At 35.7% G+C, this 115,343-nt stretch carries 105 protein-coding genes and 2 pseudogenes (2 of these 107 running past the window's edge); 43 read left to right on the top strand and 64 right to left on the bottom strand.

The features are described from left to right. From rpe to ACKXGU_RS11065, 3 genes are all read right to left on the bottom strand, one after another. A protein-coding gene (gene rpe / locus ACKXGU_RS11055) for a ribulose-phosphate 3-epimerase (protein WP_463465372.1) crosses the window boundary here: on the bottom strand, positions 1 to 554 show its 5' portion. Its footprint begins 109 nt before the window's first position; the window shows 554 of its 663 coding nt (coding positions 1-554); it begins with the start codon at positions 552 to 554; its stop codon lies beyond the left edge, outside the window. Positions 555 to 696: 142 nt separating this feature from the next. Continuing rightward, a complete protein-coding gene (locus tag ACKXGU_RS11060) occupies positions 697 to 1,560 on the bottom strand; it encodes a sigma-70 family RNA polymerase sigma factor (RefSeq protein WP_036121481.1) in 864 nt (287 codons plus the stop codon). 123 nt (positions 1,561 to 1,683) lie between these two features. Further along, complete coding sequence (locus ACKXGU_RS11065) at positions 1,684 to 2,685, bottom strand: hypothetical protein (protein ID WP_463465373.1); 1,002 nt, start codon at positions 2,683 to 2,685, stop codon at positions 1,684 to 1,686. Positions 2,686 to 2,904: 219 nt separating this feature from the next. Between ACKXGU_RS11065 and ACKXGU_RS11070 the strand changes: the two genes are divergently transcribed. The 5 genes from ACKXGU_RS11070 to ACKXGU_RS11090 all read left to right on the top strand — a co-directional run bounded on the left by ACKXGU_RS11070 (position 2,905) and on the right by ACKXGU_RS11090 (position 5,613). Next, complete coding sequence (locus tag ACKXGU_RS11070) at positions 2,905 to 3,336, top strand: hypothetical protein (protein WP_463465374.1); 432 nt, start codon at positions 2,905 to 2,907, stop codon at positions 3,334 to 3,336. Positions 3,337 to 3,482: 146 nt separating this feature from the next. After that, entirely contained in the window at positions 3,483 to 4,031 is a 549-nt protein-coding gene (locus ACKXGU_RS11075) for a hypothetical protein (protein WP_463465375.1), read from the top strand. Positions 4,032 to 4,098: 67 nt separating this feature from the next. Beyond that, a complete protein-coding gene (locus tag ACKXGU_RS11080) occupies positions 4,099 to 4,476 on the top strand; it encodes a hypothetical protein (protein WP_463465376.1) in 378 nt (125 codons plus the stop codon). Positions 4,477 to 4,774: 298 nt separating this feature from the next. Further along, a complete protein-coding gene (locus ACKXGU_RS11085) occupies positions 4,775 to 5,032 on the top strand; it encodes a hypothetical protein (RefSeq protein ID WP_463465377.1) in 258 nt (85 codons plus the stop codon). Between the two features lie 194 nt (positions 5,033 to 5,226). Next, the gene (locus ACKXGU_RS11090) at positions 5,227 to 5,613 is read left to right on the top strand and encodes a hypothetical protein (protein ID WP_463465378.1); all 387 of its coding nucleotides are present in this window, start codon (positions 5,227 to 5,229) and stop codon (positions 5,611 to 5,613) included. 65 nt (positions 5,614 to 5,678) lie between these two features. Here ACKXGU_RS11090 and ACKXGU_RS11095 read toward each other — a convergent pair whose 3' ends face one another. Beyond that, positions 5,679 to 7,922 carry a polyribonucleotide nucleotidyltransferase gene (locus ACKXGU_RS11095; protein ID WP_463465379.1) on the bottom strand — a complete coding sequence of 748 codons (2,244 nt, stop codon included), beginning with the start codon at positions 7,920 to 7,922 and terminating at the stop codon, positions 5,679 to 5,681. Positions 7,923 to 8,131: 209 nt separating this feature from the next. Continuing rightward, positions 8,132 to 8,401 carry a 30S ribosomal protein S15 gene (gene rpsO, locus ACKXGU_RS11100; protein ID WP_103051107.1) on the bottom strand — a complete coding sequence of 90 codons (270 nt, stop codon included), beginning with the start codon at positions 8,399 to 8,401 and terminating at the stop codon, positions 8,132 to 8,134. A 180-nt stretch (positions 8,402 to 8,581) separates the two neighbouring features. On the opposite strand from rpsO, the gene ACKXGU_RS11105 reads away from it, so the two are divergent. Beyond that, positions 8,582 to 9,427, top strand: a complete 846-nt coding sequence (locus ACKXGU_RS11105; protein WP_463465380.1) for a hypothetical protein — start codon at positions 8,582 to 8,584, stop codon at positions 9,425 to 9,427. A gap of 49 nt (positions 9,428 to 9,476) precedes the next feature. On the opposite strand, the gene accD is transcribed toward ACKXGU_RS11105, so the two are convergent. The 3 genes from accD to tamL are packed head-to-tail and all read right to left on the bottom strand — an operon-like array spanning position 9,477 to position 13,968. Next, positions 9,477 to 10,334: an acetyl-CoA carboxylase, carboxyltransferase subunit beta gene (gene accD, locus ACKXGU_RS11110; protein ID WP_463465381.1), complete on the bottom strand. Its 858-nt coding sequence runs from the start codon at positions 10,332 to 10,334 to the stop codon at positions 9,477 to 9,479. 35 nt (positions 10,335 to 10,369) lie between these two features. Further along, entirely contained in the window at positions 10,370 to 11,437 is a 1,068-nt protein-coding gene (gene fbaA / locus ACKXGU_RS11115) for a class II fructose-bisphosphate aldolase (RefSeq protein WP_463465382.1), read from the bottom strand. A 44-nt stretch (positions 11,438 to 11,481) separates the two neighbouring features. Continuing rightward, a complete protein-coding gene (tamL, locus tag ACKXGU_RS11120) occupies positions 11,482 to 13,968 on the bottom strand; it encodes a translocation and assembly module lipoprotein TamL (RefSeq protein WP_463465383.1) in 2,487 nt (828 codons plus the stop codon). 232 nt (positions 13,969 to 14,200) lie between these two features. On the opposite strand from tamL, the gene ACKXGU_RS11125 reads away from it, so the two are divergent. Next, a complete protein-coding gene (locus ACKXGU_RS11125) occupies positions 14,201 to 14,920 on the top strand; it encodes a TrmH family RNA methyltransferase (protein ID WP_463465384.1) in 720 nt (239 codons plus the stop codon). 5 nt (positions 14,921 to 14,925) lie between these two features. On the opposite strand, the gene porT is transcribed toward ACKXGU_RS11125, so the two are convergent. Further along, positions 14,926 to 15,642, bottom strand: a complete 717-nt coding sequence (gene porT / locus ACKXGU_RS11130; protein ID WP_463465385.1) for a type IX secretion/gliding motility protein PorT/SprT — start codon at positions 15,640 to 15,642, stop codon at positions 14,926 to 14,928. A gap of 4 nt (positions 15,643 to 15,646) precedes the next feature. Continuing rightward, the gene (gene ubiE, locus ACKXGU_RS11135; RefSeq protein WP_463465386.1) at positions 15,647 to 16,372 is read right to left on the bottom strand and encodes a bifunctional demethylmenaquinone methyltransferase/2-methoxy-6-polyprenyl-1,4-benzoquinol methylase UbiE; all 726 of its coding nucleotides are present in this window, start codon (positions 16,370 to 16,372) and stop codon (positions 15,647 to 15,649) included. A gap of 243 nt (positions 16,373 to 16,615) precedes the next feature. On the opposite strand from ubiE, the gene trkA reads away from it, so the two are divergent. The 3 genes from trkA (at position 16,616) to ACKXGU_RS11150 (ending at position 19,800) form a co-directional block, all read left to right on the top strand. After that, positions 16,616 to 17,965, top strand: a complete 1,350-nt coding sequence (gene trkA / locus ACKXGU_RS11140) for a Trk system potassium transporter TrkA (protein ID WP_103051114.1) — start codon at positions 16,616 to 16,618, stop codon at positions 17,963 to 17,965. A gap of 3 nt (positions 17,966 to 17,968) precedes the next feature. After that, positions 17,969 to 19,462 carry a TrkH family potassium uptake protein gene (locus ACKXGU_RS11145; RefSeq protein WP_463465387.1) on the top strand — a complete coding sequence of 498 codons (1,494 nt, stop codon included), beginning with the start codon at positions 17,969 to 17,971 and terminating at the stop codon, positions 19,460 to 19,462. Between the two features lie 83 nt (positions 19,463 to 19,545). Continuing rightward, complete coding sequence (locus ACKXGU_RS11150) at positions 19,546 to 19,800, top strand: hypothetical protein (protein ID WP_463465388.1); 255 nt, start codon at positions 19,546 to 19,548, stop codon at positions 19,798 to 19,800. 12 nt (positions 19,801 to 19,812) lie between these two features. On the opposite strand, the gene ACKXGU_RS11155 is transcribed toward ACKXGU_RS11150, so the two are convergent. Together ACKXGU_RS11155 and ACKXGU_RS11160 are read right to left on the bottom strand one after the other, a co-directional pair. Further along, positions 19,813 to 21,000 carry a pyridoxal phosphate-dependent aminotransferase gene (locus tag ACKXGU_RS11155; RefSeq protein ID WP_463465389.1) on the bottom strand — a complete coding sequence of 396 codons (1,188 nt, stop codon included), beginning with the start codon at positions 20,998 to 21,000 and terminating at the stop codon, positions 19,813 to 19,815. Between the two features lie 18 nt (positions 21,001 to 21,018). Then, positions 21,019 to 22,122: a fatty acid desaturase family protein gene (locus ACKXGU_RS11160; protein WP_463465390.1), complete on the bottom strand. Its 1,104-nt coding sequence runs from the start codon at positions 22,120 to 22,122 to the stop codon at positions 21,019 to 21,021. A 140-nt stretch (positions 22,123 to 22,262) separates the two neighbouring features. Here ACKXGU_RS11160 and rsmG point away from each other — a divergent pair, with 140 nt between their 5' ends. Next, positions 22,263 to 22,892 (top strand): 16S rRNA (guanine(527)-N(7))-methyltransferase RsmG, encoded by a 630-nt coding sequence (rsmG, locus tag ACKXGU_RS11165; RefSeq protein ID WP_463465391.1) that lies wholly within the window; start codon positions 22,263 to 22,265, stop codon positions 22,890 to 22,892. A gap of 6 nt (positions 22,893 to 22,898) precedes the next feature. On the opposite strand, the gene ACKXGU_RS11170 is transcribed toward rsmG, so the two are convergent. Both ACKXGU_RS11170 and pruA read right to left on the bottom strand, forming a co-directional pair. Beyond that, complete coding sequence (locus tag ACKXGU_RS11170; RefSeq protein WP_463465392.1) at positions 22,899 to 24,557, bottom strand: T9SS type A sorting domain-containing protein; 1,659 nt, start codon at positions 24,555 to 24,557, stop codon at positions 22,899 to 22,901. 119 nt (positions 24,558 to 24,676) lie between these two features. Beyond that, on the bottom strand, positions 24,677 to 26,302 hold the full coding sequence (gene pruA / locus ACKXGU_RS11175; RefSeq protein WP_463465393.1) for an L-glutamate gamma-semialdehyde dehydrogenase: 1,626 nt from the start codon (positions 26,300 to 26,302) through the stop codon (positions 24,677 to 24,679). 147 nt (positions 26,303 to 26,449) lie between these two features. Here pruA and ACKXGU_RS11180 point away from each other — a divergent pair, with 147 nt between their 5' ends. Both ACKXGU_RS11180 and ACKXGU_RS11185 read left to right on the top strand, forming a co-directional pair. Then, the gene (locus ACKXGU_RS11180) at positions 26,450 to 27,172 is read left to right on the top strand and encodes an NRDE family protein (RefSeq protein ID WP_463465394.1); all 723 of its coding nucleotides are present in this window, start codon (positions 26,450 to 26,452) and stop codon (positions 27,170 to 27,172) included. After that, on the top strand, positions 27,169 to 28,161 hold the full coding sequence (locus ACKXGU_RS11185; protein ID WP_463465395.1) for a DUF6695 family protein: 993 nt from the start codon (positions 27,169 to 27,171) through the stop codon (positions 28,159 to 28,161). Before ACKXGU_RS11180 ends, ACKXGU_RS11185 begins: the two co-directional genes overlap by 4 nt. Here the strand turns inward: ACKXGU_RS11185 and apaG are convergent. Together apaG and ACKXGU_RS11195 are read right to left on the bottom strand one after the other, a co-directional pair. Beyond that, positions 28,158 to 28,544, bottom strand: coding sequence for a Co2+/Mg2+ efflux protein ApaG (apaG, locus tag ACKXGU_RS11190; RefSeq protein ID WP_463467432.1), 387 nt, complete (start codon positions 28,542 to 28,544; stop codon positions 28,158 to 28,160). The two genes, ACKXGU_RS11185 and apaG, sit on opposite strands and share 4 nt — an antisense overlap. A gap of 96 nt (positions 28,545 to 28,640) precedes the next feature. Continuing rightward, a complete protein-coding gene (locus ACKXGU_RS11195) occupies positions 28,641 to 29,897 on the bottom strand; it encodes a type IX secretion system plug protein (protein ID WP_463465396.1) in 1,257 nt (418 codons plus the stop codon). A 194-nt stretch (positions 29,898 to 30,091) separates the two neighbouring features. Between ACKXGU_RS11195 and ACKXGU_RS11200 the strand changes: the two genes are divergently transcribed. The 6 genes from ACKXGU_RS11200 to nqrF all read left to right on the top strand — a co-directional run bounded on the left by ACKXGU_RS11200 (position 30,092) and on the right by nqrF (position 36,154). Continuing rightward, positions 30,092 to 31,447, top strand: coding sequence for a Na(+)-translocating NADH-quinone reductase subunit A (locus ACKXGU_RS11200; RefSeq protein ID WP_463465397.1), 1,356 nt, complete (start codon positions 30,092 to 30,094; stop codon positions 31,445 to 31,447). A gap of 5 nt (positions 31,448 to 31,452) precedes the next feature. Beyond that, entirely contained in the window at positions 31,453 to 32,652 is a 1,200-nt protein-coding gene (locus tag ACKXGU_RS11205) for an NADH:ubiquinone reductase (Na(+)-transporting) subunit B (protein ID WP_463465398.1), read from the top strand. A gap of 2 nt (positions 32,653 to 32,654) precedes the next feature. Continuing rightward, positions 32,655 to 33,407: a Na(+)-translocating NADH-quinone reductase subunit C gene (locus ACKXGU_RS11210; protein ID WP_463465399.1), complete on the top strand. Its 753-nt coding sequence runs from the start codon at positions 32,655 to 32,657 to the stop codon at positions 33,405 to 33,407. 3 nt (positions 33,408 to 33,410) lie between these two features. Beyond that, positions 33,411 to 34,058 carry an NADH:ubiquinone reductase (Na(+)-transporting) subunit D gene (locus tag ACKXGU_RS11215; protein WP_463465400.1) on the top strand — a complete coding sequence of 216 codons (648 nt, stop codon included), beginning with the start codon at positions 33,411 to 33,413 and terminating at the stop codon, positions 34,056 to 34,058. Between the two features lie 76 nt (positions 34,059 to 34,134). Beyond that, positions 34,135 to 34,848: an NADH:ubiquinone reductase (Na(+)-transporting) subunit E gene (gene nqrE / locus ACKXGU_RS11220; RefSeq protein ID WP_463465401.1), complete on the top strand. Its 714-nt coding sequence runs from the start codon at positions 34,135 to 34,137 to the stop codon at positions 34,846 to 34,848. Between the two features lies 1 nt (position 34,849). After that, a complete protein-coding gene (gene nqrF / locus ACKXGU_RS11225; RefSeq protein ID WP_463465402.1) occupies positions 34,850 to 36,154 on the top strand; it encodes an NADH:ubiquinone reductase (Na(+)-transporting) subunit F in 1,305 nt (434 codons plus the stop codon). 55 nt (positions 36,155 to 36,209) lie between these two features. Here nqrF and ACKXGU_RS11230 read toward each other — a convergent pair whose 3' ends face one another. Genes ACKXGU_RS11230 through ACKXGU_RS11240 form a run of 3 tightly spaced genes read right to left on the bottom strand, consistent with a single transcriptional unit; the run spans position 36,210 to position 38,218 of the window. Further along, positions 36,210 to 36,659, bottom strand: coding sequence for a VHS/ENTH/ANTH domain-containing protein (locus ACKXGU_RS11230; protein ID WP_463465403.1), 450 nt, complete (start codon positions 36,657 to 36,659; stop codon positions 36,210 to 36,212). A gap of 58 nt (positions 36,660 to 36,717) precedes the next feature. Then, entirely contained in the window at positions 36,718 to 37,485 is a 768-nt protein-coding gene (locus ACKXGU_RS11235; protein WP_463465404.1) for a DUF6090 family protein, read from the bottom strand. Positions 37,486 to 37,489: 4 nt separating this feature from the next. Then, on the bottom strand, positions 37,490 to 38,218 hold the full coding sequence (locus ACKXGU_RS11240; RefSeq protein ID WP_463465405.1) for a DUF6090 family protein: 729 nt from the start codon (positions 38,216 to 38,218) through the stop codon (positions 37,490 to 37,492). A 200-nt stretch (positions 38,219 to 38,418) separates the two neighbouring features. Here ACKXGU_RS11240 and ACKXGU_RS11245 point away from each other — a divergent pair, with 200 nt between their 5' ends. Together ACKXGU_RS11245 and ACKXGU_RS11250 are read left to right on the top strand one after the other, a co-directional pair. After that, positions 38,419 to 39,498 carry a transporter substrate-binding domain-containing protein gene (locus ACKXGU_RS11245; protein WP_463465406.1) on the top strand — a complete coding sequence of 360 codons (1,080 nt, stop codon included), beginning with the start codon at positions 38,419 to 38,421 and terminating at the stop codon, positions 39,496 to 39,498. Between the two features lie 9 nt (positions 39,499 to 39,507). Then, entirely contained in the window at positions 39,508 to 39,885 is a 378-nt protein-coding gene (locus ACKXGU_RS11250) for a Na(+)-translocating NADH-quinone reductase subunit F (protein ID WP_463465407.1), read from the top strand. A 3-nt stretch (positions 39,886 to 39,888) separates the two neighbouring features. Here the strand turns inward: ACKXGU_RS11250 and ACKXGU_RS11255 are convergent, their stop codons facing one another. From ACKXGU_RS11255 to ACKXGU_RS11270, 4 genes are read right to left on the bottom strand one after another with little or no spacing between them, the layout of a single operon-like run. After that, a complete protein-coding gene (locus ACKXGU_RS11255) occupies positions 39,889 to 41,757 on the bottom strand; it encodes an OmpA family protein (RefSeq protein ID WP_463465408.1) in 1,869 nt (622 codons plus the stop codon). 4 nt (positions 41,758 to 41,761) lie between these two features. Beyond that, entirely contained in the window at positions 41,762 to 42,700 is a 939-nt protein-coding gene (locus ACKXGU_RS11260) for a PorP/SprF family type IX secretion system membrane protein (RefSeq protein ID WP_463465409.1), read from the bottom strand. A gap of 13 nt (positions 42,701 to 42,713) precedes the next feature. After that, entirely contained in the window at positions 42,714 to 48,680 is a 5,967-nt protein-coding gene (locus ACKXGU_RS11265; RefSeq protein WP_463465410.1) for a T9SS type B sorting domain-containing protein, read from the bottom strand. A gap of 25 nt (positions 48,681 to 48,705) precedes the next feature. Next, on the bottom strand, positions 48,706 to 50,730 hold the full coding sequence (locus ACKXGU_RS11270; protein WP_463465411.1) for a LysM peptidoglycan-binding domain-containing protein: 2,025 nt from the start codon (positions 50,728 to 50,730) through the stop codon (positions 48,706 to 48,708). 167 nt (positions 50,731 to 50,897) lie between these two features. Between ACKXGU_RS11270 and ACKXGU_RS11275 the strand changes: the two genes are divergently transcribed. Both ACKXGU_RS11275 and ACKXGU_RS11280 read left to right on the top strand, forming a co-directional pair. Further along, a complete protein-coding gene (locus ACKXGU_RS11275) occupies positions 50,898 to 51,899 on the top strand; it encodes an FAD:protein FMN transferase (protein WP_463465412.1) in 1,002 nt (333 codons plus the stop codon). Between the two features lie 116 nt (positions 51,900 to 52,015). Continuing rightward, complete coding sequence (locus ACKXGU_RS11280) at positions 52,016 to 53,545, top strand: T9SS type A sorting domain-containing protein (RefSeq protein ID WP_463465413.1); 1,530 nt, start codon at positions 52,016 to 52,018, stop codon at positions 53,543 to 53,545. Here ACKXGU_RS11280 and ACKXGU_RS11285 read toward each other — a convergent pair whose 3' ends face one another. From ACKXGU_RS11285 to map, 3 genes are read right to left on the bottom strand one after another with little or no spacing between them, the layout of a single operon-like run. Beyond that, a complete protein-coding gene (locus ACKXGU_RS11285) occupies positions 53,546 to 54,310 on the bottom strand; it encodes a class I SAM-dependent methyltransferase (protein ID WP_463465414.1) in 765 nt (254 codons plus the stop codon). It lies immediately after the preceding gene. Positions 54,311 to 54,316: 6 nt separating this feature from the next. Continuing rightward, positions 54,317 to 55,102 carry a DUF3050 domain-containing protein gene (locus tag ACKXGU_RS11290; RefSeq protein WP_463465415.1) on the bottom strand — a complete coding sequence of 262 codons (786 nt, stop codon included), beginning with the start codon at positions 55,100 to 55,102 and terminating at the stop codon, positions 54,317 to 54,319. 1 nt (position 55,103) lies between these two features. Further along, positions 55,104 to 55,922 carry a type I methionyl aminopeptidase gene (map, locus tag ACKXGU_RS11295; protein WP_463465416.1) on the bottom strand — a complete coding sequence of 273 codons (819 nt, stop codon included), beginning with the start codon at positions 55,920 to 55,922 and terminating at the stop codon, positions 55,104 to 55,106. 121 nt (positions 55,923 to 56,043) lie between these two features. Here map and ACKXGU_RS11300 point away from each other — a divergent pair, with 121 nt between their 5' ends. Then, positions 56,044 to 57,315 (top strand): acetyl-CoA hydrolase/transferase family protein, encoded by a 1,272-nt coding sequence (locus ACKXGU_RS11300; RefSeq protein WP_463465417.1) that lies wholly within the window; start codon positions 56,044 to 56,046, stop codon positions 57,313 to 57,315. Positions 57,316 to 57,320: 5 nt separating this feature from the next. On the opposite strand, the gene ACKXGU_RS11305 is transcribed toward ACKXGU_RS11300, so the two are convergent. Next, positions 57,321 to 57,731: a BT0820 family HAD-type phosphatase gene (locus ACKXGU_RS11305; protein ID WP_463465418.1), complete on the bottom strand. Its 411-nt coding sequence runs from the start codon at positions 57,729 to 57,731 to the stop codon at positions 57,321 to 57,323. A gap of 30 nt (positions 57,732 to 57,761) precedes the next feature. Then, positions 57,762 to 59,279: a 2,3-bisphosphoglycerate-independent phosphoglycerate mutase gene (gene gpmI / locus ACKXGU_RS11310; protein ID WP_463465419.1), complete on the bottom strand. Its 1,518-nt coding sequence runs from the start codon at positions 59,277 to 59,279 to the stop codon at positions 57,762 to 57,764. 250 nt (positions 59,280 to 59,529) lie between these two features. Between gpmI and ACKXGU_RS11315 the strand changes: the two genes are divergently transcribed. Beyond that, the gene (locus ACKXGU_RS11315; protein ID WP_463465420.1) at positions 59,530 to 59,922 is read left to right on the top strand and encodes an ankyrin repeat domain-containing protein; all 393 of its coding nucleotides are present in this window, start codon (positions 59,530 to 59,532) and stop codon (positions 59,920 to 59,922) included. A 60-nt stretch (positions 59,923 to 59,982) separates the two neighbouring features. Here the strand turns inward: ACKXGU_RS11315 and ACKXGU_RS11320 are convergent, their stop codons facing one another. Genes ACKXGU_RS11320 through pepE form a run of 3 tightly spaced genes read right to left on the bottom strand, consistent with a single transcriptional unit; the run spans position 59,983 to position 62,452 of the window. After that, positions 59,983 to 60,750, bottom strand: a complete 768-nt coding sequence (locus tag ACKXGU_RS11320) for a M48 family metalloprotease (protein WP_463465421.1) — start codon at positions 60,748 to 60,750, stop codon at positions 59,983 to 59,985. Positions 60,751 to 60,796: 46 nt separating this feature from the next. Next, a complete protein-coding gene (locus ACKXGU_RS11325; protein WP_463465422.1) occupies positions 60,797 to 61,738 on the bottom strand; it encodes a GNAT family N-acetyltransferase in 942 nt (313 codons plus the stop codon). Between the two features lie 6 nt (positions 61,739 to 61,744). Continuing rightward, positions 61,745 to 62,452 carry a dipeptidase PepE gene (gene pepE, locus ACKXGU_RS11330; protein WP_463465423.1) on the bottom strand — a complete coding sequence of 236 codons (708 nt, stop codon included), beginning with the start codon at positions 62,450 to 62,452 and terminating at the stop codon, positions 61,745 to 61,747. A 112-nt stretch (positions 62,453 to 62,564) separates the two neighbouring features. Here pepE and ACKXGU_RS11335 point away from each other — a divergent pair, with 112 nt between their 5' ends. The 6 genes from ACKXGU_RS11335 (at position 62,565) to ACKXGU_RS11360 (ending at position 68,213) form a co-directional block, all read left to right on the top strand. Next, a complete protein-coding gene (locus ACKXGU_RS11335; RefSeq protein WP_463465424.1) occupies positions 62,565 to 63,350 on the top strand; it encodes a carboxypeptidase-like regulatory domain-containing protein in 786 nt (261 codons plus the stop codon). After that, positions 63,337 to 64,098 (top strand): hypothetical protein, encoded by a 762-nt coding sequence (locus ACKXGU_RS11340; protein ID WP_463465425.1) that lies wholly within the window; start codon positions 63,337 to 63,339, stop codon positions 64,096 to 64,098. Before ACKXGU_RS11335 ends, ACKXGU_RS11340 begins: the two co-directional genes overlap by 14 nt. Further along, positions 64,095 to 64,907 carry a hypothetical protein gene (locus ACKXGU_RS11345; RefSeq protein ID WP_463465426.1) on the top strand — a complete coding sequence of 271 codons (813 nt, stop codon included), beginning with the start codon at positions 64,095 to 64,097 and terminating at the stop codon, positions 64,905 to 64,907. Before ACKXGU_RS11340 ends, ACKXGU_RS11345 begins: the two co-directional genes overlap by 4 nt. Positions 64,908 to 64,970: 63 nt before the next feature. Continuing rightward, positions 64,971 to 65,471 carry a DUF6702 family protein gene (locus tag ACKXGU_RS11350; RefSeq protein WP_463465427.1) on the top strand — a complete coding sequence of 167 codons (501 nt, stop codon included), beginning with the start codon at positions 64,971 to 64,973 and terminating at the stop codon, positions 65,469 to 65,471. A 64-nt stretch (positions 65,472 to 65,535) separates the two neighbouring features. Beyond that, positions 65,536 to 67,845 (top strand): M1 family metallopeptidase, encoded by a 2,310-nt coding sequence (locus ACKXGU_RS11355; RefSeq protein WP_463465428.1) that lies wholly within the window; start codon positions 65,536 to 65,538, stop codon positions 67,843 to 67,845. Positions 67,846 to 67,928: 83 nt separating this feature from the next. Then, complete coding sequence (locus ACKXGU_RS11360; protein WP_463467433.1) at positions 67,929 to 68,213, top strand: Sec-independent protein translocase subunit TatA/TatB; 285 nt, start codon at positions 67,929 to 67,931, stop codon at positions 68,211 to 68,213. Position 68,214: 1 nt separating this feature from the next. On the opposite strand, the gene ACKXGU_RS11365 is transcribed toward ACKXGU_RS11360, so the two are convergent. The 9 genes and pseudogenes from ACKXGU_RS11365 to kynU all read right to left on the bottom strand — a co-directional run bounded on the left by ACKXGU_RS11365 (position 68,215) and on the right by kynU (position 76,355). Beyond that, on the bottom strand, positions 68,215 to 68,646 hold the full coding sequence (locus ACKXGU_RS11365) for a TlpA family protein disulfide reductase (protein ID WP_463465429.1): 432 nt from the start codon (positions 68,644 to 68,646) through the stop codon (positions 68,215 to 68,217). A gap of 5 nt (positions 68,647 to 68,651) precedes the next feature. Next, positions 68,652 to 69,296 carry an O-methyltransferase gene (locus ACKXGU_RS11370; protein WP_463465430.1) on the bottom strand — a complete coding sequence of 215 codons (645 nt, stop codon included), beginning with the start codon at positions 69,294 to 69,296 and terminating at the stop codon, positions 68,652 to 68,654. Beyond that, positions 69,296 to 70,384, bottom strand: a complete 1,089-nt coding sequence (locus tag ACKXGU_RS11375) for an amidohydrolase family protein (RefSeq protein ID WP_463465431.1) — start codon at positions 70,382 to 70,384, stop codon at positions 69,296 to 69,298. The genes ACKXGU_RS11370 and ACKXGU_RS11375 overlap by 1 nt, the downstream gene beginning before the upstream one ends. 27 nt (positions 70,385 to 70,411) lie before the next feature. Then, complete coding sequence (locus tag ACKXGU_RS11380) at positions 70,412 to 70,948, bottom strand: 3-hydroxyanthranilate 3,4-dioxygenase (RefSeq protein WP_463465432.1); 537 nt, start codon at positions 70,946 to 70,948, stop codon at positions 70,412 to 70,414. A 36-nt stretch (positions 70,949 to 70,984) separates the two neighbouring features. Next, complete coding sequence (locus ACKXGU_RS11385) at positions 70,985 to 71,767, bottom strand: SDR family oxidoreductase (protein WP_463465433.1); 783 nt, start codon at positions 71,765 to 71,767, stop codon at positions 70,985 to 70,987. 6 nt (positions 71,768 to 71,773) lie between these two features. Further along, a pseudogene (locus ACKXGU_RS11390) lies at positions 71,774 to 73,214 on the bottom strand (aldehyde dehydrogenase). Beyond that, positions 73,211 to 73,621 carry a RidA family protein gene (locus tag ACKXGU_RS11395; RefSeq protein WP_463465434.1) on the bottom strand — a complete coding sequence of 137 codons (411 nt, stop codon included), beginning with the start codon at positions 73,619 to 73,621 and terminating at the stop codon, positions 73,211 to 73,213. Before ACKXGU_RS11395 ends, ACKXGU_RS11390 begins: the two are co-directional and overlap by 4 nt. Positions 73,622 to 73,624: 3 nt before the next feature. Further along, complete coding sequence (locus ACKXGU_RS11400) at positions 73,625 to 75,049, bottom strand: FAD-dependent oxidoreductase (RefSeq protein ID WP_463465435.1); 1,425 nt, start codon at positions 75,047 to 75,049, stop codon at positions 73,625 to 73,627. A gap of 37 nt (positions 75,050 to 75,086) precedes the next feature. Next, on the bottom strand, positions 75,087 to 76,355 hold the full coding sequence (kynU, locus tag ACKXGU_RS11405; protein WP_463465436.1) for a kynureninase: 1,269 nt from the start codon (positions 76,353 to 76,355) through the stop codon (positions 75,087 to 75,089). Positions 76,356 to 76,468: 113 nt separating this feature from the next. Here kynU and ACKXGU_RS11410 point away from each other — a divergent pair, with 113 nt between their 5' ends. Further along, positions 76,469 to 76,888: a (4Fe-4S)-binding protein gene (locus ACKXGU_RS11410; RefSeq protein ID WP_463465437.1), complete on the top strand. Its 420-nt coding sequence runs from the start codon at positions 76,469 to 76,471 to the stop codon at positions 76,886 to 76,888. Positions 76,889 to 77,030: 142 nt separating this feature from the next. Here ACKXGU_RS11410 and msrA read toward each other — a convergent pair whose 3' ends face one another. From msrA to ACKXGU_RS11425, 3 genes are all read right to left on the bottom strand, one after another. Then, a complete protein-coding gene (gene msrA / locus ACKXGU_RS11415) occupies positions 77,031 to 77,687 on the bottom strand; it encodes a peptide-methionine (S)-S-oxide reductase MsrA (protein ID WP_463465438.1) in 657 nt (218 codons plus the stop codon). Between the two features lie 124 nt (positions 77,688 to 77,811). Further along, positions 77,812 to 78,591, bottom strand: coding sequence for a zinc ribbon domain-containing protein (locus ACKXGU_RS11420; protein WP_463465439.1), 780 nt, complete (start codon positions 78,589 to 78,591; stop codon positions 77,812 to 77,814). Positions 78,592 to 78,594: 3 nt separating this feature from the next. Further along, positions 78,595 to 79,689, bottom strand: a complete 1,095-nt coding sequence (locus tag ACKXGU_RS11425; protein WP_463465440.1) for a Nif3-like dinuclear metal center hexameric protein — start codon at positions 79,687 to 79,689, stop codon at positions 78,595 to 78,597. A 131-nt stretch (positions 79,690 to 79,820) separates the two neighbouring features. On the opposite strand from ACKXGU_RS11425, the gene lpxK reads away from it, so the two are divergent. Beyond that, the gene (gene lpxK / locus ACKXGU_RS11430; RefSeq protein ID WP_463465441.1) at positions 79,821 to 80,828 is read left to right on the top strand and encodes a tetraacyldisaccharide 4'-kinase; all 1,008 of its coding nucleotides are present in this window, start codon (positions 79,821 to 79,823) and stop codon (positions 80,826 to 80,828) included. Here lpxK and ACKXGU_RS11435 read toward each other — a convergent pair. From ACKXGU_RS11435 to ACKXGU_RS11480, 10 genes are all read right to left on the bottom strand, one after another. Next, positions 80,825 to 83,050 (bottom strand): ATP-binding protein, encoded by a 2,226-nt coding sequence (locus ACKXGU_RS11435; protein ID WP_463465442.1) that lies wholly within the window; start codon positions 83,048 to 83,050, stop codon positions 80,825 to 80,827. The two genes, lpxK and ACKXGU_RS11435, sit on opposite strands and share 4 nt — an antisense overlap. Positions 83,051 to 83,080: 30 nt before the next feature. After that, positions 83,081 to 84,097: a type I glyceraldehyde-3-phosphate dehydrogenase gene (gene gap, locus ACKXGU_RS11440; RefSeq protein WP_463465443.1), complete on the bottom strand. Its 1,017-nt coding sequence runs from the start codon at positions 84,095 to 84,097 to the stop codon at positions 83,081 to 83,083. A 2-nt stretch (positions 84,098 to 84,099) separates the two neighbouring features. After that, the gene (gene lipA / locus ACKXGU_RS11445) at positions 84,100 to 84,978 is read right to left on the bottom strand and encodes a lipoyl synthase (protein WP_463465444.1); all 879 of its coding nucleotides are present in this window, start codon (positions 84,976 to 84,978) and stop codon (positions 84,100 to 84,102) included. Between the two features lie 90 nt (positions 84,979 to 85,068). After that, positions 85,069 to 85,620, bottom strand: coding sequence for an RNA polymerase sigma factor (locus ACKXGU_RS11450; protein ID WP_463465445.1), 552 nt, complete (start codon positions 85,618 to 85,620; stop codon positions 85,069 to 85,071). Beyond that, on the bottom strand, positions 85,611 to 86,717 hold the full coding sequence (locus ACKXGU_RS11455) for a glycosyltransferase (protein WP_463465446.1): 1,107 nt from the start codon (positions 86,715 to 86,717) through the stop codon (positions 85,611 to 85,613). Before ACKXGU_RS11455 ends, ACKXGU_RS11450 begins: the two co-directional genes overlap by 10 nt. Before the next feature lie 13 nt (positions 86,718 to 86,730). Further along, the gene (locus tag ACKXGU_RS11460; protein ID WP_463465447.1) at positions 86,731 to 86,934 is read right to left on the bottom strand and encodes a membrane or secreted protein; all 204 of its coding nucleotides are present in this window, start codon (positions 86,932 to 86,934) and stop codon (positions 86,731 to 86,733) included. 90 nt (positions 86,935 to 87,024) lie between these two features. Then, positions 87,025 to 87,822, bottom strand: coding sequence for an anti-sigma factor (locus ACKXGU_RS11465; protein WP_463465448.1), 798 nt, complete (start codon positions 87,820 to 87,822; stop codon positions 87,025 to 87,027). After that, the gene (locus tag ACKXGU_RS11470; protein ID WP_463465449.1) at positions 87,819 to 88,364 is read right to left on the bottom strand and encodes an RNA polymerase sigma factor; all 546 of its coding nucleotides are present in this window, start codon (positions 88,362 to 88,364) and stop codon (positions 87,819 to 87,821) included. Before ACKXGU_RS11470 ends, ACKXGU_RS11465 begins: the two co-directional genes overlap by 4 nt. A 64-nt stretch (positions 88,365 to 88,428) precedes the next feature. Beyond that, positions 88,429 to 89,442 (bottom strand): UDP-N-acetylmuramate dehydrogenase, encoded by a 1,014-nt coding sequence (gene murB / locus ACKXGU_RS11475; RefSeq protein WP_463465450.1) that lies wholly within the window; start codon positions 89,440 to 89,442, stop codon positions 88,429 to 88,431. Then, positions 89,442 to 90,632, bottom strand: coding sequence for a pyridoxal phosphate-dependent aminotransferase (locus tag ACKXGU_RS11480; protein ID WP_463465451.1), 1,191 nt, complete (start codon positions 90,630 to 90,632; stop codon positions 89,442 to 89,444). The genes murB and ACKXGU_RS11480 overlap by 1 nt, the downstream gene beginning before the upstream one ends. 120 nt (positions 90,633 to 90,752) lie before the next feature. On the opposite strand from ACKXGU_RS11480, the gene ACKXGU_RS11485 reads away from it, so the two are divergent. After that, a complete protein-coding gene (locus ACKXGU_RS11485; protein ID WP_463465452.1) occupies positions 90,753 to 92,099 on the top strand; it encodes a PDZ domain-containing protein in 1,347 nt (448 codons plus the stop codon). Positions 92,100 to 92,151: 52 nt separating this feature from the next. Here the strand turns inward: ACKXGU_RS11485 and ACKXGU_RS11490 are convergent, their stop codons facing one another. Next, on the bottom strand, positions 92,152 to 92,577 hold the full coding sequence (locus ACKXGU_RS11490) for a DUF1573 domain-containing protein (protein ID WP_463465453.1): 426 nt from the start codon (positions 92,575 to 92,577) through the stop codon (positions 92,152 to 92,154). Between the two features lie 186 nt (positions 92,578 to 92,763). Between ACKXGU_RS11490 and ACKXGU_RS11495 the strand changes: the two genes are divergently transcribed. Both ACKXGU_RS11495 and ACKXGU_RS11500 read left to right on the top strand, forming a co-directional pair. After that, positions 92,764 to 95,400, top strand: coding sequence for a valine--tRNA ligase (locus ACKXGU_RS11495; protein WP_463465454.1), 2,637 nt, complete (start codon positions 92,764 to 92,766; stop codon positions 95,398 to 95,400). Continuing rightward, the gene (locus ACKXGU_RS11500; protein WP_463465455.1) at positions 95,400 to 96,206 is read left to right on the top strand and encodes a DNA/RNA non-specific endonuclease; all 807 of its coding nucleotides are present in this window, start codon (positions 95,400 to 95,402) and stop codon (positions 96,204 to 96,206) included. The genes ACKXGU_RS11495 and ACKXGU_RS11500 overlap by 1 nt, the downstream gene beginning before the upstream one ends. Before the next feature lie 58 nt (positions 96,207 to 96,264). Here the strand turns inward: ACKXGU_RS11500 and ACKXGU_RS11505 are convergent, their stop codons facing one another. From ACKXGU_RS11505 to ACKXGU_RS11515, 3 genes are all read right to left on the bottom strand, one after another. Then, positions 96,265 to 97,233, bottom strand: a complete 969-nt coding sequence (locus ACKXGU_RS11505) for a Gfo/Idh/MocA family protein (RefSeq protein WP_463465456.1) — start codon at positions 97,231 to 97,233, stop codon at positions 96,265 to 96,267. Next, on the bottom strand, positions 97,230 to 97,817 hold the full coding sequence (locus tag ACKXGU_RS11510) for an acyltransferase (RefSeq protein WP_463465457.1): 588 nt from the start codon (positions 97,815 to 97,817) through the stop codon (positions 97,230 to 97,232). Before ACKXGU_RS11510 ends, ACKXGU_RS11505 begins: the two co-directional genes overlap by 4 nt. A 124-nt stretch (positions 97,818 to 97,941) precedes the next feature. Then, positions 97,942 to 99,114, bottom strand: a complete 1,173-nt coding sequence (locus ACKXGU_RS11515; RefSeq protein WP_463465458.1) for a glycosyltransferase — start codon at positions 99,112 to 99,114, stop codon at positions 97,942 to 97,944. Positions 99,115 to 99,237: 123 nt separating this feature from the next. On the opposite strand from ACKXGU_RS11515, the gene ACKXGU_RS11520 reads away from it, so the two are divergent. After that, positions 99,238 to 101,046 carry a T9SS type B sorting domain-containing protein gene (locus ACKXGU_RS11520; protein ID WP_463465459.1) on the top strand — a complete coding sequence of 603 codons (1,809 nt, stop codon included), beginning with the start codon at positions 99,238 to 99,240 and terminating at the stop codon, positions 101,044 to 101,046. Here the strand turns inward: ACKXGU_RS11520 and ACKXGU_RS11525 are convergent. Both ACKXGU_RS11525 and gcvP read right to left on the bottom strand, forming a co-directional pair. Beyond that, positions 101,043 to 102,101 carry a 3-oxoacyl-ACP synthase III family protein gene (locus ACKXGU_RS11525; protein ID WP_463465460.1) on the bottom strand — a complete coding sequence of 353 codons (1,059 nt, stop codon included), beginning with the start codon at positions 102,099 to 102,101 and terminating at the stop codon, positions 101,043 to 101,045. The two genes, ACKXGU_RS11520 and ACKXGU_RS11525, sit on opposite strands and share 4 nt — an antisense overlap. Before the next feature lie 187 nt (positions 102,102 to 102,288). Continuing rightward, positions 102,289 to 105,138 carry an aminomethyl-transferring glycine dehydrogenase gene (gcvP, locus tag ACKXGU_RS11530; protein WP_463465461.1) on the bottom strand — a complete coding sequence of 950 codons (2,850 nt, stop codon included), beginning with the start codon at positions 105,136 to 105,138 and terminating at the stop codon, positions 102,289 to 102,291. Positions 105,139 to 105,257: 119 nt separating this feature from the next. On the opposite strand from gcvP, the gene ACKXGU_RS11535 reads away from it, so the two are divergent. Continuing rightward, positions 105,258 to 106,091, top strand: coding sequence for a UbiA prenyltransferase family protein (locus ACKXGU_RS11535; RefSeq protein ID WP_463465462.1), 834 nt, complete (start codon positions 105,258 to 105,260; stop codon positions 106,089 to 106,091). Here the strand turns inward: ACKXGU_RS11535 and ACKXGU_RS11540 are convergent. From ACKXGU_RS11540 to ACKXGU_RS11560, 5 genes are all read right to left on the bottom strand, one after another. Then, entirely contained in the window at positions 106,074 to 106,337 is a 264-nt protein-coding gene (locus ACKXGU_RS11540; RefSeq protein WP_463465463.1) for a hypothetical protein, read from the bottom strand. The genes ACKXGU_RS11535 and ACKXGU_RS11540 overlap by 18 nt on opposite strands. Before the next feature lie 4 nt (positions 106,338 to 106,341). Then, a complete protein-coding gene (locus ACKXGU_RS11545) occupies positions 106,342 to 106,893 on the bottom strand; it encodes a sigma-70 family RNA polymerase sigma factor (protein ID WP_463465464.1) in 552 nt (183 codons plus the stop codon). A 42-nt stretch (positions 106,894 to 106,935) separates the two neighbouring features. Further along, entirely contained in the window at positions 106,936 to 108,969 is a 2,034-nt protein-coding gene (locus tag ACKXGU_RS11550) for a M3 family metallopeptidase (RefSeq protein WP_463465465.1), read from the bottom strand. 213 nt (positions 108,970 to 109,182) lie between these two features. Continuing rightward, positions 109,183 to 109,662, bottom strand: coding sequence for a 5-(carboxyamino)imidazole ribonucleotide mutase (gene purE / locus ACKXGU_RS11555; RefSeq protein ID WP_103051196.1), 480 nt, complete (start codon positions 109,660 to 109,662; stop codon positions 109,183 to 109,185). Positions 109,663 to 109,667: 5 nt separating this feature from the next. Next, positions 109,668 to 110,822 (bottom strand): 5-(carboxyamino)imidazole ribonucleotide synthase, encoded by a 1,155-nt coding sequence (locus ACKXGU_RS11560; RefSeq protein ID WP_463465466.1) that lies wholly within the window; start codon positions 110,820 to 110,822, stop codon positions 109,668 to 109,670. A gap of 127 nt (positions 110,823 to 110,949) precedes the next feature. Between ACKXGU_RS11560 and ACKXGU_RS11565 the strand changes: the two genes are divergently transcribed. The 5 genes and pseudogenes from ACKXGU_RS11565 to ACKXGU_RS11585 all read left to right on the top strand — a co-directional run. Further along, on the top strand, positions 110,950 to 112,059 hold the full coding sequence (locus tag ACKXGU_RS11565) for an adenylate kinase (RefSeq protein ID WP_463465467.1): 1,110 nt from the start codon (positions 110,950 to 110,952) through the stop codon (positions 112,057 to 112,059). A gap of 54 nt (positions 112,060 to 112,113) precedes the next feature. Beyond that, positions 112,114 to 113,113, top strand: a pseudogene (gene obgE / locus ACKXGU_RS11570) (GTPase ObgE). A 12-nt stretch (positions 113,114 to 113,125) separates the two neighbouring features. Next, positions 113,126 to 113,833, top strand: coding sequence for an ion transporter (locus ACKXGU_RS11575; protein ID WP_463465468.1), 708 nt, complete (start codon positions 113,126 to 113,128; stop codon positions 113,831 to 113,833). Positions 113,834 to 113,855: 22 nt separating this feature from the next. Continuing rightward, positions 113,856 to 114,359, top strand: coding sequence for a DUF4136 domain-containing protein (locus ACKXGU_RS11580; RefSeq protein ID WP_463465469.1), 504 nt, complete (start codon positions 113,856 to 113,858; stop codon positions 114,357 to 114,359). A gap of 152 nt (positions 114,360 to 114,511) precedes the next feature. Next, positions 114,512 to 115,343: the 5' end (the start) of a DUF7619 domain-containing protein gene (locus ACKXGU_RS11585; protein WP_463465470.1), read on the top strand. Its footprint extends 1,463 nt past the window's final position; 832 of the gene's 2,295 nt are visible here — the first part of the coding sequence; its start codon is at positions 114,512 to 114,514; its stop codon lies beyond the right edge, outside the window.

The following is a 115,343-nucleotide window of genomic DNA, read 5'->3' on the forward strand; positions in this document are numbered from 1 at the left end:
TTAATGTTTTTATCAGTAACACCACCATCAACTTCAATACGTGTTTCTAAACCTCGCTCATCAATCATTTTACGGAGTTTGGTAATCCTGTTATAGGTTATGTCCTCAAATTTTTGACCGCCAAAGCCTGGGTTTATAGACATTAATAATACCATATAACACTTTGGTAAAATATCTTCCAAAACCGAAACAGGCGTAGTCAGATTTAAAACGACACCAGCTTTACATCCAGCATTTTCTATTTGGGTTAAGGTTCTATGTAAATGAACCGTTGATTCATAATGCACGGTGATGATATCAGCCCCTACTTTCGCAAATTCCTCAATATAACGTTCAGGTTTTTCAATCATTAAATGCACATCCAATGGTTTAGTTGCATGTTTTTTAATGGCTTGAATAACTGGCATGCCATAGGATATATTGGGTACAAAATGCCCATCCATAACATCAATATGGAACCAGTCAGCTTCACTGTTATTGACCATTTCAGTATCACGTTGCAGGTTGCCAAAATCTGCGGCAAGCATGGAGGGTGCTATTAATTTAGAACTCATTTTTAGTGTGTTGTTTGTTTGCGCAAAAATAGTGCAAAAAAGTGAACCCTCGGTAATCAGCCGAGGGTTCTTTCATCAATCAAAAAACGAACAGTTATGTTTTGTAACTGTTTGTTACGGTTATTTAGTCGTAATTAGCTTACTAACCTAAATATGTTTTCAATATTTTACTTCTAGACGTATGTTTTAATCTACGAATAGCTTTTTCTTTAATTTGTCTGACACGCTCACGTGTTAAATCGAATGTTTCACCAATTTCTTCCAAAGTCATTGGGTGTTGGTTTCCTAAACCAAAATATAGGCGAATAACATCAGCCTCACGAGGCGTTAATGTTTCCAGGGCGCGTTCAATTTCTGTGCGTAATGACTCGTGCAATAATTCCTTGTCTGGATTAGGTGATTCACCTGAATTCAATACATCGTATAAATTGGAATCTTCACCTTCAACCAAAGGCGCATCCATACTCACATGACGACCGGAATTTTTCATGGATTCCTTAACATCATTAATGGTCATATCCAATTCCTTGGCGATTTCTTCAGCACTTGGTGGACGCTCATGAGCCTGCTCTAAAAAGGCAAAAGTCTTATTGATTTTGTTGATAGAACCAATTTTGTTCAATGGTAAACGTACAATTCGCGATTGTTCTGCCAAAGCCTGCAGGATAGACTGACGAATCCACCATACAGCATACGAAATGAATTTGAAACCACGTGTTTCATCAAAGCGTTGCGCGGCTTTAATTAAGCCTAAATTACCCTCATTAATTAAGTCAGGTAAGGTTAAACCTTGGTTTTGGTATTGCTTTGCTACCGATACAACGAAACGTAAGTTAGCCTTCGTGAGCTTTTCTAAAGCTATTTGATCTCCAGCTTTGATACGCTGTGCTAATTCTACTTCTTCGTCTGCGGTAATTAAGTCAACTTTTCCAATTTCTTGAAGATATTTGTCTAACGAAGCAGTTTCCCTATTGGTAACCTGCTTGGTAATTTTAAGTTGTCTCATGTAAAGAATTTAGTGTTTAAATAGTTTGGAACATAAGGGTTCCATATAGTTGTACGTACAAAGAGAGGATTTTGTTACAAAAAGGTTGACTTTTTTAAATATTTTTTGAAAAAATGAGGTTAATCAGTCAAAATTTATTGAGGAACTCATGGAATTTATATGAATTTGAAGCTTACTTATTTTATGACGCATTTTGTTAAAAAATAAATTTCGGTCTTTTTCACCTGTGTGCGCCAGATGCTTGGAACTTGTTTTTTGCCTTTCAAAGAAATTATACATTTCATCACATGTGTTTTGGTCCTGGACTTTAAAATACTCCAAAACTGTGAATGGTATGAAAAAGGTTTTTACGCTGCCAGCCTTGACCATAACAATATTACTCATAGTCAGCAGATCACTTTTATATAGATTATAGGATGCATTGGTTTTGGAATCAATGATGCTTTGTTTGATAGTTTGCTTTTCAGTGTCCTCAACAATTTGTAATAAATCGTCACATATTTTTAGTGACATTTCTTTTGACAATAGCTGCGATTCATATAGATAATTGATTTGCTCTAGATGGCAATTTATAGTATTGTCATTCCAAAATTCCGTAATGTTTATGTTGTTGTAGGCATAACTTAATTTTTGGGCTTTCTCAAGAAGCGATTTGGGTATGCTAACAACAAACTCGTCAAGGGTCATTTTATTTTTAATCATTTCCTTGTTGTTGAACTTAACCCAAATGAAGAGTTTAAAATAGGTCAAATGCAAATGTTTCAATGTGTGAAACAGCGGAACATCTTTTGCTGAATAGATTATTGAGGCATCTTTTAGATTTATTAAAGGGAAAAGATTGGTAATTGATCTTTCAAAGTAAAGCTCCAGGTTTTTTAAATTGTTAATAGGTGGAGATTTTTCAACTAACAGCGTGTTCTGATTGCCTATTTTAAATAAGTTATTTATCGAAATATTGTAATGCTTCGCCAAAAGAATGCCTTCCTCTAGACTTAAGTTAGTTTTAAGGGTTACGCGTCTGTAAGCGGCATCATAGCCAATATCCAAAACATTTGAAACCTCTTCAACAAAAGAGACGTTGTTTTTGACTTGTTCCTTTAAGTGTTTAATGAATTGCTCTTGCATTTTTCACAAAATTACAAGTAGGAAGAGGGCTGGCTTTGTGAAAAATACTAAAAAAATATGTCATTTACCTCAATTTGGTCAATTGATTATCAATCGATTGGTCATAAGTTTGGGCAAAATGTTTGTGTATCGTTCTAAACAAACGCAAATAATTAGAGCTAAATATTGATGACTAAAAGTAAATATATCATGAAAACTACAAAAACAATTATTTTCGTCTTGGCTTTGACATTAGGATTTTCAAGTCAAGCTTTAGGTCAAGTTTTAACTGAAGAACAAAATCAGTCCCCTCAAGAACTTTATGATTTTCATATAAAGAAGAAGAGAACAAATATCACCTTCGGATGGATAACTCTTGGAGGAGGTCTAGCAATGGTTGGAGGAGGTATATTGTGGAATTTGTTTGAAGGAAACGAAAGAGAATGTGGATTTAATATAGTTAGTGGTGAAAGTTCATGTACTGGAGAAAAAAATACTGGAAAAGGATTATGGTTATCCTATTTAGGTGGCGCGACCACTTTAGCGAGTATTCCTTTGTTTATTTCTGCAGGGAAGCATAAACGAAAGGCAAAAATTCAATTACATAATGGTGCAGTAGGGCTCACACAACGCGTAAATTATTCAGGAATCTCTTTAACCTATTCATTTTAATAACCTATGATGGCTATCCGCTATTATTAATAAAGGAAAATAAAAAAGTGAGCCTCACATCTAAAATTTATAAGTAACCAAATAAAAACTCCCAATAAGAATCTTATAGCAAAAAAATATTAATTATTAATGAAAACTATAAAGTCATGAAAGCACTAGCTCAATTTAAAAAAATAAGTATTCTACTCCTGCTATTTATAGTAGGCATGAGTATAAATGTACATTCTCAAAATCTAACAAATAAGAAAATCATATTTGTTAGAGTATATGACTTCGAAGGAAAAAAAATTGCTAAAGGTCATTTTAACTTTGCAACAGATTCAATTTTAGAATTAAAAAAAGGTAAACGATTAACAGTTATACCCATCGAGGATATTAGTTATATCGCAACTAAAAGATCCACAGGCAAGAGTGTTCTTGTTGGAAGTATTACCGGTGGTTTGCTAGGTACTTTAATAGGAGCAGCCACCGCAAGCGGTGAAGAGACTAAGACAAGAGATGGCGGGTGGCTATTTGGTGAATACGAGTATACTACAGGAACTTCCCGTGGAACCGGAGCCTTAATTGGCGGTGCTGTTGGAATTACAGGTGGAGCTTTAACTGGATTAGGAATATCATTGTTTAAAAAGTCTAAAAAGTATTTAATAGAAGGCGATTTAGAAAAGTGGAAAATATTTAAGGAGTATTTTAATTAATAGCAGAAACAATAAAAACAAAGAGCCCTAAATCTTAAGTTATAATAACCAATTAAAATAATTTAATATGAAAGAAATTAGAAAAAAATGGAAGACTTTGCCAATCGTTTTAGCAGTTATTATTTTACTTCAAGGTTGTACTATTTATAAAAAACAAAACGTATCCTTACAGGAAGCTGCTCAGCAACAGGTTAATGCAAAAGTAAAAACAGTAAATGGAAATGTGTATTTTAAATACATAGCCTTTGAAAATGATCAATATTTTGGAATAAAACAAGTTAAAGGAGACATGAAGAAAACACGTTTAGATTCCGAATATATTGAGAAGATTCAGTTGAAGAATAAACCGGGGTCCGTGATTGTCTCAATTTTATTTCCTATTGGCCTCACTATTGGAGTTGTACTAATTTGGGCATCTATTGGTTTTAGTAATTTAGCAAAATGAGTAAGGAGCACTAGTGTTCATTCTCAACGTAAAGAATTAAAATCTACAGATATTAAAAGTACATGTAATTCGCAGGGCAAATAAATTTATAAATATAAAAACATTGTACACTTATGAAATACAATAGTTTTAAAAAAAAGAAAGGGTATAATCGATATTTCAGTAGTTAATATTGACTCAATTTAAACAAAATAGTTGATGGGGAATAATAATCTAATTAGGTCATCAATTGTAAAATACTACTTGGGTTTTTTTAGATAATGGCAAAAAATTAAAAGGTCTACTTTATACAGCCGATTTGAAGCAAATTACTTTGGTCAAAAACAAACGTTTTAATGAAGTTGAGATGGTTGTTATAAATGCTTCTGATATTAAAAAAATTAAATTAAATAAGAAGAACTGTATGGGCAGAAGTGTATTAACTGGTTTTGTGTCTGGAGCATTAGCTGGGGCTGTTTTCGGTTACTCTCGTGGTGATGATAGTGGATCACGCGGCATCCTTTTACTTATACTAAAGAAGAAAAAGCAACGGCAAACGCGTTTATTTTTGGAGTAGTTGGAACAGGATTTGGAATGGTAATAGGAACTGCTAAAAAAACCATTGAAATTAACGGAGACCCAACAGCTTACGAAAGCAACTTGGGGAATATTCAATCTTTTGCTGTTGTCAAGGGGTTTTGATTCTAAATTAGTTTTAGATTGCTAATCAGGAATATTGTATCTTTATAAATCAATTTTAAATGATTTATCATGAAAAAACTACTTATTCTATTTTTTGCATTGGGTGTGATGCCAGTTATGGGGCAAAATGTAACACCTTTAAGCCAGTCCTCAGGTAAGTCCTTGATTGAGGTTTTGGCTGATGATCAAGTTCAGATTTTAACATCTAGACTAAATTTAAGCGAAAAGCAACAAGAGCAGGTTTCTACTTTGGTATTAAGCCAGTTAAAAAGTGAGAAATATCAAAAACTATTGGGTATAAAAGGGAATGGGTCCTTGTCCAATGCCGATGCTCATGGCACACAGTCTGAAAAAGTTCAAAACGTGTTGTTATTGGACAAAAACTTCCAAAAAGGCATGGCCAACATCCTTGATGAAGAGCAGCTTAAAACCATGAATAGATATATTCCAAGCTAATACCATTATATACAAATAAAAAATCCCGTCAATTAGACGGGATTTTTTTATGATGAAAACTGATGTTAATCATCATTTCTGTTCTCTCTTGGCTTGCGGTCATCACGACGGTTGTCACGTCCACGATTATCGCGTCCACGATTGTTGTTGCCTCCACGGTTATTGTCACGTTTAGGTCTATCTTGCCATCCTTCTGGTTTTGGTAAAATGGCTTTACGGGATACCTTTTCCTTTTTGGTTCTTGGGTCAACACCAAAATATTTTACATCAAATACATCTCCCATATTCACCACATCTGATACATTCTCTGTGCGTTCCCAAGCTAGTTCGCTAACATGTAAAAGCACTTCGTTTCCAGGTGCTTCTGTATATTCAACAACAGCACCAAAATCAAGCATTTTGATAACTTTTACCTCATATATGCTGCCAACTTCAGGTTTGAATTTCAAGGAATCAATTTTGGCCAATACCATATCAATACCTTCTTGATCAGTACCAAGAATTTCTACAATACCTTCTTCTGTTACTGGGTCTTCATTAATAACAATGGTTGTTTTGGTTTCCTTTTGTAATTCTTGAATGACTTTTCCACCAGGACCGATGAAGGCTCCAATAAGCTCGTTTGGTAAAATGGCGGTAACCATTTTTGGTGCATGTGGCTTAACATCTGCATTTGGTGTGGCGATGGTATCGGTTAATTTTTCAAGAATATGTAAACGACCATCTCTTGCTTGCTTTAGGGCTTTAACCAATATCTCATAAGATAATCCTTTAACTTTGATATCCATTTGACAAGCTGTAATACCATCGGCAGTTCCTGTTACCTTAAAGTCCATATCACCTAAATGATCTTCATCACCTAAAATATCTGATAAAACAGCATATTTATCACCTTCAGAAATTAATCCCATAGCAATACCTGAAACAGGTTTTTTCAGTTGGACACCAGCATCCATCAATGCCATAGTACCTGAACAAACAGTTGCCATAGACGATGAACCATTAGATTCCAATACTTCTGAAACGACACGCACAGTATATGGACAATCTTCAGGAACCATACCTTTTAAGGCACGTTGTGCCAAGTTTCCATGCCCTACTTCACGACGCGATGTTCCTCTAATCGGTCTTGCTTCACCAGTTGAAAATGGTGGGAAATTATAATGAAGATAAAAACGTTCTTCACCTTCAAAAGAAGGCATATCAATTTGATTGGCTTCTCTACTTGTACCTAACGTTACAGTCGCCAATGCTTGTGTTTCACCACGAGTAAAGATAGCTGAACCATGAGTAGAAGGTAAATAATCAACCTCACACCAAATTGGTCTGATATCGGTAGTTTTACGACCATCTAATCGTAAACCTTCATTCAACGTTAAATCACGTACAGCAGCTTTTTCAGCTTTTCCGTAGTATTTGGAAACTAATCCACCGATATCTTCTAATTCTTCTTCAGAAAAAGAAGCCATGATTTCATCTTTTATTTCCGCAAATGCAGCACCTCTTTCATGTTTAGATGATCCTGCTTTAGCAACAGCATATACTTTGTTATATGCCATATCATGAATTTTCTTTGCCAAATCTTCATCTTCGCGTTCTGGCTCATATTCTCGGGTTTCTTTCTTGCCAAAAGCTTCAGCAAGTCTCACTTGAGCAGCGCATTGTACTTTAATGGCTTCATGGGCAGCTTTAATCGCTTCAGTCATTTCCTCTTCAGAAATTTCATCCATTTCACCTTCCACCATCATAACAGAATCGGCAGAAGCACCAATAACCATATCAATATCACTTTCTGCTAATTGTGCCAATGATGGATTAATGATAAACTCACCATTAATACGACCAACACGAACTTCTGAAATTGGACATTCAAAAGGAAAATCAGATAATTGGATTGCAGCCGAAGCAGCTAAACCAGCCATAGCATCTGGCATCACATTTTCATCATGAGACATCAATTGAATCATGACTTGTGTTTCACTGTGATAATCTTTTGGGAATAATGGACGTAAAACACGATCTACAAGTCGCATAGTCAAAACTTCACCATCACTTGGTCTTGCTTCTCTTTTAAAGAACCCACCAGGGTAACGTCCTGCAGCAGCAAATTTTTCTCTATAATCTACTGTTAAAGGTAAAAAGTCAACGTCTGCCGACTTGTAATTGGAAACGACTGTACATAACAGCATACAGTTTCCAGATTGCACAACAACAGAACCATGTGCCTGCTTTGCTAATTTTCCGGTTTCAATAGAAATCTCTCTACCGTCACCAAGGTCAATGACCTCTCTAAATACTTTTGGAATCATAAATTTTAATTCTAATATCTATACACTGAAGCATATAGATTTTGTTAAACAATGGTCGTTGTGTTGTTGTGTAGTTGTTGTTTGACCAATGAAAAACCCATTTGTTTCAAGATTACTACTTGAAAACTAGCTTCTTATTTACGATTGTTAGACTCTTTCGTATGAGTGTTATATAAACAAAAAAGAGGCGCGAAGCCTCTTATTTGTGATTATTTTCTTAATCCTAATTCTTTAACAATGGCACGATATCTCATGATATCCTTTTTAGTTAAGTAATCTAGTAAAGCACGACGCTTACCTACTAACTTTACCAAAGAACGCTCGGTATTGAAATCTTTACGATTGTTTTTTAAGTGTTCTGTTAAGTGATTAATTCTGTGCGTAAATAACGCAATTTGACCTTCTGCAGAACCTGTATCGTTTTTTCCGTTACCGTACTTTGAGAAAATCTCTTCTTTTACTTCTTTAGTTAAATACATGCTAATATTTTTGTAAATGATTGTTATGTATATGAAAGGTTTTCTTTCAAGCGGCAAATATAGTAATTTTTAACCATTTACAAGTTTTCCTAAAAAATAATTATTTCCCCAAAAAAATAATTTTCATTAAACCTTTGCGTTATTATAGCGTCTTAACATTATATTAACTATAAAAAAGTAATGATGAAAACATTAAAAGTAACAAAGGTGGTTTTAGCTCTTGTGGTTTTAGGGCTGACATTTACCGCGTGCACCGAGAATGATTCTACGGACCCAGTGCCGCAGGAACAGGATGTGTCTGAAGTGATGCAAGCCGCTGAAATGGATGAAGCTTCAGCAGCACTTGAAGATTTTATTATTGAAACTTACGAAAATCAGGAAGCTGATGAATCTCGTGAGATGGCACTTGCATCCAGCAGAATGCCCGATTGTGTAACTCGAACGTTAGTAATGCAACAAAATTTCAGAGAACTGACTATTGACTTTGCCGAAACTGGCTGTATGATTCGTGGGCATTTATACAGAGGTCAGATTGTGATTACTTGGGAACGTGACCCTCAAGCCCATCAAGTAAGTTTAGATTACGTCTTGAATGACTTTTATTTTGATGCAAAAAATGTTTTGGGAAGTAATTCAATATTACGAGAATTATCAAACTCAAATGGAAACCCACAGTTCACACATACTGTTGATATCACAGTTATTTGGCCAAATGGAGCAGAGGCATCTCGCGATGGGCAAATAGTAAGGGAATGGATTGAAGGATTTGGTAGCGGCGTATTTTCAGATAATGTTTTTGAGGTTACCGGTTACTGGAATGCTACTTTTAGAAATGGTAACAGTCATGCTTATGAAGTGATTCTGCCATTACGCAGAGAGGTTACTTGCTATCATTTTGTGGGTGGTTCACTAGATGTTGAAAGAACCTTTTTTGGCGGTGTATTAGATTATGGAGATGGTGCTTGTGATAATCAAGCCACTTTTACCTTTAATAATGGCGAAACGATCGATATTATTTTGAGATAACAGGATAAAAATTTATCATAAAAAAAAGCGACCATTTGGTCGCTTTTTTTTATTCTCTTAAGGGTTGATTCGTTATTAAATCAATATAAAGGTTTACTTTCTTTTTCAGGTCTTTTCTATGAGATATGAAATCTAAAAATCCATGCTCCAATAGGAATTCAGATGTTTGGAAACCTTCAGGTAGTTCTTGTCCCGTTGTATCTCTAACGACTCTTGGGCCTGCAAAACCAATTAAGGCACCAGGTTCAGCAATATTGATGTCTCCTAACATGGCAAATGATGCCGTAGTACCTCCTGTAGTTGGGTCAGTACACAGCGAAATATATGGAATGCCTGCGTCTGCCAATTGCGCTAATTTAACCGATGTTTTAGCCAATTGCATTAATGATAAAGCGGCTTCCATCATACGAGCTCCTCCAGACTTGGAGATAATCATGAAAGGTATTTTTTTCTTCAACGCGTAATCAGCAGCTCGGGCAATTTTTTCACCTACCACACTTCCCATGGATCCGCCAATAAAACTGAAATCCATACATGCCACAACCAAATCTTTTCCTTTAGATTTTCCAACAGCCGTTCTTACTGCATCTTTAAGTTTGGTCTTTTCTTGAGCAGATTTTAGTCGATCAGGATATTTTTTAGTATCCTCAAACTTTAGAGGGTCTTTAGATTCTAATTTGATATCTAATTCCTTAAATTTATTATCATCAAATAGGATGCTGAAGTATTCATTACTGCCTATGCGGACATGGTATCCATCTTCTGGGCTTACAAAGTAGTTTTGCTCCAATTCTTTGGCGTCAACTATTTTGCCAGTCGGTGATTTGTACCACAGTCCTTTGGGTGTGTCTTTCTTTTCTTCTGTGGACGTTTGAATCCCCTTTTCTTTTCTTTTAAACCAAGACATACAATGCTTATTTTAAAGTTAGTTAGCGTGCAAAGTTATAAAGTATTTACATTATTAAGGTCTTCAAAAGCCTTTTTTAACCTTTCAACAAACGTGTTTTCACCTTTACGAAGCCAAACACGCGGGTCATAATACTTTTTATTGGGAACATCATCACCTTCTGGATTTCCAATCTGCGATTGTAAATAAGCTTCATGTTCTTTCATATAATCACGTACACCACTCATAAAAGCATATTGCATATCCGTATCAATATTCATTTTAATAACACCATAACCAATGGCTTCACGAATTTCCTCAACAGAAGAACCTGAACCTCCATGAAATACAAAATCTATGTGATTATGACCAACATTAAATTTTTTACTGACGTATTCTTGAGAGTTTTTAAGGATTTTTGGGGTGAGCTTTACATTACCTGGTTTATAAACCCCATGTACATTACCAAATGCTGCGGCAATGGTAAACTGGTCACTAATTTTACTTAATTCTTCATAAGCATAGGCAACTTCTTCAGGTTGAGTGTAGAGTTTGGAATCATCTACATCTGTATTGTCAACACCATCTTCTTCGCCACCAGTTATTCCTAACTCAATCTCTAAAGTCATTCCCATCTTGCTCATTCTTGATAGGTATTGCTTACAGATTTCAATATTTTCTTCAAGAGGTTCCTCACTCAAATCAATCATGTGCGAACTGTATAGTGGTTTTCCAGTTTCCGCATAATGTTTTTCACTGGCATCCAAAAGGCCATCAATCCAAGGCAACAGTTTTTTGGCGCAATGGTCCGTGTGTAAAATTACTGGGACACCATAAGCTTCTGCTAAAAGATGCACGTGTTTGGCACCTGCAATGGAACCCGCAATGGCCGCTTTTTGATTGTCATTGCTTAATCCCTTTCCAGCATTAAAAACGCCACCGCCATTCGAAAACTGAATAATTACAGGAGCATTAAGATCTCTAGCTGTTTCTAATACTCCATTGATACTGTTTGATCCAACTACGTTAACGGCAGGCAGAGCAAAACCCTTTTCTTTGGCCAGTTTAAAGATAGCTTGAACTTCTTTCCCAGTAGCTACTCCTGGTTTTATATTATGAGACATATTTTTAAAAATTTAGATTAACAAAAATAATAAAATTAAACAGCTTAAAAAGGGTAATTGATACCAATGTTATAAACAGCACTCTTGAAATTATAATCATTAAGCCATCTGTTTGAATTTTGATAAGAAGGATCATAGGTTTTGAAACCTGTGTCAAATCTAAAGACAACAAAGCCAAAATCGTACCTTAAACCAAAGCCGGTTCCAAGAGCAATATCTTCTAATGAGCTAAAGTTATCAAAGGTCGCATTCTCATCTTCAACATTGTCCAAAACATTCCAGATGTTTCCAGCATCAGCAAATAAAGCGCCATAGAAATCCTCAAAAATATTGAAACGATATTCCAGGTTTAATGCAATTTTTAAATTAGCCTCATTGAACTCATCATTACTGTCTGAACTACCTGGCCCTAAACTATAAGCTGTCCAAGCTCTGTTATCATTTGTTCCTCCTGCAAAGAAACTTTTAGAAAATGGAATACTGTTTGAGTTTCCATAAGGAATTGCTATGCCAAAGAATGTTCTGAGGGCCAATACCTTTTTCTTACCAAAATCCCAGTGTTTAATAAAATCTAATTCAGGTTTTATATATTGGGAGTAAGCCACATTAAAAATTTCATGGTTGCCATTTGCGTTTTTTTCTAATGCAAAAACATTGGAAGCTAAAGACAAAATGTTTCCAGCAGTTTCGAGTTTCACCCTGAAAATTGAAAAGTTTTCATCAAACAGACTTGTTCTATTATCGCGAACATAATTGAAACTGGATGATATTATCAGGTTGTTTTCAGTCAGTCTGATTTGTCTCTCATCGATATAATTAATGGTTTGAATATCATCTTGGCTCAATCCAGGTGGTGGATTATCACTTAAAACGTCTCCTATAAATTCATTGGCCTGATCCGGGATTCCCAATTCGGCATCTTGATCAATATAGCCAATATCTTGAGCAATATCGTTAAGGGTGTTAAATGAAGTACTGTAAACATTGAAATAGTTGTCTGGATTCAGGTTTCTGACATATTGTAAACTCAAGAGATCGAACCTATTTGTAACCTTTTCGTTTGGTTGCCATTTATAATTAATGGTCCCTGTAAACGTACGTTTGTCTAATCCAATATTGGTTTGGTTTGAAGTTGATAAAATAATCCTTGTGGAAGGCGACATACTTTTTGGAATAATCCTTTCGGTTTTTATAGGAAAAAATATTCGTGGAATAGTCAATTTCAAATCGCCACCCCATTCTTGTATGTCAAAAAATCGGTCTTCATCATTAGCGGCGTCTTTTGATGCACCAATACTTCCAAATGCCGTAAGTTCTAAAGTTTCGGCACCTCTAAATACATTTCGCATTAGAACAGACGGGTTAAAGGAAAGACCAATTTGCTGGATATTACTTTGCGATACTTCAGTTCCAAAGTTTAGATTAAACTTTTTAAGCGGTGTTAAATACACATTGGCAGTGAGAGTAGTATCTGGATTTTCAACATATTCAATATTGGGATATTTGAATGTTCGTAGTTCAGTAATATACCTGTAAGTCAAAGTTCTGTCCCTATCTCTAAAAACCTCTCCAGGCTTCATAAAAACAGCATTTGTGAGGGTTTTAGGTTTAAAGCGAAGTTTGTCATTGCTATATAAATCATAGCCTTCATAACTAACGGAATCTTTTATGGATTTATTTCTATTTCGATAGGAATAGTCTGTAAAAATATTAACGTTTTTAATTTTGTAAATATTAAAGGGCACACGCTTTGAGGAATCTTCAGTTTTAATTAAGCGATCTTGAATTTGGAGGTCAACTTTTACTTTTTTATCAGTATCAATGGTGTCCATTTCAAAATACACGTAGTCTTCCCTAAAATGATAGACACCATGATTTCTGAAATAGGTTGTTAGTCGGTCTTTTTCCTGTTCGAAAGTGACTGTTTTGTACTGTTCGTTGAGTTTTATATGTGATTTGTCTTTTGAATCTGCGTATAGTGAATCAATCACCGGTGAACTGATTTTGGTTGATAATGAGTCAACGATGTAGGGATCTCCTGTTTTGACAAAATAATCAACCGATGCTTTTTTGTTCTCTCCTGTTGTTATGTTGGAGCTTGCAGTGGCGTTGAACCAACCGTTGTGAAAATAGTAAGCTTCTAATCTATTTAGAGAGCGTTCTATTTTTTTCTTATCGACAATGGCTGGAGCTTCTCCAGTTTTTTTAAGCCAATTATTAAAACCAATACGCGCCTCTACATATTTGTCCAATTGTTTTCTAGACAGGAACCGTTCAAGACGTGCTCTTTTTTTTGGTTTTTTATCAATATTCGATTCAACAATAGAATCAATATTGGGTCTGGCCAAGTTATAGATATGTAATCTAATGGGAACACCTAAAAGCTTCCTGTTTACTTTTTGATAAAGTAGATTATTAATGGTTTCGGTTTTGTTAACTTTGTCATTGACATAAATAGTATTATTAGTCAACAAATAGTCTTCATCGGCAACTCGCTTAACCGAACTACATGATGCAAGAAGCAATAACATGATAATATTTAGTACTATTTTTGGAGCGCCTTTTTTCAAGTGCAATTAAATTATAAATATGGTCTATTAATAAATATTATGTATTATTCCGTTTTTATTGCTATGCATGCTGAATATAAGATTCAAAAGTACATTTTTTATGTGACAAATAGTATCTAATAATTCAATGGGTACAGCAAGATTAAAATTTAGGAATGGCTGCCGTCCAGCCCTTAAAATACTATAAAGAACGATGCTTTCAAAAAATCAGATAAAATTAATAACCAGCCTAAAGCATAAAAAGTTTAGACAGGAACAACAACTTTTTGTAGTTGAGGGTATCAAAACTATCCAGGAGTTTTTGAACTCTAAATATGAGTTGGAGCAACTGTTCACAACCAGATCATTCAATATTAATGCCAAACTGGAAACCATCATTTCAGAATCTGATTTAAAACGAATTAGCTTTCTCAAGTCACCCAACCAAGCCTTGGCTATTTTTAAAATACCTGTTAGTCGGCAGATAGACAAAAACCAGTTATTGGTTGTGTTGGATTCGGTTAGGGATCCGGGTAATTTAGGGACCATTATCAGGTTGTGTGATTGGTTTGGGGTTACCGATTTGGTTTGTAGTGAAACAACTGTCGATTGTTACAATCCAAAAGTGGTTCAGGCAACCATGGGATCATTAACAAGAGTCAATATTACCTATACAGGCTTGGTTAGTTTTTTGAGTGATTTGAACTTGCCAACGTATGGAGCCTTTATGGAAGGAGAAAACATCTATCAGACTAAACTGCCTAAAAAGGGGGTCTTAATCTTGGGTAATGAAGCTAACGGAATTTCTGAAAATTTAGAGGAAAAAATCACCCACAAGATTAGTATTCCACGATTTGGAAACCTACAAAAAACCGAAAGCTTAAATGTTGCTACTGCTACGGCAATTTTGTTAAGTGAGTTTAAGAGACAATAACTATTTTACTGAAACGTAAAATTTATAAAAACACCTCTGGTTTTCATAGTGGTAATATTACTTGTCCAAGGGCTATTAGGGTCTACATCGCGAACCAATTCATCATTGATGGCAAAAACGCCTCTAATGGAAGGTGTAAACTTGAAATAGTGTAAGTAAAAATCAATGCCAAAGCCTACTTCATAAAAAAACATGCTTCTTTTGGTTCTAAATTGCCCGGCACTATTGTCATCTGGGTTTTTTTCATTACTGGATAGGTTCAATGCTGTAGAGATACCGCCAACTATAAAAGGTTTGAAGTTGTTCAACCGTTTTGTAGAAAATTTCAGTAACAAAGGTACATGTATGTAGGTGGATTTTACTTCACGTTCTAAATCCGACTCGGTGAAATCTTCATAATCTTCAAAATAACTTTCGTCGTATTCTAAATTTCGTGTCGAGATATAAAGTCCAGGTTCCAGCCTTAAGTCAATATATTCATGAATTCTCATGTTTCCAATTAAACCAACATTAAAACCGGTACTCTTTTTAACAAGAATATCAGCTCTATCTTGTTCGTAATCAAAATTGAAATCATAACTATTGAAACCAAGAAAATAGCCATAGCTCAAAAACTTCTTATCTTCATTATCCAAATTTCGTAATTTTTCTTTGGTAAAAAGTTGAGCCGAAACCGTTTGAAAGGTTAATATAAATATAAGTAGAACAAATATATTCTTCATAGTTTTATTTAGATGACGTGTAAATGGTTGCCACACCAAACGTTTGGGGCAAATCATTAACATTTATAAACCCAATTTTACGTAAAATATTGTTTAAAGCCTCACCAAAAGGAAAAACGGATGCAGATTCACACAAATATTTGTAAGCACTTTTGTCTTTGGAGAATATTTTACCTATGACCGGCAAAACATTTTTTGTGTAAAAGTTATAGCCTTGTTTATAAGGTGTTTTTGTGGGCATTGAAGTCTCTAAAATAACGAATATACCTCCAGGCTTTAAAACGCGATATATCTCAGCAAGGCCCTTTTCAAGAGTTTCAAAGTTGCGAACGCCAAAGGCAACTGTTATGGCATCAAAATAATTGTCTTCAAACGGCATATTTTCTGAATCTCCCAACACCATTTCTATGGTTTTTTCTAAACCTTTTTTCAAGACTTTCTGTTTGCCAATCTCCAGCATTCCACTACTGATGTCCAATCCCACTATTCTTTCAGCCTGGGTTTCTGCTAAATTAATAGCCAAATCGCCTGTTCCAGTAGCAATATCCAGAACAGTTTGCGGGTTAGAAGCTTTTACAATCGCAACGACCTTTTTTCTCCAAGATACATCAATACCAAATGAAATGACACGATTTAGACCGTCGTAATTTTCAGAAATGTTATCGAACATTTGGGTTACCTGTTCCTTTTTACCCAGGTCACTGTCTTTATATGGTTTTACTTTTGACAAATTCTGAATTTTTTTAGGCAAATATAAACTATTAGCAAAGGATTAAGCAACTAGTTAGTAATTTATTATAAAGCCCTAAATAATATGGCAATAGTAATTTTTACTTTATATTTGTATAGCTTTTTAGTAAAACTACACATGAAACCGAAACTAATTAAATTATTGTAATGCCATGCGAGATTATGGCGTATTTAGTTATTTGAGGTTACATCTAACCTTAATATAAACAATAAAAGTTAGTAGATGAAAATAATTATTGCTGGTGCTGGTGAAGTGGGATTTCATTTAGCAAAATTATTGTCTTACGAATCACAAGAAATAACCCTTATAGATACTAACAAAGATAGTTTGCTTTATGCAGATAATCATTTGGATATCAAAGTTATAAAAGGAGACGCTACCTCTATATCCATTTTAAAGGATGCGCGGGTAGAATCTAGCGACTTGGTTATAGCCGTTACGTCATCAGAAACCACCAATATTACGGTTTGCGTTTTGGCAAAACAATTGGGAGCAAAACGGACCATTGCTAGAATTTCCAATACCGAATTCATTAATCATAAAGATGAGGTCGGTTTTACCAAATTTGGAATTGATGAGTTGATTTCTCCTGAAGCATTGGCAGCATCTGAAATTAGATTATTACTAGATCAATCTGCTTTTAGTGATACCTACGCTTTTGAAGGTGGTGCGTTAACTATGGTGGGATTTGATTTGTCCAGAACAATGGCTTTTGCTGGTAAAACTGTTAAGGAAGCGGCTCAAATATTTCCCGAGATACATTTTGTGCCTATTGCCATTCAACGTTTTGGAACGCAGTTTACGATTATTCCAAGAGGCGATACACAATTAAAAGAAGGTGACCATGTTGTTTTTATTACTTCGGAGGGTGGTGCAGAGGAACTCTGCAGAATTACAGGGAAAGCCAATACCGATATCAAAAATGTCATGATTCTAGGTGGAAGCAAAATCGGTTATAAAACGGCTCGCGATTTAGCTAATAGTAAATTCAATGTCAAGTTAATTGAAAAAGATAAGACACGTGCATTTGACATAGCCGATGAATTACCCAATGTATTGGTTATCAATGGAGATGGAAGAAATGTTGATTTACTGGAAGAGGAAAATATAGCAGATATGGATGCCTTTATTGCTGTTACTGGCAATAGTGAAATTAATATCATGTCGAGTTTAGTCGCAAAATCTAAAAATGTCAACAAAACCATTTCATTGGTAGAGAACATGGACTATTTTGAGTTATCACAATCCATCGGAATAGATACGCTTATCAATAAAAAGCTGTTGGCTGCCAATAATATTTTTAGATATGTTAGACGAGGTGATGTGGTTGCCATGACCAAGCTTAACAACATGAATGCCGAACTTTTGGAATTCAAAGTGAAATCAACTTCAAAAATTTGCAATAAACTCATCAAGGATGCTGGTTTTCCAAGATCAGCTATTATAGGAGGCGTTATACGAGATAATATTGGCTATATAGCCTTGGGCGATTTTATGATTCAGGAAGGCGATAAAGTGGTTATTTGTGGTCTCCCGCGTTCTATTGAAGAGGTTGAAAGACTGTTCTTGTAAAATATGAAACTCAACAACAAAATTATTTTTCATTTTTTAGGACTACTATTGTTGTTCAATGGAGGATTTATGCTGTTATCGGCACTGATTAGCCTTATTTATCAAGACGGTGTCACGCTTAAAATTCTTCTCGCTGGAATCGTCACCATCATTGCAGGAGCCATTGTGATGTTTAGAACCAAAGATCACAAAAAAGAGATGAACAAGCGGGAAGGTTATATTGTGGTTACCTTTGGTTGGATAATCATGACCTTATCAGGAACGCTGCCCTATATCTTTACCAACTCGATTCCCGAATTTACGAATGCCTTTTTTGAAACCATGTCGGGTTATACGACTACTGGTGCCTCCATACTCAATGACATTGAAGCAGTTCCAAAGGGTGTTCTTTTTTGGAGAAGTACCACTCATTGGATAGGTGGTATGGGGATAATTGTTTTGGCTATTGCCATTTTACCATTATTGGGCATAGGTGGTATGCAGTTATTTGCTGCTGAAGCACCAGGTCCTAATGCCGACAAATTGCATCCCAGAATAACAGATACAGCGAAGCGATTATGGTTGATTTATTTTGGCTATACCGTTGCTGAAACCTTATTGTTAAAATTGGCAGGGATGACATTTTTTGATGCGATTAATCATGCTATGTGTACCTTGTCAACAGGAGGTTTTTCTACGAAAAATGCTAGTATTGCTTATTGGAATCACCAACCTATCATTCAGTACATTATTATTGTTTTCATGTTCTTAGCAGGAACCAATTTTGTTTTAAGTTATTTCGCATTCAAAGGTAAAATTCAAAAGGTTATAAAGGATGAAGAGTTTAAGCTCTATTTCATTTTTGTATCCATATTCACGGTGATTGCAGCTTTGATTATTTATTTCAAAGCAGATCCTTCAATTTCTTCTGTAGCACATCCAATGGTTTGGGGAGAAGGTGAGAGTGCTTTTAGACATGCCCTTTTTCAAGTACTGGCTATAATTACTACCACAGGTTTTGTCAGTGCAGATTATACGTTATGGTCTCCATTTTTGGTAGTATTCTTTTTTGGTTTGATGTTTTTGGGTGGTTCAGCAGGAAGTACTTCTGGAGGTGTTAAAGTTGTCCGTCATCTCATTATGATTAAAAATGGATTCATGGAGTTTAAAAGATCGTTACATCCCAATGCGGTCATACCAGTTCGCTACAACACTAAAGCGGTAACAGGAGATATTGTTTTTAATGTTCTAGCATTCTTTATTCTATATATGCTTTCCTTTATTGTGGGAGCTTTGGTTTTCTCCATGTTTGGAATTAATTTCGAATCTTCAGTTGGTTTGGCAGCTTCCAGTTTGGGTAATGTTGGACCTGCTCTCGGAGATTTTGGGCCAGTGAATAATTATGCGGCATTACCTGCTACTGGGAAATGGTGGAGTGCTTTTTTAATGCTTATTGGCCGATTGGAATTATTCACGGTCTTAATACTACTAACCCCGTTTTTCTGGCGTAACCGATAGAAAACCAGAAATTTGTAATCTCTTTTTGTAACATTTTAATTGGTTGCTCGTCTATCTTATATAACCAATTAAAAATATTAAAAATGGAATTATTAGTTACTACCCAAGATTTGGACCCGTTTCCTAAACAAAGTTTATCCGTTCACAATAAGCCAATGGGTTTATTAACTTCAAATTATAAGTCTGTGGTAAACTCAAACTACAGAGATTTAGACAAGCAATCAATTTTTGGAAAGCGTCAAGCTATTAAAAGCTGCTTTTATAATTCTAATTGTGTTGCGGAAGTCACCTTAAAGGTATCATTGTTCTTGATTGTCCTTTTGGCTTTGTTCTCCTAAAACAGGGACATATTAACTGACGGCCTCTTTAATGCGTTTTATAGCTTCAACGATTTGCTCTTGGCTGGCCGCATAAGAAATTCGGATACAATCTGGATTCCCAAAGGCATCACCTGTTACTGTAGCTACCAAAGCCTCTTCCAATAAGTAAAGTGAGAAATCGTTAGCATTGTTAATAGTTTTTCCCCTTAAGGTTTTTCCAAAGAAAGCTGAAATATTAGGAAATACATAAAAAGCACCTTCAGGTGTATTGTTTATAAAACCAGGTACATCTTCTAAAAGTTTTAGAACCAAATCACGTCGTGTTTTAAATTCGCTAATCATATAATCCACTCGTGAAGGGGATTCGTTTAGTGCGGTTATTACAGCACGTTGCGCAATACAGTTAGCGCCACTGGTAACTTGTCCTTGCATTTTATTGCAAGCTCTGGCAATCACTTCTGGAGCACCAATGTAACCAATGCGCCATCCAGTCATGGCAAAAGCTTTTGATACACCATTTACGGTTATGGTTCTATCGTACATGTCTTCAAATTGAGCCATGCTCGCATGTCCATTTTCTGTGAAGTTTATATGCTCATAAATTTCATCAGAAACAACATAAATATGAGGATGTTTTTGAAGAACATCGGCCAAAGCACGTAATTCCTCCTGACTGTATAATGAGCCACTTGGATTGCAAGGCGAACTATACCAGATCATTTTTGTTTTGGGTGTAATGGCTGCTTCCAACTGTTCGGCGGTCATTTTAAAATCACTGGCAATACTGGTCTGGACTTCAACGGGAACACCTTCGGCAAGTTTCACAATATCCGAGTAACTAACCCAATAAGGGCATGGGAGTATCACTTCGTCTCCCGGATTAAGCATCACTTGAGCTATATTGTATAAAGCTTGCTTGGCGCCTGTTGAAACGACTATTTGTGGTAATGAGTAATCAAGATTGTTATCACGCTTAAATTTGGTAATAATAGCTTCTTTAAGCTCTACATATCCATCTACTGGCGAGTAGGCATTATAGTCTTCATTAATGGCTTTTATAGCAGCTTCTTTTATGTAATCAGGTGTATTAAAATCGGGTTCACCCAAACTTAAACCAATAATGTCTTTGCCTTCAGCTCTTAATTCTCGAGCCTTTGCTGCCATAGCTAATGTGGCAGAAGTAGACATATTCAAAACTCTTTCTGAAAGTATCCCCATTAATATTGATATGATTGATTAGGCCTGCAGTGTAACTGGTCTCATTCCCATTTCTTTCAGATGTTTGAAATGAGCTATTACAGCCTTACGGGTTGTTTTATATTCGTTGTAAGGTAAATTAAACTCTTTAGCCGTTTCTTTAACTATTTTAGATATTTTGGTATAGTGAATATGACTAATATGCGGGAATATATGGTGCTCCACCTGATGATTCAAACCACCTGTAAACCAATTCACAATACGATTTTTAGTTGAAAAATTAACTGTTGTTTTCAGTTGGTGCACTGCCCAAGAATTTTTCATGGTGCCACATTCTTCAGGTAATGGCATTTCGGCATCTTCCATAACATGGGCCAATTGAAATACCACGCTTAAAATGAGTCCGGCCGTGTAATGCATCACGAAGAAACCGATAAGTATTTTCCACCAGGCAATATCTAAAAACAGCATTGGAATCACAATCCATATACCCACATAAATTAGTTTTGAGATTACTAGTTTACTCCAGTTCCAAACAGGATTAGGGAATTTACCATAAGAAAGTTTGCGTTGCATGTAACGCTTCATTTGCTGCCAGTCTGTGGTTATGGCCCAATTAATTGTTAACAATCCATAAAGTAAAACTGAATAATAGTGCTGAAATTTATGATGCCATTTCCATTCAGAATGTTCTGTAAAACGTAAAATTCTACCTGCCTCCAAATCCTCATCATGCCCATGGATATTGGTATAGGTGTGATGAAGTACATTATGCTGTACTTTCCAATTGTAGACGTTACCAGCCAGAATATAAATACTACTTCCCATGAGTCGGTTAATCCATTCTTTGTTGGAGTAGGATCCATGATTTCCATCATGCATCACATTCATACCAACTCCAGCCATACCAATTCCCATAACAATTGTTAATAGTAATTGAGCCCAACCAGGAATATTAAGGGTTAGAATTAAAAAGTAAGGAGCTAAAAACAAGGAAAACATGACTATGGTCTTTAACCATAGTTTCCAGTTTCCGGTGCGTTTGATGTTATTGTCTTTAAAGTAGGCATTAACACGTTTGTTCAATGTTCTGAAGAATTTTGCAGAATCCGTTCTTGAAAAAGATAGTGTTTGTTTTGTCATGCTGTTGCTATTAAATCAAATTTGGTACTAAACCAAGTTAACTTATGCTGCCAAAGATAACTAATATAGGTCTGCTCCGACATAAAGTTTTCATAAAAATATGCACAAAAAATGGTTACTTTTGTTGAAAATTCAATGAAATGGAGCTAATTCTTAAATATTTTCCAAATTTAACTGATGATCAGGTCATTAAATTCCGAAAATTAGAATCATTATATCAAGATTGGAACCTAAAAATCAACGTAGTTTCTCGTAAGGATATTGATGAATTGTATCTCCGACATGTATTACATTCATTGGCTATCGCAAAGGTTATTGAATTTAAGGATGGCACTAAAATTATGGATGTTGGGACAGGTGGTGGATTTCCAGGGATTCCTTTGGCGATATTATTTCCCGAATGCTCATTTCATTTAGTTGATAGTATAGCCAAAAAACTTAAGGTTGTTGAGGAGGTTGTAGAGGGATTGGGTCTGGAAAATGTCAAAACAACCCATACTCGTGTTGAAGATATTAATGATACCTACGATTTTATTGTCAGTAGGGCAGTTGCAGCCATGCCTACATTTGTGCATTGGATAAAAGGGAAAGTAGCAAAAAAACAAAACCACGAGCTCAAAAATGGTATCTTGTATTTAAAAGGTGGTGATTTGGTCGAAGAATTACAAGATTATAAAACTGCCAAAATCTATAACATTTCCGATTTTTATTCAGAAGATTTTTTTGAAACCAAAAAAGTGGTGCATCTACCGATAAAATTTAAGGTCTAAAATACCTCAATTGTTTACAATAATTCTTGTTTTAAGCGAATAGTTTTCTTGTGTTTGGACGTTTAAAACATACAATCCCGATGCCAGATTAACATTGATGTTATTACGACTGGACAAATCTATTCTGTTGTTAAAAACAAGTTTGCCAGTCATGTCGGTTATCGATAATGAGGCATTGGGATAGTTTTTATCACTTAACAGAATCAGCTCATTTGAAATTGGGTTTTGTTGCAGTTTAATACTGTTAATTGCTATTAAGATTTCATTATTACCTAGTGTCTCTCCTCTGATTTCCTCTAGAGCAAACGCTACATTGCCTTCTGTTAAAGTGACATGTGGCTCATTGCTTGTGGGTATGAAAGTATTGGCAAATGGGGAATCATTCACGTTTGGAATAGAGTACCAATCTGTATTAGTATCAATTGCCAAACCACTTAATGTGGGTATGAAGTCAAAATATTGAGAGTTCAAATTATTGACAAACTCCGTAATCAATGGATTGGTACCATCATCAAAAGCATAAAGGTCAAATTGTCCACCAGGAGCACTGTCCAAACCATCAGAATCACTGGTTGATTCAGATGTTGCTATGTATTCAAAACCAGTAACCCAAACAATGATAACAAAGGCTTGACCAATAAAATTAGTAACCTCAATGTTTTGACCTGCTTCAGGCGTAAAGTGAACATCAATAATCGCTCTAGTGTTAAATCCACTTACTACTCCTGTATTAAATGTATGACTAATGAGTTCCATTCCTGGAGTTCCTGTTAACTCACCTGTTCCGCTACCATTGGTTATGGAGACATTGCGAACATTCTGCGGGAAGCCTAAAGCATCCAATTCGGTTTGAAAATTATCTCTAAAATTAGGTGCTCCTTTTGGAGTTGGTGTTGTCCCATCTTGATTAATACCTCCAGAATCTACATGTCCTAAATAGTGGTCAATGAGCATTTGTTTGGCAGCTGGACTATTCAGCAATCCAGAAACTAATGGTTCGGCATCTGAAATTCCGGGATCTCCATTAACCATATAGTTAAACATATATTGTAGACCAATTGGGACATTGGCGCCTAAATGAGGCGAGTCGAATGAAATATATAAACGCGTATCATGATCCATGCTTTGATCTTCCATATAGGCTAAAGCATAGCGAGAAATTAGTCCACCCATGCTTGGTCCAATAACCACATTAGCTTCTGCGCCCATAACTTTATTAGCATTAATGGTGTTGATTAGTTCAACCAAAATAAACGCATTTCGTTGAATATAATCAGCACCTCCTTTAATTATTGAAGTACCATCAGTAGGGCTGAAATATTCTTCAGGGAAATTTAATACTACTAAATCATAACCTTCATCTCTAACAATATCACCTAAATTTTCTCCAGAACCGCCATAGTTTAAAAGACTATACATGGAGTCAATATCTCTCGTATCGTTTGGATCAAAGCCGTCAACAAAGAAAATAGGCTTATCAAGTACGCCATCAATATTGTCGTAGAAAATTTTATATTCTCCAGAACCCAGCAAGGGTTCTGATTCGTCATATCCTTGGTAAGGAATAGTGGCATCTATTGAAGTAAGCGCACTAACTTCACCAGGTGTTTGAGCAAAAAAGGTTGAGGATATCATTACAAGAAATAGGAAAGTAATTTTTTTCATAGCATCAAAATTGATTAGTTGAAAAGCATATTAATATACAAAAAAGAATTGTGGTATTTTACCAATAAAAAACCCTCAAGAAATTTCTTGAGGGTTTTAAGTATTTGATTATTCAAGAGTTATCCTAAAAATGGATATCTGTAATCTGTTGGAGTCACAAAGGTTTCTTTAATCATTCTAGGTGATACCCAACGTAATAAGTTTTGTGCACTACCTGCTTTATCGTTTGTTCCAGATGCTCTAGCACCACCAAAAGGTTGTTGGCCAACAACAGCACCAGTTGGTTTGTCATTGATATAGAAATTACCGGCACTGTTTTGCAGTACTTTTGTGGCTTCGTCAATAGCATAACGTTCAGTAGCCATAATAGCTCCGGTTAAAGCATATTCACTGGTTTCATCAACCAATTTTAATGTTTCAGAATATTTCTCGGCATCATAAACGTATATTGTAATCACAGGACCAAACAACTCTGTACACATGGTTGTGTATTTTGGATTAGTAGTTACTATTACTGTTGGCTCAATAAAATATCCTTTGGATTTATCGTAATTTCCACCAGCAATGATTTCGGCATCAGCATCAGCTTTGGCTGCATCAATATACTTCGCCAATTTATCGAATGAACCTTCATGGATAACAGCAGTGATAAAATTGCTCATGTCTTCTGGTGAGCCCATTTTGAATGAATTGACATCTTCGATAACATAATTTTTAACATCCTCCCAAATGTTATTTGGAACGTAGGCACGAGATGCAGCACTGCATTTTTGACCTTGGAATTCAAAGGCACCTCGTGATATGGCTGTTGCAACTTGCTTTGGATTAGCCGATTTGTGAGCAACTATAAAATCTTTGCCTCCTGTTTCACCAACAATTCTAGGATACGTTTTATAGTTGTGAATGTTATTACCTATTTTTTTCCAAAGCTCTTTGAATATGAATGTTGATCCTGTAAAGTGTAACCCAGAAAAATCAGGACTTGCCATAACGGTATCGGTAATCATAACAGGGTCACCAAAAACCACATTAATAACACCATCGGGTACTCCAGCTTCCTTAAATACATCCATAATGACTTTAGCTGAATATATCTGGCTATCGCTTGGCTTCCAAACAACCACATTACCCATAAGCGCCATACAAGACGGTAAGTTTCCTGCAATGGCTGTAAAATTGAAAGGTGTGACGGCATAGGTAAAACCTTCTAGCGGACGATATTCAATTCTGTTCCAAGCATCACTAGTGCTTTCAGGTTGTTCAGCATAGATATCCGTCATAAACTGAACATTAAAACGTAAAAAATCTATTAATTCGCAAGCCGAATCGATTTCAGCTTGGTGAATAGTCTTGGATTGGGCAATCATAGTTGCGGCATTAATCTTGGCTCTATATGGTCCAGCAATTAATTCGGCAGCTTTCAAGAAAATACCTGCACGTTGCTCCCATGGTAATTGAGACCAGGTTTTTCTAGCTTCTAATGCAGTTGCTATGGCTTCATCAATATGATGCTTTTCAGCTACATTATAAGTTCCAACAACATGTTTGTGATCATGAGGTGGTGACATGGTTCTTGTGTTTCCAGTTGTAACATCCTGTCCATTGATATACATTGGTACATCTATCTGGCTATTGAACATCTTTTTATATTCTTGCAATACGGCATCTCTTTCAGGTGATCCTGGAGCATATGTTTTTACAGGTTCGTTTACTGCAATTGGTACATTAAAGAATCCTTTTCCCATGGGTATTTTGATTTTTAAGTTATTTAAAATTCGAGGTGCAAAGGTACGATTTTTTTAGCTATTTTTTGAGTAGAAAGCCTCTTAAAAGCACGTTAAAAGTTTGTATTTTTTTGTAAGTTGCTAGTATTATAGTTGACTATAGGGTTTATGTGTACAGTAACATTGGTTCCATTAGAAAATGATGATTTTGTGCTTATTTCCAACAGAGATGAAGCACCTTCAAGAGTTTCGACGATTCCTGAATTTTTTACTTATAAAGATAAGCAGTTGCTATTTCCGAAAGATATACTATCCAATGGAACATGGATTGGTTTAAGTGAACAAAATCGATTGATTTGTTTGCTTAATGGCGGATTTGAAATTCATGAGCGAAAAGCAGAATATAGACAAAGTAGAGGAATAGCGGTTAAGGATTTGTTGTGTTGTGATACTATTCAAAATGCTGTAGCGGATTACGAATTTATGGATATTGAGCCATTTACTATGGTCATTGTAGATTGGAATGAGAGTTTAGATTTTTATGAATTGGTTTGGGATGGTAGCCAAAAGCATTTTAAGTCATTGGAGAAGCTACCACATATTTGGTCATCATCGACATTGTATAATGAACGTATGCGTCAAGAACGCCGGAATTGGTTTCAAGAATTTCAGCAATCCAACATTTTAAATCCAGAATCATTATATGATTTCCATCAAACAGCTGGGAAGGGAAATATAAATTACGGTGTTATTATGGACCGTCAATTTGTGAAAACTACCAGTATAACGCGCGTGCACAAAGATGAGGATTGGGTGACCATGGATTATAGAGATCTAAAAACCAATCAACATACATCAAAATCCCTAAACCTATTTTCTGTTAAGAAATGAACAATACAGGAATAATTTTGACATTAGCCTATCCAGAGACCATAGTCATGCATGCGGACGAATGGTATTCACCTTATTTAAAGTATGTTGGCATTGGGAACAAGACGCATGTTCGTGCTGGTCATGCGGCTTTGGTTTTGATAAACAAAGAGACAGGAGAACTGGAGTATCACGATTTTGGAAGATATATCACGCCAGAACCCAATGGCCGTGTTCGCGGGAAAACAACCGATAATGAGTTGGACTTTCCTATTAAGGCAAAAATGGAGAACAATGAAATTGTCAACTTAAAGGATATATTACAATTTTTAGCAACCAATCCGAAATTAACACATGGTGACGGAACGTTATATGCTAGCGTTTGCCAATCAATCAACTATGATTTGGCCAGACAGCATATTACTAAAATGCAGAATAAACATTTTATACAATATGCGGCTTTCGTTAAAGATGCTTGTAATTGTGCGCGATTTGTGACAGATTCACTAATCGCTTCGGTTACAAATGAATCAATAAAACGAAAATTGATTAGGTCCAAATGGTTTACACCTAGTACTGTTGGAAATGTGGTGTTTGCCGATACTGAAAACCATGTATATCAGGTTGATGATTCCGGGAATATTGAAAAATTTAATTCGACAGTGGGAAAATTAAACCAGCAGTTATTCCTTGATAGATTAACAGATCATGTTCCCAATGAAATTGGTACGAGACTACCAAAGCCAGTTGGTTTTTTGGAAGCGCATGCGCAATGGTTATCGGGTATTGCTGCTGGTGCATGGTTTGAACTCCGTAATGATGAGTTGGAACATGAGTATTTGTTTAGGCGTATTTCACCTTATGGGAATATTGATGTGGAAGATGTTTTTAAAGTTGAAGACCGATCTTTCAAGTATCATGATCCTTACCAATTTATTCATTACTCAAACTGTCAATTTTTTCACATTGAGCAACGAGGTAAAGTATATCGGTTTAATAAAAAGGACTAATTGAGTGCAAAAGGGGCGCTTAATTTAAAACTGGGAATAGCTACTTTAAATTTTTGAGTCGTAGCTAAATTAATCATACTGTAAAAACCATACATAGCACCAAAAGGAGAGGTTAACAAGCTTCCTGAAGTATAAGTGTGTGATTCACCTGGTTTCAAAACAGGCTTTTTACCAATAACACCCTCGCCAGAAACCAATTCTTTGTTGTTTAAAGCATCTAGAATGATCCATTCTCTAGCATAGAGTTGCACGGAATCTTTGCTTTGGTTTTCAATGGTTACTTTGTAGCCATAAGCAAACTGTATTTTATAGTTTTTATAAAACGTGCCTTCAAAATTCGTTTCAACCGAAATTTTAATGCCTTTTGTTATTTGCTGAACCATGCTATTATAAGTGTTCAAAGGGTTTTGAGAGTAGCTAAAGTAAGAAAAATAAAGGGATAATAAAAAAAATGAGCAATTAGTCGATTAAATACCTTTTTAATTAGATATATCAACCGAATTGCCTTGTCCAACACCGATAATACGGTCATAGCGACCGCCCAAATCACGATAATAAACAACGACTTTATAGTCGTTTTCAGTCTGCCAATAGTTCCCACCAATGGCTCCTTCGTCCAGCTTGCTAGTAGTGTTGTTCACAACGACATATTTATAATTGTAAAATCCTTGTTTTAGCAATATAGGTACTTCGTAAATACTATGCTTATCATTGTAGGTCATTTTTGTACTGTCATCAATAGCGTAGTTATTAAAGTTTCCGTAGACATGAAGGGATTGGTTATTAGGTAGCTTATTGCAAAGTAGTGAAAAATGGATCCAGGCGTAATCTGCTTCAATGTAGGGTTTCTCAACATCAATAGCGGTAATTAGAAAGTTACCGTTTATATCTGGGTTATATGTGTAGGGATTATTCCTTCTAACCACATTTGTAAATAAATAATTATTGTACAAATCTCCCAATTCAATAAATTGAATGTTTGAATTGGCACCACGTATATCTTTATTTTCAAAGAAAAAATATTCGTTTCCAGCGAAGAAACTCGTTTCGGTGTTATACTTGTAAATCAGTTCATTGCCAATGCTGTATTGAGGTTTTACGTTGTAAATAGCTGTGTTTAAATTGTTATTTTGGATAATCACCGTGTTGACGGTTTGGGTCGGATTACTCAATTGCATACTATTGGAATTAATCACAATATCCACACTTTGCTTTTGCTCAATAAACCTAACATCACGTGAACGTTTTATAGCTACACCAACTCCAGCATTATTTTCATTAACCATGAATTTTCTTGAGAAAACCAATTCGTCTAGATCGTTAAACACCTTAACCATATAATTCCCCGATACTTTCAGGCCTCTTGTGCGTTCATTAGGTAAACGTAACATATAATGCGAGTATATTTGATAGGTATTGAACGAATTCTCATAATGACGAATACGTTGGTTGTCGTAACCGCTCAAAAATTCGGTCTTCATCAGTTGTGAGGGTGTCCAGTCGTAATTAAAATGCTCAATTTTGTAATAAAAATCATCTTCATTGCCATTAAGGGCATCAAATTCCAATAACAGATTTTCCCCTAATCTCAAAATGGGGAGTTGGCTTTCGTTGGTTTGCCCTTGAAATGTGATAGTCTTGATGAAGTCTGGAGGATTTAATTCCTGTTCAACTTGTGATATGAGTAGATATGGAATGAAAAGTAAACCTAATAGACAAAGTGAGCGATATGCCATTTAAACGTGTTTTAAAGCATAAAGATAATCAAAATTTGTGCCTAAAGCAGATTTGCTATTTAGAACAAATATAAATAGCAAATCAAATGAATCTCTAGTATGTTTTCGTATAGAAATTCGTAAATTTGCACGGATTTTTCGAGTTGATTGAAAATCACATTTATATTTTACTATTAACAAATAGATTTATAAGTATGTCAAACGACATTAAGATTAAAAAAGGTCTAGACATCAAACTTAAAGGTGCGGCTGAAAAAGCGACTGAAAATGCGATAATTAGCAATACTTGCACCATTAGACCTGAAGACTTTCACGGAATCATTCCAAAATTAGTTGCCAAAGAAGGGACCAGATTAAAAGCCGGAGAAACAGTATTCTATAACAAGGATAATGAGGCTATGAAATTTGTTTCACCTGTTTCTGGTGAAGTTATTGAGGTCAATCGTGGTGAAAGAAGACGTATAATGGCTATTAAAATACAAGCTGACAAACCACAGTCTTATCAAGATAATGGTAAGTTTGATTTGGATGTTGCAGATGGAAATGCCGTTAAAGCGCATTTGCTGGCTACAGGTTGTTGGCCATTTATAAAACAACGTCCTTACGATGTTATTGCCAATCCTAACAAGTCGCCAAAATCCATTTTTATTTCTGGTTACGCCAGCGCGCCTTTGGCTGCTGATTTGGACTATGTGCTTCAGGGTAAAGAAGCTGAATTACAAGCTGCGATTACTGCTTTAGGTAAAATGACAGAAGGCCAAGTTCATGTTTCTGTTGGTAAAAGTTCGCAATCACCTCTAGCTGGATTGCATGGCATTACATTGCACCGAGTTTCTGGGCCTCACCCATCAGGTAATGTGGGAACCTTAATCAATAAAATTGATCCTGTAAATAAAGGCGAAGTTGTTTGGACTGTGAACGCTCAAGATTTGGTAATTATCGGTGAACTGTTATTAACTGGTCAATTCAATGCTGAACGGATTGTGGCTTTGGTGGGTTCGTCGGTCAAAAAACCAAGATATTTCAAAACCAAAATAGGTAGTGAAGTTGCTACTATGGTTTATGATAATGGCGTGGATAAAGATGGAAATGACCGCATTATTTCAGGTAATGTATTGACAGGGAAGCAAGTGAAGCCAGATGGCGCTTTAGACTATTATAGCAATACGATTACAGTTATTCCTGAAGGCGATGATTATGAGTTTTTTGGATGGAATAAACCTGTTTTCAACAAGATTTCTACGTCAAGAGCCATGACTTTCTCATGGTTAACGCCAAACAAGAAATATGATTTAGATACCAATACCAATGGTGAGCACCGAGCGTTTGTGCTAACTGGTAACTATGAGGAAGTTTTTCCGCTAGATATTTATCCATTACAAATTCTCAAAGCTTGTATGTATAACGATCTAGATGAAATGGAGGCATTGGGTATGTATGAGGTTGCTCCAGAAGATTTTGCTTTAACTGAATTTATTTGCGTTTCTAAACAACCACATCAAGATATCATTAGAAAAGGGTTGGACGTTATGATTAAAGAAATAGGATAGTAGCTATGGGTTTAAAAAGTACATTACATAATTTAAAAGAGAAGTATAAAGGTACCAAAATGGCTCCTGCATTTAATGCAATCCATACCTTTTTATATTTGCCTAATGAGACGACACATAACGGTACTCATATTAAGGCAGCAGATGACTTAAAACGTACGATGAACACGGTGATCATGGCTATGGTGCCATGTTTGATTTTTGGTATGTTCAACGCTGGATATCAGCATTATGCTGCATTCGGAACTCCAGTTGAATTTTTATCATGGGATGCCTTTTACATTGGTTTAATCAAAGTATTACCATTGGTAATTGTCTCTTATGGGGTTGGTCTGGCTATTGAGTTTTTATTCGCAGTTATCAAAAAGCATGAAGTGGAAGAAGGTTACTTGGTAACAGGAATGCTTGTGCCGTTAATTGTGCCAGTTGATACGCCACTTTGGATGTTGGCTGTTGCCGTGGCTTTTGGTGTTGTTATTGGAAAAGAAGTATTTGGTGGAACTGGAATGAATATTCTGAATCCGGCTTTAACTATTCGTGCATTCTTGTTCTTTGCATATCCAACATGGATGTCGGGTGATAAGGTTTGGGTTCATGGCGCTGTTGAAAGAGCCAATGAAATAGCTGCGGGTGCTGATTTGGATGCCATTTCTGGTGAAACTATTTTAGGAGGTTTAGCCCAAGGAAAAGATTTAGGTTATTCAGTAGCCGATATGTTTTATGGATTTATACCTGGATCGGTTGGTGAAACATCAACGCTTTTAATTTTACTAGGAGGATTATTCTTGATATTTACTAAAATTGGAAGTTGGAGAATCATGCTTTCATCTGTTATGGGAGCATTGGCTATGGGATTGATTTTCAATGGTGTCGTTAATGCAGAATGGATTACAGAATCCAGCAAGTTTTATGGTTTAATGAGTACGACGTGGTGGCATCACTTGATTATTGGTGGTTTTGCCTTTGGTACTGTGTTTATGGCCACAGATCCTGTTACAGCCTCTCAAACCAATAAAGGTAAATGGATATATGGATTTTTAATTGGTTTTATATCTATACTTATTAGAGTATTTAACCCAGCTTATCCAGAAGGTGTGATGTTGGCAATTTTACTAATGAATGTATTTGCACCTACCATTGACCACTATGTAGTTCAAGGAAATGTCAAACGACGTATGAAGCGTTTAAAAGTTAAAACGGCGTAATTATGAGTAATAAAACAGATTCAAATATATATACAATCATCTTTGCAATTGCTATGGTTGTTATTGTGGGTTCTTTATTGGCTTTCGCAGCATCATCATTAGAGCCTACCATTTCTGAAAACAAGCGTTTGGAGAAACAACAGAATATCCTATACGCCATGGGTGTAAATGAAAATGATGAGAGCAGTGCGACGTTTATCTCTACTGATAAAGCGCCTCAAGCGTTTTCAGAATTTATTAAAAAACAATTGGTTATTCAAGATGGACAAGTAACTGAAGATGACCAGGCTTATTTAATAGATGTTAAGAAAGAAAAATCAGCTGCTAAAAAAGGTGATTATTCAAGACGCTTGCCATTGTTTATTGGAGAGAAAGACGGACAAACGTATTATATAGCACCAATTTTTGGTAAAGGGCTTTGGGATGCCATTTGGGGATATGTTTCTATGGATGAAAATATGGTTATCCAAGGGGCTTATTTTGATCATAAAGGTGAGACGCCAGGTTTAGGGGCTAATATCAAGCAGCGTTTCTTTATGGACGATTTTATTGGTGAACACCTTTTGGATGCCAATGGTAATTTTGCCGGTGTTACCGTGTCTAAAAGTAATGCTGATCCAACCAACAAAGACAAGGAAGATAACGAAGTAGATGCTATTGCTGGTGCAACCATTACAGGTGATGGTGTTTCTGCTATGGTAAAGAGTGATTTGAAGCTTTATGTACCTTATTTTAAAAACTTAAAAAACAACTAATTTATGGGACTTTTATCAAAAAAAGATGCCAAATTAATTACAGATCCGTTAGCTGATAATAACCCGATTACCATTCAGGTTTTGGGTATTTGTTCCGCGTTGGCTATTACTGCTGAACTTGAAGCGTCAATAGTGATGTTTGTTTCTGTAATGTTTGTATTGGGTGTGGGTAACGTTGTTATCTCATTAATGAGAAATATCATCCCAAGTAAGATTAGAATTATTGCGCAACTAATTGTAGTTGCAACTCTTGTAATCATAGTTGATTTAGTGTTAAAAGCATTTGCTTATGAATTGAGTAAAACATTATCAGTATTCGTTGGATTAATCATCACAAACTGTATCATCATGGGGCGCTTTGAGGCATTTGCTTTAGGTAATGGTCCTTGGCGTTCATTTCTTGATGGTATTGGTAATGCTGCTGGTTATGGGGCAATATTGATTATTGTTGGATTTTTTAGAGAATTATTAGGTTCTGGAACCCTTCTAGGAATCCCAGTATTGGGAGACCCCATTGAGAAAACAGGGTTGTATTCAATAGGTTATGAGAACAATGGTTTTATGTTGTTATCGCCTATGGCCTTGATTGTTGTAGGAATTATTATCTGGGTACAACGTACAAGAAACAAAGCATTAGTAGAAGATCATTAAAAATTAGTATGCAGCGGACAGTGGCAGTAAGCATTTACTAAAAACTGAAAACTGAATACTGAATACTAAAAAATATATGGAACATTTAGAATTATTTTTAAAATCGATATTTATAGATAACATGGTATTTGCCACGTTCCTTGGAATGTGTTCTTACTTGGCCGTATCTAAAAAGGTTTCAACAGCTGTAGGCTTGGGTGCTGCGGTTATATTTGTACTAGCTATTACAGTTCCTTTAAACTGGCTATTGGACCAATATTTATTACAACCAGGAGCATTGTCTTGGTTGGGTGAGGAGTATGCTACATATGACTTAAGTTTCTTATCGTTTATCATGTTTATTGCTACTATAGCAACTATGGTACAATTAGTAGAAATTGTTGTTGAAAAGTTTTCACCTTCACTATATAATTCACTTGGTATTTTCTTGCCATTAATTGCAGTAAACTGTGCTATTTTAGGAGGTTCTTTGTTTATGCAATCTCGTGAAATACCGACTTTAGGATTGGCAACAACCTATGGTATAGGTTCAGGTATAGGATGGTTTTTAGCCATTTTAGCCATTGCCGCTATCCGCGAAAAAATCCGTTATTCTAATGTACCACCAGCCTTGAGAGGATTGGGAATTACATTTATCATTACGGGTTTAATGGCTATCGGTTTTATGAGTTTCGGTGGTATGTTAACTGGTGGAGATGATGAAGGAGAAAAAGAAAATAAATCTGCTCAAATGGATGAGCTGAAGGATACTGAAAAAGAATTGGCTAACAACACTAAAGTAATCGAGTAACATGATATTAGCAATAGACTTTGGAATAATTACCACAACCGTTGTAGCATTTTTAATAGTTACGTTGTTGTTGGTTGCATTATTATTATTTGTAAAACAAAAATTATCACCTTCTGGACCAGTTAAAATTAAAATAAATGGTGAAAAAGAAATTGAAGTGGCTTCGGGTGGTACGTTATTGTCAACACTAGGAAACCAAAAAATATTTTTACCATCGGCTTGTGGAGGTGGTGGAACCTGTATTCAATGTGAGTGTCATGTATTAGAAGGTGGTGGTGAAGCACTTCCTACTGAAACGCCTCATTTTACTCGTAAAGAATTGCAACATGGTGCGCGTTTGGCTTGTCAAGTAAAAGTAAAGCAGGACATGGAAATTACCATTCCGGAAGAAGTGTTTGGTATCAAGAAATGGGAAGCTGAAGTGGTGCGTAACTATAATGTAGCCTCCTTTATCAAGGAATTTGTTGTAAGGATTCCAGAAGACATGAACTACAAGGCTGGTGGATATATTCAAATTGAAATTCCACCATGTACGGTTAAGTATGAAGATATAGATATTACGGCGCATCCTGAAGAGCATGAAACACCCGATAAGTTTCAGGCAGAATGGGATAAATTTGGCTTGTGGCCATTAGTCATGAAAAATGATGAAACAGTTGAAAGAGCTTACTCGATGGCTTCTTACCCAGCTGAAGGTCGTGATATTATGTTAAACGTTCGTATTGCTACACCACCTTGGGATCGAAATAAAAATGGATGGATGGATGTAAATCCAGGTGTGGCTTCGTCTTATATTTTTAACCAAAAACCAGGAGATAAGGTTATTATTTCAGGTCCTTATGGTGAATTCTTTATCAACGAGTCTGATGCTGAAATGCTTTATGTTGGTGGTGGTGCAGGTATGGCACCAATGCGTTCGCACTTATACCATTTGTTCAAAACCTTAAAAACTGGTCGTAAAGTTACCTATTGGTACGGAGGACGTTCTAAACGAGAGTTATTTTATTTAGAGCATTTCCGTGCGTTAGAAAGGGATTTTCCTAACTTCAAGTTCTATTTGGCATTATCAGAACCATTGGAAGAAGACAATTGGAAAGTCAAAGAAAATATTGATGCACCTGGAGACGGATTTGTAGGGTTTATTCATAATTGTGTTATTGATAATTATTTAAATCATCATGAGTCACCAGAAGATATAGAATTGTATTTCTGTGGACCGCCATTAATGAACCAAGCTGTTCAAAAAATGGGTGAAGATTTTGGAATCCCTGATGAGAACATTCGATTTGACGATTTTGGAGGATAAACTCTATAATCTTACATAATAATGAAACCCAATACGAAAGTGTTGGGTTTTTATTTTAGTTTAAAACGAAGTCTTTCTCTTCGGGTTGATACGCAAATAATTTTGAGCAATCCATAATATTGGATATTTGGTCTAACTCACACAGTAATTTAACGACGTTAGAGAGGCCGTTAAATAGGTTGTCAGCCGCAGTTGGATTGTTAGGCTTTGAATTACTGTGATGAAGTGGTAAAGCATACCCACAGCCTTTTAAAAAGGCTTGCTCAATTCTTAATAGTTCTAAAGGAGAGTATCCATGGAATCGTTTGCCTAATTTTTGATTAACCATGCCAACATAATTTAGTTTTAAAGAGCCATGGTCATCCGAGAGATGCTTCCAGAAATCCTGATTGTTTAGAATATTTCCAACCGCACATTGCTTACAATCTTCAGGATGCAAGGTATTATTGTGAAATGCTGTGTATAGTTTATTAATGGCAGATTCAAATCTAACTGAAGTTGTCATGGCTTTTAAATTTCAATAAAAGTTACAAAAAATATTTTTTTGCGATTTGACCCAGACTTCAATTTTTGATTTTGAGTTTTTTGTCAATCTGTTTTAAAAGATCTGCGGCTAACTCTTTTTGAATTAGAATTCGTTCAACAACTCGACTTTTTCGGGTATAATCTGCAAATAATCTATTGCGATATGTATTTGAAAGAATAAATTCGATAATCTCAGCTCTAGTTTCTTCATCCAGATGATTGATATGATTTAATTCAGTGTTTTCATCTAGAACAGAGAGGTCAATGCTATTTATAGTTAAAAATGCACTGTCATTCATGTCAATGGTCTGTTCTTTATCCCATTCAATGTATTCGCCATAAATTTTATATTCAACGGTATAATACAAATTAATCGTATTAAATAGTTCTCGATATTCTTTAGCTTCTGTGAAACCAGTATTTAGTAATTTGGAGTAGGTTGAATTATTGATTTGATAAATACGCATGGAGTGGTGCACTCTCAATATATTATAGAGTGAATCGGAATTAATGGATTTAAATGCATTGATTTTTAGAATAGCTTGATCTTTTTTTATGGTATTACTAGCACGCTTTATGGCTTTGTTGAATATAATGGTGTCATTAATTAAATCTTTTTTAAAATCTTCTAAATAGCTAATGGTTAAGATTCTGTTGTTTTGCTTTTGCTTCAAATTATTAATTTGAAGTGCTATTAAAATCCCAATCACTACCAAAACGATTTCACCAATAGCGTATTTAAAATATTTAGTGGATTTATTTTCCATGACTAATGATTTACGAATATTGCGGAAGAGTTTTAGCATAATATTAGTTTTCTACTTCCTGCAAGTAAGCCTCCAGTTTTTGTATAAATTCTGAAATTTGGGTATTAAATTTAGTTACTTGATTTAACGCGTTTAGTATAAATCTTTGGGATAATTCAATATTTGGTTTAATATCATCATTTTTTATTAGATCTAGATAGCTACGCATGGTAGTGTCAATGGCAATCGATATAAATTCTTCAGAATATGTAAGGTAAAGGGGTATGGCATATTGTTCTCCCATCCTGTTAGAAAGTTCTATAGCAGCGGCCACATATTCATATTTAGCATAGTAGCGTTTTAAATATTTTTCAATGGAGTCGTTTTTGATAATATCAACAGCATCAGAGTTGTTAACTATAATATGAGATTGATAAGCTAATCTTGATCCGAATAAGGTGGAATTTTCTTTACGCTTTAATTTAGAAATGGAATCGACCAAAGAAGAATCATACATTTTTAAAACCACTTCTTGAAGGGAGTAAGTTTGTTTTAGAAAATTAGCTCTAGACTCAAAGAAAATAGAATCTGCACGAGCATCTTCTAGAAGTTGTTTAATTTGACTAATCTCTGCTTGTTTAGCGAGTCTGTTATTGTTCCAGTTATTTATTTGAAGTGCTATTAAAATCCCAATCACTACCAAAACGATTTCGCCAATAGCGTATTTAAAGTATTTAGTGGTTTTCCCTTCGTTAAGAAGTGTTTTTCTAATATTTTTAAATAGTTTAATCATAATTTTCGTTATTAATCCAATCTTTCATTTTTAATGGGATAATCGCAACACCTATTTTTAGGATCAAAAAATTAAGATTTTAAAACAAGATAGTCTATTTTACTTAAATTGTTTTATTTAGTTTTAATCATCACAATTTTTTACATTAGAGTAGATTAAAATTGATTATGCCAAGAAAAGGCTGGTAAATATTGACTTTCATGAAAAACTTAATTTTGTGTATTCTCCTTGCTTTTGTTTTTTATAACGTAAGTGCTACAATTCAACAAGATACTTTGCAAATAGGTATTTATGAGTCGCCTCCATTTGTGATTTATAAGGACGTTGATAAGTTGGAAGGTGTAAGCGTTTGGTTATGGGAACATATGAAGATAAATAAACCCTATAAGCTAATTAGATACACATCAAATGAGCCATTAAAGAATATTTTAAAAGATATTGAAGATAATAAAATTGATTTTTCTATTAATCCTTTGACAATTACTAACCAAAGAAGTCAAAAGATTGATTTCACTTATCCTTTTTACATTGGAAATTTAACAATTGTAAAAAAGGCAGGCACTAAAATTAGCCCTCTTATGGGTTTACTTCACTCAATATTCAATTATCGATTGTTATATTTGGTTTTAATATTGGTGTTGATGGTGGGCTTTTTTGGTACTTTTATTTGGCTCATTGAAAAACGAAACAAACATTTTGAAAGGGGATTTCAAGGATTGTTAACTAGTTTTTGGTGGTCAGCTGTTACCATGACTACAGTTGGATATGGTGATAAAGTGCCAATTTCCAACACAGGAAGGTTTATAGCTTTTGTGTGGATGTTGTGCTCATTGATTATTATTTCAATTTTTACAGCGAGTATAACGTCTAATCTAACAGTACACAAATTGGCATTATCAGAAATGTCTATAGAAGATTTTAAACAGACCGAGGTTGGAACAGTTGGATCATCGGCGACGGAAGCATTTCTCAAAAGAAACTTTTTTAAAAATGTAAAAACTTATCCTGAATTCATAAAGGGATTGGAGGCTCTTAAACAGGATAGTGTTGAAGTATTTATTTATGATGAACCTTGGTTGGATCATCAGTTGCAAAACACAGCCGAATTTAGTGATCTAGAATTAATTCCCTTACGATTTGATGTTCAATTATATGCCATGCCAATGAGAAAAAACCTTCCTCCTGATTTAAGAAATTCAATAACTTCTTCGTTATTGGAATTAATTGAAACACATGACTGGCAATTATTACTAAAAGAATACCAATTAGATCAATATTAACATAATAGGATGAAAAAAGCACTCACGGAACAAGAACTACACAATTTGGCCATGAACCATGTTGGTAAGGATTTGGAAAAGCGAGGATTTGAGTTTATTGCCATTAACAGCAAACTAAAAAAGCACCCCCAGTTTGTTTGTATCGATAAAAATAGCCAGTATTATTTTGTATTGGTTAGAGCGGTCATATTACCTGATAACCCTAATAATTATGATGTGGTTTGGATGGAAACATTTAAGAAGCATGCTCGCGAAAAAGATGCTAAAGTATTGTACGCTGGTGTCGGTCTTGGAAATCCCAACGGCGAACATCTACCTATTTATTTCAATGAGGAATATTTAATTGAATACAATGGTATTCAGGTAATAGAAACTCATTTAAATTAGTTGTTATTTTAAGATAATAAACTCACAACGTCGGTTAATGGCGTGCTCATCTTCAGTACAATTTTCACCGCAATTTACTAAAGGTTGACTTTCACCGAACCCTTTCGATAAGAGTCTTTTTCTATCGATACCATTAGAAACTAAATACTCCAGCGTAGCACGGGCTCTGTTGTTTGATAGCTTTAAATTATATTCTTCACTACTCCTAGAATCCGTATGAGCACCTAACTGAACTTCCATACGTGGGTATTTTTTTAATAATTCAACTAGAACATCCAAAGTCTTGGCAGCATCAGGCTTAATGTCCCATTTGTCAAGGTCGAAGTAAATATTCTCCAATTCAATATATATATATCCATCATCTTTAGTGACCACTATTTCTTCAGCATCATCATAGGATTCAATTTCCAATTCAATATTTAGTTCAATTTTACCTTCATCGGTTGTGTTGAATTCTTCACTTGTTGGAATATAAAAATCGCGATAACCTTCAATTTTATATTTTTTATTGGGCTCTGTTTCAAATACGTATTTTCCATTTTCATCCACATAGGTTTCACCTGCTATACTACCATCTTCATTGTAAAGTGTGATTTTCGTTCCTGGTAAAATGGCTTTCGTATTTTTATCCCGTACTTCTCCTTCAACTAAATAGGTTCTTATGTTTTCTTCACGTTGAAAAGCATAAATTCTATCTGAACCATCTCTATTTGAGGAAAAGTAACCTTTTTCAAACGAACCTTTAAGGACCAATCCAAAATCGTCAAATCCAGAATTTAAGGTATTCCCTAAATTTTGTGGCGTAGAATTGCTGTCGTCTTTTAAATGCGTCATGAAGACGTCCAGTCCACCTAAACCTTCATGTCCATCAGATGCAAAATATAATACATGATCTTTTGAAACAAATGGAAACTGTTCACGATGCTTGGTATTGATTGATTCTCCCATGTTTACTGGTGCTCCAAAAGAATCACCAGTAATATCTACATAAAAAATATCAAAAGAGCCAAGCGAACCTGGCATGTCGCTTGAAAAGTAAAGTCTGTTATTTTCTTCATCTAAATAGGGGTGTTGGGTAGAGTAGGTGTCACTAGTAAAGGGCAGGGCCTCAATATTGGTCCATTCATCATCCACTAATTCTGCACGATAGATTTTAACAACAGCATATTTTGACTCACCTATTTTAACTTGTTTATTGTAGGTTCTTGAGAAATACATGGTCTTACCGTCATTTGTAAATGTGGCGTTACTTTCATGAGTATCACTATTAATTTTTTCTGAAAAGGACTCTACTGATTCAAAATTGATATCATTTGACACAGTTGCCTTAAATAAATCTAAATAAGGTTTTTCATTCCATTTATAACTTGGGCTTTCTGAATTCCTCAAAGAGGCAAAAACAACATCATTACCTAAAAATGAAACACCAAAATCACCGATGGATGATCCCGTATTGACTGATTTTATAGTATAGTAATAGGGAACTGTTCGTGTAAGTTTATCTATGAAACTTTGAGTGTTGATTTCCTTTGATAGGTATTCTCCCAATATTTTATCAGCATTGGTATAATCATTAAGGCCTTTGAGTACGTGCGCATATCTAAAATAATATTCTTTGTCAAGGCTGTCCTTAAACTTACTGAAAAGCTGATTGTATGCATTTTTTGCTTCCTGAATTTGAGAATTATAATAATATGAATCACCTAGATTGGAAAGAACTTCTTGGGTTGGATCCAATTCTTTGTAAATAGAAGCAGCTTCAATATAAGCCTTATTGTCAAAAAGCCTTTTAGCCTGTTTTAGTTTTTTTGATTGCCCAAAACTGTTAAAGGTTATAATTAATAGGCAAAATATGATATGGTTTTTTTTCATAGTCCTAAAAGAATCTTGGTGATTTATCATAACCGTTTCCTAGTTTTCCAATATCAAATAATATGATAATTTCATGGGAACCTGAATTGAATCGTCCCAAATTCGAAAGTGTGTAATCGTAAGCATATCCTACCCGCAAAGGATCTATAATCCTGAAATTAGCTAAAGCACTAACAGAATCATCAAACCTGTAGCCTACGCCAAGTTCTAATTTATTATTTATTAAAACGTTGGTTGTAAGGTCAAATGAAATGGGAGCTCCCGAAACAGCTTTTGTCATAAAGGCTGGTTTTAGTTTTAGATTATCATTTAAATTAAAAACATAACCACCTGTTAGGAAAAAGTGCATTTCTTCGGTTCCCGATGTCACTATACCACTATCATTATCTAAATGTTCAGACTTTAATAAGTTTGGGACAGATAGTCCGAGATAAAACCGTTCGCTAAAATAAAAAGCACCGATGCCAATATTTGGAAAAGTCTTATTTAAATTATTTTCGAAAGCCCTGTCAGGCAATGGGTCGGAATAAACAAATCCGTTAAAATCTGTACTAAAAAATGTTGCACCAGCCTTTACACCAAAAGATATTTTTGAATGTTCATTAACTGGAATAGCATAGGCAAAATCTGCAAATACATTGGTTTCTTTTACAACATCCCCAATTTGATCATGAACTATCGAAATGCCACCTTCCATTCGTCTACCCAAAACACCGTGAGCGAAGAAGGATCCTGTAGTTGGTCCACCAACGGAACCTACCCACTGTGCACGATAGAGAACACCTAAATTAATTAAGTCAGGATTGTCTGTTGCGTATCCTGGATTTATAACACTCATATTATACATGTATTGCGTATATTGAGCATCTTGTTGAGAATACATTTGTAATTCTGAAAAAATTACGAATATTATAATGATATATTTAAAAATATGTTTCTTCATAATTTGGAATCAGCTATCTACTTAAATAAACTCGTCCTTGCATAGGATCACGGTTACCATCATTAAACTTTAAAATATAGAAATATACACCAACAGGTATTTCAGAATTACCAAAAGTTATTCCTTTTTCGGAATAACCATTCCAATTGGGTGTATCTGTATTGCCTTTATATAATATATTTCCATAACGATTATAAATTTCCAATGTAAAATTTGGATAACGATCTCTTAAATTAACGATATGGAAATCATCATTAATACCATCCCCATTGGGTGAAAATCCATCAGGAATAATAATATCATTTGGACAGTTATTTAAAACTACAGTTACTTCCAACCTGGGAATACTTTCGCAGCCTTCGGCCGTCAAAGTCGATGCGTAGTAAGTTTCACCATTGATTAATATTGTTGAGTCATTATAAGCATTATCATTATCTGGAGCATCATACCAGGTTATAGGTATATTTCCTAAAATGTTGGATGATAAATCTGAAACTGTTGGTATATCTTGTTCACAAAAGACATTTCCGCCATCTATGATTTCAGGTGTTACATTATCAAATACTATAAAATCTTCAGTAGAAATAACTGTTATGTCAGCACTACACATAGAATTCATTGGAATCAGTGAAATAATTGAAATGGATGTGGTTCCAACATTTGTCAATAAACTTTCAGGAATAATAAAATCAGAATTCCCTGCAGTAAAAGCTATATCAGCTGTATTTTGCGAATTATTTGCATTAGACAGACTATAGACAACGGTATAGTTTCCATCTGGTAAAAAATTTGCTCCAGTCAATTGGACCAAATTTGGTAAACCAAGGCAAATGTCTCCTATTTCTATTATCAATCCAGAGGCATCTGCATTGTTTTCAATACTCACTGTTATTTCAGATGAATCTATTTGTCCACATTGATTTGGACCAACACTGTAGGTGTAAATGCCAGGAATATCTACAGTAGGGTCAAATATGCCCGTTCCTGAAGTTAGTGCAGGGCTCCATACACCTCCTGCATCAGGATTACTATTTATAAAATCAAATAGATTTTGTGGTCCATCATCAGAACAAATAACGGCAAAACCATCATCTCCCGCATTCGGTTCCGGTACGATGGTGACAGTCACCGTAGCAAAAGCATCGGGACAAGGTGCGGTACCAGTTACAGTATAGGTATAGACACCAGGTGCATCAACAGCTGGATCAAACAGACCAGTTCCAGAGGCCAGTGCAGGACTCCAGGTTCCACCCGAATCAGGAGAACCACCAAGAGCAGCAAAGAGGTCCTGTGTATTATCATTATTACAGATATCAATAGATCCATTGGTTCCCGCATTCGGTTCAGGCACAATGGCCACAGTCACCGTAGCGGAAGCATCCGGACAAGGAGAAGCCCCAGCCACAGTATAGGTATAGACACCAGGCGCATCAATAGCCGGATCGAACAGACCGGTTCCAGAGGCCAGTGCAGGACTCCAGGTTCCACCAGGATCAGGAGAACCACCAAGAGCACCAAAGAGGTCCTGTGTATTATCGTTATTACAGATATCAATAGATCCATTGGTACCCGCATTCGGTTCTGGTACAATGGTCACAGTCACAGTAGCAGAAGCATCGGGACAAGGAGGAGTCCCAGCCACCGTATAAGTATAAACACCAGGTGCATCAACAGCTGGATCAAACAGACCAGTTCCAGAGGCCAGTGCAGGACTCCATGTTCCACCAGGATCAGGAGAACCACCAAGAGCACCAAAGAGGTCCTGTGTACTATCGTTATTACAGATATCAATAGATCCATTGGTTCCCGCGTTCGGTTCTGGTACAATGGCCACAGTCACCGTAGCGGAAGCATCTGGACAAGGAGGAGTACCAGCCACAGTATAGGTATAGACACCAGGTGCATCAACAGCTGGATCAAACAGACCAGTTCCAGAGGCCAGTGCAGGACTCCAGGTTCCGCCAGAATCAGGTGATCCGCCCAGTAATGTGAAAAGATCTTGAACGGTCGTATCATTAGCACAAATATCAATAGATCCGTTAGTACCCGCATTCGGTTCTGGTACAATGGTCACAGTCACAGTAGCAGAAGCATCGGGACAAGGTGCGGTACCAGTCACCGTATAGGTATAAACACCAGGTGCATCAACAGCTGGATCAAACAGACCAGTTCCAGAGGCCAATGCCGGGCTCCATGTTCCACCAGGATCAGGAGAACCACCAAGAGCACCAAAGAGGTCCTGTGTATTATCGTTATTACAGATATCAATAGATCCATTGGTACCCGCATTCGGTTCTGGTACAATGGTCACAGTCACAGTAGCAGAAGCATCGGGACAAGGAGGAGTCCCAGCCACCGTATAAGTATAAACACCAGGTGCATCAACAGCTGGATCAAACAGACCAGTTCCAGAGGCCAGTGCAGGACTCCATGTTCCACCAGGATCAGGAGAACCACCAAGAGCACCAAAGAGGTCCTGTGTACTATCGTTATTACAGATATCAATAGATCCATTGGTTCCCGCGTTCGGTTCTGGTACAATGGCCACAGTCACCGTAGCGGAAGCATCTGGACAAGGAGGAGTACCAGCCACAGTATAGGTATAGACACCAGGTGCATCAACAGCTGGATCAAACAGACCAGTTCCAGAGGCCAGTGCAGGACTCCAGGTTCCGCCAGAATCAGGTGATCCGCCCAGTAATGTGAAAAGATCTTGAACGGTCGTATCATTAGCACAAATATCAATAGATCCGTTGGTACCCGCATTCGGTTCTGGTACAATGGTCACAGTCACAGTAGCAGAAGCATCGGGACAAGGTGCGGTACCAGTCACCGTATAAGTATAAACACCAGGTGCATCAACAGCTGGATCAAACAGACCAGTTCCAGAGGCCAATGCCGGGCTCCATGTTCCACCAGGATCAGGAGAACCACCAAGAGCACCAAAGAGGTCCTGTGTATTATCGTTATTACAGATATCAATAGATCCATTGGTACCCGCATTCGGTTCTGGTACAATGGTCACAGTCACAGTAGCAGAAGCATCGGGACAAGGAGGAGTCCCAGCCACCGTATAAGTATAAACACCAGGTGCATCAACAGCTGGATCAAACAGACCAGTTCCAGAGGCCAGTGCAGGACTCCATGTTCCACCAGGATCAGGAGAACCACCAAGAGCACCAAAGAGGTCCTGTGTATTATCGTTATTACAGATATCAATAGATCCATTGGTACCCGCATTCGGTTCTGGTACAATGGTAACAGTCACAGTAGCAGAAGCATCGGGACAAGGAGGAGTCCCAGCCACCGTATAAGTATAAACACCAGGTGCATCAACAGCTGGATCAAACAGACCAGTTCCAGAGGCCAGTGCAGGACTCCATGTTCCACCAGGATCAGGAGAACCACCAAGAGCACCAAAGAGGTCCTGTGTACTATCGTTATTACAGATATCAATAGATCCATTGGTTCCCGCGTTCGGTTCTGGTACAATGGCCACAGTCACCGTAGCGGAAGCATCTGGACAAGGAGGAGTACCAGCCACAGTATAGGTATAGACACCAGGTGCATCAACAGCTGGATCAAACAGACCAGTTCCAGAGGCCAGTGCAGGACTCCAGGTTCCGCCAGAATCAGGTGATCCGCCCAGTAATGTGAAAAGATCTTGAACGGTCGTATCATTAGCACAAATATCAATAGATCCGTTAGTACCCGCATTCGGTTCTGGTACAATGGTCACAGTCACAGTAGCAGAAGCATCGGGACAAGGAGGAGTCCCAGCCACCGTATAAGTATAAACACCAGGTGCATCAACAGCTGGATCAAACAGACCAGTTCCAGAGGCCAATGCCGGGCTCCATGTTCCACCAGGATCAGGAGAACCACCAAGAGCACCAAAGAGGTCCTGTGTATTATCGTTATTACAGATATCAATAGATCCATTGGTACCCGCATTCGGTTCTGGTACAATGGTCACAGTCACAGTAGCAGAAGCATCGGGACAAGGAGGAGTCCCAGCCACAGTATAGGTATAGACACCAGGTGCATCAACAGCTGGATCAAACAGACCAGTTCCAGAGGCCAGTGCAGGACTCCATGTTCCACCAGGATCAGGAGAACCACCAAGAGCACCAAAGAGGTCCTGTGTACTATCGTTATTACAGATATCAATAGATCCATTGGTTCCCGCGTTCGGTTCTGGTACAATGGCCACAGTCACCGTAGCGGAAGCATCTGGACAAGGAGGAGTACCAGCCACAGTATAGGTATAGACACCAGGTGCATCAACAGCTGGATCAAACAGACCAGTTCCAGAGGCCAGTGCAGGACTCCAGGTTCCGCCAGAATCAGGTGATCCGCCCAGTAATGTGAAAAGATCTTGAACGGTCGTATCATTAGCACAAATATCAATAGATCCGTTGGTACCCGCATTCGGTTCTGGTACAATGGTCACAGTCACAGTAGCAGAAGCATCGGGACAAGGTGCGGTACCAGTCACCGTATAAGTATAAACACCAGGTGCATCAACAGCTGGATCAAACAGACCAGTTCCAGAGGCCAATGCCGGGCTCCATGTTCCACCAGGATCAGGAGAACCACCAAGAGCACCAAAGAGGTCCTGTGTATTATCGTTATTACAGATATCAATAGATCCATTGGTACCCGCATTCGGTTCTGGTACAATGGTCACAGTCACAGTAGCAGAAGCATCGGGACAAGGAGGAGTCCCAGCCACCGTATAAGTATAAACACCAGGTGCATCAACAGCTGGATCAAACAGACCAGTTCCAGAGGCCAGTGCAGGACTCCATGTTCCACCAGGATCAGGTGTCCCTCCTAATATTGTAAAAAGATCATAAATAGACGTATCATTACTACAGATATCAATCGAACTGCTGATTCCTGCATTGGGATCAGGGGATATTGTAATAGAAACTGTAGAACTTGATATTGAACAGCTATTTCCAGAATCTACAGTATAGGTGAAAACATATGGACTTCCAGAGGACGTCATGGACGTTATATTAACTGTTCCTGTGCTACCATTAGTTATTGGTAATGGACCGGTCCAAGTACCAGTTGTTTCGGGGCTTCCTGAAAGTTCGTCAATTAAATCAATGGATATGATAGTATTGATTTCTGATTCACAAATTTGAACGGAACTGTCAGAACCTGAATTAGCAGGATCATCTATTATAACAATAACTTCAAATCTGTCATTACTTTCACAAGGAGGGTCAATTGAAGTGGCAAAATAATTTTCACCATCAATGAGTAATGTTGAAGGATCTAATGGAATAACTGAACTTTCAGTATTATACCAAATATCAGCTCCTGCAGCGTTTAAATTGGCAACTGTTGGTGGGTTTTCTGAACAAAATGTTTGAACAGGATTTCCTGTCGGTACGGGTACAATTCCAATATTTGCTAAAACAGAGAGCCTTGAGGTGCGACAACCCGTATCCGGATTTTCTTGATCGGCATAATAAATAGTATTATCAATTAAAATCGTCGTTGGAGCTAAAGGGCTGCCTCCAGAAGGCACATTGTACCATTGAACATTGTTCCCAAAAGCAGTTAAATCAGAAATAGTAGCATCATTGGGATCATCTACACAAACCCCTTGAAAGTTTAAGCCAAAAGGAGGACCGTATATAGTAACATCAACACGATTCCTAATCCCACAATTTCCAGAAGGGCGATCGGCATAATAATCCTCACCATCAACCAGACTAGTAGTATCGGGTAGTGGTGTTGTACTGGTAGCTGTATCAAACCACCGTACTCCATTTCCATTATCGGTAGCTACTAGATCAGCAACAGTAGGATCGTCTATATCACAAAACGATTGCGCAGGGTTAGATACTGTAGGACATTGAGAAAAACTTTCACTGGAAAAAGCAATTAACAATAATGATAGAATTATAGTTTGTTTTAGGGTGTTAAGGCTTTTTATTGAAAAAAGTAATTTTTTTGGCATTTTATTTCTTTCAGATAAGTTTTAGTTAGTTGTTAGAATCAGAACTCTCAAATTCTTTGACAAGTATTATATCATTAATATGTCTTCCTGATTCAATTGTTTTATAGTAAAATTCTAAAGTGCTGTATGCTGTTTTAAGATCATTGAAATTATTGATATCATTATTATAGCTCTGGCACATACGCAACAAAGTATCATAAGTAATATCAAAACCTTCTTGAGCCGTTAAGTTAGATTCAATGTTATATATAGTTTTATAGTTTTTTGAGAAACTTTTAGCTGAAAGTAGATTCGCTGTTCGCTTTACATCGGGATACAACATTTTTAAAATGCTAAACCTCTTTGGGGAGATATCTTCTTCTCTAGGGATGAGATTTTTTTCTAATACAGCTAATTGAATTTTATAGTTTGACAATTCACGCAATAACGTATTAGTGGTATTCAAAAACACCCCATTTTTATCACTATCAATAATAACATAATTGGTTTTAGAACTGTCTAATAGATTGCTTAAGTCTTTGCTTGAGTAGTTTCCGCTTTTTCTGGTTTCGATTATTTTAGCTTCTTGAGCATTTGAAATAATGAAATTTCTATTAGCCTCTCGGTCATAATCGCTAATTAGAATGATATTTCCTTGTTGCATTTTAATATAATCTAGTACCTTCAGCTGTTGCTGGTAAATTGACGGGTAGGCCTCAAAGAGATTATTTAACGTTTTGTTTTCAGAAGCGTTGTACGCGGTAATAACGGGAATTTTTTTATCGTTTGCGGCAGAAATCAACCAATCGATGTTTTCATTGTAGGATGGCGCAAAAATCACATCGTAACCATCTAGAGAACTGTTTTTTGATCTAATATTTGAAGGTGTTACGCTGGTTTCAATATCTATTTCCACAATGTCGTATTTGATGGCAACTCCCAATTTTTGAAGGGAATCCATAGCTATTTTAGCACCTTTGTAGAACTCCAGATTGCGATTGAAATCAGCATTGGTAATCTCTTCTGAAGAGTTAACATTGTTAAATTCGTTTTCATTGAATGGCATAACAAAAAGAATTTTCTTTTGTGCGTTTTTATTTAATGTTGAAGTGAGGTTGACGAATTCATTTTTTGAAGTTTGTTGCTCAAATTCTTCTTCAACAGGATTTTCTTGACTGGTTTCTTTTAATACAGGCATTTTTATAACAGTTCCAGCCAGCACAGATTTCTCTAATTGAGGATTTAAATCTACAAAGTCTTCCATACTCATATTAGCCTGCTTGGATAAACTGTAGAGTGTCTCTTTGGGTTTTATGGTATAGTTTTCGTAAACAACAGCTTGTTCTGTTAAGGATTCCGTTTTAAACTCTTCTGTGTTTTCTGGTTTTGATAGTTCTTTTTCAGTAGTGTTCTCGGATGTTTCTTCAACGATGCTATTGTCTGTTTCAATGGGACCTTGATCACTATCAGCAATTATTTCTGATGAAGGGATTGTTATGGTTGTGCCATATTTTAAAATACCTAATTGCGGATTGGCCGATTTTATTTCTTGAATAGTAACTTGATATTTTTTTGATAAACTATATAGAGTTTCTCCTTTTTGAACATAATGTGATTTGTAGGTGGTATTTTGACTCTCGATTATTGAAGGAGATTGAACATTTGAAGAACGGATTGACAAGTAATGTCCAGCCTGTAAACCATTCTTAATATGAGGATTTTGTTGTTCTAGTTCGGCAATGGTTAGCCCATATTTTTTAGACAAACCATATTTTGTTTCACCCCTTAAAACATGATGGGTAAGAGACTGGTATTGATTCTCACCATTGTTTGAAACTTCTCCGGAATCGGTATTGCTATCCGAAGGAATGACTAAAATATCATCGACATAAATAACTTTTTCAGAACTTGGGTTTAGTTTAATAATGTCTTGGGGAGACACATTATAGATTCTTGATATTTGATAAACCGTTTCTCCTTTTTTTACCCGATGTTTTTTAGTCAGTTGTTGAGCGTTTCCATATTGAAAACAAAAAAATGAAGCCAATAAAAAAGAAAAAAGAATTTTCATAGATGTCCCATTCTTTTACGCTGTGATTGATTAATAGATAAAATTAGTAAAAAAACACTCACAATATTGGGATTTACAGGTTGTTGTCAACATTTTATTAACAATTTGAATTATAAGAGATTGTTGAATTTTATAGTAATTTTACAACCAAGTAAACCATAAACTTAATGAAACACACTTTTCTTAATAAACTTGACGTTCTAATTACGGCAATTGTTCTCTTGATATCGTGCAAAAACGACGGAGACTTTCAGAATTCAAAATTATCGGGATCAGTTTTTGGTACATCCTATTCTGTGATTTATGATGTAGAAACTGATTTTTCTGAACAATTTGATAGCATTTTTAAAGTGATCAATAATTCTATGTCAACGTATCAGAAAGACTCTGATATCTCAAAATGGAATCGAAACGAAAGTAATGAAATTGATGCCCACTTTATTGAAGTTTACAACACGTCCAAGCGAATTTATGAGCAAACCAATGGTGTTTTTGATCCTACCATTGGAACTATTGTGAATGCTTTGGGTTTTGGACCTGAAGAGAAAATGAATGAATTAGATAGTTTAAAAGTTGATAGTCTGATGCAATTTGTGGGATTTGATAAGTTGTTTCTGGCAGATCGTTTTTTAATCAAAAAACATAAAAGCACTTATATGGATTTTAACGCTATTGCCAAAGGTTATGGTGTTGATGTCATTGCCAATTTTTTAGAATCTAAAAACAGTGACAATTATTTGGTTGAAATAGGTGGTGAAATTCGCTCAAAAGGTAAGAATCTGGAAAAGGATGCACCATGGAAAGTCGGTATTGATAATCCAAATTTTGATGGTTCTCAATCGGTACTCAAAGCTATAACCTTAACCGATGATGCCATGGCTACTTCTGGTACCTATCGAAAATTTAAAGTTGATGAAAACGGCAATCGGTATGCGCACATTATTGATGCAAAAACGGGTTACCCAAGCAAAACGAATATCTTAAGTGTATCGGTGTTGGCGCCAAATTGTATGACGGCTGATGGTTTTGCAACGGCCTTTCAAGCCATGGGTATTGAAAAAATTGAAGAATTTCTGGAAACACATCCCGAATTAAAGGTATTCATTATTTATGAAAGTGACAATGGAGACTTGATGACTCAAGCCTTTAACGGATTTCCAGAATCCTAAATGTGACTTTTTAAAATGATAGTGTCATAAATAGGATGCTATTAATCAAAACTAAAAGTTGGACTGGGCGAAAGTTTAGTTCAGCTTTTTTTTTACCTTTAAGCAAACGCTTCTAAATGAAACAGTTATTACTTCTATTTTTTTTATTACCTTATTTTGTATTTTCTCAATGCCCTCCTGATGGTACATTTACTTCACAGACTGAAATTGATGCCTTTGCAACCGAGTATCCAGATTGTGCTGTTCTAGAAAGTAGTTTGGTTATTTCAGGAGATGATATTACTAATTTGAATGGATTAGAGCAAATAAGTCAGGTTAGCCGTTTGATTATTCAAGACAATCCGTTATTATTGAATCTTGATGGTTTAAATCAAAACTTAATAATAAATTCTTCTTTTGGAGAGTTAACCATACAAAACAATCCAGTTTTAACTAATATTAATGCTTTAGAATTTGTTACAGATGGAGAGGATATTGTCGAAGTTGAAGTTGATATTTCTGATAATCCCATGCTAAATGATCTATATGGTTTACCATTAAATCTTGATGCTATCAATCAATTAATTATTGATAACAATGATTCATTAACAAATCTGGAAGGACTTGGCGGTATTTCTGGTATTCAAAGTTTGTTTATTCAAAACAATGATAGTCTTTTAAATCTTATAGGTTTAGAAGAAGGTTTTCATGCTGTAAATTTAATTATCAATAATAATTTGTCTTTACAAAGTTTAGATGGTTTAATTTATCCAACATACATAACTCAAATAGCGATAGAAAATAATCAAAGTTTAACCAATGTGAGTGCATTAAATGCTATTTTGGCTAATTATTCGATTGATCACCATATAAGTATATTGAATAATCCCAATTTAGCTATTTGTGACAATGATTGGATTTGTAGTTTTATTGAATACAATCAATTTGATAAATGGTTACCAGGAAATTTTCATAACAACGCTTCTGGATGTGAAAATGATTATGAAGTAGAATATAATTGTGGATTTGTTAGCAATGATGATTGCACGATTTATCAATACCCTGATGTCGATAATAATCTTACATTGGGAGAAACCATAACAGCAACTAATCAATTGGCAACAACATCGGAACAAGTGCCAAGCTGTAACGAAGTGGTAGATAGACAAGATGTTTGGTTTATTTTTAATTCCGGAGATAGTTCAACAGTTGATATCCTGTTGCAATCAGGTTTTAATTTGCAACTATGGAACGCTAATAGTGGTTGTGGGTATCAAACTCAAGTTGCAGGAGCTTGCGGTAGTGAACAATTGTTGGATATTCCTGTAACCCAAGACACGAACTATTTTATTCAAGTTTGGAGTGATAACAACAAACGTCCAGCAGGCTGGTTTGATTTAACCGTTCAAGATGGCTTGTTGTCAAATACAGAGTATGCTTTTAATGAATTAAGTATATATCCCAATCCTGTTACTTCATTAAATATCGAGGCAGATAAGCCCATAGATGCTATAACCATTCACAATTTATTGGGACAAGAAGTAATGCATTCATTTCCAAACTCATCAAACACACAACTAAATTTAGAGAGCCTAAATTCGGGCATCTATATCGTTCAAATTACTATTGAAGGACAGCAAAAGACCTATAAAATAATCAAGGAGTAATTACTTTCTAACCAAAGGAATAATTTCGCCTTTGGCTAAACAATAGCGGTCTATTTCTTCAGTCGTTAGTTTGGTGGTGTAGTCCACTTCTTCAACGTCAAAGCCATTTTCGCGTAACCGATCAAAGTAATCTCTACCGTATACACGAACATGGTCATACTGACCAAAAATTTTAGCCCGTTCTTTTTTATCGGTTATGCTATTGTCTTCAAATGTTTTATCGCGTGTTAAATCTTGTGGAATTTGGAAAATGCCCCAGCCCCCTGGTTTTAAAACACGATATAATTCTTGCATGGCTTTTGTGTCATCTGGAATGTGTTCCAAAACATGATTGCATAAAATCACATCAAAACTATTGCTTTCAAAAGGGAGGTTACAGATATCAGCTTTGACATCAGCTAATGGTGAGTTTAAATCCGTAGTGGTGTAGTCTAAATTTTTGAGTTTCCGAAACCGTTTGTAAAAGGCTTGTTCAGGGGCAAAATGAAGCACCTTCAGATTGTCAGTAATAAAGTTGGTTTCATTTTGTAAATACAACCAAAGTAATCGATGACGCTCTAGAGAGAGTGTAGAAGGGGATAACACATTGTTACGTTGCTTTCCATAACCATAGGGTAAAAAGGTTTTAAAACTTTTATTGTCAATAGGGTCAGTATATCGATTACCTCGTAATATAAAAGCCAAAACAGGACGTGCTACGTAACTTAACCGAATTAGAATAGGTCTGGGAATGGTATTTAAAATTATTTTAAAGAGTTTTTTCATTTACTCTCAAACCATTTCGGTTAGTTTATTGTGCTCAATTTTCATACTTATACCATCCCAAAGTGCCAGTCGTTGTTCAAGAGATTGCTTGGCGACCTCCAATACATCCTCCCATTTTTGAGAATCGGTTCCACATAACTCCTGAATCATCTGTAACGATAAAGGGCCATGTTCATCACCATCCAGTTCAATATGACGATTTAAATAATAAGTGAGTTTACTGAATGAGGCGCTTCCCATTTTCGATTGATTGATAATCTGAAAAAACATATCTGGAATGACGTCTTCACGACCAAATGTAAAAGCCGAAGCGATTTTGTGAGGCTCATGGGTGTCAATAACATCAAAGGTGAATTGCATAAACTTCATGGCCTCTTCATTAATTCCTGCTTTTTTAGCAGCCTCATTTATTGACAGCTTTCTTTCAATACATTCAATAAAAAACTTGATTGTATCTGTTTTAGCATGGATTTGCTCCATGGCATCCAAATACATTTCGTAATGACTTTTTGGTTCTCCCAATTCATTTATGTCACTTTCTTCCCCTAATACAATTTCATTAATAAAACGCGCTGTTGCTGGGTTTTTGGCTGGTGTCCACGGTAAATGGGTCGTTGTTAAATGATTTTGGAGGGCCTTGAGTAATGACATAAAATCCCACACAGCAAAAACATGCTGCTCCATAAATATCTTAATGTCTTCTATGGTTTTAAGGGATTTGTAAAGTTTGTGCCCGTTGAGTTTCTGGCGTAATGGCGCTATCTCATTTTCAATGCGTTCAATATTTCCCATACTATAACACTAAAGCCTTTTGTCTGAATTCATCTTCTTCATTACTTTCAATACCCAAGGCTTCGTATATGTAGGCAAATGTTGATAGTAATTCGGGTTTGCCATCCACGATGGCAACATCATGCTCAAAATGAGCAGAAGGTTTGTTATCTAAAGTGGTAATGGTCCAACCGTCACGATGTTGTTTTATTCTATGGGTACCCATGTTTATCATCGGTTCAATGGCTACTACCATTCCTTCAATGAATTTTTTACCACGACCACGTTTACCATAGTTTGGCATTTCAGGGTCTTCATGCATTTTACGACCAATTCCGTGACCTACCAGTTCGCGAACCACGCCATAACCATGAGCTTCACAATAATTTTGAATGGCATAGCCCACATCACCAACACGATTACCAATTTTAAATTCTCTAATACCAACGTATAGGGATTCTTTGGTGATATCCAAAAGCTTCTGTGTTTCAGAATCGATTTCACCAACAGGAAAAGTATAGGCGTGGTCTCCATAAAATCCATTTTTAATGGCACCGCAATCAATGGAGATAATATCACCTTCCTTCAAGGGTTCATTCGTTGGAAATCCATGAACTACTTGCGAGTTTGGACTCATGCACAAGGTATTCGGAAAATTGTATAGCCCTAAAAAACCTGGAATGGCATCTTGCTCTCTAATATATTCTTCTGCCATTTTATCAAGTTGCAAGGTTGTAATTCCCGGTTTAACCTCTTTTGCGAGCATACCAAGTGTTTTTGATACCACGAGAGCACTTTCGCGCATTAATTCAATTTCTTCTTTGGTCTTTACAATAATCATAATTAAAAAATATGTGCAAAGATACTTAAAATTAACAAGCTATTTTAAGTTCCTAAAACATGACATATAACAGTTTTTAGTTGATTCTTTTTTATGACCTTTGTGCAATAATATCAATGTTATGTACAAATCTGTTAGTGCCGAAGAGGCGGTTAAAATTATCAAGTCGAATGATAAAATATATTTACAGGCTGCGGCAGCCGCTCCACAAGTATTAATTCGTGCCTTGACTGCCAGACATGAAGAACTGCAAAATGTTGAAATTTGCCAGCTGCATACTGAAGGTGAAGCACCTTATGCTAACCCAGATTATAAAGACAGTTTTCATGTGAATTCGTTTTTTATTGGTAAAAATGTTAGACACACCTTAAAAGCGGGTAATGGTTCTTATACACCTGTTTTTTTAAGTGAATTACCATTATTATTTAAACGAAACATTATTGATTTGCAAGCAGCATTTATTCATGTGTCTGTTCCAGACCATCATGGCTACTGTTCGTTAGGAGTATCTGTTGAGGCCACTTTGGCTGCCATTGATAATGCAGATTATGTGATTGCACAAGTGAATGAACAAATGCCTAGAACTCACGGTGCTGGAATTATTCATATTTCCGAAATTGATGCTTTTGTAGATTGTAATGAGGCATTACCAGAACACAATATGTCTGAACCATCAGAAATTGAAGATAAGATTGGAGCTTACGTGGCTGGACTGATAGAGGACAAAAGCACTTTGCAAATGGGCATCGGTAATATTCCCAATGCCGTACTCTCAAAACTATCCAACCATAAGGGTTTAGGTTTACACACCGAAATGTTTTCTGATGGCGTGATAGATCTGATATTAAAAGATGTCATAAATGGTAATTATAAGGAAATTAATCGAGGGCGTGCATTAACCACATTTCTAATGGGATCCAAACGTTTATATGATTACGTGGATGATAACCCATTTATTGAGATGCGTGCTTCAAACTATACCAATGACGTTTCTATCATCAAACAAAATCCTAGAATGGTTGCCATAAACTCGGCTATTGAAGTTGATTTGACGGGTCAGGTGTGTGCTGATTCAATTGGTGCCAGAATGTACTCTGGTGTAGGAGGTCAAATGGATTTTATTAGGGGAGCTTCCTTAAGTGAAGGCGGAAAGGCTATTATTGCACTGCCTTCAACAACCAAATCAGGTATCAGTCGTATAGTCCCGGCTTTAAAAATGGGAGCTGGAGTTGTTACTACTCGGTCTCATGTTCATTATGTTATTACAGAATATGGTATTGCCAATCTGTATGGAAAGACTATAAAACAGCGCGTAAATCAATTGGTTAATATTGCACACCCTGATCATCAGGAAATGCTTGACAGAGAATACTACAATTTAATTAATGGTTAGGTCAGTTATTTGAAAAATGAAAAGAATCCTTTCTTTTTAGGCATTTTTAAGGGTTGGTATTTCGGATTCGTTAGCATTTGATAGACTTCTCCCCAACCAATAAAACCTCCAATATTCCGGTCGTCTATGAATAAATCGGCATGAATTTTACGGCTTTTGCTGTAATCAAATTGTTCTTCAGGAAAACTTTTATTAACAGCATAAAACTCAATACCATTTTTCTTGCAAAACTCTACGGCTTCATCCAATCTAACACCATTTCGGTATGTCCATAAAATTAATCGATGCCCATCCTTTTGAAGACGTTCTAAAGTTTCAAATGCAAACATCATGGGTCTACCTATTTTGGGGTAGGCATCCTCTACGATTGTGCCGTCAAAATCAACTGCTATAATGAGTTTTTTATTAAAATCCATAATCAATACTATACAAAATACGAATAAAACTTAAACTAAACTGTTTTGAGTCATAGTGCTGGGTTTGTCAATGCCCATTAATTTCAAAATAGTAGGTGCTATATCACCTAAAATACCATTATTAATGTGCTTCAATTCGTTGTCAATTAAAATTATTGGAACAGGATTGGTTGTGTGTGCTGTATGGGGCGAGCCATCAGGATTTATCATGGTTTCGCAATTGCCGTGGTCAGCTATTAGAATAGTGGTGTAGTTGTTTTCTAAAGCTGTGGTTACCACATCCTTCACACAACTATCAACAGCTTCACAAGCTTTAATGGCGGCTTCCATAACGCCTGTGTGCCCAACCATATCGCCATTGGCAAAGTTCAAACAAACAAAGTCTACCACTTTTTTGTTTAATTCAGGAATTAACGCATCTCGTAATTCGTAGGCACTCATTTCAGGCTTTAAATCATAAGTCGCTACTTTTGGTGAGTTTCGTAATATTCTGGTTTCACCTTCAAAAGGTTCTTCTCGACCTCCAGAAAAGAAAAAGGTAACATGCGGGTATTTTTCAGTTTCAGCGATTCGAATCTGTTTTTTATGGTTTTTGGCCAAAACTTCACCAAGTGTGTCTGACAAATTATCTTTTTTGAAAACCACATGCATATTCTGAAAAGATTCATCATAATTGGTCATGGTAACATAGTACAAGTTCAATTTGTGCATATTCTGTTCATGGAAATCTTTTTGTGTGAGGGCTTCGGTCAACTCTCTTCCACGATCCGTTCTAAAATTGAAAAATATAACAACATCACCATTTTTAATAGTTGTAACTGGTTCAGAATTTTGATCAGAACAAATAATAGGCTTAATAAATTCATCGGTTATACTCTCATCATAACTATCTTGAATAGATTTTAAGGGATTTGAAGTTTTTGTACCCACACCATTCACCATAGCATTATAAGCCAGTTTGATACGTTCCCATCTATTATCGCGATCCATAGCGTAGTATCTACCCGTAATGGTGGCCAATTTAGTTGGAGTTTTTTCTATGTGCTCTAATAATTCTGTCATGAAACCATATCCAGATTTAGGATCTACATCACGCCCATCAGTAAATGCATGAACATAGGATTCTTGAACACCTTGCTCATTGGCAACTTCTATTAAGCCTAATAAATGATTAATATGTGAATGAACACCACCATCACTTACAAGCCCTAAAAAATGAATAGGTTTGTTGTTGCTTTTAGCATATTCAATGGCATCAACAAGCACAGTTTCATTTTGAAGTGTTTTATTCTTTACAGCTAAATTTATTTTCACCAGGTCTTGATAAACAATGCGTCCAGCACCCAAATTCATATGACCGACTTCACTATTTCCCATTTGCCCTTCAGGTAGTCCAACATGCAGTCCGTCAGTTCTTAAAGAAGCATTCGGATATTTTTCATAAAGGGAATCAATAAATGGTGTTTGAGCATTGTCAATTGCAGAAACTTTAGGATCGGGTGATTTTCCCCAGCCATCTAAAATCATCAAAATAACTTTTTTGTTCATGTTTTTTGGCTTTAAGTCCCAAAGATAAAAGTTTATAGTTTGTTGGACATAACCAATTGGTAAAAACTAGAAATAATTAAGGATGTGACGAGATATTGTATTGGGCAGTTAGATTTAATATGAAATTAACAAATTTGTATACAAATAGTTAAATAAATGTTATTTGTATTTTTTATGTGTAACAGTTTCAATTTTATGTCGTCTCTTTAGTATATCAAAAAATTATTTCATTAATCAAAAATCATTCATCATGAAAAAAACAATCGTCTTATCGGCAATTGCATTAAGTTTAACTTTTGCTACTAGTAATGCAACAACAAATTTAGAAACAGAAACAGGTTATGACAATATAACCATTGTTGAGACAAGTCCCTTTCACATGTCCATTGTAAAAGGAGACCTTGAAACGGTTCAAAAGCTTATTGAATTAGGTGCCGATGTCAATAAAAAATGGAACGGCTTAACACCTTCAATGTATGCAGCAAAATTCAATAGAGCTGATATTTTGGAAGTGTTAATTGCTAATGGCGCCAATTTAAAATCGAAATGCGATAAAGGACATACTGCAGCTGAATATGCTCAAATGTCCAATGCAACGGATGCAGAAGCCGTTATCAAAAACGAATTGAAAAAAAAGAAGTAATGTGAATTACTTTTTTATGGTTGGTTAGTAAGAAAAAGCTCTGCATTTGCAGAGCTTTTTTTATTGGTTTTTATATTTTTTTATCGATTCCCTTATTTTTTCAATTCGGTTTTCTGGATCTGGATGGGTACTTTGAAATTCAGGAACCCGATTGGGACCAGCGGCTTGTTTTAGAATCTCCATGACGCCAATCATTTCTTCAGGATCGTAACCAGCTTTAATCATGAACCTAATTCCTAAATCATCACTTTCTAATTCATCGTCCCTGCCATTGGATAACAGCGTGGTTTGTCCTATACCATTGACAAATTCACCCATGTCAGCACCTACTGAAGCTCCCATGGTTACGGTTTTCCAAAAATTGGCTTCGCTGATCCGTTCATTTGAGTGTTTGCCTAATACATGCCCAATTTCATGACCTAAAACACCTGCCAATTGATCCTCGTTTTCCAATTTGGAAAATAGAGCGTATGTAATAAATACCTGTCCTCCTGGCAATGCAAATGCGTTAATGGTCTGGTCATCGGCCAATAAATGGAAATCATATTTGTATGGAGTTTGCTTAGCAATACTATTATCAACTAATTTATTGCCAACTTGATCAACGAAGGCCTGATAGTTATTGTTGGGATATAGCCCGCCATATTGTTGCTCCATTTGAGGAGCACTTTGCAAGCCTATTGCTATTTCTTGTTCAGGTGAAAGCGTAATTGTTTGGGTTCTTCCAGTATATGGATTTTCTTCTTGTTGACTACATTTTCGTAAATAAGCAAAGGCCACAATAGCTATTCCAAGGAACAATCTGATTTTAAAATTTCTACTTCTCATGGGCGATGGATTTAAGTATCCAATTTACGAAAGTTTATAAATAAATCTAAATTAACTTTTTGCTCATAACATAATGTGGCCCGATTCTTTCTATTTCAAAAGGTTCTCCAAAAATTGAAAAGCCATTTTCAGTATAAAAATTCTTGGCTATTTGTCGGGCATTACACCAAATACGGTCACATGTGTTTTTTAACAGCTTTTCACCTTCAGAAAGTATGAGTTCGCCAAGCCCCTTTCTTTGATAATCTTTTAAAACAGCCATACCACGTAATTGGTATTGTTCTTTTTCTGAAAAAAGGGGATTCGAATTTCTTAAATAGGATGCGACGCCCACTAAAGTGTTTTTGAAAAATAGTCCAATATGAAATGTATTGTCATCTAGATCACCAGAAAAAGCACAATCAGATAGTGGTCTACCTGCTCTCAATACTGGATGCCTAACGGCATAAGTTTCTTCAGCGGTTATTTTTTTTAGATAATAAAAGGGACTTATGGTTTTGTAGAGTTTTGCTGGCATATTATCACATACGGCTTCATTAATAAACTCCATACCGCATTTTTCAATAACTTTATGGGAGGCTGTATTATCAACATGTGCATGCGCATAAATCTCTTTTAATTTGAGTGTTTCAAAACCATAGTTAATGGATGCTTGGGCACTTTCAGTTGCAAAACCTTGATTCCAGTGTTTTCTAAAGAATCTGTAACCGACTTCAACTAGTTTATCATCTGGATGAAATTTTAATCCACACCAGCCAATAAATTCATGGGTTGATTTTAAGCATACGGCCCAGCGTCCCATACCATAGAGTTGATATTGGTTATAATTTGAAAGAAATGACTTGGCATCTCCAACCGACTGAAAGGCAGAATCACCAGTGTATTTAATGACTTCAGAATCCGCATTCAGGTCATAGAAATACTTCGCATCTTCAATAATAAACTCGCGCAGAATTAGTCTATTGGTTTCAAATACTGACTTTTTCAAGGTATATTACTTTAGATTATTGATAGATGTTCCAGATTCAACTTCATAGGGTTGTTTGTTGTACTCAAAAATTCGGGTTTGATTTTGCCCCTTAAGCGTGATGTTTCCATTATGGACTTCAATCCAATTGCCTTCGCGTAAACCAACAACAGGTTGAGTATTAAAGTGATGGAATTCATTAATTCTTGTTTCTCGAGTTTCTCCCATGTGTTTATTATTGGGAATAGGGTCTAAATAATGTGGGTTGATGTTAAACGGAACTATAGAAAGCGCTTTAAAACTTGGTGGATAGACAATGGGCATATCATTTGTTGTGTTTATGGTCAAACCGCAAATGTTAATACCAGCACTGGTGCCAAGATATGGAATGCCTTTTTCAATAACCTCTTTAAGTGGCTGCATCAAATCATTTTTATAAAGTTTATTGAGCAATACAAAAGTGTTTCCTCCTCCAATAAAAATAGCTTCAGCATTTTTCAGAGCTTCCACAGGTGACCCAAATTCGTGCAGACCAATGGTTTTTTTATCTATTTTTTTAAATGCCAATCGCGCCTTTTCGGTATAATCATCATGTGAAATACCACCTGGTCTGGCATAGGGAACAAAAGTAATGACATTGCAATCTTTAAAGAAGATGGCTAAATCTTCCATGAGATACTCTAAATATCCTGAACCATAAATCGTTGAGGTACTGGCTAGAATTAATTTTTTCATCAAAATCTTTTTCGTAAATTTAAGTAAACATTGTTTTTAACAAAAGTTTATACTCCTTTTGGAGTAAAATTAAGATTAGAAATATTTTCTTTAACCTTTAAAACCGATCAACTTGAAACAAATTTTACTTATAACTGCTTTTTTTATTTCAACAATTTCACTGCTTGCACAAGATGTTAAACGTGTGGAAGTAAACGGTAAGATTATTGCCCAAAACGATGTAGAGGGTGTAACGGTCTATAATTCTTCATCTAATAAAGGAACAGTTGCGGATGAAAATGGAGATTTCAAAATGGAGGTGGCCTTAAATGATGTTGTTGAGGTTTCAGCGCTACAGTATGTTTCAGTTGAAGTTACTATTACCCAGGATGTTGTTGATTCGAGGGTTTTAAGATTGTTTTTGGTTGAAGAGCTTAATAAATTAAGTGAAGTTATTTTACTACCGTCATTACTGACTGGAGAAATCCATGTTGACATTGACAAGACCCAACCGCAACGCTATATAGAGATGCATTTTGGTGATTTGAGCGATATGGAATTTGCTCAAGACCCTTATTCTGAAGTTAGAAATGTTATTACCAGTGAGGGGCGATATTATAATGGTGTTGACTTTGCACGTATTTTTGGGCTTAACAAATTGTTCAAAAGAAAGGACAAAACACCAACTGCTACTGAATTGGATTCTAAATATACGGATGTATTGGCAGCCAAATATTCACAGGCTTTTATCAGTGGTAATTTTAATATTCCGCAAGAACGGGTTCCAGAATTCATAGCCTATGTCAATGCTAAAAATTTTGATGAAACCTTGCTTCAAGAGGGTAACGAAATGAAGCTCATTGAGTATTTGAATGGCCAAAGTGAGCTATTCCTAAAGACTAACAATGGGAAAGAATAACTTACTTTTTTTAAGGATTTTTTTATTTTTTACAAGTATTGGATTTGCCCAAACCATTGATTTATTAGGTAAGGTTCAAAGTGAATCGGATGTTGAAAATATACATGTTATCAACAAATCGGCACAACGTTTCACCACAACTAACAAATATGGTGAATTTAAGATATCGGTTTCTTTAAATGACACACTCGTTTTTAGTTCTATTCAGCATAAGTTATTGTCTGTTTTAATTGATCGTGAAATTATTGATGATAAAACATTGGTTGTTTATCTGGAAGAGCTGGTCAATGTATTGGACCAAGTCGTTGTTGGAAAGGTGTTAACAGGAGATATTCTATCTGATGTTGGAAATGTTGAAGGAGAGCCTATGACATCAAAAAAAGCGGGAATCCCTAGTTATCAGGGAAAGCCCAAAACTCAAAGTGAAAGGCGATTAAATGAAGCTACTACTGGTGGCGGCATTGTGCCTTTAAATCCTATCTTAAACGCTATTTCAGGTAGAACCAAACAGCTGAAGAAGCAGATATTGCTTGAAGAAAAAGAAACATTGATGTATAGTATAAAGGCCAGACTATCTGAAGATTTATTTAGTTTGGAACCACTACATGATAACTATGTTATGGAATATTTCTATTTCGTGTCAGAGTCAGAAGATTTTTTGGAGCGATGTAAAAATAAAACCGACATTTTAATTCTTGAATATTTGTTGGTTAAGTTGAAGGGGTATAAGGCTAACCAAAAGGAATGAGTTGTAGGTTTGCTGTATTAGGTATAATTGGTTTAGGTGTTTTTTTAGGTAGCCAATCTGCTGGTGCTCAAGTCAAAGAACTCAAAGGTAGGGTCGTAACAGTTTCTGATGCTGAAAATATTCACGTAATTAATGAAACGTTTAAGAAATATACCATAACTGATGAAGAAGGTGAATTTTCAATAGAGGTAAGATTAAACGACGTCTTGGTTTTTTCATCTATACAACACAAGTCAGATACAATTATTGTAAATAATGATATTTTAAAAAAGGGATTTGTTGTTGTTTCTTTAGAAGAACAGGTTAATATGTTAAATGAAGTGGTAGTAGGGAAAATACTGACAGGCAATATGTTTTCAGATGTAGGAAACGTTAATGGAGAACCTATGACATCTTTAAAGGCAGGAATCCACAGCTATCAAGGAAAACCTAAAACCCAAGCGGAAAGACGATTGCAAGATGGTACGGATTTGGCTCCCAAGTTGGGAGGGTCTTTGGGTGGGTTGGGTTTTTCTGTTCGATTAATCCCCATTTTAAATGCCATGAGTGGACGAAGTAAAGTTTTAAGGAAAAATGTAGTCTTGGAAGAAAAAGAAATACTAGTGCGCGATATAAAAACAAGACTTTCAAAAGATTTATTTAGTTTGGAACCACTACATGATAACTATGCTATGGAATATTTCTATTTCGTGTCAGAGTCAGAAGATTTTTTGGAGCGATGTAAAAATAAAACCGACATTTTAATTCTTGAATATTTGTTGGTTAAGTTGAAGGAATATAAACATAATAAGTATGACAATAAGGATTAGTTTATTTTGTGGAATACTTTTTGACATACAATTACTATTACTTTTGCATAAAAACTAATTGATATGGTTCATTTTAAGAAATTATTATTGGTGTTTATTTTGCCTGTTTTGGCATTTACTACTGCTCACAAATATTATGTAAGCGTTACTCAAATTGAGTATGTAAAAGAAAAGAAATCGGTGCAAATAATATCCAGAATCTTTATTGACGATTTTGAAAAACTTTTACGGGAACGCTATGATCCAAATGTAACTTTGTCCAGTGAAAATGAACCTGCCAAAGTGGACTTCTACATTGAAAAATATTTAGGCGAAAAATTTCAGGTGAAAATCAATGGTAGCAGGGCTACTGTTAATTTCATTGGAAAAGAGTATGAGGCGGACATTGTTTATTGCTATCTGGAAATAGAAAATGTGGCAAGTATTTCTTCATTCGAGGTAACTAACCAAGTCCTTTTTGATTTGTACAGTGAACAACAAAATATTGTACGTACCAATATCAATGATAGAAACAAGAGCTTTATACTCATTAAGGAAAATGATAAAGGTTTGTTAAACTTTTAGGAAACGCCAAAATACCTTTAAAAAATCGTTAATTTTCGCTTCAATTTTGTAACCAATATTAACGATGAAAAAATTAAAATATCTTTTCTTATCTGCACTGTTCATTTCGGTTGGAGCATTCTCTCAAGAAGACGAACAAAAACCAGAGCGTAAGCCGGGTCATACAAACAACAATAAGTTTAAACAATTGTATGATGAGTTCTCAACGCCTAACATGTATCGGACAGCTTCAGGCGCACCTGGACCAGCTTATTATCAGCAACAAGCCGATTATAAAATGGATTTGGTTTTAGATGATGATAAAGCGAAAATTTCGGGTTTTGAAACAATTACCTACACTAATAATTCTCCTGATCAATTGAAATATCTTTGGGTGCAACTGGATCAAAACATGCGTGCTAAAGATTCACAGTCACCACTAATTCAAGGTAGTGGCGTAGCACCTGCACAGCAAGTGGGTACCTTTGCTTCGTCTTACATGACCGAAGGTTTTGATGGTGGTTTTAAGATAGAAGCTGTGAAAGATCTTAATGGAAAAGATTTACCTCACATGATAAACCGAACCATGATGCGAGTTGAATTGCCAAAGCCATTAAATACAGGAGAAAAATTTTCTTTCTCAATTAAGTGGTGGTATAACATCAATGATTATGTGAATATGGGTGGTCGTTCAGGATATGAATACTTTCCTGAAGATGGGAATAGAAATTACATTATTGCCCAGTTCTATCCTAGAATGGCAGTATATAGTGATGTTGAAGGCTGGCAAAATTCTCAATTCTGGGGACGTGATGAGTTTGCATTGCCGTTTGGGAACTTTGAAGTCAATATTACAGTGCCTTCAGACCACATTATGGATGCCACAGGAAAACTTATGAATCGAAAAGAAGTTTTTTCTAAAGACATGATGAATCGTTATGAGCAAGCCAAAAAGTCATACGATAAACCCGTAATGATTGTAACACAAGCTGAAGCTGAAAAAGCTGAAAAAGGTCGTGCTACAGGAACAAAAACGTGGAAATTTTATGCTGAAAATGTGCGTGACTTTGGGTTTGCAACTTCAAGAAAATACATTTGGGATATGATGGCTGTTAAAATTGGTGGAAAAGACGTTATGGCAGTCTCCATGTATCCAAAAGAAGGAAATCCTTTATGGGAAGAATGGTCAACTTATGCTGTTGCCAGTACTTTAAAATCATATTCCAGAATGACTTTTGATTACCCGTATCATAAAGCTATTTCGGTTCATGCCAAAAACCAAGGAATGGAATATCCAATGATATGTTTTAACTATGGACGTCCTGATAAAGATGGTAAGTACAGTGATAGAACAAAATATGGAATGATCAGTGTTATAATACATGAAGTTGGTCACAACTTCTTTCCAATGATTGTGAATAGTGATGAGCGCCAATGGACATGGATGGACGAAGGATTAAACACATTTGTACAATACGTTGCTGAACAAGATTTTGGTGAGTGGTATCCAGCGGCATTGTCTGAAGGAGACGATACATACCCATCAAGAAGAGGTCCGGCTGCTAACATTGTTCCTTATATGGGAGGTGATCAAGATTTTATTGCACCTATTATGACAAAAGGATTAAATACCCATCAGTTTGGGAATAATGCTTACGGAAAACCTGGAACTGCTTTGAATATATTACGTGAAACGGTTATGGGTCGCGAATTATTTGACTATGCCTTTAGAGAGTATGCACAACGCTGGATGTTTAAACACCCAACACCAGAAGATTTCTTCAGAACCATGGAAGATGCATCAGCATTCGATTTAGATTGGTTTTGGAGAGGTTGGTTCTACACAACGGATTATGTTGATATGGGTGTTAAAGAGGTTAAGAAATACTATGTGTCAGGTGAACCTAACGAATATGTTAAAAACATTGTGAAGCAACGTGGTATGAAATTGAGCGACTTACCTCCGTTGGTTTATATGGTAGAGGAAGGTAGTGAAGAATACAAGGAAAGTATGAAGAATGGGACACTTTTGGAAAATTCACCAACATTGAATGAATACATTATGGATAATTTTTCGGAAGAAGAGCGTAAGAATATTAAACAACCTAAATATTTTTACAATGTAACCTTTGAAAAACCAGGAGGTCTGGTAATGCCAATCATAGTAGAGTATACTTATGCCGATGGTACTTCTAAAACTGAAAAGTATCCTGCCCAGATTTGGCGATTAAATGATAAAGAAGTGAGTAAGGCGGTTGCTTCTGATAAGGAAATTGTGAAAATTACATTGGACCCTAATTTAGAAACAGCTGATATTGATACGTCCAACAATTCTTGGCCTAAAGAGGTTAAACAAAGTCAATTTGACCAGTTTAAGAATGAAGTAAAGAATTAATAAAAAAATAATTTCTTTTAAGCCGACTTTTATAAGTCGGCTTTTTTTATTCGTATCATACAACTCACTATATTTGCAAAGTGATACAGCAAGTGACATTATTATTCATTGGGACGACAGAAGTGGTTTTCATACTATTTATAGTAGTTATGCTATTTGGTGCGGATAAAATACCAGATATCGCTCGAGGTATGGGAAAAGGTATGCGTATGTTACGAGATGCATCCAATGATATCAAAACCGAAATTACTAAGAGTGCCGAAGCAAACGGATTAGATACAGGAGTTACTAAAGATGTTCAAGATGAATTGAATAAAGTTAAGGATGATCTTGAGGATTTTACTGGTTCTGTAAGACGAAAGCTGTAACTTACCTTAAACTTTCTAGTGCATAATAAAGCCTGTTTTCAGCATTGGCCTGTGATCCAAAAAATGTTCTATAGAGTCTGTGGTCTTTTGTTAATATAACCCATTGTGGCGTTCCTTCGCTATTAAAAAAATCATATACGCTATGGGTTTCATCTAAAAATATAGGAAACGGTAAGTCTTTAGTAGTAAAAATACTTTTAATGTAATCTTCAGTGGTTTTCTCTTTGCTGAAATTACTATGAATACCTACCACTTGAATATCTGGATACAATTGTTGAAACTTGTAGGCTAGAGGTATAGCACGGCCAGTACATCCTAAACAGCTGTTATTGTAGAGTAATAAAAGTAGTGATTTGTTTCTAAACATTTGTAATAGGTCAAAGTCATTGTAACAAAGGTCCTTAACAGGAATTGAAGTGATGATTTGATTCATAAACCCTATTTTTTCCTACTAATAGTTAGCCCATCACGTATAGGTAAAATGACAGTTTCTATTCTTGGATCATCTTTTAACACTTTATTGTATTCAATAAGTGCAGGCGTAGAGGTATCCTCTTTCTTAAAGACAGTATCCAGGATCTTTCCACTCCATAATACGTTATCCGATAAAATAATACCATCTGGATTTAATTTATCAATTATGATGTTAAAATAATTCAGGTAATTTTCTTTGTCGGCATCAATGAAAACTAAATCAAAGGTTTTATCAAGCGTCGGGATAATATCCAGTGCATTTCCTAGATGCTGCTGTATTTGTTTGCCAAAACCTGATTTGTTGAAATATTTTCGTTGAAAATCTAACAATTCTTCATTGATGTCTATGGTATCAATACTGCCATCATTTTGTAGACCTTCAGCTAAACATAACGCTGAATAACCAGTATAGGTGCCAATTTCCAAAATATGTTTAGGATTTACAAGTTTAGAAATTAAGCTCAATACACGCCCTTGATAATGGCCGCTTAACATTCTTGGCTGTAAAATTTTTTGATAGGTTTCCCTACTTAATTCCTGTAATAATTGCGGTTCATCTTCAGAATGCCTTACTATGTAGTCGTCTAAATCTTCCGAAAGGAAATGCATTACCCTATAATTTTATCAACTAATTGTTGTTTGCTTTTTTCATCATCACCGAACAACCATTGCAATACATTATCTTCCCACATAGCATCCTTTTCAGATTCTGTGATAATTTCACGCTCAATAGCTAAATCCAATATTTTTCCTGGATATGATGATTGTGGTAAACTTTCCATTTCACCTAGTGGATAAGGGTCATCTAAACCAATGAGGACTTGCTTGGATGTCTGGTTTTTAATTAGGAGTCCTAAAGAGCCGGTATCATGAACCAAGGTGTCAAAGAATATATTGCGATGACCTACGGCTTTTCTTGGGTGAACTTTGCCTTCAAATAAGTCATGACGCCCATCAAATCCTTGAATACGTCTTCCTAAATTTATTTGAGCTAATTGTCCACCATGGGCAAAACAAATACGCATATTGGGATACTTTTGGTAATAACCATTAAGCGTCAAGAAATGGTAAGCGTCGGCACATTGGGCCAACATCCAGATTAAATGAAAACGCCAAGCTGTGTTTTCAAGTTTTATAAATTTTTCGCCATCGTATGGGTGAATTTCTACAGCTAAATTATATTTGTTAGCTAACTCAAAAATGGGTTCATTCTCCTCATCAAAAATACAACGCCAGGTACCAATAGTATCCATATAATGGGTCGGGAGGCATAACAATCGCATACCTAATTCTTCTACACAGCGTTCAATCTCCCAACAAGCACCTCGAACAAAACCTGGATGAACCACAAAACCACAGGTAAACTTGCTGGGGTTTTCGTCTTGTATTCTGGCATTAAAATCATTTTGGAAACGCAAGGCTTGTTTCATTTCTTCCAAACGCAAACCGTTACCATACAATTGCGATAAATTTAATACAACTGCATGGTCAATTTTAAAGCGTTCCATCCACGCCAGTTTTTCATTTAGAAAGAAACTGGAATCTGTAATCGGTCTGTTCCAATCTTTTTGTAGCATGAACTTTCTATCCTTATCTACCCAAAAAATCCCCTTGTCTTTCATGAACTGTGGAATCTCCTCTGGATAAGGCAGTAAATGGGAATGACCGTTTATGCGTAGCTTACGTCTCTCTTTCATAGTGTTTCCTAATTAAATTAGGGTGTATTAATCCTCTAGTTGAACCTTTTTGGGTGGCTGCATCACTTCACCACAATTTGGACACGTGCGTTTTTCAGCATCACCATAATACTTGTCAAAGATTTTAGGCATGTCTGTTTCAATATTGTCAAGCGTGAAATCCTCTTCGTATAACTTTGTGGTACAGTTTTCACAAAACCATAACAAAGCGTCTTGAACACCTTTTTCGCGTGGATATTCAATAACCAAGCCAACAGTATTAGCACCACGTTGCGGAGAATGCGGTACTTTTGGCGGTAACAAAAATATCTCACCTTCTTTGATATGAATATCTTTAGGCGTTCCTTTATCAATGACTTTTAAAACAATATCCCCTTCCACTTGATAGAAAAATTCTGGGGTTTCATTGTAATGATAATCTTTTCTACTGTTTGGACCGCCAACAACCATGACAATAAAATCACCATCTTTCCATACGACTTTGTTACCAACAGGAGGCTTTAGTAAATGACGATTTTCTTCAATCCAAGCTTTAAAATTTATAGGGGAGACTAATGAACTCATAATATTGTGTTTTTATTTTAAAGGAATTTTATAAAGTTACAAAGATTTTGTTCTTCCACCATCAACAGGTAAATTAATTCCGTTAATATAGCTGGCACATTCACTGGCTAAAAATGTAATGGCATAAGCTAGTTCTTCTGGCCTGGCAAATCGTTTGGCAGGAACAGCCTGCTTCATAGCATTGGCAGCTTCATCTTCAGTTTTTCCAGTCTTGGCTGATTTGTTTTTGATTATTTCTGTAAGTCGTTCTGTTCCAGTAGCTCCTGGTAGAACATTATTTACCGTAATTCCAAATTGTCCTAACTCGTTTGCTAAAGTTTTACTCCAGTTGGCAACAGCTCCTCGAATAGTATTACTCACACCTAGGCCGTCTAAAGGTTGTTTTACAGAAGTAGATATCACATTGATAATTCTACCGTACCCTTGCTCTTTCATAAAAGGAACAACGGTTTGTGCTAAGACGTGATTGCATTTTAAATGTTGTGTGAAGGCTTTTTCAAATTCCTCAAGCTTCGCATCAAACACTGGGCCACCAGCAGGACCACCAGTATTATTAACAAGAATATGAAAGCCGTGATTTTTTGATATGTAATTGGAAACTTTTTGCTGAAGCTCTATAGGGTTAGAAAAATCAGCAATTATGTAATTGTGTTTTTCAGCGTAAGGCATTTCAGATAGAACGTTCTGAAGTTTTTCTTCATTTCTGGCTAAAAGAGTTACAATAGCTCCTTCTTCTGCCAGTGCAATGGCAGTAGCTTTTCCAATGCCAGCCGTACTTCCGCAAACTAGGGCGTTTTTATTATATAAGTTTAAGTTCATTCTGTATTAATATTTTATACATACATTTTTAGGTTCTGTAAAAAAACGAAGGGCTTCAAAGCCACCTTCACGACCAACACCTGAAGCCTTCATGCCACCAAAAGGTGTGCGTAAATCGCGCATTAGCCAAGTGTTTACCCAAACGATTCCAGCTTGTAATTGGTTACTCATGCGCATAGTACGTTTTAAGTCGTTTGTCCATAGTGTAGCAGACAAACCATATTTCACCTTGTTGGCAAATTGGAGGGCTTCATCTTCTGTATTAAAAGGCATAATAGTAACAACAGGTCCAAAAATTTCTTCTTGATTCACCCGACATTCATCAGTAGTAACTTCAATAACAGTTGGTTCTAAATAGTAACCGTTTTCATAACCTTCGATAGTAACTTCATTACCACCACACAAAACGGTTCCACCTTCTGCTTTAGCAATGTCAACATAACTTTTTACTTTTTCTAAATGTGGTTTTGAAACCAAAGCACCAATATTGGTTGTATTTTCTGAAGGATGCCCAACTTTCAGTTGTTTGACCTTTTCTACAAAATCTTTTTTAAAGGTTTCATAAATGGATTGCTCTACAAAAATGCGACTGCCGCATAAACAAATTTGACCTTGATTGGCAAAAGAAGAACGTACCGTTGTGGTTAACATGTCTTGATAATCACAATCGGCAAAGATGATATTGGGGTTTTTGCCACCTAACTCTAAAGATAATTTTTTGAACATAGGAGCAGCTGTTTTGGCAATGTGTGCGCCAGTTGCAGTACCACCTGTAAATGAAATGGCTTTGATGTCTGGATGTTCAATAATGGCTTGACCCGTTGTAGTTCCTAACCCATGAACAATATTTAAGACACCCTTTGGCAAGCCAGCTTCATTACAAATGTCACCTAAAAGATAAGCTGTCATTGGTGTTACTTCACTAGGTTTGGCTACAACGCAGTTTCCAGCTGCAAGCGCTGGAGCAATTTTCCATGTAAATAAATAAAGAGGTAGATTCCAGGGTGAAATACAACCAACAACACCTATGGGTTGACGTAAGGTGTAATTGATGGCATTCAGTCCGATGCTCTCATGGCTTTCACTGGCAAATTGGGTAATGGCATTTCCGAAAAAACGAAAATTACTGGATGCTCTTGGGATATCTATAGTTTTTGCCAAACTAATGGGTTTTCCATTATCTTGACTTTCAGCAGTAGCTAGTTTATCTAATTTGGTTTCAATTAATTCTGAAATTTTAAGCAAGATTCGGCTACGTTCCTCCAAGGTGGTTTGAGACCAACTGGGGAAAGCTGATTTAGCAGCTATATAAGCATTTTCAACGTCTTCTTTGCTTGAGTTAGGAATTTGCCCGTAAACGTCACCATTAGAAGGATCGTAATTGTCAATCCAATTGTCTCTGTATTGGATTATGGAAGTTGCCGTTTATATAGTTTTGAATGTTCATGACTGCTTTTTGTATGCCATAACTTTAATTTCCACCACCAAGTCAGGATGAGGTAATTGATGTACTGCTACCGTGGTTCTAGTTGGTCCGTTTTCTTTATCAAAGAATTCAGCGTAAGCTTTGTTGTATCCAGCAAAGTCATTCATGTTCACTAAAAAGGATGTGACATCAACCACGTCTTTTAATGATGCACCAACAGTTTGTAAATTTTTGTCAATATTCTGCAGTACCTCACGAGTTTGTACCTCGGCATTTAAACGTTTGGTTCCCATCTCATCGATAATATCTACACCAGCTATGGTGTTATCTGATCTCCGAGAGCTCGTGCCTGATACAAATATAAAATCGCCTACCACCTTTACATGTGGGTAGGCACCTCGTGGGGTTACTTTTGTTCCTTCACTCATAAATTATGATTTCAAACCGGCAATCCTGTCGTCTTCAAGGATGTTATCGGTTTCTATTTTTACTTTTTCTAAATTCGATCTTAAATCGTCATCAATTTTCAATGTGCCATCTGCCAACATATTCAATATGGCTTTATCTTGGGCACGTCCCCTTACCATGGCATCTCTATAACCGATATCTTCATTAAATGTTACTAAAGAGTATTTGGAAGAATATTCGTTAGGGAATGTTTTTTCGAAGGCCATTTCCAAGTTGCGTTTTTCTCTGAAATTCGCGTGATTGACGTGGCCTTTCATCTCAAAGAAGTTGTCTATAGCCAAATCGGCAATGGCATCTGTATCTTTTTTACGATTCTTTTCATAGGCCTTAAAAATAGTTTCCCAGTCTGTATGTCCTTCCTGTCTGCCGACAGGCATGGCATCTAAAACATTATCAAATTCCACAACATCCTCAAATGAGGCATTCATCCCTTGGCCATAAAATGGCACGATAGCATGAGCAGCGTCGCCCATTAATAAGGTATTGCCTTTGTAGTGCCAAGGCGAGCATTTTACAGTACCCAAAGGTGCTGTTGGATTCTCGAAGAAGTCGTCAACTAGATTTGGCATAAGCTCTAAAGCGTCCTTGAAATATTTTTCAAAGAATTCCAATACACGCTCTTTCGTTGTTAAGTTATTGAAATTGTATTCACCTTCGTCAAAGCTCAAAAACAGCGTAACCGTAAAACTACCATCTAAATTTGGTAAAGCAATGAGCATAAAGGCTTCGCGACCCCAAATATGAAGCGCGTTTTTATATGTTTTAAAACTACCATTCTCATCTGGCAGAATGCTTAATTCCTTATAGCCATGACTTAACCAATCCTGTGAAAAACTGAATAAGAACTTCTTTTCTAAATAATAGCTTTTACGAAGTGCCGAACCAGCACCATCTGTGCCGATAATGATATCAGCGTCCTCAATGAAATCTTTATTGGTATCGTAATCCTTAAAAGTGGCAGTGGTTTTCTTAAAATCAACCGATTTACATTTCTTATTGAAGTGAATAGTCACGTTTTCGTGTTTTTCAGCTTCATCCAAAAGCAAGGCATTTAAGCCACCGCGTGATATGGAATTTATGTATTCGTGTTCACGGCCGCTGTAAGGTGCCAAGGTTGTATTGCCTTCTAAATCGTGTAACATACGTCCGTTCATAGGAATACAAAGTGGTTCTACTTTATCTTGAATGCCGACCAATTTCATGGCTTTAATGCCACGATCGGAGAAAGCCAAATTGATAGAACGCCCTGCTGAAATATCGACTTTCCGTAAATCCGGACGCATTTCGTAAACGCTTACATTATAACCGCGTTGACCTAATCGTAAGGCTAGGAGAGAGCCGCAAAGCCCAGCGCCAATGATGAGTATGTTTTGTTGTTTATCTTTCATTTTTTTTGGATTCCGCATCAGGTGCGGAATGACAAGTTTAATTTAATATCGTTTTTAACCTCTCTACCATATGATAAACATCCTGATAGGAATTGTATAACGGCACTGGCGCACAGCGAATAACATCTGGTTCACGCCAGTCTGATATGACACTTGACGCCGTCAATTTATCAAACAGAGCCTTATCAGCATTCTTTACTTGAATAGAGAGTTGACAACCACGCTCTTCAGGGTTTTCTGGTGTTATTATTCTAATGGTGTCTTCACCTAATTGCTTTAATAGAAACTCAAAATAACCTGTAAGCTTCCTTGATTTGGCTTGGAGTTTTTCCATACCAACTTCATTAAATATGTCTAAAGACGCACGAATTGCAGCCAAAGACAGAATGGGCGGATTGCTTAATTGCCAGCCTTCAGCACCAGGTAACTGGTCAAACTCGTGGCGCATGTTAAATCGGGTTTGTTTATTGTGACTCCACCAGCCTGTAAATCGGTTTAAAGTTTTATCATGGGCATGACGTTCATGTACAAAGGCACCTGCCAAACTTCCTGGACCCGAATTCAAATACTTATAGGTACACCAAACGGCAAAATCGGCTCCAGAGTCGTGAAGATTCAGTTGGACATTTCCTGCTCCATGAGCACAATCGAAACCAACCATGCAACCATGTTTATGGCCAAGTGCTGTAATGCGTTTCATGTCAAAAAACTGTCCAGTGTAATAATTGGTATTGCCAATCATAATGAGGGCAATTTCATCACCATGTTGTTCGAGGATATTTTCAAGATCTTCATAATGATAGAGTTCTTCTCCTTTTCTGGGTTTCCATAAAATTAAACCCGCTTTGTCATCAAACCCATGATGACGTAATTGCGACTCCACCGCATATTTGTCGCTTGGAAACGCATCCGCCTCAATCACAATTTTATAACGCTGGGCTGTAGGTTTATAAAAACTCACCATCATAAAATGCAAATTAGCAGTCAGCGTATTCATGGTAACCACTTCAATGGGTTTAGCACCAACCACTTTAGCCATACTGTCCGTTAAGAATTCGTGGTATGGTAACCATGGATTTTTAGCTTCTGTGTGACCTTCTACGCCTAAATGAGCCCAATCTTCCAATTCTTGATTGATATAGGATTTAGTTGATTTAGGCTGTAAACCAAGCGAATTACCACAGAGGTAAATAATATCATTTCCATGGGTGTCTTTAGGAATATGAAATTGGCTTCTGTAACTAGCTAATTCGTCATTTTGGTCCAGTTCTTTTGCGAAATCAAGACCGGTTTTATAAATGGACAATGTGTGTGAATTTTCAGTTTCCAACAAAAATAAGAATTATAAGTTTAGAAATGAAGATGCCTTGAGGAGATAATTTCTACAGGCTTTTTGTATCTTTAGAAAAAGTAACGACTATGGGAAAAACAAAAGAATATAGTAATGGCGAAACCACTATTGTTTGGGAAGCTGAAAAGTGTATACACTCGGCTATTTGTGTAAAAGGATTACCAAATGTTTTTCAACCGAAGGATCGACCTTGGATAAAAATTGATGCGGCATCTACTGAAGCATTGGTGAATCAAGTTAAGCAATGTCCTTCTGGAGCCTTAAGTTATTATATGAATGATGCTGCCGATGCCTCTTCTGAAGTATTGGAAACGAAGGTGGAAGTTATGGAAAATGGCCCCTTATTGGTTTATGGTACTTTGCAGGTAACCCATAAAGATGGTAAGCAGGAAACCAAAAACAAAACCACGGCTTTTTGTCGCTGTGGTGCTTCACACAACAAACCTTATTGCGACGGGACACACGTTAAAAATGATTTTAGAGGCTAAAAAAAACAGGCTTCGATTAGTAATGGAAGCCTGTTCTTGAATATATATAGACGCTTACTGCGGGATATTTATTAGATATACGGTTAGAAAGTGGGATTTGGATTTGGGTATTTTAAAAAAAAACATTCAAATTTGATATTTGTTAATGATTTTCCTTGAGTACCTCTGGCATTTTACGTTTAAACTTATTTAATCTTGGTATGGACACATTTTGCACATAAGGGTTTTCAGGGTGCAAGCGTTCATAGTTTTGATGGTATTCTTCAGCTTTCCAGAATTTTTGAAATGGATAGATTTCTGCAGCAACTGGTTTGCCTAATTTCTTTTCTAAAGCTGCTTTCTTTTTAAGAATGCTCTTTTTTTGCGCTTCATTTTGATAGAAAATAATAGAACGGTATTGTGAGCCAATATCGGGTCCCTGACCATTAACCTGTGTGGGATCTTGTGAGGCAAAATACACGTCAATCAAGGTTTCAAAACTCACAGCCTTTGGGTTATAAATAACCTCAACGGCTTCAGCGTGACCTGTGCGACCTGTATTACTATCTTCATACGTTGGGTTTTTTGTATGGCCACCTGCATAACCAGAAATAGCTTCATCCACACCTTTAACACTCTCATAAACGGCTTCTACACACCAAAAACAGCCACTGGCAAAATAAGCTCTGGCCTTGCCATTTTGTAAAGGAACCTCAATAGGTTTGGCATTAATTAAGGCTTGCTGCTTGGGATTTGTTTGCGCTGAATTATTGCAACTCAATGAGAGGGCAAAAAGTAAAAGTGGAAATAATGGTTTCATGGTTTTGTTTTTTCTTTTTAATAGACGTATGAATTTACAAAACCTTAAACCTAATTTTGTGAAAGTTTTCATAATAAAAAACCCAGACGGTTGGTCTGGGTTTTGTTATGATTTTTGGGATGGATTATAATTTAGCAAACAATTTATCCATTTTCTCTTTTTCTTCTTCGGCTAAAGCGGCATCAACCAAAATACGACCACTGTGCTCATCTGTAATGATTTTTTTGCGAGACGCAATTTCCATTTGAACTTGCGGTGGAATCGTGAAGAACGAACCTCCAGAAGCTCCTCTTTCAATTGGAACAACTGCTAAGCCATTTTTTACATTTGTGCGGATTCTAGTGTAAGCAGCAACTAAACGCTCTTCAATAGAATCTTTATAATCGTCAGACTTTTTAAGTAATGCTTCTTCCTCCTTTTCAGTTTCGGCTAAAATGGCATCTAATTCACCTTTTTTGTGCTTTAAGTGGTTTTGACGCTCTTTTAAACGATCTTTAGTTTCAGCAATAACTTCTTTCTTTTGCTCAATTTGAGCTTTATATTCTTTGATGTTTTTTTCAGCTAATTGAATTTCCAATTCTTGGTATTCAATTTCTTTAGAAATAGAGTTGAATTCTCTATTGTTACGAACATTTTTTTGTTGTTCGTTGTATTTTTTAATTAATGCTTTGGCTTCTTCAATAAGATTCTTTTTAGAATTGATATCATTATTGATAACTTCTAAACTTGCTTCCAGTTTTTCAAATCTGGTATTTAATCCAGCAACTTCATCTTCTAAATCACGAACTTCTAAAGGAAGTTCTCCGCGAACGTTTCTAATTTCATCGATACGAGAATCGATAAGCTGTAAATCGTATAATGCTCTTAAGCGCTCTTCTACAGTTACTTCTTTCTTTTTTGCCATACTTTAAAAATACTTAACAGGATTGGTATTAGTCCTTGATAAAACGACTGCAAAATTAGTAATTTTTTTTGTAAGATAAGCTACTAAAAAGTTTTTTGTGAACTGCTCACTTTCGTAATGACCAATATCAGCCAAGATTATCTTGTTTTCGGCTTGGAAAAAGTCGTGATATTTTAAATCGGCCGTAATATATATTTGAGCGCCAGCACGTTTGGCTGCCGAAATAGCAAAACTCCCAGAACCTCCTAAAACAGCAATCTTTTTAATAGGTTGGTCAAGTAGGGCAGAGTGTCTAATAGCATCTGTTTTCATAGTGCTTTTTAACGATGTCAAAAAGTCTTTAGCCGGCATGGGATTTTTTAACTCGCCAACCATACCCATTCCAATATTCTGATTGGTGTTTTCTAATGTAATCACTTCATAAGCGACTTCTTCGTAAGAATGATTTTTGAATAAGGCTTTCAAAACTTTAGATTCCAGGTGCTTGGCAAAAGTCACAGATATTTGTGTTTCGGGCTCTTGATGCTGTTGTAGTTTTTTTCCTTTTGTAGGATTTGACTCGTCATTTCCTTTGTAGGTTCCTGTGCCATCAATATTAAAACTGCACTCATCATAATTTCCTATTCCACCAGCTCCTGCGTCAAAAAGGGCTTGACGCAATAGCGCTGCTTCCTTAATGGGAGCGTAAGTAGTTAATTTCTTGATGGTTTGCTGTTGTGGGATCAATATGTTGCGATTTATTAAACCCAATTGCTCACAAATAATGTCATTGACACCTAATTTAGCATTGTCCAATGCGGTATGTATAGCAAAAATGTTAATATTGTTTTTAATGGCTTTAAGAACGGTGCGTTCTACGTAGTTACTACCAGTCAGTTTTTTTAAACCTTTGAAAATAATGGGATGAAAACTCACAATCAGATTGCAATTATTGTCAATGGCTTCATCCACTACAGCTTCGAGCGTATCCAATGTCACCAAAACACCAGTTAAAGGCTGTTTTGGATTTCCAACCAGTAAACCAGTATTGTCAAAATCTTCGGAATAGGCTTGTGGTGCTAGTTGTTCTAAATGATTGATAACGTCTTGGATTATCATATATCTTGAATTGATTTGAAACAAAGATAAAATTTTTTCAACCACAAGATTTAAAAGTTCTCACTGTTCATATAAACCCAATTACAAAAAATAATCTTTACTTTGTTTTAAATAGAGTGCATATTTAATAAATGAAATTTTTAAGAATCATATTATTTCCTGTTGTTCCATTTTACTTTGTTGTGACTTGGTTACGGAATAAATTTTATGATTGGGGTTTGAAGCAATCGAAATCTTATGGTTTTCCTGTAGTTTGTGTGGGCAATTTAAGTACAGGAGGCACAGGAAAGACGCCTATGGTCGAGTATTTAATTCGATTGTTAAAAGATGATTTCATTTTGGCTACGTTGAGTAGAGGTTATAAACGGGAAACTGCGGGATTTGTTTTGGCTTCTGAAACCGAAACAGCTAAAACAATAGGTGATGAACCCTTTCAGTTTTATTATAAGTATCATGATGAGGTTCATGTGGCTGTTGATGAGAATAGACAAGAGGGTATTACGATATTGAGTCAACTTGAAAATAAACCTAATTTGATTATTCTGGATGATGCTTTTCAGCATCGAAAAGTAAAAGCAAGTGTCAATATCTTGCTGACAGCCTTCAACGACCTTTATACTAATGATATTGTTTTACCAACAGGTAATTTAAGGGAACCGAGATCAGGATCAAAACGTGCGCAAATGATTGTCGTTACTAAATGCCCTGATTCAATTACTGAAGCTGAAAGGCAACAGATAATTTCAAGGATTAATCCAAAAAGTCATCAAACCGTTAGTTTTAGTTCTATAATGTATTCAGACACGGTTTATAGTGCAACTGAATCAAAACCGCTTTCTCGAGTGGATAATTTTGCTTTGGTAACAGGTATTGCGAATCCGAAACCATTATTGGAGTTTTTAGATAAACAAGGCAAAACCTATGAGCATATTGGTTTTAAGGATCATCATAGTTTTACTTCGGAGGATATCAAAAAACTTCAGGAAAAAGAACAGATATTAACAACTGAAAAAGATTACATGCGTTTGATGAACCATAAATCATTGATCAATAAGTTATATTACTTACCCATAGAGACCAAAGTACATAATTCTGAAAGCTTTAACAAGCGAATTAAGGAATTGATAGAAATGTCTTAAGCGGATTCGGTTTTGCCTCCAATAAGAGCCTCGTAGAGTTTTTTCTCGAAATCTTCTTGCTTAAACGGTTTAGAGATGATATCGGTAAATCCGGCCTCTTCAAATTCATGCATTTTGTCTTCAAGAGTCACAGCAGTTAAGGCAAAAATGGTAATGGTTTTATCGAATCCACGGATAAGTTTTGTGGCTTCAAGACCGCTTATTCCGGGCATATGAATATCCATTAAAATGACATCGTATGTTGTTTCTTTGGCTTTGCTTACTGCTTCTTCACCATTGTCAACGATTTCGCAATTAAGCTTCATTTTATTCAAAATCTTTTTAGTAATCATTTGATTGATTTTGTTGTCTTCAACTACTAATATTTTGATATTGCTTAATTCCAATTCGTCAATTTTATCGAAATACTCGGTTTTTTGTGGTTTGGCAACGGCTTCAGCATACTTAAGTGGTACTTCAAAAGTGAATTTGGAACCTTTACCCAATTCACTGTCAAGATATATCTTTCCTTTAAGAATCTCAATTAATCCTTTTACAATCGATAAACCTAAACCAGTACCGCCATATTTTCTGTTTATTTGAATGGATCCTTGAGCAAAGCTTTCAAATAGCATTTCTTGTTTCTCCTTGCTTATTCCTATACCATTATCTTCAATCTCAAAGCGGAGCACATAATTATCGCCTTCCTGTTGTAATTTATTTACTCTAACCCAAATATCACCATCTTTAGTAAATTTAATGGAATTACCGATAAGGTTGATTAAAATTTGAGAAATTTTAAGCTGGTCCGCATTAAATGTCTCGGGTAAGCCATTTTCATATTCAAAATGCATTTGAATATTGTTGTCCAATGCCGAATTGTTCAAAGCAGCAATGACGTTAGTGATTTTCTTTTTCAGATTGAAGTTTTCAGGTTCAATATCGACTTTATTGGCTTCAATTTTATTAATTTGAAGAATATCATTAATAAAAGTCAGGAGATATTCGCCGGAGAATTTTAAAGACTTTAAATGTTGAATTTGATTGGGTTTTGGGTCTTCATCCAGTAACATATTGGTTAAACCCGTAACAGCATAAAGCGGAGTCCGTAATTCATGCGTTACTGTTGATAAGAAATTGGCTTTGGTTTTAGATGCTAATTCAGCTTTTTCTTTAGCAATAATTAATTCGCCATTTTTCTTATGCAACATATTGTTGGTTTTCAACCTAATATTGTTGTTTTTATATAAAGAAAGAGTCAAAAGCGACAAAATAGTAATTAAAGCGATACTTAATATCGTTGTTAACTGACTTAAGCTATTGGCTTCTTTTTGTTCTTCCAAATCGGCTGCTTGCTGCTTTTGAAACTCGGTTTGATTTTCCATCATGACTTGCATGCGCTTGTCAGGAGATAAATTTTCACGCTTGATTTCCAACAATGAGTCTGATAGTTTCATGTGTTTTTTTAAGTAGTCATTGGAATCCTTGTAGTTTCCAGATATCTGATAAATGTCAGATAAGACTAAATAGCCATTAGATAAAACAGCATTAAAATCATAATCTTGGGCTATTTTGAGTCCGTCATTGGCCATTTTGAGACCTAAATCGTTTTGACCTAATTTAACAAGGGTATAACCATTGTAAATCAAGGCACTACTTTTAATTTTATTTAAATCGTAGCGATTTGCCAATGAAACCGATTTTTCCAACAAGCTCTTGGCTTTCTGATTATTGCCAAGTTCTAAATGCGTTTGTCCTTCTAGTAATAAAACTTCTGCAACAAATTCATTTAAGCCTTCTTGTTCGAAAAGTGACTGTGAGGAAATGTAAAAATCGAGAGCCTTTTGAAAATCTCCTTTACTAGTATAAACATTACCAAGAATTTTATAAGTCTCGGCTAAATTAACATCGTCTTTGGCTAATCGTTGTATTTCAGTAGCTTTAATTAGGCTAACTAAAGCTTTTTTAGGCTCTTCAATGATATATTGAAGTTTCCCCATTTTGGAGTAAATGATTCCAGTGCTTTTTTTGTTGTCTATTTGTTCAGCCAATGCCAAAGCATCTTCGAGCTTCTTTTCAGCCTCAAAATAATCACTGTTTTCTATGTCGTTTTGTGCCTGATTAACCTTGTAATCAATGGTGTTTTGAATGATTTCAGGGTCATCACTAATACTGGTTTGTGATAACACACTGATACTAAACATCATTATAATAGCACTTATATACTTAGTAATCTGGGACATTGTTTCTATTACTATTATCGACAAATATAATTATTTATTCGATAAAAGTGACATTTTTATCGATAAATTGCAAATTAAATCAATAATTCTTTGTGAATAACCAGTTTCATTATCGTACCAACCTATGATTTTCACCATATTTCCGATTACTGAAGTCATTTGCGAATCGAAAATGCAAGAATGGGTGTTTCCAATAATATCTATGGATACTATAGGGTCTTCGGTGTACGCTAATATATTTTTTAAATAAGTACTTGAGGCATCCTTAAACGCTTGGTTTATAGTGTCTATTGAAACTTCTTTTTTAACATTAAACGTGATATCGGTTAAAGATCCGTTGGCCACAGGTACTCTAATGCCACAACCTCCAATTACGTCAGAAAGGTCAGGGAATATCTTTGTAAGTGCTTTGGCAGCTCCAGTAGTTGTTGGAACTATGGATTGACCAGCTGCACGAGCCCGTCTTAAATCTTTATGCGGTTGATCGTGTAAACTTTGGTCGGTAGTATAGGAATGCACGGTTGTTATATAAGCTTGTTTTACACCACAAAGTTTATTGATGACATCAATCATGGGAGCTGCATTGTTGGTAGTACAAGATGCATTGGATAAAATTTGTTCCGTTCCATTAATAATCTGGTCATTAACACCCATTACAATGGTTTTAATGTCATCTTCTAAAGGAGGAACACTCAAAATAACGCGTTTGGCGCCATTTTGAATATGAAAATCCAATATTTCGGATGTTTTAAATTTTCCAGTTGATTCTACTACAAAATCTACGTTTAAAGCGGACCAATCAATATCTTTAGGATGATTATGGTTCGAAAGTACTATCTTTTTACCTTCGACAATAATATGGTTTGCGTCAAATGAGATATCATGATCAAAAATACCATGAATACTATCATACTTCAACAAATGGCTCAAGGTTTTGGGATCAGCTAAATCATTTATAATGACAATTTCAATATTATCGTTATTATGTAATAATCTAAAAAGTCTACGGCCAATTCTGCCAAAACCGTTTATGCCAACACGTACCATTGTTAGTTGATGTGCTTTTGAGCTTTATATGAAGAACGAACCAATGCACTGCTTTCAACATGTCTGAAACCTAAATCCAAACCAATCTGTTTGTATTCTTCAAACTGATCAGGCATAATAAATCGTTTGACAGGCAAGTGTTTTTTACTTGGCTGTAAATATTGGCCAATGGTCACGACATCCACATCATGTTCTTTCAAATCGTGGAGCGTTTCGATGACTTCTTCTCTGGTTTCACCAAGTCCTAACATAATGCCCGATTTTGTGCGTCTTTGTCCTTGTTGCTTTAAGTATTTTAAAACACCCAAACTACGGTCATATTTTGCTTGAATACGAACCTCTCTTGTCAGTCTGCGGACTGTTTCAATGTTATGGGAAACAACTTCAGGTGCTACTTCAATGATTCTGTCTATATGCTGTTCAATGCCCTGAAAATCTGGAATTAGCGTTTCTAGGGTAGTTTCAGGATTCATACGTCTCACTGCTTTCACAGTTTCAGCCCACATAATACTACCCATATCTTTTAAATCATCACGATCCACACTGGTTAAAACAGCATGTTTAATTTTCATAATTTTAATGGATTGAGCCACTTTTTCAGGCTCATCCCAATCAACAGATTCAGGTCTACCAGTTTTAACACCACAAAAACCACATGATCTGGTACAAATATTACCCAGTATCATAAAAGTAGCTGTTCCTTCTCCCCAACATTCTCCCATATTTGGGCAGCTACCTGATGTACAAATAGTGTTTAGCTTATATTTGTCAACCAACCCGCGTAACTCGGTGTATTTTTTTCCTGTAGGAAGCTTAACACGTAACCATTTAGGTTTAGGTTCGCGACCTGGTAATATATTTGATTTTGTTTCCGTTTTCATGCGCTATAAATTGCTTGGCAAAGATACAAAAGTAATATCTTAAAACAGTCATTGGCAATATAAGGTCTTCTGATAATAGTATAGAGCTTATTAGCTTTTCCTTTGAATAATTTCAGCTAGAAGTTTTTTGGCACGAAGGAGTTTTACCTTTACATTATTTATAGGCTCATCCAGTTGTTGAGAGATTTCTTTATAACTCAATTCCTGAAAGTATCTTAAGTTGATGACTTCTTGATAATGGGGTTTCAACTTTTTGATGTCGCGAAGTAATTTGGCCAAGTTTTGGTCAGTGATGAGTTTGTCCTCTGGTGATGGTGATTCGTCTAAAACCTCATAATATTCATCGTCGTGGTTATCGGTAATGCTTTGAGAGATAGAGTTTTTTTCTTTTCTAACAAGATCTATATGGATATTCTTGGAAATGGTTATAAGCCAAGTCTTAAACTTATAATCGCTATTATAAGTATGAATCTTGTCAAAGGCTTTTGAAAATGCTTGAATGGTGATGTCTTCAGCATCATTTTCATTTTGTGTCCGCTTTAATTGAAATCCGTAAACATCGTCCCAAAACGTATCCAACAAAAAGTTAAATGCTTTTTGGTTGTTTTGTTTGGCTTTATTGATAGCTTCTTCTATTTCCAATGTTTAGGTTTTACGAAAAGATTGGATATAAATATAGTTAATTGCATAGCAACTAGAAAGAAATCCAAGATTGGAAGGAAAATGATGAGATCATTCTCCTGAAGTTTTTGGGTTGTTTTATAGAAGATAACGTATTGAGCAAGAAACCTAAAGACAATCAACGCTACAACTATTTTCCATTGAAATAAAAATATAGATAATACTATTGCCAGCAGCCAAAAACAAATTTGGGAAAAATAATAAGCAGAAAGTATCAGTTTGTGGGCTATTTTGTAATGATTGGCTGTAGTGATATGTCTTTTTTTCTGTCGAATCCAACTACTAAAAGTCATTTTTGGAATTGACAGCGTAAAACTATCTGGTGTAAGGCTAATAGTGGTATTTCGGGAATTGGCTACCTGATTGATAAATAAATCGTCGTCACCCGATTTGATGTGCATGTGGTCCATAAAACCATTAGCGTTAAAAAAGGCCTCTTTGGTGTAGGCTAAATTTCTTCCAACGCCCATATAGGGTAATCCCATTTTGGCAATTGAAATATACTGCATGGCTGTTAAAACAGTTTCAAATCTAATTAGCTTGTTAAGAAAGGAGTTTTTGATTTTTTTGTATGCCCCATAACCTAATACTATGGTTTTGCTTTTGTCAAAATGCGAACACATTTCCTTAATCCAATTCTGCGATTTAGGTTCGCAATCAGCATCGGTAAATAGAAGATGCTGATGTTTGGCCGCTTTAATGCCTAAAGTCAGAGCATATTTTTTGTTGGCCCAAAAGGCTTCATTGTTTTTGACATCTACAATTTTTATGTTGTCGTGTTTGTTGGCAAACTCCTGCATGACTGATAAGGTATCATCATATGAAGCGTCATTAATCAACACAATTTCGAATTCTGGATAGTCTTGATTGATTATTGAAGGTAAAAATCTCTTAAGGTTTTCTTCTTCATTTTTGGCACAAATAATAACAGAAACCTTGACGTTTTCTTTTGATAGTGATTCTTTCTTAAAGAAGGCTATTTTGCCAAAAACAAAAATGAAGTAGAATAATTGAAAGCAAACAGTAACTACAAACGTGTAAAAAAGAATGCTTAACACCAAAAGTTATTGTTTAGGAGTGTTGAGGTTCATTACAACTGTCAAATTGGTCGGGTGTTTTACCACAAAAGCCACATGCCTCTCCTTCTTTATTGAGCATAGGATTTTGGCTAGCACAGGTTCCGGCAAATTCACCATCTTTTTTAGCCCAAATTTTGATGGCAATTCCTGCTATTGCCAAACCTAGTAATACTAATGTTATAAAAAGAAGTTTCATGAGAAATTTTTTGCAAAGATAAGGGTTTTTGAAAAAAAAGCCTTGCTTTTCAACTGAAAAGCAAGGCTTAAAAACTTAAGTATTTTAAATTTATTTGATTTTGTTCAAAGATATTTCAGCAACCGCGTTTTCAAGGGTTGCATTGGCGTTACCACCTTTAGGCTCTATGGTTATACTTAATGCCAAAGCATCTTCGGTATAAGGTATTTCGCGTAATTGCCTATCGGTTTCACTTAAAATCCCTAAACTAACCATTTTGTCCTCAACTTCTGCCCAAATTTGATAACATTGTTCTTCCGGTAATTGCGGCAATGATACCACATCAATCATCGATGTTTTTTCTTTAGGGTTAATATATGCAACGGTTTTTAGATTTTTGGCCCTGTAATTACCGTTGATAATATATTTCTCAGTTTCTGGATTGTTTAACTGCTTAAATTGTTTCATAATTTCATCCAAACGCTGATTATTTTTAGCTATATCATCACGTAAATCAAAAATTTCGTCAACAACTACTTGATTTTCATGCGATAGTTTTTGGTTCAAATCATAAAACTTATAGGCTGTACCTGCAAATATTAATGCCGCGATACTGGCCGCAATACTATATTTAAACCATTTTCTTCTTTGGGAAGTAACTGGCAAGGTAATAACAGGTTTTTCATCCAATTCATCTAAAATAGCATCCAAAATGCCTTTAGGGGCCTCAATAGCATTGCTCTTGGCAACAATTTCCAAATTGTCCTGCAATTCATTGTAGGCTTTTCTAACTTCCGGATATTCCGAAATATAAGATTCTACCATTTCAGTTTCAGCTGAAGTAGTTTCGCCCAAAAGATATTTTTCTAATAGGCCAGAATTCAATATTGTAGTTATTTTACCATTCATGACTGTTTTAATTCTGGGTCGTATATTTTTTTCAATTCACGAAGCCCAATTTTTAACCTCGATTTTATAGTGCCAAGTGGAATATCCAATTCATCACTGGCTTCTTGTTGTGTCATGCCCTCAAAAAAGAGAGCATTAATAACTATCTGATACTTTTCGTCAAGAGTTCCCAGGTGTTTTTTAATATCCAGAACATCTTGGTTAATACTATCAGCAGTTAATCTATATACGGTTGAAGTTTCAATTTGGATTTCCTTACTGCTTTTATTGTTGTAAGATCGGACCTTATCGATAGCAGTATTGTATGCGATTCGATATAGCCATGTAAATAGCTTTGCTTTCGAAGCGTCATAAGATTTGGCTTTTTTCCAAACTTTAATAAAAGTTTCCTGCAGGGCATCTTGGGCGAGGTCCTGATCTGTCAAAACTTTTGATATCACACCATAAAGTGAATCGGCATAATTCTCATACAACAGCGAAATAGCCCTTTTATCACTTTTTGCTAGTAAGCTAACGATTTGTTTTTCAATTGGAGTGCTCAAGTGTTAAGTAGGGTGTTTAGTTAGTGTAACCGTTAATAACGCTAAATTCTATAAATTCGTATAATTATATAATGTTGACTTCGGCCTCAATTTGAATGCCAAAGATACGCATAATTGTATTTTGAATGAGTTTTGCCAAGTTTAAGATATCATTTCCTGAAGCATTGCCATAATTAACCAAAACTAAAGCTTGGTTTTTGTGAACGCCATAGTCTCCAATTGTTTTTCCTTTAAAACCTGCTTTTTCAATTAACCATCCAGCTGGTACTTTCGTTTCATTATCGGAAACAGGGTATCCTGGGATGTCTTCAAATAGCACTTTAAGTTTTTGGTAAACTTCATTAGTAATTACAGGGTTTTTGAAAAAACTACCACTATTTCCAATTATTTTTGGATCAGGTAGCTTGCTTTGGCGAATGGCAATAACAGCATTTGAAACATCCAGAATTGTTGGATTGGTAATTTGCATATTATCCAATTCGCTTTGTATGGCTCCATAAGCAGTGTGTAATGTATGACGATTTTTTGTTAGTTTAAATGTCACGCTGCAAATAACATATTGGCCTTTGGCTTCTTGCTTAAAAACAGAGTTTCTATAATCAAAGTGGCATTCAGCGTTTGTAAACGTTTTTAATTCAAGTGTTTTAATGTCTAAAGCTTCACATGAAATAAAACTATCTTTGAGTTCAACGCCATAAGCACCAATATTTTGTATGGGCGCTGAGCCAACATTTCCTGGGATCAAGGATAGATTTTCCAGTCCACCATAACCATTATCCAAGCACCAACAAACAAATTCATGCCAGTTTTCACCAGAATTAGCAGTAACCAAAACACTGTTGTTGTCTTCCGATGAAATAGAAATCCCTTTTATATTTACATGAATAACTAAAGCACTAATATCTTGAGTAAGCAACATGTTACTACCTCCACCCAAAATGAATTTTTCAGAATATTTTTGAAGGCTCAACACTTCAGATAACTCATCAATAGATGTGACTGAAACAAAGTATTTGGCTTTAGCATCTATGCCAAACGTATTGTAGGATTTTAAGGATATGTTCTGTTGAATTTGCACTAATCTTTGTAGATTTTGAGAGCTTCTTTTAAAATGTTAACGGCTTTTATCAAACTTTCTTTTTGGAGCACATAAGCAATGCGTATTTGATTTAAGCCAACATTCGGAGTTGAATAAAATCCAGCAGCAGGTGCGACCATAATGGTCTCGCCGTTTACATCAAAACTTTCTAATAACCACTGTGCAAAATCATCGGCATTTTTAACAGGAAGTTCTACAATACAATAAAAGGCGCCTTTGGGTTTAGCTACTTTGACACCATCAATTTTTTCTAATTCGGAAATTAGTAGATTTCTTCTTTCAACATATTCTGTAATCACTTCATCAAAATAACTTTGTGGTGTTTGCAGTGCAGCTTCACTGGCAATTTGTGCCAAAGTAGGTGGGCTTAACCTTGCTTGGGCAAATTTCAATGCTGTAGCAATAACCTGCTTATTTTTGGAAACCAAACAGCCAATTCTGGCGCCGCACATACTATAACGCTTGGAAACAGAATCAATCATAATGGCATGATCTTTTAAGTCCTCTTCCTGCATGATGGAATAATGAGTAACACCGTCATAAGTGAATTCTCTGTAAACTTCATCAGCAATTAGAAACAAATCATGTTTTTTTACAATTTGTGCCAATTTTTTAATTTCATCTTTGGAATACAAATAGCCTGTCGGATTACCAGGGTTGCAAATTAATATCGCTTTGGTTTTCGGAGTAATCAGTTTCTCAAATTCTTCAATTGGTGGTAGTGCGAAGTTATCTTCAATCTTTGATATCACAGGAACAATGTTAACACCTGAAGCCGTCGAGAAACCGTTGTAATTGGCATAAAATGGTTCAGGAATGATAATCTCGTCATCTGTATCCATAATGCTGCCGAAAGCAAAGAGAAGTGCCTCACTACCGCCAGTTGTAACTATGATGTCTTCTTTTGCTACATGTATGTCATGTTTGCCATAGTAATCGGCAATTTTTTGGCGATACTCATCGGAACCTTCAGACCGTGTATAGGCTAAAATATCAAGAGAGTTTATCTTAACAGCATCCAGTGCTACTTCTGGAGTTTTAATATCTGGTTGTCCAATATTTAAATGATAAACCGTTTTTCCTTTTTTATAAGCCAATTCGGCATATGGAACCAATTTCCGTATAGGCGACTGGGGCATAGCGTCCCCCTTTTTTGATATTCTAGGCATGATGTTAAATTTGGCCGTAAAGTTCTTAAAAATAATCTTAATCTAATTGTTAAAACAGTCCAATTTGACCTGAATTTGAAGTTTTTTTTGTAATTTAATTAAATATAACCTCGTAATAAGATGTGCCGTTCCAAACACATATTAATAATTTTATCTCTCTTTATAAGTCAGTGTTTCTATTCACAAGAGAGTAGATTTTATTTACAAGATGAAGCAGGGTCTGATAAAATTGAGTTTCAATTAATCAATAATCTTATTGTAATTCCAGTTGTAGTTAATGATGTTGAGTTGTCATTCATTTTGGATAGTGGAGTGACAAAACCAATATTGTTTAATATTCTGGACGGATTTGAGGTTTTGAATGGTGAGTCCAAAGAAACCATTTATCTGAAAGGATTAGGCGATGGCGAAGTGGTTGAAGCAGTCAAGTCCAAAAATAACATCTTAAAAATAGGGCAGGCCGTTAAATTTAACCAAACTATTTTTGCTGTCTATAACACGGGATTGGACTATTCCCCGAAGCTTGGTATCCCGATACATGGTATTATAGGCTATGATTTGTTTAAGGATTTTGTTGTTGAAATCAATTATTCCAAAAAGCACATAAAAATTACGGAACACGACAGTTATAATAAGCGGTTGTGCAAAAAATGTGAAAAACATCCACTTCAATTTTTTAATAACAAGCCCTATTTAAATGCTGAAGTTACTATTAAACAAAAAAGTATTCCAATAAATGTTCTGATGGATACAGGAGCTAGTGATGCTATGTGGTTGTTTGAAGACGAATCGAAAGATATCGTATCAACCAATAACTATTTTGAAGATTTTTTGGGTTATGGTTTAAGTGGTAGTTTATATGGTAAGCGTTCAAAAGTTGAAAATTTAACCATTGGTTCATTTGAATTTAATGAGTCATTAGTGGCTTTTCCTGAAGGTTCTTCTATTGAAACCCTTAAGCGTATCAAAGATAGGAATGGCACGATAGGCGCTGAAATATTGAGACGATTTAATCTGACCTTTGATTACAAGAACTCCCATGTGATTTTAAGGAAGAATGCATCATTCAATAAAGACTTTAATTATAACAAAAGCGGCATAGATATTGAACACCATGGCTTTAGAGTTGTTAAAGACTATTATTATACCTTGGATAATGGTAGGTTGCATTTTAATACTGACGTTACAGAACATGTAACCAATAGACCTGCTTCAGAGAACTACAGGCTTGATGTCAAACCAGCTTTTCAAGTGGTTAAATTAAGGGAAAATAGTCCGGCTAAAAACGCAGGTGTGGAGTTAGGTGATATAATTTTGAAAATTAATGGAAAAGATGTAAAAGATTACTCACTTCAGGAAATTGTTGATATTTTTAGCGATAAAGACGGTAAAAAAATCAAACTAATGGTTGAAAGGCAGAATAATATTTTTGAATATAATTTTAAGCTAAAGGATATGCTGAAATAAAAAAAAAGCCTTGATAATTCAAGGCTTTTTTTTATCTGTATTTTGAACACTATTATTTGTTCATGACACTTTTATCTTTTTTCTCAAGTACACTAGTTTTGTTCGGGTCAATAACTTCACCTTTAATTTTTAGTGCTACAGTTGGTGTTTCAGCGTTAGAAGTTACCGTAATGGTCTTTCTAATTGGCATCACACGATTTGTATCATATTTTACTTGAATTTCACCAGTTTCACCAGGAGCAATTGGCCCATCAGGTTTTTTTGGAACTGTACAGCCACAACTAAACTTAACATTAGAAATGATAAGTGGAGCATCACCTGTATTGGTAAATTCAAAAACTCTTACACCATCAGCACCCTTTTCTATAGTTCCATAATCAATAGTTGTGTCTTTGAATTCGATTTTGGCTACTTTGTCTTGCGCATTAACTGAAAAACTAATCAGTCCGATAAACAATACTGTAATTAAATGTTTCATAATATTTTACTTTAATTCGTTGGTAAACATAGTCACTTTTTATTCATTCTACAAAATTATTAGACGTAATGCACACCTGTAATTACATTTTACTATAACAAATGTACATATTACATTCATATAATTTTACAGAAAAAAGAAATATAAGTACTTTTGCTTGTTGTATTTCAAAAACTATTCCAAAGTATGCAAATTCCATCAAAATATGATGCCAATCAAGTAGAAAGCAAGTGGTATGATTACTGGATGAAACATAATTATTTCCATTCAGTTCCAGATGATAGAGAGCCTTATACCATAGTCATTCCACCGCCAAATGTTACCGGAGTTTTGCATATGGGTCATATGTTGAACAATACCATTCAAGATGTCTTGATTAGACGTGCGCGTTTACAGGGTAAGAATGCCTGTTGGGTGCCTGGTACAGACCATGCTTCCATTGCAACCGAAGCCAAAGTGGTTGCTAAATTAAAGGAGGAAGGTATTGATAAAAATGACCTAACAAGAGAAGAGTTTTTGAAACATGCCTGGGATTGGACGCATCAATATGGTGGTGTCATACTAGAGCAGTTGAAAAAGCTAGGCTGTTCTTGTGATTGGAACCGCACAAAATTTACCATGGATGACGATATGTCAGAAGCTGTAATCAAAGTTTTTGTTGACTTATACAACAAAGGCCTGATTTATCGTGGTTACCGAATGGTTAACTGGGATCCTGAAGCAAAAACAACACTTTCTGATGAGGAGGTTGAATATGTTGAAAAACAAGGAAAGCTATATTATATAAAATATCAGGTTGAAGGAACAGATGCTACTTTGACCATTGCCACGACCAGACCAGAAACTATTTTGGGTGATACAGCCATTTGTATTAATCCTAATGATGAGCGTCATGCCAATTTAAAAGGAAAGAATGCCATTGTGCCCATTAATGGTCGTGTGATACCTATTATTGAAGATGCGTATGTGGATGTTGAATTTGGTACTGGATGTCTAAAAGTAACACCAGCACATGATGAAAACGACAAGGTTTTGGGTGATAAGCATAACCTGGAAGTTATCGATATATTCAATGAAGATGCTACTTTAAACAGCTATGGTTTACATTATGAAGGCAAAGATCGTTTTGTAGTTAGAAAAGAAATTGTCCAAGAGTTAGAGGAAAAAGGGCATATTCTTAAAATTGAAGATTACACCAATAGGGTGGGTATTTCAGAACGCACCAAAGCCATCATCGAACCCAGATTATCCGATCAGTGGTTTTTAAAGATGGAAGAATTGGTAAAGCCTGCTATAGAGGCTGTTTTAGGTGAAAACCCTGAAATTAAATTATTTCCAAAAAAGTTTGAGAATACTTATAGACATTGGATGGAAAATATTCGCGATTGGAATATTTCCCGTCAGTTACTTTGGGGGCAACAAATTCCTGCATACTATTACGGTGATGGTAAAGAAGGCTTTGTAGTTGCCGAATCTCTTGAAGATGCATTAGATTTAGCTAAAGAACGAACGAAAAACACGCAATTGACATCTAACGACTTACGCCAAGATACAGATGCTTTAGATACGTGGTTTTCCTCTTGGTTATGGCCCATGAGTGTATTTGATGGTATCCGAAATCCTGAAAACGAAGAAATAAATTACTATTACCCAACAAACGACCTGGTTACGGGACCAGATATTTTGTTCTTTTGGGTAGCACGTATGATAATTGCTGGTTATGAATATAAAGGTAAAAAGCCTTTTGAAAATGTTTATTTAACAGGCTTGGTACGCGATAAGCAACGTAGGAAAATGAGCAAGCAGCTGGGTAATTCGCCAGATGCTTTAAAATTGATTGAAGAATACGGAGCTGATGGTGTTCGTGTTGGGTTATTATTGAGTTCCGCAGCTGGTAACGATTTGATGTTTGATGAGGCTCTTTGTAATCAAGGTAAAGGTTTTGCTAATAAAATATGGAATGCTTTTCGATTAGTAAAAGGTTGGGAAGTGAGTGATTCTATAGAACAACCAGAATCTAGCAAGGTTGCTCTGGAATGGTTTGAAGCCAAATTTCAGGAAACCTTACTTGAAATTGAAGATCATTACAGTAAATACCGCTTGTCTGATGCGCTAATGGCAACTTACAAGTTAATTTGGGATGATTTTGCATCTTGGTTGTTGGAAATTGTCAAGCCGGCTTACCAACAACCTATTGATTCTAAAACTTTGAATGGTGTTATTGCAAGTTTTGAGAATATCTTAAAAATATTACATCCATTTATGCCATTCTTGACAGAAGAAATTTGGCAATATATGGAAGACAGACAACCAGAAGAAGCCTTGATAGTTGCCAAATGGCCAGAAAAAAAGACTGTTGATAATGATTTGATATCAAATTTTGATTTCACGCAAGAAGTGGTTTCTGGAATCAGGAATATTAGAAAAGAGAAAAATATTTCTTTTAAGGATAGTATCGATTTTTCAATTATTAATAATGAAAATGTAACCTCTGTTTTTGATGGTGTCATCCAGAAATTAGGTAATATTGATAAATTGACTTATGTTTCTGAAGCGGTTGATGGCGCCTTGACTTTTCGTGTGAAATCAAATGAATACTTCATTCCAGCATCTGGAGCAATTAATGTTGAGGATGAAATTAATAAACTTACCGAAGAGTTAAATTATACGGAAGGTTTCTTGAAATCCGTTCAGAAAAAATTGTCAAACGAACGTTTTGTTTCTGGTGCACCGGAGCAAGTTGTGGCTAGTGAAAAGAAAAAGGAGGCTGATGCTTTAGCGAAAATTGAAACGTTAAAAGCGAGCTTGGCCAGCCTGCAATAATGACCAAAAGAATCATATATATAATTATTGCCATAGTTTTGGTATTTGGTATATATGGTTATGAATATTATCTCGATAATAAAGAACTTGAAGCTGTTGTTGAACAGGGCAAAAGGCCTAAAAATCCAACAATAGCTTTTTTTATGCCTACAAGCACTACAGGGCAAATAATTCATCATAAGGGTTATTCTTTAAGTTACAGTGAGCCACATGAACAAGCTGAATGGGTCGCTTATGAACTAAAAAAAGAACACCTGTCCAATACCCATTTTGATAGACCCTATTTTGAAATTGATAAAGCAGTAAGCACAGGAGCGGCCAGTTGGCGGAATTACAAAAATTCCGGTTATGATCGCGGGCATTTATGTCCCGCAGGAGACAGGCGTTATAGTCAACAGGCTCATGATGAAACTTTTTTAACCAGTAACATTAGTCCGCAAGAACATGAATTCAACTCGGGGATTTGGAATACTTTAGAACAAAAGGTACGCTATTGGGCTAGTCGTTACGATGGTGTTTTTGTGGTAACAGGAGGTGTTCTTAAAGGAGAAATGAAAACTATAGGTTTGGAAAATGTAGCGGTTCCAAATCAGTTTTACAAAGTCATAATGGATTATAATAATGGAAATCCAAAAGTTTTGGCTTTCTTGATGCCTCATCTTGATTCCAAAAAGTCTCTTTATGATTTTGTGGTATCTGTAGATGCTATTGAACAATTAACTGGAATTGATTTTTTCTCTGAATTGGATGATGTTACAGAAGACAAGTTGGAAGCTTCAAGTAATTATAATAACTGGGCTTTTTAGGGATCAAAAGCTGTATATACAAATCTAAATTCTACTTGATATTTTTTAATTCAAGAATTTACTTATGGAATGGATGTTTGGAAATAGGTAATTTGGCAAAAGGATGGAAATCGCCTTTAATTGGATTAGTCTCGGCATTCCTTAATTGATGAGCTAGTACCAAAGATTTATAAGTATCTGAAATCCTAAAGCCATTTCCTGAAAGAATTTGCTCATATGAAGAGGTGTGCAAATTTGTAAACCCTTCGCTAAACTCAAACTTTTCATCATTTATAATTATTTCTCGAAATGTACGCTGTCCATTTTCTTTAACTGTTTTTGGTAAAGTATCTTCATTAATAGATAAAAACCATCTCACATTGGCATTTTTTAAAGATAGTATACCAGAAGCTCTGTCATGCTCCATTATATGAACAGTGTTGCCAATAACATCACCAAAAATCCAAATAAGCATATCAAAAAAATGAATACCAATATTCGAGCAAATTCCACCTGATTTTTCTATTGAACCTTTCCAAGAGGCATAATACCAATTGCCTCTTGAAGTAATGTAAGTAAGATCAATATCAAAAATCTTTTTGTTAGACTGATTCTTGACTTTTTCTTTAAGATTAATAATAGACGGGTGTAAGCGTAATTGAAGAATTGTATTTATTTTATTTTCACTTTGTGACTCAAGAGAAATTAGCTTTTCTGCGTTCCATGGATTTAAAACTAGTGGTTTTTCACAAATGGCATCAGCATTATTTCTTAATGCAAAACGGATGTGCGCGTCGTGTAAATAATTTGGTGAACAAATTGATATATAATCAATTGCTTGATGCTTTTCTAAACGTAATTTTTCTAAATGCCTATCAAATCTTTCAAATTCTGTGAAAAAATGTGCTTTTGGAAAAAAAGAATCTATAATCCCTACACTGTCATTAGGGTCGTAGGCCGTTAGAAGTTCATTATTGGTGTCTTTTATGGCTTTAAAATGTCTTGGGGCAACAAAACCAGCAGCTCCCATGAGTGCAAACTTTTTCAAGGATTCAAAGGAATTATAGAATTATTATTTAATTGATATCTATCACCGCTTTCAGGGCAAACAGCTTCGTTTTTTTCATTAAAATCTAATCTAAATCCATTTTTGCTTACCCACCCAATTTGTTTACCTGGGTTTCCAACAATTAAAGCGTATGGTGGTACTGGTTTGGTAATTACCGCTCCTGCGCCTATCATGGCATAAGAACCAATCCGATTACCGCAAATAACAGTTGCATTAGCTCCAATAGTGGCTCCTTTTTCTAAATAGGTTTCCTGGAATTCATTTTTACGAACAATGAAGCTTCGCGGATTAATTACATTTGTAAACACCATTGAAGGGCCTAAAAATACATCATCTTCACAAATGACCCCAGTATACACAGAAACATTGTTCTGTATTTTAACACCGTTGCCAATATGAACTTTGGGAGAAATCACAACATTTTGTCCAATATTACAAGATTGCCCAATTTTAGAATCTTTCATTATATGGGAAAAATGCCAAATTTTGGTATTTGCACCAATGCTTGAATCATCATCAATGATTGCCGTTGGATGAGCAAAATAAGTGTTTTCGGTACTCAAGATAATTTTATTTTAAACGAAATGGTATAGTACAAATATAACGAAAGATAAAAGTATGGAACTTTTATAATAGTTTATAGGTTTAAATTAAAATATTGGACTCAATATGAAACCCTAAAATATATTATTCATATATTTTTAAAAATTGGCGATTGGCTTTATTCTTATAAAGCTCAAGTAGTTTTTTTCTGCCATTGGAACCCAATTTATGTCGTAGTTCTTTATCTTTAAGTAATCGGGTAAGTTGTATTTTGAAATCTTCATAGTTTTCATATAATAGTCCACATTGCGATTCTTCAATTAAATCCTGTTGAGATCTACATTTAGTTGCTAGTATAGGAATTTCACCATACATGTATTGAAACAGCTTGTTGGCAACCCCGGAGTCATGCTGCGGATTAACTTGAAAGGGAGCTAGACCAATTGTTATTTTTTTTAAGTAAGCAGGTAGGTATTTTACATCAGCCCAAGACTGATAGGTTAGATTCTTTTTGAGAACAGGATGATCTATATAGTTATAAAATAATTTCTTATCTGCTTTGTCGATAGGTCCGATAATTAATGTATGAAATTGCTCACCATTTTCTAGCAATTTTATTAGCCATGGCAGAATGTCAATTATTCCTCTGCGTTTTGCAACAACACCAAAATAGAACAAAGTTGGTAAATTAGAATTGAATTCTACAGAAAATTCATTTTTTTCAAAAGTTTTGAAATCTGGTAAATTTGGATGAACATATATATTTGAGGGGTTTAAAAAAGAAAAGCGTTCAATTAAGTTCTGTTTATAATATCCACTTAACACAATAAGATAATCAGCATATTTTAGATACTCATATTCTTTTTTATACCACTTTTTAGGTTGAACAATGAATTTTCTCCATCCTTTTATGGCCCATTGGTAAGAATTTATAGCATCAGGATAATTTTCATGTAAATCAAGAATCAATGGTAGGTCTATATTTGATTTCTCAATTCCTTTTTTTGCGGCTTTTGAAAGATATAAATCGTGTACATGTAAAGCATCTAACTGATTGAAGTTTATGAATTCAGTAATATTTTTCCGCCAGAGTGTTTCATAAAATTTAAAGTTTGTACTCAACAAGACATATAGGTCCTTAAGTTTTTTATTGATTTTAATTCTAGTAACAGCCAAATTGTTATAGGTTTTGTATGTTTTGTTAAAGTCAAAACATAACACAAAAATTGAATGTCCTGCTTCTTGAAGCAACCGTATTTCATTTTGAACCCTGTGATCATGATCAAACTCATTATCTACGACTACTCCAATTTTCATATTTATTAATAATTAGTATTTTTTGATTATAATATATAAACTAAATTCAATAATGTTTTTTACCTTGGACAAATATAGGGACATTCTTAAGAGATTAGATATTAATCGAATTATCAAATGTAAATGAGAAATTTAAACGTAATCTTATTTTTATTGTGCTCTAATTTATTTGCTCAAAGCCTTACAGATGGTTTGCTGCTTCATTATGGTTTTGATGGGGATACAGACGATTTAAGTGTTAATGGTAATGATGCTGTGAATTTTGGGGCTACTTTTATAGAGGATAGATTTGGTAATCCAAATTCAGCAATTTATTTTGACGGAGTTAATGACTATATTAATTTCCCAAATATCTCTGAATTAAAGCCTGATTTACCGGTTTCTTTTTCATTCTGGATCAAGTATGAAAGCTATAATTTAAATGATCGAGAAGTATTTAACACATCTTTTGAAGAGGATAGAAATACAGGTGTTTTTTTTAATTCGCAAGCATCAACAGGAAAATATGCCATAAATTATGGAGATGGCTCTTATGCTTATGTATCTTCAACTCGGAGAACCTATGTGTCAAATTCGGTAATTGATGTTGGTAATTGGCATCAAATTGTGATAGTTGTCAATTCAGCCAATGATATGGAAATCTATTTTGATTGTATTGAAAGCGGTGGTACATACTCGGGATCTGGTGGATCATTGCAGTATTCAGATTTGCCAGGTTGTATAGGAAGGCATGATAGGGTATTAGGTAGTCCTGCAAATTATTTTAAAGGTGCTATGGACGATTTTAGATATTGGGATAGAGCACTTACCGATGAAAATATAGCTGAACTATTGTCATCAACATTGTTGAGCTCCATCTCGTATTCGAACCCAACGGTTTGTGGTGCTTTGGATGGGTCAATAACTATCTCCAATTTAAATTTCAACACCGCTTATACCGTAACTTATGATTATCTGGGGTCTGGAATCACTCTTGGTATGCAATCTAATGATTTGGGTGAAGTTATCATATCAGGTCTTTCTGAAGGGACCTATGAAACTATTTTCATAACCGATGATGTTACCCATTGTTCAAATAGTTTAGGGGATGTTGTTTTGGTTGCGCCCGAACTAGTTGCGAGTCTGTCTTCTACGGACCCTTTGGGTTGTGATACAAATGATGGCAGTATAACCATTTCTGGACTAATAGAGAACACGGAATATACTGTCAGCTACTTTGATGGTTCAAGCCAAACAGTGACATTGTTTTCAAATTCCATAGGAGAAATAATGTTGACTGGTTTATCAATAGGTCTTTATGAGAATATTTTAATAGAGGAAGTATCCACAGGATGTATAGATGATTTGGGTCAAGTTCGATTAACAACGCAAGAGTTCAATGCTGAAATAACCGTAACAAACCCAACAGATTGCGGTTTAAATAATGGTGATATTACCATAACTGGATTAGCTGCAAACACTCAATATGCTATTACTTTTGAAAATGATTCAGTAGAATCTATAATACAAATGTCAGATTCGACAGGAGAATTAGTAATAATAGGTTTGGATCCTGGTGTTTATTCAGATATTACTATAATTGAAACCACGACCGGATGTACAGATGATTTAGGGAGTTTAGAATTAATATGTTCAGATACTAATTTGGAATGTTTTAAAACAAAATTAGTTTTTACTCCAAATAATGATGGATTTAACGACTATCTGGAAGTCCCTTGTGTTGAAGGTCATCCAAAAAATACTTTTAGAGTATTCAATAGATATGGAGTTATTGTTTACGAAAGTTATGATTATTTAAATAATTGGGACGGAAAATCAAATAAAGGAATGTTTAACACATCAAAAGTTCTTCCAGTTGGAACATATTTTTACACTTTTAGTGCAATTTCATTAGATTCTGAAATTGCAGGATGGATTTATTTAACTTACTAATATTTATAAACCATTGCGTTAATGTGCATTCCTGCACCTACACTAGCAAATATAATAACATCTCCTTTTGAAAAGCTTTGATTGGACATTTTTCCGTGTTTGATTAAGTCTAAAAGTGTTGGAACTGTTGCTACAGAACTATTTCCATATTTTTGGATACTCATAGGCATAATACCTTCTGGAATATCCGTATTATAGAGTTTGTAGAAACGCTTCAAAATGGCTTCATCCATTTTTTCATTAGCCTGATGAATCAATATTTTTTTGACGTCTTTGATATCTATGCCACTTTTATCCAAGCAATTTTTCATGGCAAGCGGAACTTGGCTCAAGGCAAACTCATAGATTTTACGACCATCCATTTTAATGTAACGCGTGTCCCGACAAAGTTTTTGGTTATTTGAATTACCAAAATACAGGTAATAAGCTTCTTCATAGGTGAAACTGGCTGTTTCGTGAGCTAAAATACCATCATTACCCTCAGTTTCCTCAATAATGGTTGCTCCTGCGCCATCACTATAAATCATACTATCCCGGTCATGTTTGTCAACAACACGCGATAGTGCTTCAGCACCAATTACCAAACAACGTTTGGCAATGCCAGCTTTTATAAACGCTTGCGCTTGAATGACACCTTCAATCCAGCCTGGACAACCAAAAAGAATATCATAAGCAACACATCTCGGGTTTTTGATCCGTAAATTATGTTTAATTCGTGACGCCAAGCAAGGGAGAATATCACTTTGAATGGTACCATGAACGACATCACCAAAATTGTGTGCCACAATAATATAATCCAAGGTCTCAGGATCAATTTTGGCATCTGCAATAGCCTTTTCAGCTGCGAAGAAACCTAAATCTGAAGTGTTAATATGATTATCGGCGTAGCGGCGTTCACCTATGCCAGTTATCGCCTTAAATTTTTCAATGATAACATTGTTATCATGTTTAAAATTACTTCCATCAGTATTCAAAAATTCATGTTGATGAAAGTCTTCGTTTTTTTCGATGCTACTAGGGATATAACTCCCTGTTCCTGTTATTTTTATGGCCATATTATCTGCTATTAATCAATTGCCTTAATACGAATCTAATCAATATTAAACGAAGTTGTTTCACTTATGGTACATATCCTTTAATTTTTATCATATTCATAAAAAAGGCAGTATAATTTTTTTGTATTAGCATAAAAAAAGCCTTCAAATAAGAAGGCTTTAATGTTAATGATTTATAGGCGTAAAATTACGCTTCCATATATTCCTCAATTGGTGCACAGGTACAAATAAGGTTTCTATCACCATAAGCATCATCCACACGACGTACAGAAGGCCAAAATTTATTGTCTCGTACATAATCCAATGGGAACGCTGCTTTTTCTCTGGAATAAGGCATGAGCCATTCGTCTGATGTAATCATGTCCAAGGTATGTGGCGCATTCTTAAGTACATTATTGACATCGTCTTTTGAGGCTTCATCAATCTCTTTCTTGATAGAAATCATGGCATCACAAAAGCGGTCCATTTCTACTTTGCTTTCACTTTCAGTAGGTTCTATCATCAGCGTACCAGCAACTGGGAAAGATACCGTAGGCGCGTGGAATCCATAATCCATTAGACGCTTCGCAATATCCGTTACTTCAATGCCATTGGCTTTAAATGGACGGCAATCTACGATCATCTCGTGCGCTGCTCTACCCATTTCACCCGAATATAAGGTATCGAAATGCCCTTGCAGTCGCGTCTTAATGTAGTTGGCATTTAAAATGGCAATTTTTGTTGCATCCGTAACTCCTTGGGAGCCTAACATTTTTATATATCCATAGGATATCAAACATACTAATGAAGATCCAAATGGTGCTGCAGAAATAGCTGTTATGGCCTGGTCACCACCTGTTTTTACAACAGGATTTCCAGGTAAAAACGGTGCTAATTGTTTAGCAACACAAATTGGTCCAACACCAGGACCACCACCTCCATGAGGAATGGCAAAGGTTTTATGTAAGTTTAAGTGACAAACATCGGCTCCAATATTTCCAGGATTGGTCAAACCAACTTGAGCATTCATATTAGCGCCATCCATGTATACTTGTCCACCGTTGTCATGAATGATTTTTGTGACTTCTTTGATGGCAGACTCGTAAACACCATGAGTAGACGGATAGGTTACCATCAAACACGATAAATTGTCTTTGTGCAATTCGGCTTTTTCACGCAGATCATCCACGTCAATATTCCCTTTTTCAGTAGATTTTGTAACTACTACTTGCATACCAGCCATAACAGCACTGGCTGGGTTGGTGCCATGAGCAGACGACGGAATTAAGCATATATTTCTATGGTGATCACCACGAGATTCATGATAGGCTTTAATCACCATTAATCCGGCAAACTCCCCTTGTGCACCTGAATTTGGTTGCAGGGATGTGGCAGCAAAACCAGTTATTTCAGTTAATTGGTCTTCAAGTTCCTTTAAAACTGTTAAATATCCTTTGGCTTGCTTGGCAGGAACAAATGGATGAACATTGGCCCATTTAAATATACTCAATGGTAACATTTCTGCCGCTGCATTTAATTTCATGGTACAAGAACCAAGAGAAATCATGGAGTGGTTTAAGGAGAGGTCCTTTCGTTCTAACTTCTTAATGTAGCGCATTAACTCCGTTTCCGAATGGTAGGAATTAAAAACAGCTTCTGTTAAGAAATCAGATTGTCTCTGTAAATTTTCAGAAATGGCATTAGCTAAAGGGATTTCATCAATTGTAAAGGCTTCTTTATTGGCGATTTCGGAAAACACTAAAATAAGATAGTTTAAATCACGAACCGTTGTAGTTTCATTGATCGAAATAGATACCGTTTCTTCATCCGGATAATAGAAATTTACCTTTTTCTCTTTAGCTATCTTTTTAACTTTTTTAGCGTCCGTTTTAAGTTGAAGCGTATCAAAAAATTCAGAATTAACCTGATCAAATCCTAATTTCTTAAGAGATTCAGAAAGCAAAACAGCCGTACTATGAACGTTGTTCGCGATAAACTGAAGCCCTTTAGGACCATGATATACGGCATACATGCCTGCCATAACAGCCAGAAGTACTTGTGCTGTACAAATGTTTGATGTTGCCTTATCACGCTTAATATGTTGCTCGCGGGTCTGAAGCGCCATGCGTAAAGCACGGTTTCCATTGGCGTCTTTGGTAACACCAATAATACGACCTGGAATATCTCTTTTGTAAGCTTCCTTTGTTGCGAAAAATGCTGCGTGCGGTCCACCGTAGCCCATAGGGATTCCAAAACGCTGTGTCGTTCCAACTACAACATCGGCACCAAATTTACCTGGAGCCTCTAATTTCACTAAACTTAAAATATCTGCAGCCACTGCCACTTTAATGTTGGCATTATTGGCGCGCGCTATAAATGATTTAATATCGGTTACTTGACCTAATTTTCCTGGATATTGCAAAATGGCTCCGAAGAAATCCGAAGAAAAATCAAAATCACTTTCCGGACCAACAACTAGTTCAATGCCAATTGGAATTGCACGAGTTTTTAAAATGGATAAGGTTTGCGGTAAAATATCTTCCGAAACAAAAAACTTATTAACGTTAGCTTTCTTCTGATCACGATCACGAACAGCAAATAATAAACTCATGGCTTCGGCTGCAGCGGTACTTTCATCAAGTAGCGAAGCATTAGCCAATTCCATACCAGTCAAATCGGTAATCATGGTTTGGAAATTCAGCAAAGCTTCCAGTCTACCTTGCGCAATTTCAGCCTGATATGGTGTATAAGCTGTATACCAACCTGGGTTTTCCAAAATATTTCTTTGAATAACTGCTGGTAAAATTGTCGGATGATAACCTAAACCAATATACGTTTTATAAACTTTATTCTTTTTAGATAGATTGTGAATGTGAACCAAGTATTCTTGTTCGCTCATTGGAGCTTCCAAATCAAGTGGTTTTTTAAGCTTAATATCATCAGGAATAGTTTCGTAAATCAGTTGATCTATGGAGTCCACACCAATGGTTTTAAGCATTTGAATTTGATCTTCTTCTCTTGGACCAATATGGCGTTGTGCGAAAGCCGTTGTATTCATTACAAGTTGTGTTGAATTTGATGCGCAAAATTACGGAATAATTCACGTTAAAGTGTTAATGAAAATGAAAGTTTTTAACCAATTAATCGGTTTATTAACACTTTGCGTATTTTTGTGTTATGCGGTTATTTAAAAATGTATTTGATTTTTATTTGAATAGCAGTATTCATGTGGCTTTGTCGGTGTACGCGCTTTCATGGATTACCCTAATGGAATATCAGATTGATTATGATGAAAACATCTTGTATTTCAACTTTTTTGCCACCATTACAGGTTATAATTTTGTAAAGTTCTTCGGACTTGCCAAATTCCACCACCGAAGTCTCGCCAATTGGTTGAAAATTATCCAAATTTTTTCTTTGATTTGTTTTTTGGCGCTCTGCTATTATGCATTAAAACTGGAGCTTAAAACGTTATTTTGGATTCTTGCTTTTGGAGCGATAACATTTTTATATGCCATTCCATTTTTGCCGAAACACTATTTTTTGGATAAACAACATAATTTAAGAAGTGTCAGTGGCTTGAAAGTCTATGTGATAGCTATTGTATGGTCTGGTGTGACCGTTTTTTTGCCTTTGTTGAACAATGATTATAATATAGACTTTAACGTAGTGATTACCTCGATTCAAATAGCCTTGTTTGTGGTCGTATTAATGTTGCCATTTGAGATTCGTGATATGAAGTATGATAGTCTTAAACTAGCAACTATACCGCAACAGATTGGTGTCAAAAAAACTAAAATTATTGGTGTTTTAATTTTAATGGTATTTTTCTTGTTAGAGTATTTCAAGGATGATATTGATAGCAATAACTTATTGGCCATTCTAATTATCACACTAATTACAATGTTATTTCTAGTGTTTTCTCGAGCGAATCAAGGGAAGTATTACAGTGCGTTTTGGGTAGAAGGCATACCTGTTTTTTGGTTGGTTCTTCTAAAGTTGTTTGGTTAATTCTTTTTCAAACTCTTTTTTTAGTACTTCACGTTCGCCATTTTTAAGACATTCAACGTTGGATTTTTTAACAGCTGAAGTCAGTTTTTTGTTTTGTCTAACGTAGGCTCTCGTAATCTTACACCACGTGTAGCGTAAATTGAGCTTGATTTTTTCCCAAAGTGTAGCCTCATTATATTGTGATTTATCACAAATATGTTGTGCTTCATCACATGAAATAAACAAAAACGATTGCTTTTCTTTCATTGTATTAAAACCAGTTTTTTTCCATACACTCTGCCATGGCTGTTCGTGCCCTATGAATGATAACCCAAAGGTTAGACGCAGTAATGTTTAATTCATTACATATTGTTTCTGTATCCAATCCCTCTATGGTTTTCATTTTAAAAACTGCTGCCTGTTTGGTTGGTAACTTATCTAAACAGGCATAGATGGCTTCTCCTAACTCATCATTCACCATAGTATCTTCAGCTGTTTTGTCAAAAGGATCAGCAACACGTTCCTCCAGCCAGCTACCATCTTCCTCGTCATTATTAAAGTCCATACGGACTTCTGCTTTCCCCTTTTTGGAATTGATTTTCCGATAATGGTCAATAATTTTTCTTTTGAGAATTGAAATCAACCAAGTACGTTCACTAGCTTCCCCTTTGAAGTTTTTCATGGATTTTAAACTGGCTACAAAGGTATCCTGAACCAAATCTTTGGCCATTTCTCGGTCATTGACGCGGGAAATGGTATAATTGAACAGGTAATCTGAGTACCGATCAATCCATTTTTCTGGTTCAATAGTGTGTTTTGGCATTTCTGTTTCTCTAGCAATTTTATCAAAAATAAGCTAAAATTTCTATTTTTCAATCAAACCAGCACGTTTCAATAGGGCTTCTGGTTGTGGTTCCTTGCCTCTAAAACGTTTATAGAGTGTCAAGGGATCTTCAGTGCCACCTTGTGAAAGTACATTATCTTTAAATTTAGTAGCAGTGTCTCTACTAAAAATACCTTCCTCCTTAAAAAACTCAAAAGCATCAGCATCCAGTACTTCAGCCCATTTGTAGCTGTAGTAACCCGAACTATAACCACCTTGAAAAATATGAGAAAACGATGTACTCATGCAATTTTCGGCCACATCAGGATATAATCTGGTGTTTTCAAAAGCTTCTGCTTCGTGTGCTTTTACATTGGTAATAGCGGTCGGATCTGAACCATGCCAACTCATATCCAATAGCCCAAAGCTTAATTGGCGTAGAGTTTGCATACCTTCATGAAATGTTGCAGATTCTTTTATTTTTTCAACAAAATCCATTGGTATGAGTTCATGGGTTTCATAATGTTTGGCAAAAAGCTCAAGAGCTTCTTTTTCGTAACACCAGTTTTCCAAAACCTGACTAGGCAACTCTACAAAATCCCAAAAGACACTGGTGCCAGATAAACTGGGATAGGTTGTATTTGCTAGCATACCATGTAATGCATGACCAAATTCATGAAAAAGCGTGGTTACTTCATTGAAGGTTAATAAGGAAGGTTTGCTTTTAGTCGGTTTTGTGAAATTACAAACGATTGAAATGTGTGGTCTACTATTCTCGCCATTTTTTACATATTGTGGTTTGTAAACAGTCATCCACGCACCATTACGCTTGCCAGGTCTCGGGAAGAAATCCGCATAAAAAATCGAAACGTATTCACCAGATTCATCAGTAACTTTATAGGTTAAAACATCTTCATGATACTTGTCAATGTTGTTGATTTCTTCAAATTGTAATCCATATAACTTACTGGCAATTTTGAAAACGCCATTGATGACATTTTCTAATTTAAAATAAGGTTTAAGTTTTTCGTCATCTAAATTAAAAAGTTTTTGCTTCAACTTTTCCGAATAATAAGCACCATCCCATTTTTGAAGTTGGTCAATACCATCTAATTCTTTTGCAAAATCTTCTAGGTTTTTAAACTCGCGTTCGGCAGCTGGTTTGGCTTTCTCAAGGAGATCATTTAAAAAGGTTTCAACGGTTTCAGGGTTTTTTGCCATGCGTTCCTCCAATACAAAATGAGCATGGGTTTTATAGCCCAGTAAATTGGCACGCTTGTGTCGTAATTTGGCTATTTTAAGGACGTTTTCCTGATTGTCCAATGCATCATTATTAAAACCTTTGGATCCAAATGCTATGGCTAATTCTTTTCGGAGTTCTCGATTAGAGGCATAGGTCATAAAGGGGATGTAACTGGGGTAATCCAATGTGAAAAGCCATCCTTCTTTGTTTTTGCTTTCGGCCAATTGTGCCGCAGCTTCAATGGCACCTTCTGGAAGACCAGCAAGATCCGTTTCATTGGTTATCAGTAATTCAAACTTATTGGTTTCTGCTAATACGTTCTCGCCAAATTTTAGTTTTAGTTTACTTAATTCCTTGTCAATTTCACGAAGCTGTTGTTTTTTGTCTTCAGGTAAATTGGCACCATTTCGAGAAAAGCTTTTATATTTTTTTTCTAAAAGTGTCATTTGTTCCGCCGAAAGATTTAAAGACTCTCTATTTTCGTAAACCGATTTCACTCTTTTAAATAATTCCTCATTGAGGGTGACATCATTGCTGAATTCAGAAAGAAGCGGAGACACCTCTTGCGCTATTTTTTGAATAGTATCATTAGTTTCAGCCGAATTTAAATTGAAAAAAATACTAGAAATTCTATCAAGTTGCTCTCCTGAAAAATCTAATGCTTCGATGGTATTTTGGAAGGTAGGAGAATCGCTATTCTTTACAATTACATCAATTTCTTCCTTGGCCTCTGCAATTCCTTTTTTAAATGCTGGAAGAAAATCGGCATCGGTAATTTTTGAGAAAGGTGCTGTATTAAACTGGGTATCAAAGGGTTTATTTAGAATGTTCATTTGTGATTTTTAGTTAGTTAGAAAATCTATGTGTTATTTTTCTTACTAAATAATTGATTTTCTGTTTATTAACTTAATTTTAAGACCTTTTGGACTTGTAGGTTTGAGATTTAATATTACTTTTGTGGCAGATTTTTCATGAGAGTTTAAAACTCTTAAAAATTTATTGATTAATAGCGTTAAAAACCTCGGCTTATGTCGAGGTTTTTTTTATTATAATTCTTTCGCAGAATCAATAACTTTTGCTTTTAAACCTTCCTTGTAAACCAATATTTTGTCGAGGACACATTGGTCTGAGCTTCCAATAATTTGAGCCGCTAAAATACCAGCATTTTTGGCGCCGTTAAGCGCTACTGTAGCTACTGGAACACCTCCTGGCATTTGCAAAATAGAAAGTACTGAATCCCAGCCATCAATAGAATTACTACTTTTTACGGGAACACCGATAACTGGTAAAGGGGATAATGAAGCGACCATTCCTGGTAAATGAGCAGCGCCACCAGCACCTGCAATAATCACCGAAATGCCACGAGTGTGTGCATGTTTTCCATAGTCAAACAATTTTTCTGGTGTTCTGTGTGCGGATACAATATCGACTTCTATGTCAATATCAAATCCTCTTAAAATATCGATAGCGTCTTGCATGACAGGCAAATCGCTTTTACTACCCATGATAATTCCTACTTTACTCATGTCTATTATTTACTAATTACTTTAATGGTTTTCTTGACCTCTTCTGCAATGCGTCTGGCTTCACTAATATCTTTATGAACGATAGTAACATGTCCCATTTTTCTAAATGGTCTCGTTTGTTTTTTACCATAAATATGAGGTGTAACACCTTCTAATTTCATGATATCAGCAATATTTTCATAAACAACATGGCCTGTATGACCTTCGGCACCTACCAAATTTACCATAATTCCACCAACTTTACTATCGGTTTGTCCCAAAGGTAAATTCAGTATAGCACGCAGATGTTGTTCGAATTGTGAGGTATAACTGGCCTCAATGGTTTGATGACCCGAATTGTGAGGTCTTGGTGCCACTTCATTAACCAGAATGTCATTGGTTTGAGTTTGAAACATTTCAACAGCTAACAGACCTACGTGATTAAAAGCTTTTGAAACATCTAAAGCTACTTGCTGTGCTTTTTTAGCAACATGTTCGTCAATTCGTGCAGGACAAATAACGTATTCCACCTGATTGGCTTCTGGATGAAATTCCATTTCAACAACTGGATAGGTTTTTACGTCACCGTCTACATTTCTAGCAACAATAACGGCCAATTCATTCTTAAAGGGTATCATGGCTTCCGCTATACATTCAACATTAGGTAGTCCAGTCAAATCCTCGATTTTTCTGACCACTTTTACACCATTACCATCGTACCCGAATTGGGCGCTTTTCCAAACAAACGGTAACTGTAACCCACCATTATTAATGGCTTCTTTAATTTCGGATGTGTAAGCAAATCTGGTAAAATCGGCTGTTGGGATATTATGATCCTTGTAAAACAGTTTTTGCGTGGCTTTGTTTTGAATGGTTCGCAAGGTTCTGGAAGACGGATACACTTTGACACCTTCTTTTTCCAAATCTTCAAGTGCATGGGTGTTGACGTTTTCTATTTCAAAGGTTAAAACATCAACTTGTTTTCCAAAATTATAAACGGCATCATAATCCATTAAATCACCAAGCTGAAACTCATTACAAGCTATTTTACAGGGAGCTTCCTCGCTGGCATCCATTACCTTGGTGTAAATATCGAATTTTCGAGTCGTATACAAGAGCATTTTTCCCAATTGCCCACCACCAAGAATACCGAGTTTGAATTCTGAAGAGAAAAAATTCATTGTGTTGATTTTGCACAAAAGTACAAATCAAAACCCTCTGAAAAAACTAAAAAACAAACAATCTAAAAGAGAATTCGTAAAACGTTAATCAAATGATTATCTTTGCGTTTCTAAAATTAACAATCGGGTGATAAAGCTTCACGATTTATATTTCAAACCGTTTATTTCAGAAGAGGAAATTCAAGTAGCTGTGCAACGCATGGTAGATGACATAGCAAACGATCTTCAAGATGAAGTACCTGTTTTCATTGGGATTTTGAACGGATCGTTTATGCTTGTTAGTGATTTTGTCAAGTTATATCCCAAACCTTGTGAGGTAACATTCATCAAGTTGGCTTCTTACGAAGGCTTAAAGTCTTCAGATGATATACAACGACTTATTGGTATCACGCAAGACTTAACGGGTAGAACGGTTGTTATATTAGAAGATATTATAGATTCAGGTAAAACACTTGCTGAAGTGCATCGTATTTTTAAGAATGAAAATGTCAAAGAGCTCAAAATAGCAACCTTATTTTACAAACCTGAGGCCTATAAAAAAGATTTTAAACTTCATTATGTTGGTATTGAAATTCCGGACAAATTTATTGTAGGCTACGGATTGGACTACAATGGTTTAGGACGCGATTTGCCAGCTATTTATCAATTAAAAACCACACAGCACATGACTAATTTAGTCCTATTTGGACCTCCTGGAGCAGGAAAGGGCACACAAGCTAATTTTTTAAAAGAAAAATATAATTTGGTTCACATTTCCACGGGTGATGTGTTCCGATTTAATATTAAAAATGAAACAGCTTTAGGAATGTTGGCCAAATCCTATATGGATAAGGGAGAATTGGTTCCTGACCAAGTTACTATTGATATGCTCAATGCTGAAGTTGAAAAAAATGCTGATGCTAATGGTTTTATCTTTGATGGTTTTCCAAGAACCCATGCACAAGCCGAAGCACTGGATAATTTGATGGATAGCAAAGATTCACAAATTAATGCCATGATAGCTTTAGAGGTTGAAGATGAGATTTTGGTAGAAAGACTGCTTGAGCGTGGAAAGAGCAGTGGTCGTGCTGATGATGCCGACGAATCCATAATACGAAACCGCATTACCGAATACTACAATAAAACAGCTATTTTAAAAGATTATTATTCGGCTCAAAACAAATATTTTGGTGTTGATGGTGTTGGTAGTATTTCTGAAATTACCGATCGATTAAGTAGCGTTATAGATTCATTATAATTTTCTTGAGTTTAAAATTATTAACTTTTAAACTTCAACTTTTAAACTCATACGATGACCGAAGGGAATTTTGTTGATTATGTAAAACTGTATGTGTCCTCTGGAAATGGCGGCAAAGGTTCTGCGCATTTACATCGAGAAAAGTACATTGAAAAGGGCGGGCCAGATGGTGGTGATGGTGGTCGTGGTGGTCATGTAATCATTCGTGGCAACCAAAACCTTTGGACGCTTTTTACCTATAAATTCAAACGTCATTTTAGGGCTGGTCATGGTGAGCATGGTAGCAAACAGCGCAGTACAGGTGCTGATGGCGAAGATGTTTATATGGATGTGCCATTAGGAACGGTCATTCGCGATAAAGAAACCAATGAAATCATTTTTGAAATCACCGAGCATGGTGAAGAAAAAATAATCGTGGAAGGTGGTATGGGTGGACGTGGCAAGCTGGCATTTTAAAACGGCTACTAATCAAACACCGCGTTATGCGCAACCAGGAATTCCGGGTCAGGAACGAGATATCATTTTAGAATTAAAAGTTCTGGCCGATGTAGGCTTGGTCGGATTTCCTAATGCAGGGAAATCAACGCTTTTATCAGTTATCACAGCAGCTAAACCTAAAATAGCTGATTACGAATTCACCACACTCAAACCTAATTTGGGTATCGTGGAATATCGCGACCATCAAACTTTTGTCATGGCCGATATACCTGGGATTATTGAAGGTGCGGCAGAAGGACGTGGTCTAGGGCATTATTTTTTACGTCATATTGAACGTAATTCAGTCTTGTTATTCCTAATACCAGCAGATGCTGACGATATCAAGAAGCAATATGATATTCTTTTAGATGAATTAAAACGCTATAATCCTGAAATGTTGGATAAGGAACGGCTTATTGCTATTTCCAAAGGTGATATGCTTGACGACGAGTTAAAAGCCGAACTCAAAGAAGAACTGGATAAGAGTTTACCAATAGATTATTTATTTATATCTTCCGTAGCACAAAAAGGCCTGCAGGAGCTTAAGGACAAGCTTTGGGCTATGCTTCAAGACTAAACTAGTTTTGTTATGAGACAGTATATTAAAAATATTGTTGAGTTTAATGATAATAGAGCCAGCAAAATCTTTGCAATATTCATTCAGTGCTTAATTCTATTGTCAATTATCACATTTTCAATTGAGACAGTACCTAACCTGAATCCTCAAGTAAAATCGGTTTTATATGGCGTTGAGGTGTTTTGTGTGACCATTTTTACTATCGAGTATCTACTACGAATTTATGTAGCGGATAGTAAACCCAAGTTTATATTCAGTTTTTTTGGCATCATCGATTTTCTAGCCATTCTGCCGTTCTATCTGTCGTTTGGAATTGATTTGCGCTCGTTAAGGGCTTTACGCTTTTTAAGGTTATTTAGAATATTGAAGCTTGTGAGATATAACCGAGCTATGATTCATTTTACTACGGCTATTAAATCGGCAAAAGAGGAGATTTTGTTGTTTTTGTTCATAACATTAATTCTCATTTATTTCTCTTCTGTCGGGATTTACTATTTCGAGAATGAAGCCCAACCCGAAAATTTTTCTTCAGTTTTTGATAGTTTGTGGTGGGCTATAGTAACACTGACAACGGTAGGGTATGGTGATGTGTATCCCATTACTGTTGGCGGTAAAGTGTTTACATTTTTTATTCTATTGATTGGTTTAGGTATTGTGGCCATTCCAACCGGTATTATTTCTTCAGCTTTAACCAAATCGGTTGATAAAAAAGACGCTTAATTTTAGTATCTTTAAAATAAAAATGAAAAAGCTTTTTGTCCTATTTGCAGTACTTTTAATGTTGTCATGTGGTGTGACCGTTAATTACGATTACCAAAAAGAAACCAATTTCAATCAATATAAAACCTATCACTATTTTGACGATATGCAAACAGGTTTAAGTGAACTGGATTCTAAACGATTTTTCAGTTCATTGGATCAAGCATTGCAAGCCAAAGGTTATACACTTTCTGAAGAACCAGATTTTATAATCGATATTAAAAGTACTTCTTACCAATCAGCTCAAAGTTCTTCTGTAGGAGTGGGTGTAGGTTCAGGTGGAGGTGGTGTCTCTGTCGGTATTCCAGTTGGTCAAGGAAATATGTCTCGACAAATCATTTTTGATTTTGTTGATGGCAAAACCCAGCAATTAATTTGGCAAGCAGTTAGTAATGAACCTTATATGCCAGAAAACACCCCAGAAGCTCGAGAAGCCCAATTTAAAGAGGTTATCGATAAAGTGCTTGCAGGGTTTCCTCCAAAGTAAATAACCTTTGTTCTTTAGCAGTAAAGTGTTAAGCTTAAAGATATCTGTAGTTTAATAGCTAGCTGATAAATCTTTACGTTTATAGTTTAATTTAATTAGTGCATGAAATATGCTATCTTAGACTCACCTACATAATATTAAACGTTTATATTATGAAACATTATTACCTTTTATTTGTAATATTTTTTACAGCTTTCTCCATAAATGCACAAATAGTTAATATTCCTGATGCTAATTTTAAAAACGCTCTAATTGAAGTAGGGGTTGATATAAATATGGATGGAGAAATTCAGTTTACAGAAGCTAGTTCAGTTTTATATTTATCACTTTTTGATAAGAACATTGTTTCTTTACAAGGCATTGAATCGTTTGTTAATCTTGAGTATTTAAATTGTGGGCGTAACAATATTACTGAATTAAGCCTCAGCACACTATCAAATCTATTAGAATTACATTGTCATGAAAATGAATTAACCTCATTAGATGTTAATTCATTAACAAATTTGATTGAATTAGGTTGTACCTCAAATAATATAACCGATTTGGATGTTAGTTCGTTAACCAACCTTGAAACATTATATTGCCATGATAATAATCTAATCAATTTAGATATTAGCTCGTTAACCAATCTAGAAAGATTATATTGTAACAATAATAATTTAACCACTTTAGATGTAAGTTCATTAACTAGCCTTCAGAGTTTATATTGCAAGAATAATAATTTAACTTCAATAGATTTAAGTTCACTAATTAATCTTGAATTTTTTATGTGTGATGATAATCAATTAACTGATTTAGATTTCAGTTCATCAAATAATCTCAGATATATAACGTGCGACAATAATCAACTTACTAGTTTAGATGTAAGCTCATTATATAATTTAAACAACTTAAGTTGTAATAATAATCAACTTATATACATATTATTAAAGAATGGTAGTGATTTAAGTGGTTTTGAGTTTTCTGATAATCCAAATTTACAGT

This window comes from Hanstruepera sp. CR43, assembly GCF_055227665.1.

Excerpts from the sequence above, each read along its gene's own strand:
- ACKXGU_RS11285 (WP_463465414.1), bottom strand. The coding sequence starts at position 54,310 with ATGAAAAAACTCTTTAAAATAATTTTAAATACCATTCCCAGACCTATT.
- ACKXGU_RS11200 (WP_463465397.1), top strand. The coding sequence starts at position 30,092 with ATGTCAAACGACATTAAGATTAAAAAAGGTCTAGACATCAAACTTAAA.
- pepE (WP_463465423.1), bottom strand. The coding sequence starts at position 62,452 with ATGAAAAAATTAATTCTAGCCAGTACCTCAACGATTTATGGTTCAGGA.
- ACKXGU_RS11240 (WP_463465405.1), bottom strand. The coding sequence starts at position 38,218 with ATGATTAAACTATTTAAAAATATTAGAAAAACACTTCTTAACGAAGGG.
- pruA (WP_463465393.1), bottom strand. The coding sequence starts at position 26,302 with ATGGGAAAAGGATTCTTTAATGTACCAATTGCAGTAAACGAACCTGTA.
- trkA (WP_103051114.1), top strand. The coding sequence starts at position 16,616 with ATGAAAATAATTATTGCTGGTGCTGGTGAAGTGGGATTTCATTTAGCA.
- ACKXGU_RS11230 (WP_463465403.1), bottom strand. The coding sequence starts at position 36,659 with ATGACAACTTCAGTTAGATTTGAATCTGCCATTAATAAACTATACACA.
- ACKXGU_RS11315 (WP_463465420.1), top strand. The coding sequence starts at position 59,530 with ATGAAAAAAACAATCGTCTTATCGGCAATTGCATTAAGTTTAACTTTT.
- ACKXGU_RS11545 (WP_463465464.1), bottom strand. The coding sequence starts at position 106,893 with ATGCCAAAACACACTATTGAACCAGAAAAATGGATTGATCGGTACTCA.
- ACKXGU_RS11145 (WP_463465387.1), top strand. The coding sequence starts at position 17,969 with ATGAAACTCAACAACAAAATTATTTTTCATTTTTTAGGACTACTATTG.
- ACKXGU_RS11105 (WP_463465380.1), top strand. The coding sequence starts at position 8,582 with ATGATGAAAACATTAAAAGTAACAAAGGTGGTTTTAGCTCTTGTGGTT.
- ACKXGU_RS11515 (WP_463465458.1), bottom strand. The coding sequence starts at position 99,114 with ATGAAAATTGGAGTAGTCGTAGATAATGAGTTTGATCATGATCACAGG.
- ACKXGU_RS11275 (WP_463465412.1), top strand. The coding sequence starts at position 50,898 with ATGAAACACACTTTTCTTAATAAACTTGACGTTCTAATTACGGCAATT.
- gpmI (WP_463465419.1), bottom strand. The coding sequence starts at position 59,279 with ATGAACAAAAAAGTTATTTTGATGATTTTAGATGGCTGGGGAAAATCA.
- ACKXGU_RS11370 (WP_463465430.1), bottom strand. The coding sequence starts at position 69,296 with ATGCATTTCCTTTCGGAAGATTTAGACGACTACATAGTAAGGCATTCT.
- ACKXGU_RS11365 (WP_463465429.1), bottom strand. The coding sequence starts at position 68,646 with ATGAATCAAATCATCACTTCAATTCCTGTTAAGGACCTTTGTTACAAT.
- ACKXGU_RS11350 (WP_463465427.1), top strand. The coding sequence starts at position 64,971 with ATGGTTCATTTTAAGAAATTATTATTGGTGTTTATTTTGCCTGTTTTG.
- ACKXGU_RS11320 (WP_463465421.1), bottom strand. The coding sequence starts at position 60,750 with ATGAGAAGTAGAAATTTTAAAATCAGATTGTTCCTTGGAATAGCTATT.
- purE (WP_103051196.1), bottom strand. The coding sequence starts at position 109,662 with ATGAGTAAAGTAGGAATTATCATGGGTAGTAAAAGCGATTTGCCTGTC.
- ACKXGU_RS11280 (WP_463465413.1), top strand. The coding sequence starts at position 52,016 with ATGAAACAGTTATTACTTCTATTTTTTTTATTACCTTATTTTGTATTT.
- ACKXGU_RS11575 (WP_463465468.1), top strand. The coding sequence starts at position 113,126 with ATGAGACAGTATATTAAAAATATTGTTGAGTTTAATGATAATAGAGCC.
- ACKXGU_RS11080 (WP_463465376.1), top strand. The coding sequence starts at position 4,099 with ATGAAAGAAATTAGAAAAAAATGGAAGACTTTGCCAATCGTTTTAGCA.
- ACKXGU_RS11205 (WP_463465398.1), top strand. The coding sequence starts at position 31,453 with ATGGGTTTAAAAAGTACATTACATAATTTAAAAGAGAAGTATAAAGGT.
- ACKXGU_RS11550 (WP_463465465.1), bottom strand. The coding sequence starts at position 108,969 with ATGAACATTCTAAATAAACCCTTTGATACCCAGTTTAATACAGCACCT.
- ACKXGU_RS11185 (WP_463465395.1), top strand. The coding sequence starts at position 27,169 with ATGAACAATACAGGAATAATTTTGACATTAGCCTATCCAGAGACCATA.
- ACKXGU_RS11260 (WP_463465409.1), bottom strand. The coding sequence starts at position 42,700 with ATGAAGAAACATATTTTTAAATATATCATTATAATATTCGTAATTTTT.
- ACKXGU_RS11560 (WP_463465466.1), bottom strand. The coding sequence starts at position 110,822 with ATGAATTTTTTCTCTTCAGAATTCAAACTCGGTATTCTTGGTGGTGGG.
- ACKXGU_RS11150 (WP_463465388.1), top strand. The coding sequence starts at position 19,546 with ATGGAATTATTAGTTACTACCCAAGATTTGGACCCGTTTCCTAAACAA.
- rpsO (WP_103051107.1), bottom strand. The coding sequence starts at position 8,401 with ATGTATTTAACTAAAGAAGTAAAAGAAGAGATTTTCTCAAAGTACGGT.
- ACKXGU_RS11465 (WP_463465448.1), bottom strand. The coding sequence starts at position 87,822 with ATGAATGGTAAAATAACTACAATATTGAATTCTGGCCTATTAGAAAAA.
- rsmG (WP_463465391.1), top strand. The coding sequence starts at position 22,263 with ATGGAGCTAATTCTTAAATATTTTCCAAATTTAACTGATGATCAGGTC.
- ACKXGU_RS11485 (WP_463465452.1), top strand. The coding sequence starts at position 90,753 with ATGTGCCGTTCCAAACACATATTAATAATTTTATCTCTCTTTATAAGT.
- ACKXGU_RS11195 (WP_463465396.1), bottom strand. The coding sequence starts at position 29,897 with ATGGCATATCGCTCACTTTGTCTATTAGGTTTACTTTTCATTCCATAT.
- ACKXGU_RS11060 (WP_036121481.1), bottom strand. The coding sequence starts at position 1,560 with ATGAGACAACTTAAAATTACCAAGCAGGTTACCAATAGGGAAACTGCT.
- ACKXGU_RS11500 (WP_463465455.1), top strand. The coding sequence starts at position 95,400 with ATGACCAAAAGAATCATATATATAATTATTGCCATAGTTTTGGTATTT.
- ACKXGU_RS11075 (WP_463465375.1), top strand. The coding sequence starts at position 3,483 with ATGAAAGCACTAGCTCAATTTAAAAAAATAAGTATTCTACTCCTGCTA.
- ACKXGU_RS11155 (WP_463465389.1), bottom strand. The coding sequence starts at position 21,000 with ATGGGGATACTTTCAGAAAGAGTTTTGAATATGTCTACTTCTGCCACA.
- fbaA (WP_463465382.1), bottom strand. The coding sequence starts at position 11,437 with ATGTCTCATAATATAAAACCAGGAGTAGCTACTGGGAAAGAAGTTCAA.
- ACKXGU_RS11385 (WP_463465433.1), bottom strand. The coding sequence starts at position 71,767 with ATGAACTTAAACTTATATAATAAAAACGCCCTAGTTTGCGGAAGTACG.
- ACKXGU_RS11235 (WP_463465404.1), bottom strand. The coding sequence starts at position 37,485 with ATGCTAAAACTCTTCCGCAATATTCGTAAATCATTAGTCATGGAAAAT.
- ACKXGU_RS11210 (WP_463465399.1), top strand. The coding sequence starts at position 32,655 with ATGAGTAATAAAACAGATTCAAATATATATACAATCATCTTTGCAATT.
- msrA (WP_463465438.1), bottom strand. The coding sequence starts at position 77,687 with ATGAAACCATTATTTCCACTTTTACTTTTTGCCCTCTCATTGAGTTGC.
- ACKXGU_RS11270 (WP_463465411.1), bottom strand. The coding sequence starts at position 50,730 with ATGAAAATTCTTTTTTCTTTTTTATTGGCTTCATTTTTTTGTTTTCAA.
- porT (WP_463465385.1), bottom strand. The coding sequence starts at position 15,642 with ATGAAGAATATATTTGTTCTACTTATATTTATATTAACCTTTCAAACG.
- ACKXGU_RS11125 (WP_463465384.1), top strand. The coding sequence starts at position 14,201 with ATGCTTTCAAAAAATCAGATAAAATTAATAACCAGCCTAAAGCATAAA.
- ACKXGU_RS11300 (WP_463465417.1), top strand. The coding sequence starts at position 56,044 with ATGTACAAATCTGTTAGTGCCGAAGAGGCGGTTAAAATTATCAAGTCG.
- ACKXGU_RS11435 (WP_463465442.1), bottom strand. The coding sequence starts at position 83,050 with ATGTCCCAGATTACTAAGTATATAAGTGCTATTATAATGATGTTTAGT.
- ACKXGU_RS11245 (WP_463465406.1), top strand. The coding sequence starts at position 38,419 with ATGAAAAACTTAATTTTGTGTATTCTCCTTGCTTTTGTTTTTTATAAC.
- ACKXGU_RS11420 (WP_463465439.1), bottom strand. The coding sequence starts at position 78,591 with ATGGCAAAAAAGAAAGAAGTAACTGTAGAAGAGCGCTTAAGAGCATTA.
- nqrF (WP_463465402.1), top strand. The coding sequence starts at position 34,850 with ATGATATTAGCAATAGACTTTGGAATAATTACCACAACCGTTGTAGCA.
- ACKXGU_RS11255 (WP_463465408.1), bottom strand. The coding sequence starts at position 41,757 with ATGAAAAAAAACCATATCATATTTTGCCTATTAATTATAACCTTTAAC.
- ACKXGU_RS11090 (WP_463465378.1), top strand. The coding sequence starts at position 5,227 with ATGAAAAAACTACTTATTCTATTTTTTGCATTGGGTGTGATGCCAGTT.
- ACKXGU_RS11170 (WP_463465392.1), bottom strand. The coding sequence starts at position 24,557 with ATGAAAAAAATTACTTTCCTATTTCTTGTAATGATATCCTCAACCTTT.
- ACKXGU_RS11345 (WP_463465426.1), top strand. The coding sequence starts at position 64,095 with ATGAGTTGTAGGTTTGCTGTATTAGGTATAATTGGTTTAGGTGTTTTT.
- ACKXGU_RS11250 (WP_463465407.1), top strand. The coding sequence starts at position 39,508 with ATGAAAAAAGCACTCACGGAACAAGAACTACACAATTTGGCCATGAAC.
- ACKXGU_RS11410 (WP_463465437.1), top strand. The coding sequence starts at position 76,469 with ATGGGAAAAACAAAAGAATATAGTAATGGCGAAACCACTATTGTTTGG.
- gcvP (WP_463465461.1), bottom strand. The coding sequence starts at position 105,138 with ATGAATACAACGGCTTTCGCACAACGCCATATTGGTCCAAGAGAAGAA.
- map (WP_463465416.1), bottom strand. The coding sequence starts at position 55,922 with ATGATTATTGTAAAGACCAAAGAAGAAATTGAATTAATGCGCGAAAGT.
- ACKXGU_RS11355 (WP_463465428.1), top strand. The coding sequence starts at position 65,536 with ATGAAAAAATTAAAATATCTTTTCTTATCTGCACTGTTCATTTCGGTT.
- accD (WP_463465381.1), bottom strand. The coding sequence starts at position 10,334 with ATGTCTTGGTTTAAAAGAAAAGAAAAGGGGATTCAAACGTCCACAGAA.
- lipA (WP_463465444.1), bottom strand. The coding sequence starts at position 84,978 with ATGAAAACGGAAACAAAATCAAATATATTACCAGGTCGCGAACCTAAA.
- ACKXGU_RS11265 (WP_463465410.1), bottom strand. The coding sequence starts at position 48,680 with ATGCCAAAAAAATTACTTTTTTCAATAAAAAGCCTTAACACCCTAAAA.
- ACKXGU_RS11400 (WP_463465435.1), bottom strand. The coding sequence starts at position 75,049 with ATGAAAGATAAACAACAAAACATACTCATCATTGGCGCTGGGCTTTGC.
- ACKXGU_RS11535 (WP_463465462.1), top strand. The coding sequence starts at position 105,258 with ATGCGGTTATTTAAAAATGTATTTGATTTTTATTTGAATAGCAGTATT.
- ACKXGU_RS11495 (WP_463465454.1), top strand. The coding sequence starts at position 92,764 with ATGCAAATTCCATCAAAATATGATGCCAATCAAGTAGAAAGCAAGTGG.
- ACKXGU_RS11290 (WP_463465415.1), bottom strand. The coding sequence starts at position 55,102 with ATGGGAAATATTGAACGCATTGAAAATGAGATAGCGCCATTACGCCAG.
- ACKXGU_RS11305 (WP_463465418.1), bottom strand. The coding sequence starts at position 57,731 with ATGGATTTTAATAAAAAACTCATTATAGCAGTTGATTTTGACGGCACA.
- nqrE (WP_463465401.1), top strand. The coding sequence starts at position 34,135 with ATGGAACATTTAGAATTATTTTTAAAATCGATATTTATAGATAACATG.
- ACKXGU_RS11520 (WP_463465459.1), top strand. The coding sequence starts at position 99,238 with ATGAGAAATTTAAACGTAATCTTATTTTTATTGTGCTCTAATTTATTT.
- tamL (WP_463465383.1), bottom strand. The coding sequence starts at position 13,968 with ATGTTATTGCTTCTTGCATCATGTAGTTCGGTTAAGCGAGTTGCCGAT.
- ACKXGU_RS11425 (WP_463465440.1), bottom strand. The coding sequence starts at position 79,689 with ATGATAATCCAAGACGTTATCAATCATTTAGAACAACTAGCACCACAA.
- ACKXGU_RS11215 (WP_463465400.1), top strand. The coding sequence starts at position 33,411 with ATGGGACTTTTATCAAAAAAAGATGCCAAATTAATTACAGATCCGTTA.
- ACKXGU_RS11160 (WP_463465390.1), bottom strand. The coding sequence starts at position 22,122 with ATGACAAAACAAACACTATCTTTTTCAAGAACGGATTCTGCAAAATTC.
- ACKXGU_RS11180 (WP_463465394.1), top strand. The coding sequence starts at position 26,450 with ATGTGTACAGTAACATTGGTTCCATTAGAAAATGATGATTTTGTGCTT.
- ACKXGU_RS11395 (WP_463465434.1), bottom strand. The coding sequence starts at position 73,621 with ATGAGTGAAGGAACAAAAGTAACCCCACGAGGTGCCTACCCACATGTA.
- ACKXGU_RS11380 (WP_463465432.1), bottom strand. The coding sequence starts at position 70,948 with ATGAGTTCATTAGTCTCCCCTATAAATTTTAAAGCTTGGATTGAAGAA.
- ACKXGU_RS11580 (WP_463465469.1), top strand. The coding sequence starts at position 113,856 with ATGAAAAAGCTTTTTGTCCTATTTGCAGTACTTTTAATGTTGTCATGT.
- ACKXGU_RS11375 (WP_463465431.1), bottom strand. The coding sequence starts at position 70,384 with ATGAAAGAGAGACGTAAGCTACGCATAAACGGTCATTCCCATTTACTG.
- ACKXGU_RS11095 (WP_463465379.1), bottom strand. The coding sequence starts at position 7,922 with ATGATTCCAAAAGTATTTAGAGAGGTCATTGACCTTGGTGACGGTAGA.
- ACKXGU_RS11525 (WP_463465460.1), bottom strand. The coding sequence starts at position 102,101 with ATGGCCATAAAAATAACAGGAACAGGGAGTTATATCCCTAGTAGCATC.
- ACKXGU_RS11460 (WP_463465447.1), bottom strand. The coding sequence starts at position 86,934 with ATGAAACTTCTTTTTATAACATTAGTATTACTAGGTTTGGCAATAGCA.
- gap (WP_463465443.1), bottom strand. The coding sequence starts at position 84,097 with ATGGTACGTGTTGGCATAAACGGTTTTGGCAGAATTGGCCGTAGACTT.
- ACKXGU_RS11065 (WP_463465373.1), bottom strand. The coding sequence starts at position 2,685 with ATGCAAGAGCAATTCATTAAACACTTAAAGGAACAAGTCAAAAACAAC.
- ACKXGU_RS11480 (WP_463465451.1), bottom strand. The coding sequence starts at position 90,632 with ATGCCTAGAATATCAAAAAAGGGGGACGCTATGCCCCAGTCGCCTATA.
- ACKXGU_RS11340 (WP_463465425.1), top strand. The coding sequence starts at position 63,337 with ATGGGAAAGAATAACTTACTTTTTTTAAGGATTTTTTTATTTTTTACA.
- apaG (WP_463467432.1), bottom strand. The coding sequence starts at position 28,544 with ATGGTTCAGCAAATAACAAAAGGCATTAAAATTTCGGTTGAAACGAAT.
- lpxK (WP_463465441.1), top strand. The coding sequence starts at position 79,821 with ATGAAATTTTTAAGAATCATATTATTTCCTGTTGTTCCATTTTACTTT.
- ACKXGU_RS11540 (WP_463465463.1), bottom strand. The coding sequence starts at position 106,337 with ATGAAAGAAAAGCAATCGTTTTTGTTTATTTCATGTGATGAAGCACAA.
- ACKXGU_RS11490 (WP_463465453.1), bottom strand. The coding sequence starts at position 92,577 with ATGAAACATTTAATTACAGTATTGTTTATCGGACTGATTAGTTTTTCA.